Genomic DNA, 115343 nt, shown 5'->3' with positions numbered 1-115343 from the left:
GCAACACCACCACTAGTATCGTCTGCGGCCTCGCGAATGGTGGCTGCTACCAGGGCTTCCAGGGCGGAACCGTGATGTGGTCAGGGTCCTCCGGTGCTTTCGCGGTGATAGCCGGTCCTGTCGCGGCAGCCTGGCGGGCCACCGGGGCCGAAGGCGGCCCGGCTGGTTATCCAACAAGCGATGTGGTCTGTGGCCTGAAGGACAATGGCTGCTTCCAGAATTTCCAAGGCGGGAGCATTCTTTCCTCGTCCACCTCCGGCGCGGCCCTGATTCAGCCCGGAGCGATACGCGACTACTGGGCCAAAAACGGCTACGAGAACGGACCTCTCGGGTATCCGACCAGCAACACCACCTGTGGGCTGCGCCTCTCCGGCTGTTTCCAACTGTTCCAGGCAGGTTCGGTCCTCTCCAGCAGCTCTACAGGGGCTCAGCTTGTGAAATCCGGTCCTATCCTTGACGCCTGGTCGCGCGCCGGATTTGAAAACGGCCTCCTGGGCTACCCCTCTGCGGACGCCACCTGCGACGCCACGAGTTGCACGCAGAGCTTCTTGGGTGGAGTGGTGGCGTGGACCGGCGCCTCAGGAGCCTGGCCCATCTTTATGGGCATGGCAGACTCCTGGAAGTCCGCCCGTTTGCAGTCTGTTCCCATCGGCTTCCCGATCGGCACTGAGGTTTGCGGCATCCGCGGCGGCGGCTGTTTCCAACTGTTCCAAGGCGGAACCCTACTGTTCTCACCGGCAACAGGCGCGTTTCCCGTCACCGGCCGGATGCTGGACTACTGGCAGAAAACCGGATTCGAGAACGGTTCTCTGGGTTATCCCACGTCCTTCGCGGTGTGCAACCTTCCCGACAGCGGATGCCTGCAATCATTCGAGCACGGCACCGTGACCTACTCCGCCGCCACGTCTATCCAAACGGTCACCGCCGGGGCAATGCGTGATGGATGGAACGCCTACGGTTCCGTTACTGGCTCCCTTGGCTACCCCACCTCCCCCAAATACTGTGGGCTAGCAAACGACGGATGTTTCCAGATGTTCGCCAAAGGCGCCCTGATGTATTCCCCGTCGACCGGTGCACATCCAAGCCTCAACGGGCCGATCCGAGACCTTTGGCAGCGGGAGGGCTTCGAGAATGGCCGCCTTGGCTACCCGGCGTCGACCGTCCTGTGCGGGCTGCGGAACAGCGGCTGCTTCCAGAACTATCTCGGCGGTAGCGTCATGTGGTCTCAGGCTACCGGCGCGCACGCCTTGCACTTTGGCCCCATCAGGGATGCCTGGGTCAAGTCAGGTTTCGAAAACGGCTCGCTAGGCTATCCGGCCAGCGCCCAGATTTGCGGACTGCGCGACGGCGGCTGCTTCCAGAACTTCGAAAAGGGCACTGTGATGTGGTCGCCGCAGACCGGTGCGCAACCAGTTACATCGGCGCCGATCCAGGCGCGCTGGGCCCAGACAGGTTTTGAATCGGGTTCATTGGGCTACCCGACCAGCGGATCTGTCTGCGGGCTCCGCAACGGCGGCTGCTTCCAGAACTTCGAAAAAGGAACCATCATGTGGTCCGCTGCCAGCGGCGCGCATCCGATGGTTCCGGGTCCAATCCAGCAAGCCTGGGCAGGGCAAGGATTCGAGAACGGCGCCCTCGGCTACCCCACGGCGCCGCAGACGTGCACCACCGCTGGGCAAAGCTGCACCCAGACTTTCCAAAGTGGCAGGATCGAATGGACCGTCCTTGGCGGGGCCAAGATCATGCCATAGACGCAAAAAGCCGGAAGGCGGGACCCGTTACGGGTCCCGCCTTCCGGCTTTAACGAGTCCGGCCTAACGGCCGTGTTCGAGGAGGTTCAGGAGATACTGCCCGTACCCGCTCTTGACCAACGGCTCGGCGCGTTGACGCAGGTCGTCGTCGTCCAGGAACCCCAGACGCCAGGCGATTTCTTCAGGAGCGCCGATCTTCAGGCCCTGACGGTTCTCCGTTGTCCGGACGAAGTTCGATGCGTCGTTGAGGTCATTGAAGGTCCCTGTATCCAGCCAGGCGGTGCCTCGGGGCAGAATTTCGACCTGCAACTTGCCGCGCTCAAGATAAGTGCGGTTCACGTCGGTGATCTCAAGCTCGCCCCGGGGAGAAGGCTTCAAGTTCTCTGCGATCTCTACAACATCGTTGTCATAGAAGTAGAGGCCCGGCACTGCGTAGTGGCTTTTGGGCTCTGCCGGCTTTTCCTCGAGTGAAATTGCTTTGCCGTTACCGTCGAACTCGACCACACCGTAAGCCTTCGGGTCCGCGACCCAATATCCGAATACGGCCCCGCCGTCGATGTTCTCAAAGCGGCGCAGCTGCGTGCCCATGCCGTGCCCGTAAAAGATGTTGTCACCCAGCACCAGGGCAACGGTGTCATCGCCGATGTGCTCCTTGCCCAGCACGAAAGCCTGGGCAAGGCCATCCGGTGCAGGCTGCTGCTTGTAGCTGATGGAGACGCCAAAACGGGAGCCATCGCCCAGAAGACGCTCGAACTGTTCGGCGTCGTGAGGAGTGGTGATGATGAGGATGTCCCTAATGCCTGCAAGGATCAACGTCGAAAGTGGGTAGTAGATCATGGGCTTGTCATAGACAGGAACGAGTTGCTTGCTGACGCCCAGGGTGATGGGGTGAAGCCGAGAGCCGGTACCGCCGGCAAGTATTATTCCGCGCATGCCCCCCATCTTTCCCTTCGCTAATGGCCGCGGCAAATCCGGTAGTCTTGGGAACTATGCAGCGACTTCTTGTTACCGGTGGTGCCGGGTTCATTGGTTCGAATTTTGTCCACTACGTTCTTGAAAACACTGACGATCACGTCACAGTGCTGGACAAACTAACGTATGCAGGGAACATCGAGTCTCTGAAGGGACTCCCGGAGGACCGCTTAAGGTTCGTTGAGGGTGACATTGTTGACGCCGCCGTGGTGAACGGTCTCGTTGCGGCCTGCGATGTGGTGGTCCACTACGCTGCCGAGTCGCACAACGACAATTCGCTGCATGACCCGCGGCCGTTCCTGGACACCAACATCATCGGCACCTACACGCTGATCGAGGCTTCCCGGAAGCACAACAAGCGTTTCCACCACATCTCCACCGACGAGGTCTACGGCGACCTGGAACTTGATGATCCGGAGCGGTTTACCGAACAGACCCCGTACAACCCGTCCAGCCCGTATTCCTCCACGAAGGCAGGCTCGGACCTGCTGGTCCGGGCATGGGTGCGGTCCTTCGGGCTGCAGGCCACGATCAGTAACTGCTCGAACAACTACGGCCCGTACCAGCACGTGGAGAAATTCATCCCGCGCCAGATCACCAACGCGATAGACGGGATCCGCCCTAAGCTCTACGGCAAGGGCGAGAACGTCCGTGACTGGATCCACGCGAACGACCACTCCTCGGCCGTGCTGGCCATCATCGCCAAGGGCCGGATCGGCGAAACGTACCTGATCGGCGCCGATGGGGAAAAGAACAACAAAGACGTTGTGGAACTGATCCTCAAGCACATGGGCCAGGCCCCGGACGCCTACGACCACGTCGTGGACCGCGCGGGCCATGACCTGCGCTACGCCATCGATTCGAGCAAGCTCCGCGGCGAACTCGGCTGGGAACCGCAGTTCTCCAACTTCGACGCGGGCATCGAGGACACGATCGCCTGGTACCGGGACAACGAGGACTGGTGGCGGCCGCAGAAGGCCCAGACCGAAGCCAAATACAAGGAACAGGGCCAGTAGTCGATGTCGATCGAGTTCGCCAAAAAACTAAACGCCTTCGAAACGCCGATTCCCGGCGTCGTCCTCTATGACCTGCCGGTCCACGGTGACAACCGGGGCTGGTTCAAGGAAAACTGGCAGCGCGAGAAAATGGTGGCCTTGGGGCTGCCGGACTTCCGCCCGGTGCAGAACAACGTCTCATTCAATGAGAAGGCCGGCACCACCCGGGGAATCCACGCCGAGCCTTGGGACAAGTTCATCTCGGTCGCGACGGGCAGGATTTTCGGAGCCTGGGTGGACCTGCGCGAAGGCCCCTCGTTCGGTGCCAGCTTCACCGCCGAGCTCGATCCGAGCCAGGCCATTTTCATTCCCCGCGGGGTCGGCAATGCCTTTCAGACGCTCGAGGACAACACCGCGTACACATACCTCGTCAACGACCACTGGTCCGCCGATACGCAGGGCCAGTACACCTTCCTGAACCTTGCCGACGAAACGGCAGGCATCCAATGGCCCATCCCCCTGGGGCAGGCAGAACTTTCCGACAAGGACAAGGCCCACCCCCGCCTGCACGATGTCACGCCCATGCCGTCCAAGAAGACTCTTGTGTTGGGTGCTAACGGCCAGCTCGGCAAGGCCCTCCGGGACCTGTACGACGGCGATACCTCAGTCGAGTTCGCCAGCCGCGCAGAAATCGATCTGACGGCTGAAGACTCCCTCGCCACGGTCAACTGGAAGGACTATTCGACGGTCATCAACGCCGCCGCGTTCACTGCAGTCGACAACGCTGAGACCCCTGAGGGCCGTGCGGCCGCGTGGAGTGTCAACGTGACAGCAGTGACGCGACTGGCACGAATTGCCGTCGACCACGACCTTACCCTCGTCCAGGTGTCGTCGGACTATGTCTTCGACGGAACGGAAAAGACCCACGGCGAGGACGAGCCACCCACACCGCTGGGCGTTTATGGCCAGACCAAGGCCGCAGGAGACGCTGTTGTCAGCGTCGTGCCCAGGCATTACATTGTGCGCACGAGCTGGGTCATCGGGGATGGCAACAATTTTGTTCGCACTATGGCTTCGCTGGCTTCCCGCGGGATCAGCCCGTCAGTGGTCGACGATCAGTTCGGCCGGCTGAGCTTCACCACGGACATTGCCGCCGGCATCCAGCATCTGTTGGGATCCGGGGCGCCATACGGCGTCTACAATCTCACAAATGACGGTCCCGAGCAGTCCTGGGCCGACATAGCAGCTGACGTGTACGAACTCTCCGGAGCGTCGCGGGAGTCAGTGACCGGAGTATCCACAGAAGTGTATTTCGCCGGCAAGTCCGCTTCACCGCGTCCCCGTAACAGCGGCCTGGGTCTGGACAAAATCAAGGCGAGCGGTTTCGCGCCTGACACGTCCCGCGACCGCCTGGCCGCATACTTGAAGGATGGAATCTAGCAGTGGTTGTGCAAGCCCGCAGACATGACACTCTAGTGATCATGCCCGCCTGGAACGAATCCGAAGCCATTGGTAACACCGTCCAGGAGGTTTTCACCTTCGGGCCGCCCTGCGACATCCTCGTCGTTGATGATGGCTCCCGGGACAGCACGGCAATGGTGGCCCGCGAAGCCGGGGCCACCGTCATTCAACTTCCTTTCAACATGGGAGTGGGCGGCGCAATGCGGACAGGGTTCAAGTACGCCAAAAAGCATGGCTACGAGCGTGTCATCCAGGTTGATGCTGACGGTCAACACGATCCCCGAGACATACAAGCGGTCCTAGATGGTTTGGCCCACGCTGATATCGCAATCGGTGCCCGTTTCGCTGACAAAGGTGAGTACGTTGTCAAGGGTCCCCGAAAATGGGCCATGAACGTGCTGGCATGGACTATTTCACGAATTGCCGGAACTCGTTTGACCGATGTCACGTCGGGATTTCGTGCCGGGAACACTAAGGCGATCCGTCAATACGTTGACCACTACCCGGCCGAGTACCTCGGCGACACCATTGACTCCCTGGTCGTCGCGATCCGCTCGGGATGCACTGTCCATCAAGTTGGCGTTTCCATGCGTGAAAGGCAGGGGGGTGCCCCGAGCCACGATCCACTGAAGGCTGCGATCTACCTCGGTCGCTCCGGACTGGCGTTGATCTTCGCCTTGACACGCAAAAAATCCGAACCATCGTCCAACTAGGAACCTGATATGTCGCTACTCATGGGATCCATCGTCGTCGTGGCGATCCTCTTTTTCGTTTTTGAGATGCTTCGGCGGCAAAAGCTGCGTGAAAAATACGCAGTTCTGTGGATCATCATCGGACTCGGGACTCTTTTGCTGTCCGCCTTCCCAGGGCTGCTGGAGCTCGCCAGCAGGCTAGTGGGGATCCAGGTTCCCGCGAATCTTCTCTTCATCATGACGTTGGTTCTTTTGGTCGGCGTTTGTCTCCACCTCTCCCAGGAGCAGTCCCAGGCCGAGGACGAGGTCCGCATACTCGCCGAAGAGGTCGCAATCTTAAGACAGGACATGACGGAGCTCCGGCGGCAGCTTGATGCTTCAACTTCCTCCGAGGGCACCAACGGAGCGGCCACAAAGTGAAGTTCCAAAACGTGCACTAAAGAATGAGGCGGCCATACCCAATTGGGATGGCCGCCTCATTCATTGTTCGATGGTCAGCTGACGATGTGCTTAGCGAGTCGGGGCAGGGAATCAAACCTTCCACGGGCAATGGCCTTGAGCACGAGAGAGCCAGCGTTCAGCCGTGACGTTGTATGGAACGCGGCCGCCAGGGAGGCCTTGTTCCAGCCCAAGTCCTTGAAGCGCTTGGCTTGCAGTTCAAAGAAATTGCGTTCCTCGTCAAAACGTCGACCGTCCATCGCACGGACGGACGAATCTGAGGCCGAGTGGCGACGGTAAAGGAACGACAGGGTCGGATCAATGATCATTGAGCCGCCTTCTGCGGCGATGTCCAGCAGCAGAGCCAAATCCTGTACAACATCCAAGCCTTCAGTGAAACCAATGCGGGTCACTGTTTCCGAACGCCAAGCAAGCGACGGGAAGTATGCCCAGTCGGCACGGACAAGGCTCGTGGCCATGGTCTCCCCCTTGAGCTCCATACGTTCGCTTGTCTTCGGGGCGTACAGCTTCTTGACTGCGTCCACGAGAGGATTGCAGGCGATGCCCTTCTCGTCAATGACCTGTACCCCGGGCTGTACGACATCGGCGTTCGGATAAGCCGAGAATGCACCCACCACAATATCGAGATAGTTCGGCAGCATGATATCGTCGGCGCCCATGATCACGACATAATCGGCCTCGACCATGGTCAGCGCCTTGCGGTAGTTGCCATTCGCGCCAAGGTTCTGCTCATTCTTCAAGTACGTCACGCGCGAGTCAGTGATGGTCGAGAACCAGCGCTCGGGTTCCGGGTCCGGATACCCGTCATCAATGACGACGAGGCGCCAGTCCTGGTTCTCCTGATTCATCACGCTGCGCGCGGCGAGTTTCATCTGATCGACATCGCCGTAGTATGGCAACATTACGTCAACGGTCATGGACTTGAGGTTCCTTCCGTAGTTTCCGCCCGAAGCACTCGGCGGCTGAGTCCCCTCGATTATAGTTGACCGCCCCGCGTCCAGTTCGATTCGTCTGCCTTGCTAGACTGCTGAAGGACCGGCCCCGCCCCGCCGGCGCATAACGGGGGCCTAAACAGAAAGCAATCCTGATGGACCCCACCCCCGGCGTGACTCCACGTGTGAGCGTATGCCTGGCCGCCTACAACGGCGCCACCCACATCGAAGAACAGATCAAGTCCATCATCTCGGAGTTGGATACCAACGACGAACTGATTGTGGTGGACGACAAATCGACCGACCGCACCGCGGACATCGTGCGTGGCATCCAGGATGACCGCATCCGAATCATCCAGGCGGCCGTCAACGCGGGGTATGTCCGCACTTTCGAAAGGGCGCTGGGCGAAGCCCGCGGGGAGTTCGTGTTCCTCTCCGATCAGGACGACGTTTGGATCCCAGGCCGGGTTGAGGCCATGATCTCCGCCATGGATGGCAAAGACATGGTCGCGAGCAACTGCGAGCACTTCGACGGCCCACTTGGAACATTCCACGAAATCCGCCTCCGGGCTGAGCACTCCGAACATTCCGTGCGTAACCTCATCGGAATCGTCGTCGGATACCGCCTGCATTGGGGGTGCGCAATGGCTGTCCGCAACAAGATTCTCAGCCAGATCCTGCCTTTCCCGCAGCACATGGCGGAGTCACATGACCAGTGGATCGCCATGGTCGGCAACGTTAACCGTTCCATCACCTACCTCGAAGCAGACACCATTCGTCACCGCCTGCACGGTGAGAATCTCACGCCGCGGGGAATCCGCTCGGCGTCGAAAATCGTCCGCGCGCGTGTGGCTTTTGTTCGAAATGTCCTCGAAGCGGTCCGGCGCGCACGCCTGGCAGCAAGGGCATCATGACGGGCAGCGAATCGTCGGACAAGGTCCGGCAAAACTCGGAGGTCTGCGCTGTTGTCTCCGCGTTCAATCCCGGTGCGGAAAACGTCGAGAATATCAAGTGGCTATTCCGCTTTGTGAGCAGGGTTGTCATCGTCGACGACGGCTCCCCTCGTGACGTCACCGACACGATGTCCGCTTTCGAGCAACTGGGGGCAGTCGTCATCCGCCTGAACACAAACTCCGGTATCGCGAAGGCCCTCAACACCGGGATCCAGGAAGCACGCAAACGCTGGAATCCCGAGTGGATCGTCACGATGGACCAGGATTCCCGATTCTCCGGGGATTACATCACCGCCGCCTTGGCGACCGCCCATGCTTCTGATCACCCTGACACTCTGGGCATGGTCTGCGCCGAGTCCCACAATCACGCACCGCTTCCTACGCTGGGAGGCACGCGTGAGCCGGAAGTCTTCGACCCCATGACGAGCGGCAGCATGATCCGTTCTGAAGTCTTCGATGCCGTGGGCTACTTCGATGAAGACTTCTTTATCGATTGCGTAGACACTGAATTCAACGCCCGGCTTCGCGACCACGGCTTCCGTTCGCTCTCCGGCCGCGGCTGCGACCTCGAGCACAGCCTGGGTAATGCCAGGCCCATGAAGATCTTTGGCTGGCGGGTCCGGGTAGGGCAGAAGAAGCTGAACGTTTATTACCACCCTCCGTTCCGTGTTTACTACATCACCCGGAATTCCTTGGTCATGGCCCGCAGGTTCGCCGGAAAACAGCCGGCATGGGTGCTTCGTCGTTTGTACATGGAGGTCCAAAGCCATATCGTCCGCTTCGTATACGGTCCCAACAGGCGAAAGCACCTCATCGCGGCCATGGCGGGAGCCAAAGATGCCTGGACGGGCCGCATGGGTAAGATCGATGACGCCCTTGCCGCCCGTTTGCGCTAAAAGCGCGCCAGATCAGCTATCGAAGATCGAGAGAATACCGTGAGCAACGCACGCAAGATATTTGTCCTCTACCACCGCGGTTTGCGCACCGGAGGCCCCGAAGCACTGCATCAGCTGGTGTCAACACTCCGGGAGTTGGGGCAGGACGCCTATCTCGTGCCCCACTACACCACCGCAGCTACACCCCGCGTCGCCCAGTACTCCATCTATGACGCGCCGGAAGCCGACACGATCGAAGACGCGGCGGGCAACATCGTAGTGGTGCCCGAGACGTTCATCGAAGACGTGTTCGCGTACAAACACGCCAAGAAAATGATTTGGTGGCTGAGCATAGACAATGCGCTGACTTTCATGGGCGAACGCCTCTGGCAGCGGACCACCGGTGGCCTGCCGACTAAGATCCGCGAAACATGGGTGCCGTTCCTGCGCATGCTGAAGCACGGGGACACCCCCTTTCAAATGCGGCAGCGGCGTGACATCGTGCATCTAGTGCAGTCCTCATATGCGTGGTCATTTATTGCCAGCCGGCTGAACACCGTCCCTTCACTGCTTTCTGATTTCACTCCCCAGGATGAATTCGGACCAGCAAATGAAGCAAAACGCAACCCGCGGCTGGTGACCTATAACCCGGCTAAGGGCGCCCACATCATCGACGCCGTCAGGAAGGTTTGCGATCCTGGAATTGAATGGTTGCCGATTCAGGGCATGACGCGCTCAGAAGTCGTCAGCACCCTGCAAACATGCGGTGTCTACCTGGATCTCGGGCATCACCCCGGGAAAGACAGAATGCCCCGCGAAGCCGCACTGTCCGGAGCTTTAGCAGTTGTCGCGCGACGCGGCTCGGGAGCATATTTCGCTGACGTCCCGATTCCGTGGGAGCACAAAATCATGCCGGACGACAACGAAGTGTCGGCTACTGCCGCCGCACTTCCCCGGCTGATGGACAACCTCTCGGAGGAGATCCGCAAGCAGGATGCCTACCGTTCTGCGATAAAGGCCGAACGGGAGCGCTTCCGGAAGGAAGTGACCGACATTTTCATCGATAACCGACTCGGCAAGGACGCATATGACTACATGTAGTGTGCAGCGCGCCCACCCCGGAGTTTTCCCAGCATGATCAAGAGGATTGCCGCGTTTGCGGGATTACCGCTCCTATCTTCGCTGGCATCCTTCATCCTGCTTCCGATAGTTGCAAGGGTCGGCGGGGCGCCGGTATGGACTGCACTTGCGCTCGGCCAGGCCATCGGGGCCATCGGGGCCATCGTCGTCGGTCTTGGCTGGTCCCTCACCGGGCCAGCAGCCGTCGCATCCTCTGCGGATGAGACTGTCCGGCGCCGTCATTACGCCGTGAGTTTTGCAACACGTTCACTGATGTTCCTCGGTACTATCCCCCTCATGTTTGTTGCCTTGGGCCTCGCCGGGGATCCTGCCAACTTCTGGCTGGCCTTCCTCATGGCCTGCGCTCAGGCGGCTTCCGGCTTAACGCCCGCCTGGTACTGCATCGCGACCGGCCACCCCGGCAGGATCGCCAAGTACGACGTCATACCCCGAATGGTCGCAACTTTGGGTGTAATCCCCATTCTCTTGACCACCGGACAGACAATCATTTACCCAGCGACTTTGTTGGTGTTGGGTCTTGCCGGGACGTTGCTCTTCAATGCGCATCATGCACACAAAGGCGATTTCCAGGACCTTTCCTTCGGCCGAATTATCCGCGAGATTTGGGCTCTTCGTGCCGGCGCAGGCATCACCCTGGCGGCTGGATCCTATGCTTCAACGCCTATCATCATCGTCCAGTTCATGGCTGCATCCGGCGGGTTGGCAGCGTTTGTCTCGGCAGAAAAGCTATACCGAATCGGGCTGCTGGCCACGGCAGCGCTTGGAAACAGTCTGCAGGGCTGGGTCAGTGACTTTGCAGGCGACCATGCCCGCCGCCGGAAATACTCGCTGGTTGCCCTGTCCGGACTTGGACTGGTGGGCTGGCTGTTGCTCGCTGTTGCCGGTCCTTGGGCAACGGCGCTGCTTTTCAGTGAGGCGCTGGCCGCAGATTTCTGGACCTGCTTCTGGTTCGGGCTGTCATTTCTCTTGGTCTGTGTAACCAGTTCGACTGGTGCGCACTGGCTGGTCCCTGCAAAATGCATGCGGACGGTACTGACCAGCACTATTGCCGGTGCCGTCGTGGGCGTGCCTGCCATGATCGTTCTGGCCGACTTGATGGGCGGCCCAGGCGGCGCCCTCGGACTCGCCCTTGGTGAAATCGTTGTCACCGCTATCCAGATGCGGGTCGTCCTGCGCCTACTCAAGGACCCCGACACAAACACCGCGTCGAAGCAGGCGGCTTCATGATGTGGCTCGGCTTCCTGCCGGTTGTCCTACTGGCTGTGCTGTTGATGTATGTGCCCGGTGCGGCCATAGCCGCGTGCCTGAAATTCAGGCTGGGTCCTCTGATTGGCATGGCGCCGCTTCACTCGACGGCAGCCGCCGGCCTCGCCGGAACGATTGCGGACGTCCTGGGCGTGCCTTGGAACATCGTTCCGTACCTCGCCATTTGCGCAGTGCTGGCGGGATTAGCCCTTCTCCTGACTCGCGGAGTCGAGTGGCCGGTGGCAAAGGTTTCATGGCGGGGGTTGCTGCCGTACCTTGCCGTGATCATCGCAATGGCCTGTGTTACGTGGCGGTTCACGCAGTTGGTTGGTTCCCCGGTCAACCCGGCCCAGGTATTCGACAACGTGTTCCACCTCAACGCGGTCCGTTTCATCCTTGATACCGGGAACGCTTCGTCGTTGACGCTGGCGTCGCTCCAGGGAGTTTCTGGTCTGGATGCTGTATACCCCGCGGCCTGGCATTCCATCGCAGCCCTTCTTGTGCAGTTAACAAGCATTGACATCCCGACTGCACAGAATGCCCTGAATCTGGTTACCGCTGCAGTCATTTGGCCCGCGTCGTGCCTGTTTCTCGTCGGGTCTGTCATTTCCCGGCGCCCGGCAGCACTAATCCTTGCGTCAATCGTCGCCAGCGCCCAAGTGGCGTTCCCCTACCAGATGATTGTCTGGGGCCCACTGTTTCCATACGCGTTGGCGGTCAGCATGTTGCCTGCCGCAATGACGGCAGTGTTGGCTCTATGCGGTGTGGGCCGGAGCCACAGTGGCAGCCGGGGCGCCGGAGCCGCCTCACTCGCCCTCGCCATAGGAGGACTTGCATTTGCCCACACGAGTTCCATCAATACCCTTCTTGCCATCTCCACCCCCGTACTGCTCTTCCTGTGGTGGAAACGGGCACGGCGCCTGGCCCCTTGGCGGACGCCGAAACTCCGCCAGGGCCTATTCGCGCTGACCACGGTCTTCGTGCTCGGCCTGGCAGCCGTTTCCTGGCTGAAACTTCGGCCGGCACCCTACGACAATTGGGGACCAACAGTGAAGCCCGGCGCGGCCATAGGGGAAATCCTGACCGTAAGCCCGATGCAGCTGGCGATTCCCGCCGTCGTCGTGTCTGTTCTTTCCGTCAGCGGCCTATATGTTGTGGTCCGCTACCGCAAACACCTTTTGCTTGCCGCTTGCTATGGTGCAGTTGCTGCACTGTACATAGTCGCCGCAGCGGCCCCCACGGGCTTCATTCGGGACGCCATCGTCGGCACGTGGTACCAAGACACTTATCGGTTGGCGGCCCTGCTGCCCTTGTTCACCACCCCAATTGCGGTGTTGGGCGGGCTCCACCTTTGGGATCTCTGGCGCAGGTCCTGGGCAGCCACCCGGACCACTTCCGCACTTGAACAACGCCTTGCCATAGTCCGTGGACGAGGTCCATTCGTGGCAGCGGCATCAGTCGTCCTGGTGGTGACGGTTCTCGCCACTTTCGTGGGCCCTACATCGCACTATGTTTCCGGGGCCTCGACCGTTTATCGGTTCGACGCGCAATCGGAAATGCTGACCCCGGACGAGCGCGCTCTGCTCGCGCGTGTTGCTGATCATGTTCCGCCTGACTCCGTCATTGCTGACAACCCGTGGAACGGGAGTTCGCTTGCTTACGCCTATGCCGGGCGTCGAGTGTTGACGCCACACCTTTTCGCAGGCATCGACCCAATTCGTGAGCTCATCGACGAACGGCTGAAGTTTGAGCCCGCAGATCCTGAAGTGTGCGATGCCCTTCGTCACACGAAGGTGGAGTTCGTTTTGGACTTCGGTAGTGCTTACATGCTTGATCTGGCCGGATCCAATGATTTCCCCGGTGTTACCGACATTGGCAATGCCGCCGGCTTCGAATTGTTGGATTCGGAAGGACCCGATGCCAAGCTTTACCGTATTACCTCGTGCGGATAACTGGAGTCGGACGCGCCACCGCTGCGTGCCACGTGTCAGCCGTTGCGGCACTGTGCCACTAGGCTGGAGTGGTGATTTCTGTTTCTAGGCGAAGTGTCAGGCTCTGCGTTGCGGCCACCTTGACAGGGATGCTCTCCCTGTCAGCGTGCTCGCATTCTCCTGAAGGCATGGTTCAAGGCGCCCTCACCGGCATCGGTGGCCAATCTGCGCAAGGTGCCGTCAGCGCCTGGAGTGTCTCGTGGAGCAGCCAGGTCAAAGGCGCATCTGTCAGCTACTCCCCCGATGGTGCCGGCGCTGGATTGAAGGCCTTCAGTGATGGCCAGGCCCATTTTACGGCGAGCGGAAGCTCCCTGACCGACGCCGAAAAAGCAGCGATTTCCGGACTTTGCACTTCGGCGGGTGCCTTTTCCATCGCAGCCGGTGTCCTGCCGGTCGGAGTCGCCATCAAAGTCGACGGAATCAACGACCTTGTGCTGGATGCTCCAACGCTGGCAGCGATTCTGCGGGGAGACGTAAAACGCTGGAATGATCCGAAGATCGCTGCATTGAATGCTGAACAGTCCCTGCCAGACGTCGAGATCAAAGTAATGGCCGAAGAGGGCCCCTCGGAAACAACTCGCGCTGTCAACACCTATCTGGCTAACTCACCCGGAGTGTCTTGGAATCCTCTCCAGCCGGACCGCTGGCCAAAGGATGTGAAGGGACTCACCGGTTCGCAGCCACGAGACCTCGCAAACAAGCTGGACGACACTGACGGCGGCCTGGCGATACTTGATGGAGGCATCATCGGTAACCGCTTCGTCGCCACTCAACTGGTGTTTGACGGGCAGGCACGGAAAATGGACGCAGCGTCAGTGGTGGATGCAGTCGCCGCAGGCGAGGTAACGACGACGCCGCGCTCTGTTGTCCAAGCCCTGGACGACGGCGCGGGCTATGGATTGGCGACCGTGATCTACGTCAATGTCTGCCAGCAGTACGTCGAGGAACCCCTTAACCGCCTCACCCGGTCTTTTGGCGAGGCACTTCTCGGCGAGAAGGCTCAAAAGGACGCCAATTCTTATTCCTTTGTTATGTCACCGAGCAAGAAAGCCATCAGTGAGGGCCTGGCGCTCGTACGCACAATCGGAGACGCGCGATGAGCATCAGCAGCCGGCCCACAAAGGGCCGATCAATTCCAAGACCATTGCGGACGTTCGCCGTTCTGACCGGATTGTTCGCCGTGCTCTTAGGCTTGTGGTCCGCTGCGACGCCTCTGATGGGCTTCCCTGATGAGCCGGCGCACACTATCAAGGCTGCCGCAGTTGTGCGTGGCCAGGTTCTGGTTGAGGAAGGAACTTCCTTCGGCCACGGTGTCCACGTCAAGGTTCCAGACTATATCGCCAACCTCCACGGTCAGGGGTGCTACAAATTCAATCGCGGGCAGGCGGCAGATTGCGCTCCGCTGGTCTATGCAGACGACACCTACACGAACATCGGCGTTACCTCGGCCGCGTCCTACAACCCCATGTACTACTGGCTGGTGGGGCTTCCCACCCTGATTATGTCCGGCGCGCCAGCCATCTACGCAATGAGGCTGATCAGCGCCCTGTTCTGCGCCGTTTTCTTTGCTGCGGGATTCACGGCCCTGACAGAGCTGCGACGGCCCCAGTTTGCCGTGCTGTTGGCTGCGCTCGCCATGACGCCCATGGTCCTGTTCCTTGGTGGCGGCATCAACCCGAATTCAATGGAGATTGCGGCCACCATGGCTGCATTCTCCGGCTTCGTGGTGGTTCTGGACAACTGGCGAAATACCAAGCTTGTAATTCCCGCGTTGGCTACAGTTGCGGCCGCCACCGTGGTCTTGGCCAACGCCCGGCAGATTTCCTTAGTATGGCTCCTGTGCGCTCTTGTCGCCGGAGTCTGCTCGTTCAAACTCCGGCGCACGCTCCAAGTGTTCCGGGACAAGCGCGTCCTCACCGCTGTGGCTCTTACCGTGCCGGGGACGCTTCTTGGTCTCGGCTGGATCTATGTTGCCTCCCGTGGCCCAGCCAACGTGGGGGTGGCTCCCGACGGCATTGCCAGCCCGCATCCTGATGCACCGCTGTACCGCGGGTTCATGATCATGCTGGACCGGACGTACGATTTCTTCCCCCAGTACATTGGCGTAATGGGATGGCTGGACACCCCCGTACCAGAACTTGTCATGCTGGTCTGGAGCGCGTTCATGGTGGCGGCACTCGTTATTCCTTTCTGCGTCCGGCCCCTCAGGAAGTGGACAGGCTATTGGGTGTCTCTGGCCATGCTCTATGTCGTGCCAGCACTTCTTCAAACGGTGCTGTGGCGTTCCATGGGATTCATCTGGCAGGGTCGATACACTCTCCCACTAGTGGTAGTCCTGTTCATCTCGATCGGACTTGGCCTGCGCCGACTTCGTTTCCGAGCCAGTAACACAGCTGCCAAAATAGCCAGGAACATCTTCTGGCTCATAGGCGCATGCCACACCTTGGCCTTCGTCTATGTGCTCCGGCGCTATGTCGTCGGTATCAGCGAGTCCGCAAACTGGCAAACCTTGTTCTCTTCGCCGGACTGGCAGCCACCGTTCGGCTGGCTCGCGTTGACCGTGCTCTACCTTGTCGCGGCTGGCGCGGGCATTGAGATATTGTTCCGCTACCTCTACCCCGGTCACAGCCTCTTCAAGCGATTCAGGACGAAAGACGCACAACCAGACGTCACCGACGCCCGGACGGGCTCCCATTCGAATACCGACCCCCCGGTGCCGATGTCAGAGCGAAAGTTACGTATTGACCTGCCAGGTGAATTGAAGTTAACCCCTGGATAGGGCTCTGTAGAGCCTGGCATGCGCATCGTTGCAGGCGAGCACGCGTAGCGGCCAAGCGGAAGACGTCTGCTGACGGGCTCATCCTTGCGCCCTCCGTGGACCGTCTACCTGTACGGATGTCTTTTAGTGGGCCGTGCGCGGGCCGCGTCCCATCCGCGGATCCAGGCGTGCACCGCCCGCCGTACTGAATTGTTCCAATGATCGGCATTAGAACAATTGAATCTGACCATCACATGCGGCGCCGCACAGGGTGTCGAGGCCGTCAGCTTCGAATATTTTCCATGCTTGGGCTGTTCTTGAAAATCCAATGGCGATAGAGGAAATAGTTCCATACGGTTGTCAGGACCGTAGCGGTCACTTTTCCCGCTATGTACGACCAGGCGAGGGCGTCAAAACCCGTGACAATAAGATCACTGACTACGACGTTGAAAAGTACGAGCAGCAGGTATCGGGCGGCACTCACCCCGCCGTGGTTGGTGGCACGGAACGTGAACAAGCGCTGCAGGAGAAAGTTGAAAACCAGGCTGACCACAAACGCTATTGGGGTTGCAATCCAGAGGTCGACACGGAGAACTTCGTGGAGAATTACCAGCAGACCCATGTCTAGGGCAAAGGAAAGTCCGCCTACAATGAGAAACCTGACAACGGAGCTCTGGGCAAGAATTCGCAACACGTTGGTTGAACGCTTGATCAACCACTCTTTAAACCTGATTCGCGATGAGGTTCGTGTGGTTGGACTGCGCATGTGAGTGGTGTCTCCCGGATAGAACGGAGCATACAAACCTGCCTCGGCCGACCTCCACGTATTGTTAAAGCTACCATGCAGATATCCACATCACGCGGGCCGCTGGCTACCCTTCGACCGCGTTCCTCACACGGCAAACCGCCCACTCCAGCAGTGGTTCTTCTCATCGCATGGATATTACTCGGGGCGGCCGGCAGCATCTGGTCCCTTGCCTCCCCCCTCATGTCAGCACCGGATGAAGCAGCCCACGTAATCAAGGCGGCTGCAGTCGCACGAGGTCAGTTTGCCGGAGGCAGTTCGGGAGCCCAGGGCGAGGCGCTGACGGTCCAAGTTCCCAAGTACCTCGCCGACCTCAGCAGCTACAACTGCTTTGCCACGCACCCGGAAAAGACCCCCGCCTGTTCTCCATCCATCGATGGAGCGAATCAAAGTCTGGTGCCAGCCCAGACGTCTGCCGGAAACTACAACCCGGTCTACTATGCAATCGTCGGACTGGGCAGCCACGGATTCACTGGCGAAGCAGCGCTTTACACCATGCGATTGATCAGTGCCTGGCTCACGTCGTTTTTCCTCGCGGCGATTTTCTATGCAGCTGCATCTATGCGCCGAAACCAATTCATGGTGATCGCTGCGGCAATCTCGATCACTCCGGCCGTATTGTTTCTCACCGGGTCAGTGAATCCGAATGCCTTGGAAATCGGCACGGCAGCCGCATTTTATATGGGACTTTGCTTAATGCTCGAAAGGCGGACCCAAACTAAACTCAACAGGTTTCCTGCGGTGGTTCTTACAGTATCAGGAGTCCTTCTGTCCAATACAAGGCCGCTTTCCTTCTTGTGGATTGCTGTAGCTCTGGCCGCAATACTCCTCGGCCACAATCTGACGGCAATACGTACAGTGCTCAGAACAAAATCATTTCAACTCTCAGCATTCATCGTTGGCTTGTCATGCCTCTTTGCGCTGTGGTGGAGCCTGAGCGCAAGGAGTCTGGACAGTCTTTTCGCTGTGACACCGCCGATTCCGGCGGACGAGGCGGCCTTGCTTATGCTGGACCGGACAGTCGGGTATATGCGCGAGTATGTAGGCGTGCTGGGCTCACTCGACACCGCTCCCCCGATGGCTGTGGTCTACGCTTGGGTGCTTGGATTTGGCTCGATGCTCTTATTATCGTTCACTGCACGCCCCGCCAGACTCCGATGGCCCGTAGCCCTGCTAGCCGTTGCGGTCATTGCCATCCCGCCTGCTCTTCAGGCCGGTTCCAGCGAAAAACTAGGATGGATCTGGCAGGGACGTTATGCCCTTGCACTCATAGTCCTCCTCATACTGACTTCAGGCATCGCCGTGCGGTTTCGACCATTCAAGGTGACACCATGGTCCATCTCTATCATCCGCTGGAGCCTAGTCCTCGGTGCATTGGCACACACTTACCTCATGCTTGAGGGTCTCCGCCGATACACCGTCGGGGTTCAAGGCGACCACGTCAACTGGAGCGAGATGTTCGATCCACAGTGGCAACCGCCGTTCTCCTGGCAAGGCCTAACGATCGCTTACCTTCTGGTTCTCTCGGTTGCGGGCGTTTGTCTCTTCCGTCTGCTTACGGCCAGGCAGTCCCCTATGCGCAGCGGCCGAATCACGTCCGACAACTAAAAAGAGCGGCGCCCTCACCTCTGTGAGGGCGCCGCTGTCATTCCTGGAATTCCGCGCGAACTCAGCGGTCCAAGCCGAAAGTCTTCCGCCAGGATTCCATGGAAACGAGATCCGGCAGCGCTGTTCGGTACGCCTCCGCCAATGACTCCCACGACTTGAACAACTGCGCGTGTTGGCTACCCGCCCGAGCGAGCATGGTGCGCATTTTTCGGGGATCGCGCTTGTACCAGGAGGCCGCCGTACCCTCCGCATTGGAAACCACAACAGAATCGTAGTGAGCCAGCCGGAACCAGCGATTATCCACATGAGCAAGATGGCTTTGCGGTCGGGCGAGAGCTTCTTCGCTAGGTCGGCTAATCAACTGCCGTGCCACTGTTGTCAGGCCCCATTTCACCATGTCTTTCTTGGCAGGCATGCCTGCTTGGGCCTTCATCGGAGTCCCTCCGCCCAGTGAAGGAGAGGGAAAGTCGTCCACGTCTTCCCTCATCTGCGCGTCCGAATAGTCGGACTGCAGGCGGATGATCTCCGGCAGTTTGGTGGCGAGTGACGGATGAAGATGCCCCGGCCCTTCGAATAAGTCCGCCATCGCCTTGAGACGGCTTTCTTCAGTGAAGTACTGCATGGAGACGAGGTGCTTGACGTCAGCTTGGAGAGACTCCCGGATAACCCCGCCACCCTTGGCGTGCGGGCTGTGCAAGAGTGCTACGATCAGCCGGTTGCGGCTATGGAAATAGGCTTGCCACCCGACGAGGTCGTCCTTGTCAATCCACGAAATGTGCCACAAAGCGGCGCCTGGGAGGGACACCGTGCGAATCCCTGCAGCCCTGGCGCGCAGGCCATACTCCGAATCATCCCACTTGAGGAACAGCGGAAGCGGCAGCCCGATTTCCCTGATGACCGACGTTGGTACTAGACACATCCACCACCCGTTGTAGTCAACATCGAAACGACGGTGCATCCATGGTGTCTGGCGAAGGTTTGACACACTGAAATCGTGTCGCATTTCCATTTCTGGGTGAGGCTGATCAGGCGAAATGCGGTTGGAATCGACGATCTCGCCCATCGAATACAACGTGCTTCGGCTGTAGAGGTCGAACATATGCCCGCCGACTATAGTCGGGGACTTGCAATGGCCTGCAAATGACATCAGGCGTGCGATGCTCTCAGGTTCGAGGACAACGTCATCGTCGAGCAACAAGACATAGTCGCTGCCGTTCTCGACGGCTTCGTACATTCCGCGTGCGAATCCGCCGGAGCCACCCAGGTTGGCCTGCTCAATGATGCGCAACTTCTCGCCGAGCCGACTGGCCAATTCTTCGAATCCCGGTTGATCAGCGACCTTGTTCGTTCCCTGGTCGACGATCAGTACTTCACGCGCGAGGTCCAGAGCTTCAGGATGATCCGCGAGGATCCGGGCATTTGCAAGGCAAAAGTCCGGCTTGTTCATCGTCGTAACCTGAATTGTCACGCTTTGGGCCGGGCCCGCGGTTTGCGGGCCCTCCCAGCGCGCACGGTCCAGCACCAGATCCTCCTGACTTGAGGCCAGGTCAAACCAATACCAGCCGCCATCGCCGAACGGTTTCAGCGAGAGCAGGAACTCGGTGGTGGAATTCCCCTCGACCCGTGCGCCGTCCACTCGCTGGATCGTCCCACGGGCATTTGACTTGTAGACGGAGATGGTCCCGTGGCCACGGGTCTCCACGACGAGCCGCACCTCACGGACCTCGGTCCAGCGCCGCCAATAGCCCGCCGGAAACGCATTGAAGTACGTGCCCAAGGACAACTGCTCACCCGCGCGCACCCTGATCGAGTGCCGGGTGATCACGTCGTCAAAGTGCACTTCGCGGGGGCTTGAGCCAACGAGATGGAGTTTTTCTTCGGTTCGCTTGGGATTGCGGGCAAACTCGTCGCTCTCCCTGATGCGCACGCCCGCTGCCGGGCCGGCGTCGGCGTAGAGCGACATCGTGTCCACGCCTGACTCCGGGGGGAATATCACCCTTTGGAGCGTCGCCCAGCCCGGCGCTTCACTCACGCGTCTACGCCTCCGCTTTCGATCGCTGCGCCGCTTTCAAAGTGCGGACGGATCTTGTTGTCGAACATTGACAGCGCAGACCCGATGGCCATGTGCATGTCGAGGTACTTGTACGTGCCCAGTCGTCCGCCGAAGAGGACGTCCTTCTCCGCAGCAGCGAGGTCACGGTACTTGAGCAGCCGTTCCCGGTCCGCGGCAGTGTTGATCGGGTAGTAAGGCTCGTCGCCCTTTTCGGCGGCACGCGAGAATTCGCGCATGATGACGGTCTTTTCCGTCTGGTACTCGCGCTCGGGGTGGAAGTGGCGAGGCTCGATAATGCGCGTGTACGCCACCTCGGCGTCGTTGTAGTTGACCACGGACGTTCCCTGGAAATCGCCGACGTCGAGCACTTCCTTTTCGAAATCGATCGTGCGCCACGAGAGGTCGCCCTCTGCGAAGTCGAAGTAACGGTCCACCGGACCCGTGTAGATCACGGGGATGTTGCCGACGACCTTGTCCTTGCTGTATTCGTGCGACTCGTCGAAGAAGTCGGTGTTGAGCCGAACTTCGATGTTCGGGTGTTCCGCCATCTTTTTGATCCAGGCCGTGTAGCCGTTAGTCGGCAGGCCCTCATACTTGTCGTTGAAGTACCGGTTGTCGTAGTTGTAGCGCACCGGGAGGCGGGAGATAATGCCCGCGGGCAGGTCCTTGGGATCGGTCTGCCACTGCTTGCCGGTGTAGTGCTTGATGAACGCCTCATAGAGCGGCCGTCCGATGAGCTGGATGCCCTTGTCGTTCAGGTTCTGCGGATCGGTCCCGGCGAGTTCGCCAGCTTGTTCCTGGATCAGAGCCTGCGCCTGGCCAGGTGTCAGGTTGGCGCGGAAGAACTGGTTGATAGTGGCCAGGTTGATGGGCAGGGAATAGACCTCGCCCTTGTGCACGCCATAGACCTTGTGGACGTAGTTCGTGAAGGTGGTGAACCGGTTCACGTACTCCCATACACGCTCGTTGGAGGTGTGGAACAGGTGGGCGCCGTAGCGGTGCACCTCGATCCCGGTCTGTTCTTCCTTTTCGCTGTACGCGTTCCCACCGATGTGGTGGCGGCGGTCGAGGACGACCACCTTCAAGCCGAGCTCAGTGGCGGCCTGTTCTGCGATTGTCAGGCCGAAAAAGCCAGACCCTACGATGACGAGGTCAGCGGTCACAAAATCTCCTGGTTCGAATGCGGGCAGTGCAATGTTGCGCATTGTCTGCTGCACCAGCCTACCCGAGACCCCCTCGTGACCTACTAATCCGGCAGCTCAGTCCTTATCCACATACGGCACCTCGCCCCACGACATCCGCTTGCCTGATGGCTAGCTTTGAAACAAGCTGACCGTTAGGACCTTGCATCATGCCGCTGCACTGCACGCTCGTTCGGAGCCCCGGCGCAGCTCTGCAGGAACCACCCGTGGAGCTGACCATCGAGGGTCCGCACGGTGCTGCCGGTGCCGAACTGCAGGCCGCGCTGACGGCAAGCTTCGGGACCGGGATTGTGTCTGTCGACAGCCAGAACGTCGCTGAGCTCACACTCGGGCAGCCTCCACTGATCAACGGAGCCACACTCGTCGACGGGGCGGACCTCACGGCGCGCAGGTCCCGGCAGCGCACCTCCGAGCCTCCGGCGTCACTGGCATTGGCCGTCCACAGCGGTGCCGGCGCGGGGACAGTTGTGCCGCTGCGGCGCGGCACGTACACAATCGGCCGCAGAAATGCCGATATTCTCATCCCAGACGCCGACGTTTCGCGGGCCCACGCACACCTGGTGGTCACCGAGACAGCCATCACGATTGTTGATCTGGACAGCGCCAACGGCACCGAAGTGGACGGCGAGCGCGTGCGGAATGCCATGATTTCAACCGGATCCACCATCCGCTGCGGCAACTCCACAATGTCGTTGGTGTTCCTTGAGCGTTCGGGTGACGGCCTGGCCGACGCGGGGATGGATGTCCACGAGCCGTTGGTTATCAGCCGGCGCGACGATCCCACGAACCGCGCGGCCCTGCTTCTGACGGCTGTGCTGCCGGTGGTCATTGGCGTGGGGCTTGCCGTCGTGACCGGAATGTGGATGTTCCTGGCTTTCACGGCCGTCTCGGCGATCTCCATCCTGGTGCCGGTGATCGGCGGCCGCCGGCAGCGCCGCGAACTAGCTGCCGCGGTCAGGGGCGCTGTCACCCAGGACCAGGAACGACGACGGCGGGCCGCGCCGCCGCTCTCGGACCTGACCATCGGGGATACAACAGGGAGGGACCGTGCCGGGCCGCGCACCAACGAGGGCATCTGGCTGCGGCTGGGCCAGGCAATCCAGCCGGCCAACCTCCGGTTCGAGCCAACGGATCCGGGCCGCGCTGTCCCTTCAGCCGGCATGCTGCCACTAACGTTGAGTCCGGCCAGACCCCTCACCACCATCCGCGGGCCACGCGCCGCCGTCGACGGGCTGGTGCGCTCACTCCTGATGCAGCTTGCCGGTTATCCGCTGGGCCGGGATACCCGGGTGGTCATCCATGGCAAGGCGGAGCAGCTCCCCTTGGCCGCACGGTATCTGGACGGTGTCACGCTTTCCATTAACTCAAGTACTCTCGGGACCCTGCTGAAGCGAGGCTTCGGGCCTGCCCATGGACACGGCCTGCTCCTGCTTTTGGACGGCACGGAGTCCTCGGCCAAGATCACCGCCACGGCATTGGAATACGGGTGGCAGGTCATCCATGCCCCCGAAGCCGCGACCGTGCTGACTACAGCCGACGTGAAACTCGGTGAACGCTCGTCTGTGTTCAATGACGGTGATGACAGCATCCGCTTCGCTCCTGATCTGGCGCCCGTTGACGTCTTCAACAGGTTTTGCCGTCGACTGGCGCGGGAGGCAAACCAGCCAGTCGGTGCGGGACGGTCCATCCCCACGTCCTGCCGGCTCGCAGAGCTGCTCCCCCACTCCACGCCCGAAACATCCAGGCGATGGTCAGCAAACAGCAGCTTGCCCGGGCTTGCCGTTCCCATCGGGCGCGGTCTTGAGGGTGTCCGGACACTCGATCTCCAAAACGACGGACCCCACCTGCTGGTCGCCGGGACCACTGGCTCAGGAAAATCCGAACTCCTGCGCAGCCTCACTGTTGCTCTCGCCCTCAGCTACGCGCCGGACCGCATCAACTTCCTCTTTGTGGATTTCAAGGGCGGCTCCGGACTCGGACCCCTGACCGGGCTCCCGCACTGTGTGGGTATGCTCACCGACCTGAGCAGCCATGAGCTCGAACGCGCCCTGCAGTCCCTCCGCGCCGAGATCAAATTCCGGGAACAGAGCCTTGCGGCAGGTCAGGCACCGGACCTGACGTCATTCCGGGCAACGTCGGCGGGCCGCGCGTCGCCGCTCCCCCATCTTGTAATTGTCATAGATGAATTCCGGATGCTGGTGGAGGATGCTCCCGAATCGCTCCGGGAATTGATGAGGATCGCCGCCATCGGCCGTTCCCTGGGCATCCACCTGATCATGGCCACACAACGGCCCCAGGGCGCGCTGACGGCCGACATCCGCGCCAACGTCACCACCAGCATCGCGTTGCGCGTCCAGTCGGAGATGGAATCCGTGGACATCATCAATTCGAAAGCCGCGGCCGGGATCAGCGTAGATACTCCGGGCCGGGCTTACCTGGCCCGCGGAACGGAGGCTCCGCTGGAGTTCCAGGCCGGATCCCTGCCAGCCGGAGCCATCCGATCCGAACCCGCCGGAATCTCGGTATGGTTGGCCTCCGAGTACATCGATGCCCCTGCAGTGCTGGGGGGTTCCGGATCCGCCGGCCATGAACCGACGCCTGCCGAGGCAACCGCCCCGTTGATAGCTTTCATGTCCGCGTTGTGGGAGACCATGAACCGTCCGGCCATCCGGAAGCCGATTGCTGCACCGCTCCCCTGTCTCCTCCCCGAACCTGCAGGCTCGTCAACCCCCGGGACCGTAGTAGGCGACGCTGACGACGACAATGCCAGTGACAGGACCAAGGCCGACGCCGGTGCCACCAGCTGGTCCGTAGCGCTCGGCCTGATGGACCTGCCCGCGGAACAGCGAACGGCACCTTTGATTTGGGAGCCTGCCGGGCACGGACACCTGGCCCTTATTGGCGGACCGGAATCAGGAGTGCCCGAGGCCATCCGGCTGGCAGTCCTCCTTTTGGCATCCCACGCCCGGGAATCCCACTTTTATGTGCTGGACCCGGACAGTTCGTTCGTGGGGTTGGCTTCCCACTGCCGGGTGGGCGCCACGGCAGGACTGCACGAGCTTCGCCGCGCCGTACGCATCCTGGAACGTCTGGCAAGAGAGCAGTCACTCCGGCTGGGACGTCCCGCCGCTGACGACCACATACCGCTCGTGCTCGTGATCGCTGGCTGGGGATCCTGGCTCTCGGCCTTACGTGCCGGCCCGTTGGTGTGGGCCGAGGACGTTCTCCATGACCTTGTCCGGGATGGAAACCGGGCCGGTATCACGGTGATCATCTCGGGACAGCGGGAACTGGTCACTTCCAGGTTCTTCGCAGCCGTTCCCAACCGAGTGTATTTCCCGACCGGATCCAGCGACGACAGCCGGATTGCCTGGCCGAAACTGCCTTCAACAGCGTCCGTGGTGGGGAGGGGCGTGGCAGCGGGCGCACTGTCGGGCGGACGAACGGCAGTTTGTCAGTTCTACACGGCTGCCGGCGCTAAGGCCGCAGATCCGGGGGTAGCCCAAGCGCCAGAGCCTTCCCTGCGGCGTCGACCATTCCGAGTGGAGCCGCTGCCGGCCGTGGTACCGGCAGCCCGGATCCACGACGGGTTGGCCATTCAGATCCCGGCCGGGCCGAAAGCCAGGGGAACGCAGGGGCAACGCATCCTCCGCCTCGGCGTGGGCGGCGACGAACTTGAACCGGTATCCGTCCGGGTGCCTGCGGGCGGAGTGCTGGCCGTGCTGGGCGGCCCGTCGTCGGGCAAGTCCTCATTTCTCCGGCTCCTGTCGAGGGTCAACCCTGAAGCAGGACCGTGGCTTATGCCGGAGCAGGACACCGAACCGGGTGCCTATTGGTCCGGGATCCTGCGCCAAGCCACCACGGGCGGTCTGGAACGAAACTCGGTGGCTTTGGTTGACGACGCGGACCTGTTGCCGCAGGACGTCAACCGCGACCTTGCCGACCTCAACACGCTCGGAATCACGGTGGTGATGACCGCGGGGTACAGTCCGATACTCGCCCAGCGGGTTCCACTGGCGCTCCAGGCGCGAAACCTGGGCTGCGGCATCCTGATCGCGCCCCGGACCTTTATGGACGGCGACCTCTTTGGGGTCCGCTTCGAGCCGGAACCCAACCCGCCACCGGGACGGAGCGTTCTCATCCAGAACGGCCGCGCCACCGCCGTCCAGCTGGGCTGGGTACCGCCGGATCAGTCGCTGGACGGATTGGCCGCCTAGATGGCCGGCAACACGCCTAGAATGCCGGAGGCGAATCGCCTGTCCGGGATGCGTAGCTGATGACGCGTTTGTCGAACAGGAGGACTATGGCCGCAAGTGCCGGCACCACCATGGCGATCCCCGCCCAGATAACGCCGCCGGAAAGGGTCGGGACGCCGACAGTAAGGACAAACAACTGGGCCACCAGCGCCGCTGCCCTCGTCCACCGGCGCCCACGGAAGAGGAAGTGCCCCACCGAATAGAGCCAGGCCGAGAAAGCGAGCAAGAGGACCAGAGTAAATACGGCTCCCCAAAAAGACAGGACCGGCGCACCGGTCAGGAGCTCGTAGCCATACCAGGCGGCGGCAACCAACAGCGCGGTGGCCTCGGCGGCAACAACAAGAGCTATCGCCACAATGCCGCGCGGGCGCGTGGAAGGCGACGGATCTGCAGGGTTCATGGGGGGTCTTGACACACTGGCACCCTACCGGAGATAGTCGGACAGTGGCGGGGGTCGGCAATGCCCGTGTGATGTATCGCTCAGCTATCCGGGGATTTCAAGCAGTATTACCCCTTGTTTACACAGCGTTAACATGACAGGCTTGACTGAGATGACCAAGGGGGCCCCTCAGGGCCCTTTTCCTTTGTAGCTACTAGTGAATTATTTCACAAGAGCTTTTCCCAGAATTGGAGCAACTGATCAGCATGGATTGGCGTAACCGCGCGGCGTGCCTCGACAAGGACCCGGAACTGTTTTTCCCCGTAGGAAACACAGGGCCTGCCCTCCTCCAGATTGAGGAAGCCAAAAGCGTTTGCCGCCGCTGCCCCGTCGTTGACACGTGCCTCCAGTGGGCTCTCGAGTCCGGCCAGGACGCCGGCGTCTGGGGCGGCATGAGCGAAGACGAACGCCGCGCCCTTAAGCGCCGCGCCGCACGCGCCCGCCGCGCCTCCTAGGCCCGGTCCTTAAGGCTGTAGCACCAACAGCCTCACACAACGATGGCCGCAACCCTTCCGGGTTGCGGCCATCGGCTGTTAAGTCACGTGCAAGGTCCCCGGGCTACCTGGCCGCCAGGCTGAGGCGGATCTGGACAGCCGTTCCGCCGCCGTCGCGCGGGTGCCACGCGATGGTGCCGCCCAGCTCACTGGTGACCAGCGTGCGGACAATCTGAAGCCCCAGCCCCTCGACGTGCGGCGTATCCGGCAGTCCCACACCGTCGTCGGCAATGGTGACGGTCAGCAGTTCCTCGCCGTCTTCCTCTTCGGAACGGTCCGCGATGAGCCACACGGTGCCGGTCCGTCCTTCGAGCCCGTGCTCGACGGCGTTGGTCACCAGTTCATTGATGACCAGTGCCAGCGGGGTGGCGAAGTCGCTGGGCAGTTCCCCAAACAGTCCGGACCGTTCGGTCTTGACCTGCTGCGATGGCGAGGCGACCTCTGCGGAAAGCCTGAACTGGCGGCCGATCAGCTCGTCGAAGTCGACGCTCTGCGCCAATCCTTGCGAAAGAGTCTCGTGGACCAGCGCGATGGTGGCCACGCGACGCATCGCCTGCTCCAGGCCCTGCTTGGCCTCGTCGCTGACCATCCGGCGGGACTGCATACGCAGCAGGGCTGCAACGGTCTGCAGATTGTTTTTCACCCTGTGATGGATCTCGCGGATGGTCGCATCCTTGGTAACGAGTTCCATCTCCCGGCGCCGCAGTTCGGACACGTCCCGGCACAGCACCAGCGCACCAAAGCGCTGCTGCTCATCCCGCAGCGGGATGGCCCGCAGCGACAGGCTCACACCACGGGATTCAATCTCACTACGCCACGGCATCCGCCCCGTCACCACCAGCGGCAGCGTCTCGTCAACCAGCCGCCGGTCCTTCAGCAGGCCGGCGGTCACCTCGGCCAGGGAACGGCCTTCCAGCGACTCGCCGTCGCCCAGCCGCCGGAAAGCAGATACCCCGTTGGGGCTTGCGTACTGCACAATTCCTTCGGCATCGAGCCTGATCAGGCCGTCCCCTACACGAGGCGCGCCGCGGCGCGAACCGGTGGGCGAGGCAAAGTCAGGCCACAGCCCCAGCGTTCCCATCCGGAGGAGATCGTAGGCGCACTGCCGGTACGTCAGCTCCAGGCGGGACGGCATCCGGGAACTGGACAGGTCCATGTGGGTGGTCACCACAGCCAGGGTCCGGCCGTTGCGCACCATCGGCACAGCCTCCACCCGCAACGCCATGTCAGTGCTCCAGTTGGTCTCACTGGACCGCTCGATGGCACGGCTGCTCCAGGCCTTGTCCACCAGCGGCTGCAGGTCCTGCCGGATGGGCTCGCCCACAAAGTCGCCGTGGAACACGGTGTGCGTGGTGGACGGCCTGACGTGCGCCAGCGCCACATAGCCGTGATCCGGGTGCGGGAACCATAACGCCAAGTCGGCGAACGCCAGGTCAGCGACCATCTGCCAGTCGCCCACCAGGAGGTGCAGCCATTCGGCATCGCCCGGCCCGAAATCAGCGTGTTCCCTGATGGGGTCCGTAAAGATTGCCACTGCACCTCCAGTTACGACGCAGGGATTCCTAGCGTCGGACGATTGACCTCAAGAGCCTCAATGCTACCGACAGTGAGGCCATATCGTCGGCCTCAAGCGAGTTGACCTCGTCAAACATGCTCTTTGCCCTGCCCAGCTGCTCGGCATTCTGGCGTTCCCAGTCCTTCAGCCTGTCCTCCGCGGAGTCCCCGGACGCCGTCGACTCGAGTACCGCCGTCGTCATGTCCGAGACGGTGGAATAGAGGTCATCCCGGAGTGCGGCCCTGGCCAGTGCCTGCCACCTGTCCTGGCGCGGCAGGCTGCTGATCCGTTCCAGCAGCGAGTCAGCGTGGAAGCGGTTGAACACTGTGTAGTAAACCGCCGCAATCTCCTCCACCGGCTCCTTACGGGCGTGCACGATCTTGGCGATGTCCAGCAGGACAAAGCTCTCGAAGAGCTCCGCCCACCGGAAGGCAAGCCCGTCCGGGAGGTCCCACGCGCGCGCGGTCTCCAGCCAGTCCGCAACGCGGTCACGGTCATCGCCACGCAGGTAGTCCAGGAGCCGGGCCCGCATCGGGTCCAGGAGCGGCTTGAACTCGGCCACAGTCTCCACAATTGGCCGCGACGTGCCTCCCTGGGCCAGCAGCCACCGGACAGCGCGGTCCAGCAGTCGGCGGATGTCCAGGTGGACGGTGCTCCAGTGCTCTGTGGGGAACGACGCCGGCAGGCTGTTCAGCTCCCCCACCATCGTGTTCAGGTCGAAGATCTCGCGGAGCGCCACGAAGGCCTTGGCCACAGCCACTTCCGTGGCCGAGGTTTCCTCCATAGTCCGGAAGGCGAACGTGATGCCGCCCATGTTGATCATGTCGTTGGCCACCACCGTGGCAATAATCTCGCGCCGCAGCGGATGGGTGTCCAGCTCGGCGTCGAACCGTTCGCGCAACTGCTGCGGGAAGTACGCCCGCAGCGTCCCCCGGAACCACGGATCGTCGGCGAGGTCGCTGTCACGCAGCGACGACGCCAGTTCGATCTTCGCGTAGGCCGCCAGCACCGAGAGCTCCGGTGACGTCAGACCCTGGCCCTGGCCCAGTCGCTCCCGCAGGGTTTCGGTGCTGGGCAGCGCTTCGAGGTCGCGCTTCAGGTCAGCCGATTTTTCCAGCCAGTCCATGAGTCGCTCATAGCTGGGGCTCCACTCGGCCACCCGCATCCGGTCGTTCAGGAGAAGGATGTTCTGGTCCACGTTGTCCTCGAGGACCAGCCGACCTACCTCGTCCGTCATGGAGGCGAGGAAGCCTGCCCGCTCCTCCGGGGTCAGCTTGTCCGCAGCCACCATCCGGTCCACAAAGATCTTGATGTTCACTTCATGGTCGGAGCAGTCGACGCCGGCCGAGTTGTCGATCGCGTCGGTGTTCAGGATGACCCCCTGCAGGGCGGCTTCGATGCGGCCGCGCTGCGTCATGCCAAGGTTTCCGCCTTCGCCAACCACCTTGACCCGCAGGTCCTTGCCGTCCACGCGAATGCTGTCGTTGGCCTTGTCACCCACGGAGGCGTTGGACTCAGTGCTGGCCTTGACGTACGTTCCGATCCCGCCGTTATAGAGCAGGTCGGCGGGGGCGAGCAGGATAGCGCGGAGAAGCTCCGGCGGGCTGAGCTCGGTGGTCGCCTCGGGCAGGCCCAGGGCCGCCCGGACCTGCCGCGAGACCGGAATGGACTTGGCCTGGCGGGCGTACACGCCGCCGCCTTCGCTGATGAGGGATTTGTCGTAGTCGTCCCACGAGGACCGCGGCAGTTCGAACAGCCTCCGGCGTTCCACGAACGACGATTCCGTTTCCGGTGCGGGGTCAAGGAAGATGTGCCGGTGGTCGAACGCTGCCAGCAGCCGGATATGCCGGGACAGGAGCATGCCGTTGCCAAACACATCGCCTGACATGTCGCCCACGCCCACCACGCTGAACGGCTGGGTCTGGGTATCGACGTCGAGCTCGCTAAAGTGACGTTTGACCGACTCCCAGGCGCCACGGGCCGTGATGCCCATGGCCTTGTGGTCGTAACCCACCGAACCTCCGGAGGCGAACGCGTCACCGAGCCAGAACCCGTATTCTGCGGCCAGCCCGTTGGCGATGTCCGAGAACGTGGCCGTCCCCTTGTCCGCCGCCACCACAAGGTAAGAATCGTCGTCGTCGTGCCTGACAACGTCCGACGGCGGCACTACAGTTTCGCCCTCAGCTCCGGTGACGAGGTTGTCAGTGAGGTCCAGCAGGCCCCGGATGAACGTCTTGTAGCTTTCAACACCCTCCGCCATCCAGGCGGCACGGTCCGCGGCAGGATCGGGCAGCCGCTTGGCGAAGAAGCCGCCCTTGGCCCCGGTGGGAACGATGACCGCGTTCTTGACGGTCTGCGCCTTCACCAGGCCAAGGATCTCCGTCCGGAAATCCTCGCGCCGGTCAGACCAGCGCAGGCCGCCGCGGGCCACCTTGCCGAAGCGAAGGTGGACGCCCTCAACCCGCGGGGAGTAGACCCAGATTTCGAACATCGGCCGCGGGAAAGGCAGGCCCTCAATCCGGGCAGGATCGAGCTTGAAGCTCAGGTGCGTCTTGTACTGGAAGTAGTTGGTGCGGAGGGTCGCCTCGATCAGGTTCGCCAAAGTCCGCAGCACACGGTCGGCGTCGAGCGTTGCCACCTCTTCAATGGCAGCTGACAGCTCGCCGCGGACTTTCTCCTGGGCCGCAAGGCGCTCAGTCCCGCTCAGGGCGGGATCGAACCGGGCCGCGAAAAGAGCCGTCAGGGCCTTGGTGACATCGGGATTGGCGAGCAGCGTGTCCGCCATGAAGCCCACCGAGTTGGTATTTCCCATCTGCCGCATGTACCGGGCATAGGCCCGCAGGACAGTGATCTGGCGCCACTGCATCCCCTCACGCAGCACCAGCCGGTCAAAACTGTCCGACTCAACGGCGCCGGATACGGCGGCACCGAACGAGTCAGCCAGCAGCTGTCCCGTGGCCAGCGGATCTATGCCGGCAGGGTATTTCAGCCCGAGGTCATATAGGAAGAAGTCCCGCTGGTCAGCCGTCTCGATCTCAAAGGGCCGCTCATCCAGCACCTCAAGTCCCAGATTGTGGAAGAACGGCAGGATCTGGCTCAGGCTCTTGGGCTCCAGCATGTACAGCTTGACGCGGGCATCCTCCTCCAGGACTTCACCGGCGCCCTTGGGCAAGTACACATGGACGCCCGGCCGTTCCTGCCTGGCACCGGCCGTGCGCTCGGCTTCAGCCCCGTATTTCTCGAACCGGGCGATGTCCTCCAGCGCGTCTTCGACCTCGTAATCCACCCGGTAGCCGGCCGGAAAAGCCTCCGACCAGATCGCGGAAAGCTCCTTCGCCTGCTCATCGGCGCCGCGTTCCCGCAGGACTTCAGCGATGCCCTCACTCCACGAACGGGCTGCCCGGACCAGCCGCGCTTCAAGCTCATCGGCGTTGAAGTGGCTGACCTCGCTGCCCTTGGGCAGGCGGATCCGGAAGAACAGGCGGGCGAGGGCCGATTCGGTCATCCGCGCTTCGTAGTCGATGGACTCAGCCTTGAACGTGGTCCGTAATTCTTCCTCGATGCGGAGCCGGACATTGGTGGTGTACCGGTCACGCGGAAGGTAGACCACCGCGGACATAAAACGGCCGTAGATGTCCGGCCGGAGGAACAGCCGGGTCCGCCGCCGCTCCTGCAATCTCTGGATGCCGGTTGCGGTGGCCGCCAGGTCCTCGGTCTCGATCTGGAACAGCTCGTCGCGGGGGTAGGTCTCCAGGATCCCCAAAAGGTCCTTGCCGGAGTGTGAGTCCGGCGGGAAGCCGGCATTGCCCAGCACGGCGTCCACCTTTTCGCGCACGACGGGGATGTTCCGGACGGATCCGGCGTAGGCACTGGTTGCGAACAGGCCGATAAAGCGGCGCTCGCCGTTGACGTTGCCGGCCGCGTCGAAACTCTTCACGCCGATGTAGTCAAGGTACGCGGGGCGGTGGACGGTGGACCGTGAGTTTGCCTTGGTGATCACCAGCGCCCGCTTTTCGCGGGCCTTTTTTCGGCCGGCGTCGGTGAGATGCTGCATATGCGGCGCGCCCGGCTTCGCCCGGAGCAATCCGAGACCGCTGTCTTCACGCAGTTCCAGTACATCTTCACCGTCGACGGTGACGAGGTCGTACTCACGGTATCCAAGGAAAGTGAAGTTGCCGTCGTCGAGCCAGCGCAGGAGATCCTGCGCCTGCCGCAGTTCGGCAATCTGGGCCGGGTGGGACACCTGGTCGAGGCTCGCGGCAATCTGTTGGGCCTTGTTGCGCATCTTGGGCCAGTCTTCGACGGCGGCGCGCACGTCTCCCAGGATGCGGTCCAGCCCGTCCAGCAACGACGCCCTTGCCTCGTCGGAGACGCGGTTGATTTCCACGGCGATCCACGACTCCATGTGGGAGGCGTTTTCGCCCTGCGCGATGAGGTGCGACAGCATGGGCATCGCCGCCGTATCACCGCTGGACAGACCGATGTGGGAGGGGACGCGGTCAACTTTAACCAGCTGCCCCGTTTCCCGGTTCCGGGTCACCACGAACAGCGGATGAAGCACAAGCCCGATGGCGGCGTTCTGGCGCACAAGCTCGGCGTTGACCGAGTCGACAAGGAAAGGCATATCGTCCGTGACGACATAGACGACGCTGCTGTCCGCCTCGTTAACGATGGAAACCTGTGCCTGGCCCGGCTGCCGGTTCGCGGCCACACCCCGGTGGGTTTCCGCCCGGCTGGCCAGCGCCTCCGGGGAATAGGTCCGGGCATCCTCTTCGGCCAGATGCTGGTAGTAGTCCGCGAGGAATCCCTCCCGGTCACCAATGGCCAAGGCTTGATCCTCCACGCTGGATCCAGACGACATCAACAAACGCCTCCATCACAAGTTTGATGCTGCACCGTCGCAGCTCCTACGGCGAGCCTAACCCTTTCGGCGACGCCTCGGTGTGGAAGAAAATACAGAGGATCGCGAAGATCGCTGGACAGGTGCACAAACCAATTCAGCGATCGCCTGCCTGAGCTTGGAATCCGGCGCCGTTTCGAGCAGCAGAGAGCCGCCGAGCAGCGCCGCATCAGCTGCGGGGCTGTCCGCCGGCAGGAAGACCGCGATCTGCGACGACGGACCATACCGTTCCCACGCATCCTTCAGCTGGCGTTCCGGGGACCTCCCCACCGCCGCCGCCCGGACCTTGTTCATCACCACAACAGGCGACACCTGCGGGACTGCCATCTCGAGCTCCGCGAGTCCGCGGACCAGCCGGGGAACCCCCACCGGATCGGCGGCCCCCACGGCATAGACGGCGTCCGCCAGTTCCAGGCTCCGCAGGGTCGCGGCATTCCGGCGCGGAGCCATCGTGTCGAAGCTGAGTTCCTCGTCCGCCTCCAGGCAGAAGCCGGTGTCCACAACCACGACGTCGGCAACCTCCTTCGCGCGTTCCAGCACCAGCGACAGGGCTGCTGCCCGTAGTTCGGTCCACCTGTCCGCCCGGGTGATCCCGGTCAGGACTCGGAAAGTTCCAAGCTTGGTGGTGACCGGTGTGGCCACCTTCAGCAGCGCATCGGCGTCGAGCAGTCCCTGGTCCGCAAGCCGGCAGGCCTGCGCGATCCCCGCAGATTCATCCAGCAGGCCCAGGACTGCGGCGATGCTGGCCCCGTAACTGTCGGCGTCGACGAGGAGCACGGACTTCCCATCCGCAGCCAGTTCCCCTGCGATGTTGGCCGCGACGAAAGTCCGGCCGGGTGAACCGGCGGGACCCCACACGGCAATGATCTTGCCCGCCCCGGAGGCCTGCGGCACGTCCGCCTGGTCTGCGGGACGCTGACGCAACGCAGCGCTGGTGTCCCCCAGCCCGCTCCCGAACGTTGCATCCCTGGCGGTGCCTGTCAGCTGGGCAACGGCCTCGGCAATCCTGCCGGCCAGGGCGGCGGACTCTACTCCGGTCAGTGCGGAGGCCACACCGATCCCGCGCAGCCTGGCAGCCTCGTCGGCGTCATCCGTGAGGGCGATGATCGCCACGCCCACGGCACCGAGCCGATCAACGAGCGAAGCAGTCAGGCCCTCGCAGCCGTCGGCCACAACCGCGGCCCGTGCCAGGCCGCTCTGGCAGGCCGCCAGCAGTTCCGTCAGTTCGGTGCAGCGCCGGACCACCGTGACCGGACCGTGGAGCCGCTCCAACCCGCCCACCACGTCCTCGCGGGCCTGACCCACGGTGACCACGGGGATACTCATGAGGCCCCGCCCGGGTTCCACACCACTGAAATCTTGGCCTGGTTCGCCTGCGCGCCGAGGATGGCCGGCATCTGGCCGTCGGCAACCAGCACCATCAGCACCGTATTGCGGGAGGACCCCAAGGCCGTGGAGCTGGCGGTCACCTGTGCAATTTCCGCGCCGGGCAGCAGGAGCTTCGGCTCACTGAAGCCGTTGCGGGCATCCGGCAAGGCAACCCAGACGTCCACCCGGGTCCCTGCAACCGCCTGCGGCGGCAGTGCTTCCTCAATGGTCACGGCCACGGGCTTGCGGTCCAACGAATCCACAGTGGCCAGACTTTCCTTGGGCACCAATTGGTTCTTGCCGATTCTTTGGACTGCGACCAACCCGTCAGGGAGCCCTGCTTCAACGGTGACGTAATGCTGTTCGGTCTCACCCAGGCGGACCTTGGCCCGGACCACATTGTCCGCGGTCAGCTTCTCACCCACCGCAATGGAGTCCCGGGCGGCGTAAACCTCGGTTGTCTGATCAGCGCTGCCAACCAGCGAGATCACTCCCACCACCGATGCCAGGACCAGCAGCACGCCAACCAGCAGCCGGGGATCCTTCCACGACGGCGGTTTCAGCCTGGCACCTGTAGTAACAGCATCGTGGCTCATGCTCTTCTCCCCCTAGCTCAGGTCCAGGCGGCTGGCTGCGTCCGGACACCTCATTGTTACGGCATGGGCCCCGGAACAAAAGTCAAAAGACCAAACAACATCAAACTGTGGATAACCGCACCAGATGACGCCTTCAATGGCAAAATGGAGCTATGCCCAGATTCCTGACTCTCGCCGATGTTGCTGAACAGCTGCAAATCAACTCGCCGGCGGCCTATGCCTTGGTCCGCAGCGGAGAACTGAAGGCCATCCAGGTGGGTGGGCGCGGGCAGTGGCGCGTCGAGGAAAAGATGCTGGAGCAATACATCGAAGAGCGTTACGCCGAGGCCAGCCGCATGATCCAGGAAGCCAAAGCCAAGCAAGGCTGATTCTGGCTTGCGAGTCAGCCCTCGCAACCGCTTGTCCACTGAGTTTTTGTCCAGATAATCGCCTCAAACGGGCGGCAAAGTCCCATTAGGTGCCAGTTGGACATTTTGCGTTTGACGGCGCGGGGAACGGTGCGTTGTCGGCGTGGGGGCAGGAGTTCGTGGAGGATCTCCCGGCAGAAGATGGTGAAGGCTTCAGCCAGCCTGTGAGGGGGAAAAAGCCGGGCGCCCGGCGAGGGATCGCCGCGCGGCCCGGAGGGTGCGTGTAAACGAGAACTGGAGGGGGTCTTCGTCGAATTCCGCGGCGACGGCGCCGATGAGGGACCGGATCGCGTAGTGCGCGCACAGGTAGCCGTAGATTTCCTGCAGCACCCCGTCGGGTGTTTTGGAGCGCAGGACGATGTCGGGGCCACGCTGGTGGGTTTTCAGTTCGTCGAAGCTGGACTCAATTTCCCAGCGGCGGGCATAGAGGCCGGCCAGGTCCTCGGAGGAAGCAGCGGCAGGGTCCAGGATCGTGGTGATCAGCAGGAACGTGCTGATCTCCTCGCCGGTGGTGACCTCGTACTCGATCACCCGGACCGGGATCCCGTTGCTGTCCTGGCGCCGGTCTTTGGTGGACGGATACACGGCCGACAGGTAGGACCCGTCCTCGAACTCCTCAAGAACGGGCAGCACGCTGTTGGCTTTCATCCGCCACAACAACGCCGCCCCCGTCGCGGCACTGTCCTTCCAAGCGGTGTAGGAGAAGAACCCGCGGTCGGCCATGGCCAACATGTCCTTGGCCAGGTCTGCGAGGAGGGCCGGATACATATCGTGTTCGGAGGTGTGATAGCCCGAGACCACTGCGGAGGTGACCGCATGGGTGCCGCACTCCACCAGGCCCAGCACCCGTGCCTGCGGAAACGCGCTCTTGAACTCCGTTTTCGTCCCCGGCCGGCCATACGCCCGCTCGTTCGCGGGGGTGTCGGCCAGATCCAGGGTGGTCCCGTCCACGGACATCAGCCGCCATTGCCTGTAGAACCCGGGACCGCCCGGGACTGCGAACGGCTTCGCGACCTCGGCGAACAACTCCACCATCACCGCGGACCCCAACCGGTTCCTCGCCTTGTAAATGCCTGCTTTCGTCGGCATCGTCCACTCACGGAACCGGCCCGCCAGCCACTCCATCCCGGCCAGCAACGACCGCATGACCTCCTCATACGAACCATTGGAAAACAACGCCAAAGCCATCACGTAATAGACCATCAACCGCGACGGCAACAACCGATTCCGCTGCTCCAACGCCCCAGTACGCCCGATCACCGCGTCGACCACATCAGCCGGGAAGACCCGCGTCAACACACCAAGAGAAACGTGGTCACTCAACCGCTCGGGACCCTCCGGGGTCACCCATCCACTACGCGCCATGCCGAAAGATTAACACACCCGAGCTAAGTAAACGGCATTGCCATTAGGTGGACAAAAACTTCGGCCCGCGGCTACAGTTCCCCTGCACTCCGTGACCGCAGGGCACCCAGCGCCGCAAACGGAATCGTGGCTACCTGCCGAACCTGTGATGCACGCCGGGGCTCCCCGGGGCTGACCAGCGCCAGGTCCAAAAAGTCACTGCCCACCCGGTCGATGACTCCGGCCAGCCCGTTATCCCTTTCCGGCGCGTGGCGCAGAGTGACTGCAAGTTCGGCCCGGTCCCGCGCCAGGCCCCGCAGCGCATGCGCCAATCCGATCCGGCGCCGCACCTGCGAAGTCTCGGCCACTGAGCCGCGGCCAAGGCCCGCATAGCGTGCCACCGCGCCGTACGGGACCAGGACCTGGTGACGCAACTCGTTCAGGACCAGCGCATCAGCGCCGGCATGGCTCAGGGTTCCTTCGAAGGCGCGGCCACACGCCAGGTACACGGCTACGTGGCTGTTCAGGGAACCCCGCAAGCGGTCAGCCAGAGCGACGGAGGCTGTTTCCGCTCTTGCCCGCTCAGAGATCTCGGCATCGACGGCCAGCCGCTCGCCCTCGGCGAACTGTGCCTCAATATCACTGAACAGAGCATCCCAACGCATGGGGCCAAGCGTAGGGTGCGGGTTTGTTCGCGGTCAATTCACCAACGACTTCACTCCAGTCTCTGGACAAATCCAGTACAGCTGCGTCAAACTGAACCTAGATTTATCAAACAGCATCAAACTGCATCAAACATGAGATAGGAACATCATGACGGCAGCTACAGCACGTGGGCTCCGCGCAGACGCCGTCATGGCGGCGTCCATCCTCCTGTTGGGATTCTTCCTCTGCGTTGCCGGCGGGGGCATGGTGGGTCGATGGCAACTGTCCACAGCACGCCGGCAAGGCCCGGACCTCGATGACCTACTTGGTGCCGTGGCGGTCGCCGCCGGGCTGGCCATCGTGGCGTGGTGGATCTTCTCGATGGTTTTGGCGTCAGCGGCTGCCGTCCTGGACAGGTGCGGCAGGCGGCGGGCCGCCGACAGGGCCGGCAAGTGCTGCCCGGCATTTATGCGCCGGCTCGCTGTGGCCGCACTGTCGGTGCAACTGCTGTCGGCACCGCTGGCTCACGCAGCCGTCCCACCAGCCGGACCCGCCTGGGTACCCACGCAGGAAGTGGCGGTCCAGGACGTACCGGACCACGGCACAGCCATCCAGGCCCAGTGGTCTCCCACAAACGGCCACCGGCAGTTCCCGGAACCGGAGGGCAAACACCCCGCAGACACGGGAGGACAGACCACCGAAACTCCTGCGGCGGCGGTCCGGCCAGACTGGCGTCCCAGCCCGCCGGTCCCGGACCCCGGCCTGCTGGCGGCCCAGCCCGTCCGGGCGGAACAGGGCCCACCGGCGCCATTGAGTGAGGTGACGGTACTGGCGGGCGACACACTCTGGGACATCGCCTCCCGCCACTTGGGCCCGGCGGCTTCGGATGTGGATGTCGCCTTGCACTGGCCCCGCTGGTACGAGGCCAACAAATCCCGGATCGGCGAAAGCCCGCATGTCCTACTGCCCGGGCAGATTTTGAAAGCACCTTCCACGGCCTAACCGACGTTCCGATATTCATCAGCTCACGATTAAGGGGAATCACATGTACGCAGTTACGCCAATCCGCTCCGCCACGGTCGACCCGGGCGGCGCGGCAGCAGTCCGCCAGGTTCCTCCGCGCACCACTACCGCGCCGGTCGTGCCGCTGCGTGCGGCAGACGAAGCCTCCGAAATCCTGGCGATCACACGCAATACCGTGCAGGCGGCCATGGAAGTCCTCGCCGGCATCCGGCCGATCCACCAGCTCGCCCGCCGTCTGGATCCGCGTTGCCTCGCCGTGCTGCAGCACCGTGCGGCCTTGATCCGCCGCGAACAGTCGCGCTCTGCCTCGCCGTCCCTGGCCCGGCTGCACAAGAACTCCATCGTGCGTTCAGTCCGCGCCTGCGAGGTCGCCCCGGGCATCTATGAGGCAAGCGCCGTGGTGGTGGATGACATCCGGGCACGGGCTGTAGCGGTCCGGCTTGAGCGCAGCAAGCAGGTCTGGCGCGTGACCGAGCTTATAGTCGGCTGAGCCGCTTGCCCACGAATGCAAAAGTGCCCGGAGCTGAGGCTCCGGGCACTTCCAGTGTCGAACTATTCCAGTGACGATCTATTGCAGTGCCGACCTACGGCTGATCAGTCTCAGCCCCTGCTGTCAGCGGCGCTTTTTCCTGGCCGGACGCTTGGTGGCGTCCTGCGCTGCAGCCTTTGCGGGATTTCCGGACCGTGAAGAGACACGACCCTCCACCCGGGTCTGGGATGCGCCGTCTTCGCCGGGAGCCGTGTACTGCAGCTGGGCCGGCTTCTCCGGCGCTTCCAGGCCGGCAGCGTGGATCTGCGGTTCAACGTGCTCGGTGTGGCCACCTGCTGCGTCGGGCACCACCACATCCTGGGCTGGGGTCACCTCAACTTCAAGGTTGAACAGGAAACCGACGCTTTCCTCGCGAATGGCCTCCATCATGCTCTGGAACATTACGAAGCCCTCGCGCTGGTATTCCACCAGCGGGTCACGCTGTGCCATGGCGCGCAGGCCGATGCCTTCCTTGAGGTAGTCCATCTCGTACAGGTGTTCCTGCCACTTGCGCCCGATGACCGAGAGCACCACGCGGCGTTCCAGCTCGCGCATGCTCTCTGCGCCGATGGTCTCTTCCCGAGTCTGGTAGACCACACGTGCGTCGGAGAGCAGCTCCTCCTTCAGGAATTCAACAGTGAGCTTGGACTTGCCGCCGGCTTCCTCGATGATCTCTTCCGCTGTGACGCTGACGGGGTAGAGCGTCTTGAGGTTGGTCCACAGCTGGGTGTAATCCCAGTCGTCGCCATTGCCTTCGGCCGTGGCGGAGTCGATCAGGGCGGTGATGGTGTCCTCCACGAAGAACTGGACCTTCTCGTGGAGGTCGTCACCTTCGAGGATCCGGCGGCGGTCACCGTAGATGGCTTCGCGCTGGCGGTTCAGGACGTCGTCGTACTTGAGGACGTTCTTGCGCTGCTCGGCGTTGCGGCCTTCAACCTGGCCCTGGGCAGACGCGATGGCCCGCGAGACGAGTTTCGATTCCAAGGCCACATCATCCGGGACCGAACTGTTCATCAGCCGTTCGGCCGCGCCGGAGTTGAAGAGCCGCATCAGGTCATCGGTCAGGGAGAGGTAGAAGCGTGATTCGCCGGGGTCGCCCTGGCGGCCGGAACGGCCACGGAGCTGGTTGTCGATGCGGCGGGATTCGTGCCGCTCAGTTCCCAGGACATACAGCCCGCCGAGGTTCAGCACTTCCTCGTGTTCGTCCTTCACGGACTGCTTGGCCGCCTCCAGGGCAGCCGGCCAGGCGGCTTCGTACTCTTCGGAATTCTCTTCCGGGTCCAGCCCGCGCTTGGCCAGGTCGGCCACCGCGGTGAATTCGGCGTTGCCGCCCAGCATGATGTCAGTGCCTCGGCCTGCCATGTTGGTGGCCACCGTGACAGCACCGTTGCGTCCGGCCTGCGCAACGATGGCCGCTTCACGGGCGTGGTTCTTGGCGTTGAGGACTTCGTGCCTGATGCCCTCCTTGGCGAGCAGCCCGGAGAGGTATTCGCTTTTTTCGACACTCGTGGTGCCCACGAGGATCGGTTGGCCCTCTTCGTGACGCTCGGCAATGTCCTTCACGACGGCGTCAAACTTCACCTTTTCGTTCTTGAACACGAGGTCCGACTGGTCGAGACGCTGCATGTCCCGGTTGGTGGGGATCGCCACCACGCCGAGCTTGTACGTGCCCATGAACTCGGCGGCCTCAGTCTCGGCGGTGCCGGTCATGCCTGCCAGCTTGGAGTACATCCGGAAGTAGTTCTGGAGCGTCACGGTGGCCAGGGTCTGGTTTTCGGCCTTGATCTCCACGGCTTCCTTGGCCTCGATTGCCTGGTGCATGCCCTCGTTGTAGCGGCGCCCGGCCAGGATGCGGCCAGTGTGTTCGTCAACGATCAGCACTTCGCCGTCGAGGATGACGTAGTCCTTGTCCCGCTTGAACAGTTCCTTGGCCTTGATGGCGTTGTTCAGGAACCCGATGAGCGGAGTGTTCGCGGATTCGTAGAGGTTCTGGATGCCCAGGTAGTCCTCCACCTTTTCGATGCCGCTCTCCAGGACGCCGACGGTGCGCTTCTTCTCGTCCGCCTCGTAGTCCTCGCCGGCCTTCAGGCGCTGCACCACCTTGGCAAATTCGCTGTACCACCGGTTGGTGTCGCCCTGGGCAGGGCCGGAAATGATGAGCGGCGTGCGGGCTTCATCGATGAGGATGGAGTCGACCTCATCAACAATGGCGAAGTTGTGGCCGCGCTGGACCAGTTCTGACTGGTCCCACGCCATGTTGTCTCGCAGGTAGTCAAAGCCGAATTCGTTGTTGGTGCCGTACGTGATGTCCGCGGCGTACTGCTGCCGGCGCACCGCGGGATCCTGGTTGGACAGGATGCAACCGCTGGTCAGGCCAAGGAATCGGTAGACCCGGCCCATGAGGTCTGACTGGTATTCGGCAAGGTAGTCGTTCACCGTGATGACGTGGACGCCATTGCCGGTGAGGGCATTAAGGTAAGCCGGCGCGGTGGCCACGAGGGTCTTGCCTTCGCCGGTCTTCATTTCGGCGATATTGCCCAGGTGGAGGGCGGCGCCACCCATAAGCTGGACGTCAAAGTGACGCATGCCCAGGGTGCGGGATGAGGCCTCGCGCACGGCGGCGAATGCCTCGGGGAGGAGATCGTCCAGTTGCTCGCCGTCCCGGTGGCGGGCGCGGAGGTGGTCAGTTTCCTCCCGGAGCTCAGCATCCGTGAAGGTTTTGAACGAGTCTTCGAGCGCATTGATGGAGTCGGCATAGTTCCGCAGTTGCCGCAGGGTTTTTTTGTCACCCGTGCGGAGAAGTTTTTCGATAAGTGATGCCACGTGAAGATACTCCCAGTCTTATGCTGCCGAATTCTGGCGTTTTTAGTCTACGGGAGAGACACCGGCCACGCGGCCGGTGTTCCCTGAGAGCGGAGCGGACCGGCGCGGTGACGCAGGGCGGCGCCGAGGGACTCCGCCAGGTCCCCGATCGGGCTGACCACAATGTCTTCCAGCTCCAGCCATTCGGCCACCAGTTCCAGCTCGGCGGCGAGCTCGACGGCGGTCCCTGGCGGTGCGTCCGGCTCACCGTTGGCGGACCTGACCAGCAGATTTCCTGCCGCACGGTCCGCTTTAAGGTCCACCCGCGCCACGATGGTGTCACCCAGGAGAAAGGGCAGGACGTAGTACCCGAAGCGTCGGAGGTGCGCGGGCGTGTAAATCTCGATCCGGAAGTGGAACCCGAAGAGCTCCTCAAGCCGGCGCCGCTCGAAGACCAGGGAGTCAAAGGGACTGAGCAAGGCCCGCCCTGCCGTCCGCCGCGGCATTGTAGCGTCGGCATGGAGGAATACCTTCCGGTCCCAGCCTTCGACAGCCACCGGCTCGAGCCTCCCGATGCTGACCAGATGGTCCACCGAGGCGGCGGCCGCCTTGACCGGTGTACGGAAGTAGTCCGCGAAGCACTTCACGGTTCCGATGCCATGGGCTTGCGCGGCCGCGTCGATGAGCCGATGCATGGCCTCAACAGGGTCCGGCGTGGCTTCGAGGGCCAGCCGGCGCGGCAGCACCCTAGCCGTCAGCGTGTACTTTCGCTCGAACTGTTCGGTTCTGGACGCCGCGGAAATGGTGCCCGCCTCGAACAGGTCTTCAAGCACGCGTTTGACGGCGTTCCAGTTCCATCCCCAGTTGTCGTCCCGCCGGTCCTCCACGTGCCCGATGTTCACCGTCAGTTCCGCCGCCGTCATGGGCCGCCCTGCGGCCAGGGCGTCGAGGATCTTTCCCGCCACCGCGTCGCGCAGGTCCGGGTCGAGGGCGGACGCACCCACCCATGTGCGTTTCTGCCACAAACGGAGGTCCTGGAAGTGCTCGGGCCGGATGAAGCTGGCCTCGTGCGCCCAGTACTCCATCATGCGTCGGGGAGGCGAACTGGCCATCCGCTGAAGAATGGTGCGGTCATAGTTGCCGAGCCTTGAAAAGAAGGGCAGAAAGTGACTGCGGGACAACACGTTGACGGAATCGATCTGGACAAGCTGGATCCGGGCAAAGGTACGGCCCACCGTCCGTGAGGTCACGGGGCCGGCGGGCCGTCCTTTGTCGAGTCCCTGAGCTGCCAAGGCGATCCGCCGGGCCTGGATAAGGCTCAGCGTCGCTGGCACATCAGTCCTTTCATTGAGGGGTGTGAACCGCCCTAGACTTTTGCAGCCTCGTCATCGGAACGGTAGGCGAGGATTTTTTCTTCGACGGCGGTGTCCCCCGGTTCGCATTCGTGGTCCAGCGTGATCACCCCGTACGTCCAGCCACGGCGCCGGTAGACCACCGAGGGCGTGTTGGTGGCCTTATCCACAAACAGGTAGAAATCGTGGCCCACGAGCTCCATGTTGTCCACAGCATCGTCAAGGGTGAGGGAGGCCGCAGGGAAAACTTTGCGCCGGATCAGCACCGGGGAGTCCCCTGCCGGAATGTCGTTTTCGACATCGTAGGGCGATCGTTCAGCAGGTGCTGCCTGGGGTTCGCTGCGATGGCTCGCCTCGACGTAAAGGGGCTCACTGGTACTTGCGGGTTCCAGTGTCGCGGTGGCCTCACGCACTGCCTTGGGGGTGTGGCGCCCGTGGTGGACCTTCTTGCGGTCCTTGGCGCGGCGGAGACGTTCCAGCAGTTTGGTGTAGGCGAGATCGAACGCAGCGAATTTGTCTGCGGCGCTGGCTTCGGCACGGATTACGGGTCCCCGGCCCAGAACCGTCACTTCAACGGTGAGCTGGTCGCCGGTCTGGCGCGCATTCGTTTCCTTGGAAACCTTCGCGTCAACCCGCTGGACCTTGTCGCCAAGTGACTCGATCTTCGAGATCTTCTCACCGGCGTATTCGCGGAAGCGGTCTGAGACCGTCAGATTTCGTCCGCTAATCATAAACTCCATGGTGCCCTCCAAATGACTTCGGTGACACGACGGCGGCACATCCCACGGGCCGATCTGCTTGACAGTCGAGCCCCTTTCCGAGCCGCCATCGAAAGGTACAACTTGTTCTTGGTACCCACAACCGACGTTAGTTCATAGCCACCTGTTATTCATCCTTTCTTCGTTTATTTTTTTCTAAGACGGGCAGCGTTCCGCCAGCTCCCGGGGCGGGCTATTCGCCGCCAGCTGAATCCGGCGGGCGTGTCGCGGCAAGGACCACCGCCCCCACCACCACGGCGCCGCTGACGTGCAGCGCGCGGGCTGCTTCCGCGAGTGTGGCCCCCGTGGTGAGAACGTCGTCGACAATGATGCAGCGGCGTCCGGCCACCCGCGCGCGCTGGCGTTTCGGGACCTTCATGGACCCCTTGACCCGGCTCGCCCTGGCCCCGCGGCCGAGTCCCTTTTGGCCTCCAGGCAGCCGCTCCAGTGCGGCGCGGCGCCAGGATTTCCGGATCACGTCCACCACAGGTGTACCGCGGATGGTGGTCCCCCGACGCAACTCTGCGAGCAGGAGGTGGACCGGGCTGAATCCCCTCTTGATGTAGCCGGCCGTACTGCTGGGCACCAGAACCAGGCAGACGCCGTCGACGCCGGCCACGGCCGCGGCAATGCCCTGCCCCAGTCCCCGCGCCAGGACTGACGTGAGCTGGTGCTGGCCATGGCTCTTGAACGACAGCACGGCCTGCGCCAGCTCCTCGCGGTACACGCCGGCCGCCACCACGGGAAGGATCAGGCCGCCGTCGACGTTCATCAGGGCCGGCGCCTGCTCCTCTGCCCGGAACGGGTGCCTGGTCAACAGGCGGACGTGGCGTTCGCACATGACGCACAGGGCCAGGTCCTCCGCACCGCAGCAGACGCAGTCCACAGGGACGGCAAGTGCCAGCAGCTCCGCGGCGGCCACGCCCATCTGGTCGGCGGCCCGCAGCCAGCGGTGGCGGTGGCCGCCGCGATGCTTGGCGGACTGCAGCGGAGGCGGCAGGAGGTCCGGATCCAGGCTTGCCGCATTTCTGGCGGGACTTCCCCCGGAGCGGCCCCCAACGCCGCCCCCGGACCGGCGCGCAGGCGCGTGGCGAGTAGGCGGGTGGCGGGCAGGCGGGTGGCGAGCAGGAGGACATCCGGGCTGAACTTCGGTCACACCTCATGGTGGCCTGCCGGCCGCGGCCCCGGAACCTCTGGTCCGCGCTATGTGGAAAGCTACCCAGGGAATGAGGGGTCGATGGGGCCCTTCAGCTGGGGCGACCAGCCGTTGCCGAGCCGCTGGAAGATGCCCTCGGCCGACTGGCCGTAAATTTCCTCCAGCCCGTTGCCGGCGCTGAGCCACACAAGGCCGGGCCACGGCGCCAACTGCTGGGGTTGTCCGGAGGTGAGGGACAGCAGCTCCGGCGTGACGTTCGAACCTGCCGAGGCTTTCATCACGGCGACCGTTGTGTCGTTCACCCAGACGCCCTGGTCCGGGTCACCGGAAGCCACCAGCGTGATCGGGGCAGTCAGTTCCCGGGGTGTCCCGTCGGCGTTCCGGACGATCCCGGCAATCTGCACCTTCGTCTTGCCCTTCTGTTCCGAAATGACCAGCGCCCGGACGCCCTCGCGGGAGATCCTCAGCTCCTTGACGGTTCTTCCGGCCAACCACGACGGCGTGAGCGTAACGGTGGGAACGGCGGCACCTTCGGCGACTCCGATGGGCCGGTAGGCCACCACCTCCGTACCGCCGGTAGCTCCCGGCCCTGCGGCCCACACCCAGTCATGAATACTGAAGGACGGGTGCGTAATGGTGCTGCGCGTTGTCAGCGCACGGGCGGGCTGTCCCGGCACCATGCTGTAGAGCGTCGTCCGGCTTTCGTTGAGGAAGGCAACGGTCTGGGACACCGGGGATTCCGACGGGTAGCGGGGCCCGAGCGATGAAACTGGCTGCATATCCGGCAGCGGGGACACCCTGTTGTTTTCGTAGCGAACCAGCTCATTGCCGCTGACCGCGATCTCGCGGACCGGCACGTTTTTGTCCCGCACCGGGGGCAACACCGAACCGTTGTCTTCGACGCGGACCAGGTCCTGGTTGGCATGCAACTCCACATTAACGACGTCGGGCTGGCTGCGGAACGTGAGCGAAAGCTGCGTTTGCATCCGGAGCCTGTCCTCCGTGGACGCCTCGGTGAGTTCCTTGGCGGTGAGGTCCACCTGCGCTGCGCCGGACACCACCGGAACCGATTCGCGGGCGAGTTTGATGCCGGACGGGAAGGCGCTCACCACCGCGCCGCGAAGGTACGGCGCGGGGCCGGCCAGCAGGGCACTGGTCATGGCTTTGACGGTCTTGTTCTTGATGAACCAGCGGACGTCAGGCACGGCATAGGTGAAGCTGGGATCGTAGAAGTAGATAGGGTAGGCGCCGTAGATGACCTTGAAGGTTTCCTCCGGGATCGCTGTTCCGTCCGGGATCGCTGAGATCCGCCATTCGCCGTCCACCTGGGTGAGAGTGGCCGGAATGTTCTCGATGGTGCCTTCGGGCATCTGGGTGGCGATGCCGTCAACATCCACGCTGTACGCAACGTCCAGCTGGTAGTTGTAGACGTTGTCGACGCCGGTGCCCACCACTTTCGCCTCGCGGTACACCAGCGCGCGCTGGTCGGGTTTCCAGGATACTGACGCTGCCTGCGTCAGGTATTCGCGGGCCACCGCGTAGTCACCCTCGTATCCGGTACCGGCACGGTAGAAGTAATCAATGATGTTTTCCGGAGTAGCGCCGGGCTGGGGAGCGGCCGGGAGGAACACCGGTGCGTTGACGTTGCCGGCGCTGCCTTCCGCGCTCTTCCCCACGGGCCCGGCCGTGGGAATCCGCGCGCAGGAGGCCAGCACCAGGACAACGACGAACAGCACAACGCTCCTCTTCAGCATCGCCCGCACTTTTCGTCCCGTCATGAAGACTCCTTCGGTGTTGCGCCCGTCCCGGCAGGGGTACGCCCGGCGCCCTGGCCACGCCCGCCGCCAGCGGGGACATCAGGCGCCCCAGTGGGGCCGGGCCCAAGGACCAGCACGTTTTTCGAATGTGGGACGTCGGGGAGGATGATGTCCTCAGGCTCAAGCTGCACAGGTGAGCGGTCGATCTCCTCGCCCTGGCGCAACGGAATGGTCAGCCGGAAGTTGGCCCCTCTACCCTTGTTTCCCCATGCCTGCAGCCAGCCGTTATGGAGTTTGGTGTCTTCCATTGCGATGGACAGGCCCAGTCCGCTGCCTCCGGTGGTGCGGGCCCGCGCCGGATCCGCACGCCAGAACCGGTCAAAGACCCGGGCGGCCTCGGCCGGGGTCATGCCGATCCCCTGATCCCGGACTGCAACTCCCACCGCTGACTGGTTGGCTGAGACAGTCACGGTGACCGGCCTGCCTTCGCCATGCTCCACTGCATTCAGGATGAGGTTCCGCAGGATCCTGTCGATCCTCCTGGCGTCCATCTCCGCGACAATTCCCACGGCGGGAGCCCGGAGGATGATCTCCGAGCCGTACTCGGCCGCGACGGGCGCTGCCCCGTCAATGACATGGGCGATCACCTGCAGGATGTCCTCGGGCTCGGCGTCGAGCATGGCCACGCCGGCGTCGAAGCGGGAGATCTCGAGCAGGTCGGCCAGCAGGGACTGGAACCGCTCCACCTGGTTGTACAGGAGTTCCGCGGAGCGCTTGTTGATGGGGTCGAAGTCGTGGCGGGCGTCGTACAACACTTCCGCGGCCATCCGGACGGTGGTCAGGGGCGTGCGGAGCTCGTGGGAGACGTCGGAGACAAACCGCTGCTGCATCTGGGACAACATGGCCAGCTGGGTGATCTGCTCCTGGAGGCTGGCGGCCATGTGATTGAACGATGCCCCGAGGCGGGCAACCTCGTCTTCGCCTTTGACCACCATCCGCTCCTGCAATTGGCCGGCAGCGAGCTTCTCCGACACCAGGGCAGCGTGGCTGACCGGGCTGACAACATTGCGGGTGACGTACCAGGCGATGGCCCCGATCATCAGCACCAGCACCGCGCCGCCGGCCAGGAGGACGCCCTGGATTTCGTCGAGCGTCTGCTGGGCGGTGTTGACGTCATAGATCAGGTAGAGCTCGTACACGGTCCCATTGAAGGTCACCAGGTTGCCCACGGCGATGCCCGGCCTGTCCTCGGTACCTACCGGAATCACGGTGGAGGCCCAGTACTGGTCCTTGCCTGAATCCTGTACCGCCGTACGGAGTTCAGGCGGGATGACGCTGACGGTCAGTTGGTCCGAGGCCCGCGACTCTACCCAGCGGTTCCGGGGCTTGGTCTGTTCGGGCTTGGCTTCGAAAACGTAGCGGCGCTGGATGACGGAGCCGCGGCCCTCCACTGCGTTCAAAGTGTCGTAGACCAGGGTGATGACGCTGGACTGGTCGGTGACCTGGGCGCCGTCGAACGTCTCCTGGACCTGCTTGACGTAGTAACGGGTCTCGGATTCGGCCTGGGTGAGGCGCTCCTGGAACAGGTTGTTGGCGATCTGGTTGGACAGGTAGGCGCCCACGGCGCCAAAGGATGTCACGGCCAACAGCAGGGTAGTGAGGACTGTCCGGAACTGCAGGGACCGGCGCCAGCGTCGACGCATGGCCCGCCCGGCAAAACGGACCGCAGGGAAGAAACGGGTCACGCCGAGACGGACAAGGCGGCCCACCCGTAGCCCCACGATTACTCCACGGCGCCGCCAGATCCGTGCTCGGAATGGCAGCGTTGCAAGCTCCGACGGCAGCGCATCCGTGTGCTCCGGGCCCTTGGCTGCGGGAAGGTCCGGGGCGCGGTGCGCTTCTGGTCCTGACGGCTCAGGAACCTGCTTTGTAGCCGACACCACGAACCGTCAATACAACTTCGGGAGCTTCCGGATCCCGTTCAATTTTTGACCGGAGGCGCTGGACGTGGACGTTGACCAGCCGGGTGTCCGCCGCGTGGCGGTAGCCCCAGACCTGCTCCAGCAGCAGCTCACGGGTGAACACCTGCCATGGCTTCCGCGCCAGGGCTACGAGGAGGTCAAACTCCAGGGGCGTGAGGGAAATCCGCTCATCGGCACGCTTCACGGTGTGGCCGGCCACGTCGATGGTGATGTCAGCGATCCGCAGCGTTTCAGGCGCCTTCTGGTCGCCGGGCCGCAGGCGGGCACGCACGCGTGCCACCAGTTCGGCGGGTTTGAACGGCTTGGGCACGTAGTCGTCTGCGCCGGACTCAAGGCCGCGGACGACGTCGGACGTATCCGACTTGGCCGTGAGCATGACGATGGGCACGTCCGATTCGGAGCGGATCTGCCGGCAGACCTCGATGCCGTCCACGCCGGGCAGCATCAGGTCAAGCAACACGAGGTCAGGCTTCGATGAACGGAAAATATCCAGCGCCTGGCTGCCATCGGCGCAAAAAACCGGCTCAAAGCCGTCATTGCGCAGAACAATCCCAATCATTTCGGCCAGCGCTTCGTCATCGTCAACTACCAGAATGCGTGCCTTCATAGTTATATATTCCCTTATTGAACAGGGTTTGTCCTGTTGAACGGCCTTACGGCATGGCGCCACGCTATGACGCCCGACGCCGGAACTATAGGCTGGCAACACGCGGACAGTCCCGCACGGGGGAAGGAACAGGGTGCCACACCAGGATCCGAACATGCAGCAGCCGCATCCTGCCTGCGAGGCTGGGAAGGGCCAGCCGCCAGGGAACCAGCCTCCATGGGGGCCGCAGCCCGGCCCGGCACAGCAGGCCTGGGGCGGCCAGCCCGTGTGGGGTGGCCCGCTGGCTTGGGGCACTCCGCCGCACAATCCCTACGGCGGTCCGCCGCCGTACCAGCAGCCGCGTTATGTTGCCCCGCCCAAACCCGGCATCGTTCCCCTGCGGCCACTGATGTTCGGCGAGATCCTGGACGGCTCCTTCCAGGCGATCAGGCGCAACGCCAAAGCCATGCTGGGCGCCGCGCTGCTGGCGCAGACCCTCGCCGCAGTGCTCACGGCAGTTCTCAGTTCATTTTCCGCCACGTCCGCGGCGTCACTTGAAGCCTGGGCGGCGGGCCTGACGGAGCAGGACCTGGTCCCGCTGGTGGTGACCTTCGCGTCCGGGATCCTGCTCGTCTCGGTGCTCACCGTTTTTCTGTCCGCGGTGCTTCAGGGCGCCATGGTGGTTCCGGTCGCCAGGTCCGTCCTCAACCGCCCCACCGGCTTCAGGCAGATGTGGTCCCTGGCGCGGTCCCGCGCTGGTGCCCTGATCCGCCTTGCGGCCCTGCTGGTTGGCGGCGGGCTCCTCGTTGCGCTGCTGTTTGTGGCGCTGGCAGTGCTGCTGGTCAGCACCGTGGGCGGACTTGGCGCCCTGATCCTCATCCCGCTGGGGCTGGTGTGCTTTGTGCTGTACGTATGGATCTACATCAAGCTCATGGTGGCGCCGGCCGCCGTTGTGGTGGAGGAACTCGGGGCGATGGCCGGCATCCGGCGCTCCTGGGAACTGACACGCAGCAATTGGTGGCGGCTCCTGGGCATCACGCTGGTGGTGGGCATCATGGTGGGGGTCATCGCCCAGGTCGTCATGATTCCCGTCACACTGCTCACCGGCTTTTACACCGGCGTGGTCTCACCCCACGGCGGTTCCGAGCAGGCCATGACGGCGGCCGTGGTGGCGGGCGTTGCCACCGCGGTCGTTACCGCAGTGGTCGCCGCAGCGGGTTTTGCCTTCCAGACCTCCGTGATGGCACTGCTTTACCTCGACCTCAGGATGCGCCGGGACGGACTGGATATCGCCCTGCTCCAACTGCTGGAATCCGGAGCAGATCCCGGCGGCGTCCCGGGCCGAGGCGTCCCGGTCTACAGGGCAGGACCCGGCCAATATCCGCGGCCGCCCTACGGGGCAGCGCCAGGCGGGGCATGGCCGGATGGCCGCTGAACCACCAGTCCTGCCTGGCCGCGACGAGGCCCGCCGCTGGGCCGAAGAAGAACTTGCCAAGCCGGAATACCGTGACGCGGCCCCGGGCTGGCTGGACAGTGTGTGGGCGGACATCCTGGACTGGCTGCGGTCCCTGGACGGCGGCTCCGGCACGGACACCACCGTGCCGGCGCCGTGGATCGGTGTGGCCATCGCCGTGCTGATCGGCGCCGCGGTCGTACTGGCCCGCCCGCGCCTCAACGCGAAGGCCAAGCGTGCCGGAGACGTATTCGACGCCGGCACAACAGTCAGTGCCGAGGCCTACCGTGGGCGCGCGGCGGCCGCTGCCGCAGCCGGCAACTGGAGTGCCGCCGTCGTGGACTGTTTCCGTGCGCTGGTGCGCACAGCCGAGGACAGAACGCTTTTCGACGCGCGGCCGGGCCGGACCGCGGACGAGGTGGCGCACGAACTGGCCACACCGTTTCCGTCAGAGGCCGGCCGCCTGACGGAAGCTGCGCGGACTTTCGACGGGATCCGCTACGGAAATGAGTCCGCAGGCCAGACTGACTATGCCGCGGTGCGCGAACTGGACATTGCCCTGCAGTCCCTCACGCCGGCGAGCCCCGCCCTGCCCGCTGAACGTGACGAACCGGCGGTTCCGCGATGACGCAGGGTCCCACGATGCAGAACCCTTCGCCGGATCTTCTGACGCCCAAACTTCCGACGTCGGATGCATCGGAGGCGCAGCCGGGTTCCGCCCCGGCACTCCGATCCGGTTCCGGGTCCGGCGCCGGTGCCGTGTCCGGTGCCCGTGCCTGGCTCCGGCGGCACCGCGGCGGGGCAGCGATCGGCGCGGCGGCCGCCGTTGGACTGGCGGTGGTTATTTCCACTCAACTCGCGCCAAAGGGCGATTCCCTGCCCTTATCCGTGCATAACGCCGGGCCGGACGGCGCCAAGGCGGTCAGCGAGATACTGGGCCGCCACGGTGTCGAGGTCCAGGATGTTGAATCCTTTGACTCCGCCACGGCAGCACTCGCGGACCGGCCGGGTGCCACCCTCCTCCTGTACGACCGGAGCGGATTCCTGGACCAATCCCGGCTGGACGAGCTGGCCGCAAGTGCGGGACGCGTAGTGCTGGTGACGCCGCGGCTCGGCACGCTGAAGGCCCTCGATACCGGCATCAGCCAGGCCGGTGTGGTGCCTGAGTCAACGGCGCTCCTGGAACCGGGCTGCGGTCTCACCGATCCCGCGGCGGCAGGTGCTGTCTCCGGAACCGGCGGATTCCTGTACGACGGCGGCACAGTGTGCTTCAGCCCGCCGGGAAGCACCGCCGGGCTGCTTGCCCGCACGGATGACGGCGGCCTGACCGTCTTGGGCAGCACCGCCCTCCTCAACAACGGCGGGCTAGCCGGCCACGGCCATGCCGCACTGGCCCTGCGGACGTTGGGCGGCTCAGAAGTCGTTGTCTGGTACCTGCCCGGACTGGGCGACGCGGCCGCTGCGGAGTCAACGCAGACACTTGATGACCTCGCCCCTGACTGGGTGGCATTCCTGGGGCCCTGGCTGGTCTTTGTGGCCGCGCTGGCCATTGTGTGGCGCGGGCGCCGCCTCGGCCCGCTCGTGTTTGAACCACTCCCCGTGGTGGTCAAGGCCGTGGAGACCGCAGAAGGCCGCGCGCGCCTTTATCAGGATTCCCACGCACTGGGCCGGGCACGGGACAACCTTCGGGCCGGCACCCTGGTTCGTCTGGCGCAAGCCCTTCGAGTCGGATCCCAGGCCACTGCCGACGACGTGGTGCAGGCAGCGGCCCGGCACCTGGGCCGGCCGGTCAGAGATATCAGCGGCCTGATCCAGGAACGCCCCGGTACCGCAACCAGGCTGGTGCAATGGTCACAGGAACTGGACAAACTAGAGAACGAGGTCAGGACCCGATGAACGAACCGTACGGCGCCCCGCAGATCATGGATTCTTCCCCGCGGACGCTGGATCCCGCCCGGCAGGCGCTCCTGGATGTCCGCCATGAGGTTGCCAAGGCCGTGGTGGGCCAGGATGCCACCGTCACGGGACTCCTTATCGCGCTGCTTTCCCAGGGGCATGTGCTCCTCGAAGGCGTGCCCGGGGTGGCCAAGACACTCCTGGTCCGTGCCCTGTCCGCCGCGCTGAGCCTGGACACCAAACGCGTACAGTTCACCCCTGACCTGATGCCCGGCGACATCACCGGTTCCCTGGTCTATGACTCGCACACCTCGGAATTCAGTTTCCGCGAGGGGCCGGTCTTCACCAACATCCTGCTGGCCGACGAAATCAACCGGACGCCCCCGAAGACGCAGGCCTCCCTGTTGGAGGCCATGGAAGAGCGGCAGGTCTCGGTGGACGGGGTGTCCAGGCCGCTGCCGGCGAACTTCCTGGTGGCGGCAACCCAGAACCCCGTGGAATATGAGGGAACCTATCCCCTGCCCGAAGCCCAGCTGGACCGGTTCCTGCTCAAGCTCACCATGCCGCTGCCCAGCCGGACTGACGAAGTGGAAGTGATCCGGCGGCACGCGGCCGGCTTCAATCCCCGGGATCTTGCTGCCGCCGGTGTCCGGGCGGTGGCCGGCGCCGAGGACCTCGAACGGGCGCGGCAAGCTGTGGCCACCGTTGCCGTCGAACGGGAAATCATCGGCTACATCGTGGACCTCGTGCGCGCCACCCGGCAGGCGCCGTCGTTCCAGCTGGGCGTCTCGCCCCGCGGCGCGACTGCACTGCTTAATACGGCCCGCGCCTGGGCCTGGCTGTCGGGCCGCAGCTTCGTCACCCCGGACGACGTCAAGGCACTGGCGCTGCCGTGCCTGCGCCACCGGGTGGCCCTGCAGCTTGATGCCCAGATGGACGGGGTCCGCGTGGACGATGTCCTGGGCAGCATCCTGGCGTCCGTCCCGGTCCCCCGCTGATTCGCTTGCACATGGCACTCTCCGGACGGTTCGTCGTGCTGGCACTGCTGGGCCTGGTGCCGGTGCTGCTGTTTCCTGGCGGGGGAACGGTCCTGGGCGTGGTCGTGGCACTCGCTGCTCTCCTGAGCCTGGACCTTGGCCTGGCCGCTTCCCCGCAGGCCATCATCGTCACGCGCGCCGAGCCCGGCAACGTGACGCTGCACGGCACGGCCGCTTCGGTCCTCACGCTTCGCAACAGTGGCCGGCGACGCTTGCGCGCCACTGTTCGGGACGCGTGGCAGCCGTCTGCCGGGGCTGTGAATCCGGTCCAGGACCTGGACATCCCCGCCCTGGAAAGCCGCCGGATGACCGTCCGGTTACAGCCGGTCCGCCGTGGCGACGTGGGCGCCCGGCACGTCACGGTGCGCTCCCATGGACCCCTTCGGCTCGCGGCACGGCAGCGCACGTTTGACTGTGCCGGCCTCCTCCGGGTCCTGCCGCCGTTCCATTCCCGCAGGCACCTCCCCTCGAAGCTCAGGAAACTCCGCGAACTCGACGGCAAGGCCGCCGTGCAGATCCGGGGTGCCGGCACCGAATTCGACTCGCTGCGTGACTACGTCCGCGGGGACGACGTCCGGTCCATCGACTGGCGCGCAACCGCCCGCCGGTCCGCCGTCGTCGTCCGCACCTGGCGCCCGGAACGCGACCGGCGCGTGGTGATCATGCTGGATACGTCCCGCACGTCAGCGGCGAGGATCGAGGACGAACCAAGGTTGGATACCGGCATCGAAGCGGCGCTCCTGCTGGCGGTGCTGGCCGAGCGTGGCGGTGACCGGGTGGATTTCCTGGCTTACGACCGCCGTCCGCGGGCCAGGGCCGGTTCCGCCACCACCGGCAATCTCCTGGGGCAGCTGGTGCAGGCAATGGCGCCCCTCGAAGCTGAACTGATCGAGCTTGACTGGTCCAGCCTCCCCGGCCAGATCCGGGCGGTCTCCGCGCACCGGTCCCTGGTGGTGCTGCTAACGGCGTTGGACGGCGGAGCGCCGGAGGAAGGGCTCATTCCCGTGGCCGCGCAGCTCGCGCAGCAGCATGTTGTGGTGGTGGCCGCCGTCCGTGATCCCATGCTGGGGCAGATGCTGCGGGAGCGTGAGAACGCGGCCGGTGTGTTCCGGGCGGCAGCGGCTGAACGCGTACTGCTGGAACGGGCGGCGGTCAGCGCCGAGCTCCGGCAGCACGGGGTGGAAGTGGTGGATGCGGAGCCACACCAGCTGCCGCCGCAGCTTGCCGACATGTATATCCGGCTGAAGGCGGCCGGTAGATTGTGAGTCACCGCAGCACCGCTGACGGTACCGTCCAGGAGGTCACCATGAGCGTCCCTATCTACCGGCAGGCCCTGGGCGAGGACTTCCACCGGCTGCAGCCTGAGCTGCAGGAGTACTTTTCCCTGGCGCCCGGCTCGGGGCACTACGGCGTGGGCGAGGGCGTGTTCGACGTTGTGGGCTGCCGGCAGGCGTGGCTGCGGCCCCTGCTGAAGCTCACCTCCGGGGAGGACGCGTTCTTCCCGGAGTACGGGGAAGGCATCCCCTTCCGGATTGAAAACCATGCGCACCAGGATCCGTTCGGCCGCTCCAGCCTGACTGCCCGGCGGGAAATCCGCTTCCCAGGGCACGTGCGGATTTTCCAGGACACCACCAGCCTCGTGGATGCCGACGGCGGCCCGCGGCTGGTGGACTATCTGGGCCGTTTCAGGCGCATGGTGACCGACCTCAAGCTCAGCGTGACGGACGAGGGCAGGCTGCGCGGAGTTTCCGAAGCGTCGCGGCTGTTCCTGGGCCCCCTCCGCCTGCCTCTGCCGGCCACTGTGGATGCCAAGGCCTACGCCGAGCAGTGGTGGGACGGCGCCGCCGGCGAACATGGACAGCACCGGATCCAAGTCAAGGTCATCCAGCCGCAGATCGGGCTGGTCCTGGTCTATGCGGGCGGTTTCGACTACCGCCTGCGTCCCTACATCGGCGGCAGTTCGGCGCAGAGTTTCCTGCCCCGCTACGCCCAGCCGGACCGTTGGGAAAACCGGACGTAGAAGACGTACACGCAGGTCCGCTCAGCGGTGGGCCCGCTCAGCCGTGCGCCCGCTGGTTCAGGCCGTCGGCCACCTGGGTGAGCCGGCCCAGCACCGCTGTGGCGGTGGCCGGCGTGTGGCCGGCAAGTCCCGCCGAGGGGGTGACCCGGATACTGCCCAGGGACGACGCCGGCAGCCCCAGCTCGTGCCATGGCCGCCACACGGAGTCCACGACGTCGGCCACCCTGGGCAGCGTGCTACGGCTGACGTCCAGGGCGCCGGCCCAGATGCGCTTGCCTGCCTCCACTGCTGTGGCCAACTGCTCCCACTGCCGTGTGGTCAGGGCCCTCAGCGGCACGGCCACGCCGTCGGCGCCGGCGGCAATGATCCGGTCGATCGGGGCCTCGATCTCGGGGACAGAGACAACGATTTCGGCGGCACCCGCCTCACGGAGCGCCTCGATCACCACCTGCCAGGACTCGGTGACCTCCTGGCCGCCCACCGCCCGCAGCGTGCGGTAACCGCTCGACGTCGGAATAGTGCCGGCAAGGACGGCGGCGATATCAGGCTCGTCGACCTGGACCACCAGCCGCGCGCCCGGAACCGCGCTGGAAATCCGGGACATGTAGCCGCCAACCCCTGCGGCCAGCGAGTCGGCAATGTCCCGGCGTGCGCCGTAATCGATCAGTGCCCGTTCGCCGTTGTGCAGGTGCAGGCCCGCGGCAATGCTCAGCGGACCAACCAGCTGGAGCTTGATCTCGGGGGCGGGGGTGTCCTCCGCGCCGGCAACGTCTGCCAGGACGTTGATGTCAGTGGACAGGGCCGAAGCGGCCCTGCGGAAATCCTTGCCGGGCCTGTCCACCAGCCGCCAGCCGTACGGCTGGACATCCACGGCCAATTCAAGCAGGAGTGCGGCCGTCCGCCCCAGGGCGTCGGAGCCGACGCCGCGGTCCGGAAGTTCTGCCAGGAATGGCAGGTGCGGGCTGCCGAGCTCGCCGCGGATAATGCGGGCAGCCTCCACGGGGTCCTCCCCCGGCCAGGGCCCAAGCCCGGTGGCTGTTACTTCCACTCTGCAGCGGCCTGGTGGTCCTCGGCGATGGCTTCATGATGGCGGATGACCTCGCCGATGATGAAATTCAGGAACTTCTCCGCAAAAGCGGGATCGAGGTGTGCATCCTCCGCCAGCCGCCGGAGACGGGCGATCTGGGCGGATTCCCGGCCTGGATCCCCCGCCGGGAGCCGGTGCGCGGCCTTGAGGAAGCCCACTTTCTGGGTGGCCTTGAACCGTTCGGCCAGGAGGTATACCAGGGTCGCGTCGATGTTGTCGATGCTGGAGCGGATGGACAGCAGTTCCGCCATCACCGAGTTGTCCACGTGGCCTGCCAGCGAACTCGCGGCGGCATCGTAGGTGTCGGTGTCGGGAACATCGTGGTTTTGCTGCGTCATGGTCCAAGTCTATGGGGCGTCCGCGGAAATCCTTCCGGTGTTAAGCGGCGGACGGACACCCCGCCTTGTGGGGCGGGATGTCCGTCTTTCGTGCCTCGACTGTGGGGTCGTCGGGAGTGCCTACTGGGCCAGCAGCGCCCGGTGGGCTTCCCGGCGTCGTGCCTGTTCGTCCGGATCAGGGACCGGCAGCGAGGCAATCAGCCGTTTGGTGTAGTCGTGCTGCGGCGCGCCCATCACCTGGCTGCCGATGCCCTGCTCCACCAGCTTGCCCTTGTACAGGACGCCCACCCACTGGGACAGGATGTCCACCACAGCGAGGTCGTGGCTGATGAACAGTGCCGCGAACCCGAACTCGGCCTGGATTTCCTTGAAGAGTTCCAGGACCTTTGCCTGCACCGAAACGTCCAGGGCCGACGTCGGCTCGTCAGCGATGAGCAGCCGCGGGTTCAGGATCAGTGCCCGCGCCAGCGACGCCCGCTGGCGCTGCCCTCCGGACAGCTCGTGCGGGTACCGTTCCGCGTACGACGCCGGCAGCTGCACCGATTCGAGCAGCTCGGCAACGCGTTTGCGCGCCTGCGCCGGGCTCGGGTTGGTGTGGATGATCATGGGTTCCGCTACGCAGTCGCCGATGGTCAGCTGGGGGTTGAAGGACGCGGCCGGATCCTGGAACACAAAGCCAATATCCTTCCGGAGAGGCTTGAACGTCCGCTCCTTGAGGTTGAGCATCTCGTAGCCGAGCACCTTCAGGCTGCCGCCCGTGGTCCGGTTCAGGCCGGCGATGGCCCGGCCGATGGTGGTTTTCCCCGAGCCGGATTCGCCCACCAGTCCGAAGACTTCGCCCTCGGAGACGGTGAAGCTGACCCCGTCAACAGCCTTGAACGCCGGAGTTCCCAGCCTGCCGGGGTACTCGATGGTCAGGTTGGTTGCCTCCACCAGCACCGGCGAGCCCTGGTGGGCGCGTTCCAGCAGGCCCTCCGACGCCGAGTTCCGGCCCAGGTGGGGCACGGCGGCCAGCAGCTTCTTCGTGTAGTCCTGTTTGGGTTCGGCGAACAGCACCCGCACCGGTGCTTCCTCCACCACATCACCCTGGTACATCACCACGACGCGGTCCGCGAGATCGGCCACCACGCCCATGTTGTGGGTGATCAGCACGATCGAGGTGCCGTACTTGTCCCGAAGGTCCCGGAGCAACTCCAGGATCTCTGCCTGGACAGTAACGTCCAAGGCTGTGGTGGGTTCATCGGCCACAATCAGGCCCGGGTTCAAAGCCAAGGCGGCGGCGATCACCACGCGCTGCTTCTGGCCGCCGGAGAACTGATGCGGGTAGTAGTTGACCCGATGCTCCGGATCCGGGATCCCCACTTTGCGCAGAGCCTCGATGGCACGGGCCTTGGCGTCCTTGGCCGAGACCCGTTTCCCGCCGGCACCGCCGGCGTGGGCACGGATGCCCTCGGCGATCTGCCAGCCCACAGTGAACACCGGGTTCAGGGCCGTGGAGGGCTCCTGGAACACCATGGCCACATCGCGGCCGCGGATCTGCCGCAGCTTCGCGGCGCTGACGCTGATCACGTTGTTCCCGTTGATCAGGACGGCACCCCCGCTGGTGGCGGTCTCCGGCAGCAGCCCGAGGATGGTTTTCGCGGTCACGGTCTTGCCGGAGCCGGATTCACCCACGATGGCCAGGACTTCGCCGGAGCGGACGTCCAGGCTCACGTCCTTCACGGCGTAGACGTCTCCGCCGTCGGTGGCGAACGTGACTTTGAGGTGGTCGATCTCCAGTACGGCCTGGTCTGCCGGCCTGGACCGGTCAGATACCGAATCAATATTGATGGTCACAGTCCTCTCACATCCGCTGCGATGGCAGCCTGCGCGGCCGCGGTTGATGGTCCCGGGGCGCCCTTGGCGCCCGCAGCCTTGCGCCCGCGCAGCCGCGGATCGTTCAGGTCATTGACGCTTTCGCCCACGAGGGTGAGGCCAACCACCGTCAGGACGATGGCGATGCCGGGGAACACACCCGTCCACCAAATGCCGGAAGAGGCATCGGCCATCGCCTTGTTCAGGTCAAAGCCCCATTCAGCGGCGGAACTTGGCTCGATACCGAAGCCCAGGAAGCCCAGTCCTGCCAGTGTGAGGATGGCTTCGGAGGCGTTGAGCGTGAAGATCAGCGGCAGGGTCCGGGTTGCGTTGGAAAAGATGTGCCTGCTGATAATCCTCGCGCTTGAGGCGCCAACAACTTGGGCTGATTCCACAAACGGTTCGGCTTTGAGCCGGATGGTTTCCGCGCGGATCACGCGGAAGTACTGCGGGACAAACACTGCCGTGATGGCAAACCCGCAGGCGAGGATTCCGCCCCAGAAACCAGACTGTCCCTTATTGATGGCAATCGACATCACGATAGCCACGAGGAGTGTCGGGAAGGCGTAAATCGCGTCAGCAATCACCACCAGCACTCGGTCCAGCCAGCCGCCGAAGTAGCCGCTCACCAGTCCGAGGAACACTCCCAGGAAGATGGACATCAACACGGCAGCAACAATCACCGCCATGGCTGTCTGCGATCCCCAGATCATCCGGGACAGCACATCGTATCCGCCCACGGTTGTTCCCATCAGATGCTTGCCACCGGGTTCGGCCTGCGCCGGGAAAGAACCGGCGTCATCGGAAATCTGAGAATACCCGTAGGGCGCCAGCACCGGCGCAAATATCGCGGCCACCACAAAAACAGCGCAAAGGACGACGCCGATGAGCAGCATGGTCCGTTGCAGGCCAACGCTTTGGCGGATGTGGGACGAGACCGGAAGCCGGTCCAGCAAGGACTTCTTTTTCGGTTCCAAAACTGTGGTGCCCATCAGTACCTCACTCGCGGATCAATCAGGGCAGCGGCAATATCCACCACGAAATTGGTGATCGCCACAATGACGGCCAGCAGCATCACGATGCCCTGGACAGCCACAAAGTCACGCGCGGTAAGGTACTGCGCCAGCTGATAGCCAAGGCCCTTCCACTCGAAGGTGGTTTCGGTCAGCACCGCACCGCCGAGCAGCAGGGCAATCTGCAAACCCATCACCGTGATGATGGGGATCAGCGCAGGCTTGTAGGCATGCTTGGTCACCAGGCGGTATTCACTGACACCTCGGGACCGGCCTGCCTCAACATAGTCCCTGCCCAGCGTGCCGATCACGTTGGTGCGGACCAGACGGAGGAAGACCCCCGCGGTCAATAGGCCCAGCGCGACGGCCGGCAGGACTGCGTGGTGGACGATGTCGCCAAAGGCTGCCAGATTGCCGCTGCGAAGGGCGTCCAGCCAGTAGACGCCAGTGGGCGCTGCCAGCCGGCCCATCGCCAATTCCGTTGTGGTGGATGCACGGCCAGCCACGGGGAACCAACCCAGTCCTACAGAAAATGTCAGCTTCAGCAGCAGGCCGGCAAAGAAGACAGGGGTGGCATAGCAAAGGATGGCGAACATTCGCAGGACAGCGTCCGGAACCTTGTCGCGTTTGTGGGCGGCCAACATACCCAGCGGTATTCCCACGAGCAACGCCACTATCACGGCGTTGATGCTCAGTTCCAGGGTGGCTGCACCAAATTTCGCGAGCATCTCGATGACGGGCCGGCCATCTGAAATAGTCCGGCCGAAGTTTCCGGTGGCGATGTGGCCAAGGTACTCGATGTATTGGATGAACAGGTTCCGGTCATAGCCGGCCTGGTGAACCAAGGCGTCGATTTGTTCCTGCGGGAGGCGTCCGCCCTGGGCTGCGGTGATGGGATCGCCGGTGATCCGCATAAGGAAGAAAACGAGGGTGACGAGGATGAAGATCGTGGGGAAAATGAGCAGGAAGCGAATCAGGATATACCTCCCGAGGCCACCTCCCGCGGATTTGGATGTGGGGGCCGCTACCGTTGGCGGCGGCGCATCTATCAATGTGGCCATACTGAACCTGCTTGGTCTGGAAAGCGAAAAGTGTGGAGCCAACACGTAGGAGGCAGGGCCGGCCGGCCCCACCTCCTACGCAGGTGTAACAGGTGTTACTTGGAAATGGTGCCGAGCCGGAACTTGAACGACGCATCCAGCGTCGAATCCACGCCCTTCACCTTGGTCCCCGAAACAGCCACCTGGGCCCCTTGCAACAACGGCAAGGTGGAGATGTCCTTGGCAAGCAGGTTCTGGACCTCCTGTATGGTCTTCTCACGCTCTGCCTTATCAGCTGTCACAAGCTGCTTTGCGATCAGCGTTTCGACCTCGCTGTTGGAGTAGTGGTTGTTCATGAAGCCACCGCCCACAAAGAAGGGTGTCAGATAATTGTCCGCGTCGCTGAAGTCCGGGAACCAGCCCAGCTGGAAGACGGGGTAGCTGTCTTTCTTCGACGCCGAGTTATACGTGACCCACTCGGTGGACTGAAGGTCCACGGTGAACAGACCGCTCTTCTCCAACTGGTCCTTGACCATGGCGTATTCGTCACCGGATGACTTGCCATAGTGGTCAGGGTTGTACTGCAGTTTGATCGTCACCGGGCCGGTGATGCCGGCGTCGGACATGACCTTCTTGGCCTTGTCCAGGCTGGGTTTACCGGAGCCATCCCCGTACGCCTGCTTGAAGGATTCGTTGGCGCCCACGAAACCGGACGGGACATTGGACCACATGGGCAAGTACGTGCCCTTGTAGACCTGATCCGAGATGGCCTGGCGGTCAACGAGGTCAGCAACCGCCTGACGGACGGCCAGTGCCTTCTTCGGATCCGTTTCCGGTGTCTTGGCGCCGAAAGGCATGGTGTCGAAGTTAAAGACGATGTACCGCATCTCACCGCCGGGTCCGACATGGACCGTGACGTTGGAGTCCTTCTTGAGGTCATCGATGTCCGTGGCGCTCAGGCTGCGGTTGGCAACATCGATCTGCCCGCCCTTGACCTCCAACTTCATGTTGGTCTGATCGGTGTAGTACTTGATGGTGGCCCCTGCGTTGGCGGGCTTGCCAAGCACTCCCTTGTAGTCCGGCCAAGCCTTCAGGCTGACCAACGTGTTCTTGTTGTAGGAGTCGATGATGTACTGGCCGTGGAAGGCGTTGGCCTTGACAATTTCCTCGTCGCTGAGGAGCTTGTCTGCCGGGAACACTTCGTCGTCAACGATCGGGGCGGCCGGGCTGGTCAGAATCTGCGGGAAAGTCTGGTCGTTGGCATTCTTCAGTGTGAAAACCACGGTGCTGGCATCAGGTGTGGCAATGGAATCGATGTTGGACAACAACGAAGCCGGCCCGTTGGGATCGTTGATGGCAGTCTGGCGATCGAAGGAGAACTTTACGTCTTTGGAATCCAGCACGTGCCCGTTGGCCCATTTGAGGTCACTCTTGAGTTTGACGGTGAATTCGGTGGGCTTCGTGAAGGAGGACGATTCGGCCAGGTCCGGCACGGGGTCGGCACCACCGGGTTTGGAGTTCAACAAGAAGGAGTAAATCTGGTTCATCACCACAAACGAACCGTTGTCGTACGAGCCCGCCGGGTCCAGTGCGGTGACCTTGTCTGTGGTTCCGTACGCAATGACGCTGCTGGCATTCTCCGAGGCCGTGCTGCCACCGCCGCCACCCGAGGGGCCCGTGCAGGCCGTCAATGCGAAGGCGGAAACGCCTGCGAGCGCGATTGCGCTGCGCAAGGCTTTAGTGCTCTTGGTCATCTGTGAACTTTCTGTTCGATGAGTACGCGCTCGCCGCCCGCAAATGGGTGTCTTGGCTTGAGCGGGCAGCGCGCTGTCCTGATGCCTAGATTCAACCAGACGCCGGACTCATCAACCGGCTTTTTTGTGAGTTGAGACACAAAATTTACCTGACCAGGGTAAATTTGCTCCGCCTCAGAGCTCCGCGCGCTGCAACGACCGGGCAGCGTCGATGGTGGCCTGGCCCAGGACGCGGCTGCCCTGATAGAGGACCACTGTCTGGCCGGGTGCCACACCGCGCAGCGGATCGGTCAACGTGACCAGCAGCTGGGGTGCACCCTCGCCGGGCAGCATTCGCGCAGTTGCCGGCACGGGGTCCCCGTGGGCGCGGACCTGGGCATGGCAGTCAAACTCGGCGCCCGTTTCGATTTCCGCGATGGGCAGGCCGGCCCACGAGACCTTGATGCCACGGATCTCGTCAATGGCCAGTAGCGCCTGGGGCCCCACCACTACCTTGTTTTCCTTGGGCCGGATCTCCAGGACGAACCTGGGCTTGCCGTCCGCTGCGGGGGTGCCGAGCTTCAGGCCGCGGCGCTGTCCCACGGTGAACGCGTTGGCTCCCGGGTGCTCCCCCACCTTCGTGCCGGTCTCGTCCACAATGTCACCGGTGGTCATGTCGATCTTTTCGGCGAGCCAGCCCGCGGTGTCGCCGTCGGGAATGAAGCAGATATCGTGACTGTCGGGCTTGTTGGCCACTGACAGTCCACGGCGCTCGGCCTCGGCCCGCACCTCAGCCTTGGAAGGCGTGTCAGCCAGCGGAAACATGGAGTGCTTGAGCTGCTCGTGGGTCAAGACACCCAGGACGTAGCTCTGGTCCTTGGCCCAGTCCGCAGCCCGGTGAAGTTCGGGGTTGCCTTCGGCGTCCCTGATGACCTTGGCGTAATGCCCCGTGCAGACGGCGTCAAAGCCCAGGGCGATGGCCTTCTCCAGCAGGGCGGCAAACTTAATCCGCTCGTTGCAGCGCATGCAGGGGTTGGGGGTCCGCCCGGCAGCATACTCATCGATGAAGTCCTGGACCACGTCTTCCTTGAAGCGCTCCGAGAAATCCCAGACGTAATACGGAATGCCCAGCACATCGCAGGCCCGCCACGCATCGCGCGAGTCCTCGATGGTGCAGCAGCCGCGGCTGCCCGTCCGCAGGGTGCCGGGCATCCTGGACAGCGCAAGGTGAACACCGACGACGTCGTGCCCGGCCTCAACGGCACGTGCTGCGGCAACGGCGGAGTCGACTCCACCGCTCATGGCTGCTAGAACTCGCATGCTGGCTTTCTTTAGGGTTCGGGGGATGCCGGCAGAGGGCGACTGCCGTTCAACCGGCGGCCGCAGGAATAGCACAATGCCTGCCGCACCAGTCTATCGCCACGCCGAATCCTCCCCAAAAGACCCTTGACCCAGCGGGCCTTCCCTTCTAAAGTCAGACTTAACGGTTTTAGACTTCGAGCACGCACCAGCGGGAATCGGGCGGACATGGCTGAGGACATTGCTACCGCGGGGGACATCGTGATTGCCGGCGGCGGCCTGGCCGGTGCCACCGCAGCCAAGACCCTGCGGGCGGAAGGGTTCAAAGGCCGGGTGACCATCATCGGCGCCGAGCGCCATCACCCCTACCTGCGGCCGCCGCTGTCCAAGGAGTATCTGCTGGGCAAGGCCGCCGAGGACGCCGTCCCGGTGGTGCCGCCAGGCTGGTACGCGGAGAACGACGTCGGCCTCCGCCTGGGTATCCGCGTCACGGACATCCGGCCGGACGCCAGGACGGTGGAGCTGGACGACGGCAGCACACTGTCATACGGCTCCCTGCTGCTCGCCACCGGCGCGGCGCCCCGCACCCTGCGCCTGCCCGGATCGGATCTATCCGGCGTCTCTACTTTCCGCACCCTGGATGACAGCCGTCGGCTGCGCAGCAGTCTGGCGGCGGGCGGCAGGAACGTGGTGATGATCGGCTCCGGCTGGATCGGCATGGAACTGGCTGCGGCTGCCGCCACCTACGGCAACAACGTCACGCTCCTCGGACTGGAAGAGATCCCCCTGGCCGGGGCCATCGGCCCTGACCTTGGGCGGTTCTTCCGCAGACTCCACGGCGCCAACGGCGTGAGCTTCCGGCTTCCCGCCTCAGCACGGGAGCTCACCGGATCCGGCGGTGCTGTCACCGGGGTGGTCACCGATTCCGGAGAGGCGCTCCCTGCGGACATCGTGGTCATCGCCGTCGGCGTGGTTCCCGAGACGGGACTCGCGCAGGCGGCCGGCCTCGCCCTGGACAACGGGATCCTTACGGACGCGTCCCTGCGGACCAGCGCGCCCGGCATTTTTGCCGCCGGCGACGTCGCCAACGCCCTGCACCCCTTCACCGGCCAGCACCACCGCAGCGAGCACTGGTCCAATGCCCTGAACGGCGGAAAGGTGGCCGCCAGGGCCATGCTCGGCCAGGATGCAGTCCTGAGCACCATCCCCTACTTCTACACCGATCAGTACGACGTCAGCATGGAGTACTCCGGCTTCCCGGCCCTGGCGGCGGGCGCTGAGCCGGTGATCCGGGGGTCACTGGAGGGCAAGGAGTTCATCGCATTCTGGCAGCAGGATTCCAGGGTGGTGGCCGGGATGAGCGTCAACTGGCCGCGGAAGCCACAGCCCGGCGCGCAGAAGACCATCAAGGCCCTCATCTCTGCCAGAACGCCCGTCTCGGCGGAGCGCCTGGCCGACAACTCTGTTGGGCTCGATCAGCTCCTGCCGGAGGACGCCTGACGCGCTACCGTTCCCGCAGTCTGGATCGAGGATTCATGCCCGGCCATCCCTGCCTGGCGGGCGCGTTGGTACGCGCCGGGGAGGGCTGCCAGCAAGGCATCCACGTCCGCGTCGGTTGAGGCATGTCCCAGCGTGAAGCGCTGGGCGCCGCGGGCTGTCTCCTCGTCCAGCCCCATGGCCAGCAGCACGTGGGACGGACGCGGGACACCGGCCGTACAGGCTGATCCCGTGGAGGATTCCACCCCGGCCAGGTCCAGCAGGAACAGCAGCGAATCACCTTCGCAGCCGGGGAACGTGAAATGCGCGTTGCCGGGCAGCCTCCCCTCCCCCGGGGCGCCACGGAGTGCAGCTTCGGGCACCAGCTGAAGGACGCCGTCGATGAGCCTGTCCCGCAGGGCCGCGATCCTCGCGGACTCGGCGGCAAGCCGTGCGGTGGCGGCCTCGGCGGCAGCAGCGAAGGCGGCGATGGACGCCGTGTCCAGCGTCCCGGAGCGCACGTCGCGTTCCTGGCCGCCACCGTGCTGCACCGGAGTCAGCTTGACGGCCCGCCCCAACAGGAGGGCACCGACCCCCACCGGTCCGCCGATCTTGTGCCCGGAAACGGACATCGCATCCAGCCCGGAGGCCTTGAAATCCACCGGCAGCGAGCCGAAGGCCTGTACGGCGTCCGAATGGACCGGAACGCCGGCGGCATGCGCCAGCTCCACAATCCTGTGCACCGGCTGGATGGTGCCCACTTCGTTGTTGGCCCACATGACCGTCACGAGCCCTATAGTCTCAGGGTCCCGGGCCAGCTCGGCGTCGAGGACATTAAGGTCCACTACGCCCTCGCTGTCCACCGGAAGCCATGTGACAATGGCGCCCTCGTGCCGCTCCAGCCATTCCACGGTGTCCAGCACGGCATGATGCTCGACGGCGGAGCAGAGGATGCGCCGCCGTGCCGGGTCTTCGCCGGAACGGGCCCAGTACAGGCCCTTGACGGCAAGGTTGTCCGACTCAGTTCCCCCGGACGTAAAGATGACCTCGGAGGGATGGGCGCCGGCCGCCGTCGCGATCGCTTCCCGCGCATCCTCCACGGAGCGGCGGGCACGCCGGCCCGAGCCATGCAGGGACGAAGGGTTGCCGGTGCGGGAAAGTTCCCGCGTCAGGGCTGCCAGCGCCTCGGCAGAAAGTGGCGTGGTGGCTGCATGATCGAGGTAGACGGGCACGCCTCAATTCTAGCGGCGCCCAGGGCGGCGAACCCGCGGCCCGTCCTATCAGGAGTCAGGGCGGGGTGATCCTGGCACAGCACTGGCCCGGCTCACTGTTCGGCGCCACGCGCTCCTCCGGCTCCCCGCACGCCGCCGCCGCCCCCTGCAGAAATGCTCCGTTCATGGCGCAGACCACGTCCGGGTGCCCGTCCGAGAGCCGATGGAACGGGCAGTTCACCAGCACAAAGCCGCCGGCGCCGTCGGGCCGGGGCTCGTAGCCTTCTCCTGCGACGAAGTCCGCCAGGCTTGCGGCCCCGGCGGCCAGCGCCTGGCCCTTGCCGTACGACGTGGACAGCAGGGAATCGCCCACGGCGCCGCCGGTCACTGTGGAATGCTCGATCGCTGCGACCAGCAGCTCAGCGGCGAGATCATAGTTGCGGTCAGGCACGGAGGCCCCCACCTCGCTCGTTGCCTGCCGGTACATCTTCGCCGGCCGCCCGGAGCCGGGACCCGACTTCCCGGCAGCCTTGTGGAATTCCACCGCCAGGAGCCCGTCCTGGACCAGCCTGTCGAGGTGGAAGGATGCCGTGCTCCTTGGCAGCCCGAGGGCCAGGGCGGCGTCATCGCGTCCGACGGCGGCATCCGAGGCGGCGATCAGCTCAAAGAGCTGCCGGCGCTTCTCGTCACCCAATGAAACGACGGCCGCCATGCGGCGGCCCCACGGAAGTCTGCGCACCCTGTGCCCCTCACTCTAAAAACAACAACCATTGCTTAATGTTGCCGGTCTTTCTAAAATAATGATACCTACTTTTAGAAGGAGTCCACCATGACAATCAACGCGAAAATCAACGCAGGCGGTCGGCTTCAGGCGATGGCACCGGACCGGCAGGCGTTCTTCCTGCTGCGCACGGTGTTCACCGTGGCACCGATTCTCTTCGGTCTGGACAAGTTCACCAACATCCTGACCGACTGGACCATCTACCTCGCACCGGTTGCCACCACCGTGGTGCCGGTGTCGGCGCAGACCTTTATGTACATCGTCGGCGTTGTAGAGATCATGGCCGGAATTGCGGTGGCGGTCCGCCCCCGGTTCGGTTCCTTGCTGGTGGCCGTCTGGCTGTTGGGAATCATCGTCAACCTGCTGGTCCTGGGCAGCTTCTACGACGTTGCCTTGCGGGACTTCGGCCTGCTCGTGGGCGCGCTCGCCCTGAACCGCCTTTCCCCCGCCGGGTCCTGGCGCAGGCACGGTAAGTAACCGGCACGGCTACTTCGACGGCGGGACCACCAGGAGGCGTCCTGCGACGTCGGCCCGGGCGGCTGCCAGTGTGGCGTCGTCCGGGCAGGCCACGGAAATGTAGACCGATGATGCGGCTGTGCCGAACACCCGGGCCATAACGGCCGTGGACCTGACGCCCGGTTGGCCGGGTTTCTCCAGCACCAGCACTTCGGCCGATGGCCCCGCCCTGCCGGCCTCCCCGCCCCACCGCAGCGTCCCGGTCTTCAGATAACCGGGCAGGATGCTCGCGTCCAGGTAGGTGAAGAGGCCAATGGTTGACTCCTTGTCGTCCTGGAGCGCCAGCGGGGCCTGGTTGGTGCGGACCTTGGCCGCCACCCGGCAGCCATCGGCCTTCAGGTACTGGCTCTCGCCGGCCACGTTCTCCTTGACCTGCTGCCAGCCGGGTGCATCCTTGAGTCCGTCCGAGATCCCCACGGGGACCCCGGCGGCCAGGGAACCGCCAGCGGAGAACGGCATGTCCTTTGCGGCCACCGCTTCTGCGTCATGGCCCGGGGTGATGGTAGGGGTGGCCAGGGCGGTGACAGTTGGCTCCACTCTCGGGGCAGCCGGATCGGGAACGTCAACACTGCAGCCTCCCAGTGCTGTCACGCCGAGCAGCGCCCCCGCCACGAGTACAGCCGCCTGCGCCTTCACGTCTACCCCAATATGTTCGCCCGGACGGCCCGCCTGCCGTCGTCCTCAATGAGTCTAGGCGCCGGGCCGCGGGAACCACTGAGGCGTGCGCAGTCGTTGTGTGGGCAGGCCGTAAACTGGGGCCCACCGGGCTGCATGCCGTGGACTGGCCAGCGAAGAAAAAGGATGAGTGCTTGACCGAGAGCAGCAACTCCTACTATGAGGTGCTCCGCGTCGCCGTGACGGCCACCGACAAGGAGATCAAGGTGGCCTACCGCCGGGCCGCGCGAAAGGCCCATCCTGACCATGGCGGGGACGCCGCCGCTTTCCGGCAGGTGACGGCAGCATACGAAACCCTGATAGACCCCACGCGCCGGAAGGCCTACGACCGCTCGTATGCCGCAGGGACTGCCCGCAACACTGACGATTCCGCCGCAGGGCCGCACTTTGATGCGCCGGCGGCGGGCAGCCATGCCTCGGCCACTGTCCACAGGACCACCACGCCTCGGAACACCGCGGGCGACCCGCCCCTGTACGTCCCGCCCTATGATGCTGCGGCCTTTGAGGCGTCCGGCACGGTGCCGCTCATCCCGTTCGCCCAGGCCAGCCAGCAGGTCCACGGGATGCCGCGCAAGCGGGGCATTTTTGGCGCCGAGGCCAGGATCCAGCGCGAACTGCGGACAGTGCAGCTCATCACCCGCCAGGTCCTGCCCGCGATTCCTGCGGCCCGGCTGGTCAACGGCCTGCAGTCCCCCGCCGACAACAGCAACATCGACCATGCGCTCCTGTCCGGCTACCGGCTGGCGCTGATCGGGTCCATGCTGCTGCCCAAGGGCGCCTATGCCTGGGACGGACAGACGCTGAAGCACGGCGGACGCTCCATCGCGCCGCCGCAACTGGCCCACGTTGTCCGGGCCATGCAGGACATCTTCCCCGAACTGAACGTCACCGGCTGGACAGTCATCCACAGCGCCGAGGGCAACCTCCACGAACCCGTCATCGACCGCCACCGGCGAACAGCCGGCACGTCCGAAACCATCCAGGTGGTGAACGCGGCAGGCCTGGTCCGCGGACTCAAACACTTCCTCTCATCCGGCCCCACACCCAACACCGTCAATGTGTCCGTGCTGGCCAGGCTGCTTCGCGGCATGCACTGAACTGTTGCATGCGCTGGGTAGCGGGCACTGAACCGTTGACCCGGATTGGTTGACTAGGATTGGACGGTGTTCCGAATCCTCTTCTACGCCCCCGAAATCCCCGGCAACACCGGCAATGCGATCAGGCTGGCAGCCATAACCGGCGCCCAACTGCACCTGGTGGAACCCCTCGGCTTTGATTTCTCCGACGCCAAGCTCCGGCGCGCCGGCCTGGACTACCATGACCTCGCCGTCGTCACCGTCCACAAAAGCATCGAGGATGCCTGGCGCGAACTGCAGCCGGAACGTGTGTACGCCTTCACCTCTGACGGCACCGCCAGCTATGCGGACATCGCGTACCGCCCCGGCGATGTGCTGATGTTCGGCCAGGAATCAGTAGGCCTGCCTGAACACCTCAAGAGCGATCCGCATGTCACGGCCACCGTGCGGCTTCCCATGCTGCCGTCCCTGCGTTCGCTGAACCTGGCCAACGCGGCGTCGATTGCTGTCTACGAGGCCTGGCGCCAGCAGGGATTTTCCGGCGCCCAGATTTGAGCGCCCGCGGACCATCCGCAGGGCTGCCCGCACCGAATCACTCCTGACAGCAATTCCGGGGCGAGGAAGGAGCGGCAGGTGACACTGCTTGAGACGAGGCGGTCGGCGCCGCCGGCTTTCCCCTTTCCCAGGGGCAGCACCGGCCGCGATGCTCAGGTTTCACCGCCGGGCGACTTATGCTGGGTAGTGATGGAAACTCCCAACGCGCCAAACTCCGAGGCCCCGGCCGCAGTCAATGACTCACCGGCGGATCTCAGCAAGCGCTTGGCCGGGCTGCTCGCCCGCATAGCCGGCGGCGACCAGGCCGCGTTTGCCGAGTTCTACCAATTGACATCCCGCAGGGTGTTCGGCATGGCGCGGCGAGTGCTCATCGATCCCGAACTCAGCGAAGACACCACGCAGGAGGTTTTCCTCCAGGTATGGCAGAACGCCGCGAAGTTCAACCCGGAAGCAGGCAGTCCGCTTTCGTGGCTGATGACCATTTCGCACCGCCGGGCCGTGGACAAGGTCCGTTCCTCGCAGTCGGCCACCGACCGAGAGGCCAAATACGGCGCCAGCAGCCAGGACGTGGACCACGACTCCGTCTCCGCCGAAGTCGATAGCAGGCTCGAGGCCGAGGCGGTGGTCCGGTGCCTGGAAACGCTGACCGATACACAGCAGGAATCCGTGCGGCTGGCCTACTACGGCGGCCTCACTTACCGCGAAGTCGCGGAAAAGCTAAACGCAGCAGTACCCACCATCAAGTCCCGCATCCGCGACGGACTGATCCGCTTGAAGACCTGTCTGGGGGTGAGTTGAGATGACAGAAATGAATAGTCAGGGAGGCACCCGCCGTCCCGGCTCGTTCGGAACTGAGATCGCTGCCGACCTGGAATCCGGGCGGGCCGTGGATCTGGCCGAGCTCTATGCCCTGGACGCGATCAGCGATACCGAACGCGCCGCCATTGACCGCTACATCTCCGCCGCGCCCGACGCCGAGCGCAGCGCTTTCTTTGAGCGTGTCCGCCAGGCAAGGGAGACTCTCGCGGCGTCCTTTACGGCTGAGGCGGAGCCTCCCGCGGATCTTTTCGCCCGTATCGTGTCCCAGTTGCCGTCCCTCGCGCAACTGCCTGCCGATGGGCCCACCGCAGTCACGGCTGCCCCTGCCATGCCGGCCGCACAGCCGCCGGCAGAAGCACTGGATGAGCTCGCCGCGGCCAGGGTCCGCAGGGATGAACGACGTCGGCCTGCCGGCGCACGCCGCTGGCTCACCGCAGTGGCAGCCGCCGCCGTGATCGCCCTCGGTGGCGTGGGCGTGGGCGCCTACATCACGGATCAGAACGATCCCCTGAACCAGGTGGTCCGGGCCGCCGACGTCCGTGAAGCCTCCGTACCCGTCTCCGCCGGCGGCACCGCCACAGTGCTGATTTCGTCGTCGAAGGATGCCGTGGTGGTCAAGATGAACGGTGTACCCGCACCGCCGGCCGGCAAGGTTTACCAGATGTGGCTGATCCCGAAGGACGGCTCGGCACCGGTTTCCCAGGGCCTGATGGACGAAGCAGCCCTGTCAAAGCCTGCCGTGGTGAAGGGCATTGCGTCCGCTGCAGCGCTCGGCATCACCGTGGAGCCGGTGGGCGGTTCGGCCACGCCGACGTTCCCCACCGTGGCTGCCGCACCTCTGGGCGCATGAGCCCGGGGGCGGCTGCGCCAGAGGCCAGCCGCCCCACCACCGGAAGTTCTAGAAGCCGGCGATGGTCCCCGGGCCGTTGACGGCGACCACGTGGAAGGCTTCGGCGCTGCGGCCCTCAGCGAAGCCCGCACGCCGTGCATTCATGTGCATGCCGTTCCGCACCGCTGCTTCCATGGCCGCGACATCGGGATGCTGGCTCACGTGCACGTGGATCGCGTGGAGCTTGGCGTCCACATGGTCGGTGACATCCTCAAAGTGGTTCTCCCGCTCTTCCGGCCCGGCATAGAGCCACAGCCACGGCAGCTTGTAGGCCGCGAGGCCCGCCTCGGCCAGCTCGGGATAGGCGAACGGGTTTTCGACCGCAGGGTAGACAGCCCGGGTCACGGCCTCCCCCACGGCAAGGTGGTCCGGGTGGCTCTTCTGGAGGCGGTTCCAGTTCCGTTCCGGATGCATGGCAAGCACGACGTCGGGACGGATTTCCCGGATCAGCTTCACCACACCTTTCATCACCTCGTGCGTCGGTTCCAGGTAGCCGTCGCGCTCATGGAGGTAGTGGATGTCGGTCACGCCCACGAGTTCGGCTGCCCGGCGCTGCTCGGCCGCCCTGAGGGCGATGATCTCGGCCCGCTGCGCCGGGTCGAAGCCGCCCGCGTCGCCGTCGGTCATGATGCAGTAGCTGACGTGGATTCCCGCGGCCGTCCAGGCGGCGATGGTGCCGGCCGCACCGAAGTCGATGTCGTCCGGATGGGCGGCGAAACAGAGCACCCGCCCAATCCGGTGGATGTCCGGGTTGAACGGGCTCTGTGCTGAGGCAGCGGCGTGGGCCAAGGTCAGCCTTTTCGCTTCTTGATTTCTTCGGTGGCCTGCGGAAGGACGTCGAAGAGGTCCCCGATGATGCCAAAATCAGCGATTTCGAAGATCGGCGACTCGGCGTCCTTGTTCACGGCCACGATGATCTTGGCTGTCTGCATCCCGGCCTTCTGTTGGATGGCACCGGAAATGCCGGCCGAGATGTAGAGCTGGGGCGACACGGTCTTGCCTGTCTGGCCCACCTGGGCGTCGTGGCTGATCCAGCCGGCGTCCGTGGCTGCACGGGAGGCTCCGACGGCAGCACCGAGGGCGTCCGCAAGCTGCTCCACGGGGCCGAAGTCGCCGTCCACTCCGCGTCCGCCGGCCACCACGATGCGGGCGTCCGACAGATCCGGGCGGCCGCTGGCCGCCTTCTGTTCGCGGGCGGTGATGCGGGCCGCCGTGGCTGTGCCGTCCGCCGGCACTTCGACGGTGGACGTCTCCGGGGCGGAAGCCACGGATGCCGGCTCCGGCGTGACGTTGTTGGCCTTCACCGTCAGCACGGAAACCGCCGTGGTGGTCCGGGCAGAGGTGGTGTAGGACCCCGCGAGGACCGACTTGTGCGCTGTACCGTCGGCGTCGACCGCCACAACGTCGGTGATGACGCCGGCGTTGAGCCGGATGCCGAGCCGCGCCGCGATCTCTTTACCTTCGGGCGAGTTGTCCAGGAGGACCGTGCCGGCACTGGCGGCACCCGCGGCGGCAGCGAGATAGGCTGCCTTCGCCGAGACAAGGTAGTCATCCAGGTCCTGGGCGGAGGGCCGGAAAACGGCGGTGACGCCGTATTCGGCGAGCGTGGCCGAAACATCCTGATGCAGATCGCCGTTCAGGGCAACAGCGGTCTCTCCCAGGGAACGTCCCAGGGTGAGCAGTTCGAGGGTGCTCTTCTTCAGGGCATCGCCGGGGTTGTCAATGAATACGAGTACGTTTGCCATGTCTGTGATCCCTCTTAGAGCAGCTTCTGGGCGGCCAGGAAGTCGACGAGCTTGATGCCGGCGTCGCCTTCGTCGGTGATGATGGTTCCGGCGGTGCGCGGCGGGCGTTCCTCGGCAGCGGTCACTGTGGTCCACGATCCGGCGTGGCCCACGTGCGCGGGATCGACTCCGATGTCGGCCAGCGACAGCGTGGTGATGCTCTTGCGCTTGGCCGCGATGATGCCCCTGAAGTTGGGGTAGCGCGGCTCGTTGATCTGGTCAGTCACGGAGACCACCGCGGGAAGCGTTGCTTCGACGGTCTCCGAGTAGGTGTCGGCGTCGCGGCGCGCGGTGAGCCGCCCGCCGTCGACCGTCAGCGAGGACGCGAAGGTGACCTGCGGCAGACCCAGGCGCTCGGCGAGCTGGGCAGGGACCAAGGACGTCTCGCCGTCGGTGGACGCCATGCCGGTGAGGACAAGGTCCACCGGCGCGCCGGTGCCAATATGGCGGATGGCGGCCGCGAGCGCGAGCGAAGTGGCGGCGGCGTCTGAGCCGGCCAACGCACTATCGGTGAGGTGCACACCTTCGGTGGCGCCCATCTGGAGTGACTTCTTCACCGCGTTCACCGCACCGGACGCACCCATGCTCAGCGCAATGACCTGGTTGCCGGCCTTGGCGCCACCGCGGGCCTCAGCCAGCTGCAAAGCGGCCTCAAGGGCGTATTCGTCCAGCTCGGAAAGGATGCTTTCGTCACGGTCCGTCGTGTAGCCCTCGCCGGTGAGGTGACGGTCAAACTGTGCGTCCGGTACATGCTTGACCAGGACGATGATCTTCAATGTCTCTTCCACTGTGTTACAGCAGCCTTCCATGCTTGTGGACAGCCAGCCGGATAGGGTCATGGCCTCGGAACGCCCGGGGTACGGGTAGATCCTAGCTAACCATATAGCCGTCCCCCGTTGCCGTCCCGTTAACGCCTGTGTCACGGCCCTGCCCGGCGCGCACGGGGAACACGCACGACGGCGGCGGCACAGGACGGTGGCAACAGAGGACGACGGCGGCGATCACCTTTGGTGAGCCCCGCCGTCGTCCTCGTTAATGGTTGCCGTGCGTTCTGCCGATCAGGCCCTACTGGTCCGCTGCGGTGCCGAGCGTGACGTCGAACGTCTGTTCCTGGCCGTTGCGCAGGACCGTGAGCTTGACCTTGGAGCCGCCGGCCTGCTCGCGGACGGCCGCGGTCAGCTGGTTGGGCTCGCTGATGACCAGGTCATTGAACTTGGTCACCACATCGCCCACCTTGATGCCTGCCTTGGCTGCCGCTGAGTTTGCCTCTACCGTGGCCACGTCAGCGCCGACGGAGAAGCCCGAGGACGAGCTGGTGGACGACTTCTCCTTGACGCTGACACCCAGCTGGCCGTGGGATGCCTTGCCGGTGTCGATGATCTCCTGTGCCACCCGCTTGGCGTGGTTGATGGGGATGCTGAAGCCCACGCCGATGTTGCCGGCCGTGGACGAGGAATCCGAGCCGGCGGACGCGATGGCCACGTTGACGCCGATGATCTCGCCCTTGCTGTTGACCAGGGCACCACCGGAGTTGCCGGGGTTGATGGCGGCATCCGTCTGGATCACATTGATGGAGATGGACCCCTGGTTCGCGGTGCTTTGGCCCTGGCCACCGTTCGGCGGCGCGAACTGGAAGCCCTGATCGCCGCCCTGGGAACTGTCGCCCTCCTTGGGTGCTGCCGAAGACGCAACGCTGATGGTCCTGTTCAGCGTTGAGACGATGCCGTCAGTGACGGTGCCCGTGAGGCCCAACGGGGAGCCGATGGCGATGGCGGTGTCGCCGACGTTGAGCTTGCCGGAGTCTCCGAGGGTGGCAGGGGTCAGCCCGGAAGCGTCGTCCACCTTGATGACCGCAAGGTCAGAAAGGGGGTCAGTGCCCACCAGCGTGGCCTTGAGGACCTTGCCCGCACTGGTGCGGACCTCCAGGGCTGCGTTGGCGCTCTGGCCATCCAGGGTCACCACGTGGGTGTTGGTCAGGATGTGGCCCTGGTCGTCCAGGACGATGCCCGAGCCGGTCCCGCCGGAGCTGCCGCTGGAAGCGCTGATGGTCACGACGCTGGGGGAAGCCTTCAGTGCGGCCGCCGTGATGGCGTTGACATCGTCCTTGTTGTTAACAATCACGGTCTCAGGCTGGCTGCTGCTCGCGGCCGACGGCGAGCCATTGTTGAAGAGGTTGCCCGAACCGACTGTCGCTACGCCGCCACCCACGAGGCCGGCGGCAAGGATGCTGGCCACCAGGGTGCCGACGCCGAACGAGGCTTTTCGGCGGGGCGCGTCGGCAGGGTTCGGGGCAGCGTTGTACTGGCCCGGAGCGTACTGGCCTGGGTTGTACTGGCCTGGGTTGTGCTGGCCTGGGTTGTGCTGACCTGCCGAGCCGCCTGGCGCGGCCGAATGCGCTCCGTGCTGGCCGTACTGGTGGCCGGGAGCCTGCTGGCCTGGCGTCTGCTGGCTCGGTGTCTGTTGGCCATAGAAGGGCTCGCGGGGAGGATAACCCGGAGGGGCCGCACCCGGCAGCGGCTGGGTGGGGTTATCGGGTGCCCCGGATCGGTCCAGCTTCTCGGTCGGATTAGCCTGACCGACAGCGTCGCTGCGGACCTCCGCAGAGTTCTGGTCCGCATTCCGGTTCTCATCCGGATTGCGGTTCTCCGGCGCTGCACCCTGGGTTGGGTTCTCAGTCATTGGACTTCCTTTCATCCTCGTCTGCATTAACTATGTACCGTCTGGCTGGAACTGGGGCGAACGTTGGCTGGGAGGTTGCTGGGAGACCGAATTCCGCTGCCAGCAGGCTCTTCCGGGGGTTTCGCTGGTGGCATATTCGCCGCTGTGGACGCACCAAGAGGTGCACCATAGAATCAAAAGGAAATGCCACAGCGACCTGCGGCTTTACACCACGCGTGGGGGCGCTGCTGCATTCTGAGACGCTCATTCGTCCCGAATCGGTGTCAGGCGTGCTGAAGGGTTGCACATGCGGTCAAAGTTCAAACGTATCCTCGCCGTGATCGGCCTGACCGGGCTGCTCGCGGTTCCTGCCGGCGGGGCCTGGGCTGAAGATCCGGTGACACTGGATCCCTCCTCCAAGATTGTGGATTCCGCCGGCGTTCTCGGTTCGAAGAAGGCTGATGTGCAGGAAGCCATCAAGAAGCTTGGAAGTGACCACGCCACCGTTCTGCATGTTGTCACCGTCAAGAAGTTCGAAAACCCAACCGACCGCGAAGCGTGGACGGACGAGGTAGCCAAAAAGGCCAGCCTCGGACCTAATGCCTTGATTCTTGCGGTGGCTACCGAGAACAGACAGTACATCCTGAACAAGCCCAGCGGCAGCAAGATCACCGCCGCCCAAATCGAAAACATCAAGAGCAAAGCCATAGGCCCGCAGTTGGCCAATGACGACTACGCCCAGGCGGCCATTAACGCCGCGGCAGCCATCGGCGATGCAGCAGGCGGTGGCAGCGGCAACGTCCCCGGTGAGGGCGCCGGCGCCGCTGTCCTCGTCGGCACAGGCGTAGTTGCTGCCGGTGGAGCCGGCGCCTATCTCTACTTCCGAAACAAGCGGAAGAAGGCGGCCCAGGCGTCCAGTGCCAGCTATGGCGCCCATGGCGCCGAGCTGGATCCGCTGGCTTCGCTCAGCATCGAGGAACTCCGGCGCAAGAGCGGTTCCCTCATCATCGAGGCCGACGACGCCATCAAATCCAGTGAGCAGGAACTCGGGTTCGCGGAGGCCCAGTACGGCGACGCCGCGGTGGGGAACTTCACCAAGGCCCTGGCCGAGGCCAAAGCCCACATGTCCGAATCCTTCAAGCTCCAGCAGCAGCTTGACGACCACATCCCGGACACGGAAGAACAGCAGCGCAGCTGGCTCGGCGAGATCATCCGCCGTTCAGAGGCGGCGCTCGGCTCGCTCCAGGAGCAGAAGGCCGACTTCGACTCGCTCCGCGAGCTCGAGAAGAACGCCCCGCAGGCACTGGCAGCCATCAGCGCCGGCGCCCAAGAAGCCGATGCCAAGATCGCCAGCGCCGAACAGTCACTGACGGCCTTGCGCGCCAAGTACGCGGACAGCGCGCTGGTCCAGGTCGCTGACAACATCACCCAGGCCAAGGAACGGCTGGCCTTTGTGCAAAATGCCACGGCCACCGCCCAGGAGAAGCTCACCGAAGGCGAAGGCAGCCTCGCCGCGGTCGCCGTGCGGGCGTCTGAAGAGAGCCTGCACCAGACCAACGTTCTGCTGGACGCCATCGCCAAGGTGTCCACCAGCCTGGACGAAGCCCGGAACGGTCTGGAAGCGGCCGTCGTCGAAACCTCCCAGGACCTCGCGCAGGCGAAGGCCATGATCCAGTCCGGCGAACACCCCGAACTCGCCGGCCCGGTCGCCGGCGTTGAAGCAGCTCTAGGCCAGGTCAAGGCCGAAATCCAGGGCGGGAAAATCGATCCCATCGCCACCCTGCAGCGCGTTGAAACAGCACACCAGGCACTGGACCAGTCCCTCACCGGCATCCGGAACCAGCAGGACCAGGCCCGCCGCGCGCAGGCGTCGCTGCAGCAGACCATCATGTCGGCGCAGGCGCAGATCAGTGCCACCTCGGACTACATCACCGCCCGCCGCGGCGGGGTAGGCACCGAGGCCCGCACGCGGCTCGCCGAGTCCCAGCGCAACCTCGACTACGCACTGTCCATCTCGCGCAACGATCCCGTCACCGCGCTGACTTACGCCCAGCAGGCCCATGCCCTTGCGGCCCAGGCAGCGCAGCTCGCCCAGGCTGACGTCGACAACTTCGGTGGCTACGCCAACCAGGGCTTCGGCGGCGGGGGCATGTTCGGCGGGCGCGGCGGAGGCGGCGGCGGCCTCGGTGGCGCCATCCTTGGCGGTATCCTCATCAACTCCATCCTCAACGGCGGCAGCGGCGGAGGCTGGGGTGGAGGCCACAGTGACGGCGGCGGCTGGGGCGGTGACTCCGGCGGCGGCGATATGGGCGGCAGCTGGGGCGGCGATTCCGGCGGCGGCGGGGACTTCTGACCATTAAGAGCTAGGCGTCGGCAGGAACGAACCTGCCGGCGAAAAGAAGCGGTACAACAACTGTTCACTGATCTCAGTGGCCACCATTGAGCAGGACGAAAGGTAACACCATGGTTAAGCAGTCCATTTTCGGCCGGATCGCGCAGCTGGCAAAGGCAAACATCAACACTTTGCTGGACAACGCTGAGGATCCGCAGAAGATGCTGGACCAGATGGTCCGGGACTACACCAACAACATTGCGGAGGCTGAATCCGCAGTCGCCCAGACCATCGGCAACCTCCGTATGCTCCAGGATGACTACCGCGAGGACATCAAGAACGCCCAGGACTGGGGCAACAAGGCCCTCGCCGCATCACGCAAGGCTGACGAATACCGCAGCGCCGGCGACAGCGTTGACGCCGAGAAGTTCGACAACCTCGCGAAGGTAGCCCTGCAGCGCCAGATGTCAGCGGAAAGCGAAGCCAAGGGTGCCGAGCCGAGCATCGCCTCGCAGACCGAGGTAGTGGACAAGCTCAAGTCGGGCCTGGACCAGATGAAGGGCAAGCTCAACGAACTCACCAGCAAGCGCAACGAGCTGGTTGCGCGGTCCAAGACGGCCGCGGCACAGTCCCAGGTGCATGATGCCATCAAGAGCATCGACTTCATGGATCCCACCAGCGAAGTTGGCCGCTTCGAAGAGAAAATCCGCCGCGAAGAGGCCAAGGTCCGCGGCCAGCAGGAGCTTGCCGCGTCGAGCCTGGACGCCCAGTTCAACCAGCTGGAAGACCTCGGCGAGCAGGTGGAAATCGAAGCACGCCTGGCAGCCCTGAAGTCCGGCGGGGCCAAGCCGGCCATCGGCGCTTCCGGCGCGAGGTCCGAGTCTACAGTCGACGAAGCCGACTTCGACAAGCTGTAGCCAGCCGCGTCCGCCGCTGAGCGGGCCAGCCGGGGCCGGGGTTCATCACGAACCCCGGCCCCCGCCATGCCCGGACAGAAACCTGCAAACGACCGTGCGGCTGCTGTCGTGGATGTGTAGCGTGGAGGCCATGGTCTCCCCCGTTGCGTCCTCCATCGTCTGGCTCCGTGATGACCTTCGACTGGACGATAACCCCGCTCTGTCCCACGCCGTCGAACTCGGCCTGCCGCTTACGGTGGTCTACATTCTCGACGAGGAATCCCCCGGAATCCGTCCCCTGGGAGGCGCGGCCCGCTGGTGGCTGCACCACTCGCTGACTTCGTTGGCGGGGGCGCTTGCTGAGGCCGGTTCCGCACTCATCCTCAGGCGCGGACCTGCCAGCCGTATGATCCGGGACCTGGCCGCGGAGACCGGCGCAAAGCACGTGCTGTGGAACCGCCGCTACGGCGGTCCCGAGCGGTCCCTGGACGCGGACATCGAGGCCTGGGCGGCGGAGAACGGCATCGAAGCCGCGAGCTTCCAGGCCAACCTGCTGTTCGAGCCGTGGACCATCACCACCGGCAGCGGCGGCCCTTACAAGGTGTTCACGCCCTACTGGCGGGCCTGCACGGCGTCCGGCGAGCCCCGTCCGCCGCTGGATGCGCCGGCCGGCCTGCCCTCCCCCGCCGTCGCCGGTTCGATGAAGCAGGCCTGCAGCGACGCGCTGACAGCGTGGTCGCTGCTGCCCGTGTCCCCGGACTGGAGCGGCGGACTCGCTGAGACCTGGGAGCCCGGGGAGGCCGGAGCGCACAGCAGGCTTGAGGACTTCCTGGACGGGCCGGCACAGGACTACGGCACTGGGCGGGACATTCCCGGTGTGGAAGGCACTTCCAGGCTGTCCCCGCACCTCCGTTTTGGTGAAATCAGCCCGTTCCGGGTCTGGCACGAGCTCCGCCGCCACTTCCCCCGGGAGGCGACGCCCGACGTCGGGATCTTCCGGTCCGAGCTGGGCTGGCGGGAGTTCTGCTGGCAACTGCTTTACGCCAATCCCCAGCTGGCTACCCGAAACTACCGGCCCGACTTCGACCGCTTCGAATGGCAGCAGCCCACCGCCGCGGAACTGGAGGCGTGGGAACAGGGCCGGACCGGCTATCCGCTGGTGGATGCGGGGATGCGGCAGCTCTGGCAGACCGGTTGGATGCATAACCGGGTCCGGATGGCGGCGGCGTCATTCCTCGTCAAGAATCTCCTGGCCGACTGGCGTCTGGGCGAGGCGTGGTTCTGGGACACCCTGGTGGATGCCGATGCAGCCAGCAACCCCGCCAACTGGCAATGGGTTGCAGGCTCGGGCGCCGACGCGTCCCCGTACTTCCGGATCTTCAATCCCGTCACGCAGAGCAAGAAGTTCGACGCCGACGGCCGGTACCTTCGCGAGTTCATTCCGGAACTCGCCCACATGGACCGCAGGGCCATCCACGAACCGTGGAAGCAGCCCGACGTCCAGGGCTACCCCGCGCCCGTGGTGGGACTCCCCGAGTCCAGGGAGCGTGCGCTGGCCACCTACCAGAGGCTTCGGGAGGACCGGCAAGGCCAGGACAACGCCACCGGCCCGGAAATTAGCGGCTGACTTTGCCCATCAGGGAGGCGATGGGGCGAAGGAAGAGGGGACGTGCCAGGAACCAGGCTGCCACCATGGCTGCCACCGAGGCGACGAAGACCCAGAAGCCGAACCAGCCGGCGTCGTCGCTGCCGCCGTACATGTGGTTCAGGTTCCGCAATGCACCGGTGGCGAGCACCAGGAAGACATGCACCACGATGAACGCCACGAAATAAATCATGACCGGGAAGTGGATGGCCCGCGCGAGCTCAATGGGGTAGGCCTTATTGAGAGCCGTGGCCTCCTTGGGCCAGGCGGAGGACGTCCGAATACCGGAGATGAAGGCAAGCGGTGCGGCGATGAAGACCGTGGCGAAATACGTCAGCAGCTGCAGCGCGTTGTAGTTGACCCAGCCGTTGTCGGTGGGCCAGTTCAACGAGGCGTACTGAAGCGCCGCGGAGAGGGCATTGGGGATAACGTCCCAGCTCGTGGGCACGATCCGCATCCATTGGCCGGTGGCGAACAGCAGGATGGCGAACACCAGGCCGTTGAGGACCCAGAGCGCGTCCAGCGTCAGGTGCAGCCAAAGCTCCAACGTGATCTTGGCGGGCGCATTCTTGGTCTTGATCAGGCCCTTGTTGTTGCGCGTCCAGTGGCCGCTGGGCCGCGTGGTGGTCCGCACCTGCCAGCCGGTCCTGATGATGAGCAGCAGGAAGAAGCCGTTCAGGAAGTGCTGCCAGGCCAGCCACGCCGGGAATCCCACAGGCGCGCCGTCAGGCAGTTCCGAATGGCCCGGATAGTCAGCCAGGAACGAGGCCACCGCAGGAAGGCCGGTCATCCACTTGGCCAGCAGCACCACGAGCACCAGCACTACGAGCGCGGCAGGAACACCCCAGTAGAGACTTGACCGCTTGCTCGTCGAGGAGCCGGGCTTCTTCGTGGGTGTGGACATCGAACAACATTCCTCTCGAGAATGACTGACCAAGTGCTCAAATGGCTTTGCGAACGAGAATACTAGGAACCACGTGTAATCGGGCAAAAGAAGACCCCGGCCGGCGTCATGCCGGTCGGGGTCTTCTACATGGTTGCGGGGACAGGATTTGAACCTGTGACCTCTGGGTTATGAGCCCAGCGAGCTACCGAACTGCTCCACCCCGCGTCGCAAGATCAACACTACCGTACTTTGGAGTAGGTAAAAACCAATCGTGATTGGGGGTCGCCACGACGCCGAGGTTGGCTGCCTGGGACGGGTCCGCTTAAACCAAAAAGTCCGGATTCTGTTTCCAGAATCCGGACTTTTCGCCAGTTGCGGGGACAGGATTTGAACCTGTGACCTCTGGGTTATGAGCCCAGCGAGCTACCGAACTGCTCCACCCCGCGTCGCAAGATCAACACTACCGTCCGGTGAACGGGAGGCCAAATCCTGGTGGCGTGATGTGCGTCTCGCTGCGTCAAACCCCTTAGTTGCTGGCCGCCGGCGAGGGCGTCGCCGTCGGTGTAGCTTCCGGCGACGGTGTCGCCCCGGGCGATGGCGTGGCTTCAGGGGCCGGTGCCGGGATCTTGCCCTCGGCGTCAATCGCCTTCTGCAGGGCCGCCGCGAGTTTCTTCTGCTCTTCCCCGTAGGCTGCAAAGTCGCCAGCCGCCAGGGCTGCCTGGCCCGCTTTGATGGCGGCGTTGGCCTCATCCAGCGCGGCCTTCAGGTCTGCCTGGGCACCTGCACTCACCGGCGGTGTTGTGCCAGGAGCAGGCGGGGTCTGGCCGGTGTTGCCGGAGTCGCCCGCGGCAGCGCCGGAGTCGCCGCCGAAGAGTTGCTTCAGGGCTCCGTCCAGGGTCGGCGCAAAGCCGACCTTGTCGCCGAAGGCCACCAGCACACGCTGCAGTGTGGGGTAGGACGTCTCACCGGTCGACTTGAGGTAAACCGGCTGGACGTACAAGATGCCGCCGCCCACAGGCAGTGTCAGCAGGTTGCCGTTGAGCACTTCGGAGGCACCCTGCCGCAGAAGGTTCAAAGCCTGGGACACCGTGGGATCGGAGTTGAACTTGTTCTGGGCCTGGCCTGGCCCGGGAACCTGTGTTTCCGGCGGAATCTGCAGCAGCCTCAGCTTGCCGTAGCTTTCAGCTTTGACGCCCTTCTCGTTTCCGGCGTCAGAGTCGGCGGCCAGGAAGCCATAGAGGACGTTCCGGGCAGTGCCGTTGACGATCTGCGGGATGAAGGATGAGGTGAGCTGGAAGGCCGGCTTTTCCTGGTCAGGCATCTGCAGTGACATATAGAACGGCGGCTGCTTGACTTCCGTATCTACGGTGGGATCGTTCGGCACGCTCCATACTTCGTCACTCTTGTAGAAGCTCACTGGTTCCGTGACGTGGTAGCGGCCCAGGAGCTCCCGCTGCACCTTGAACAGGTCTTCCGGGTAACGGACGTGGCTCATAACATCGCCGGACATCTCCGAGTACGGCTTCACTGACGCGGGGAAAACTTTCTGCCAGGCCTTCAGGACGGGGTCCTGATCGTCCCAAGCATAGAGGGTCACCGAGCCGTCATAGGCGTCGACCGTGGCCTTGACCGAGTTCCTGATGTAGTTCACCGAGCTGTTCGGCAGGGCAACCGTCCGGCCTGAAGTGGTCTGGGAGTCCGCGGTGGCAGCCGAGAGCTGCTCCTGCTGCGAGTACGGGTAGTACTGGCTGGTGGTGTACCCGTCCACGATCCACTTGACGCGGCCGTCAACAACGGCCGGATAGGAGTTGCCGTCAACGGTGAGGTACGGGGCAACCTTCTCCACGCGGTCACGCGGACTGCGGTCGTACAGGATCTGGGATTCTGCGTTAACTCCGTCGGAGAGGAGGAGGTCCGAGGACTGGAACTTGATGGAGTAGAGGACCTTGTTGAAGAAGCTGCCCACGTTGGGCCCGCCGTTGCCGGTGAAGGTGTACTGGGTTTCCCCGTCCCCTTCCTTGCCGGAAGGCCTGTCCTGTTCGCGGTGCGGTGATCCCGAAGGCGCCCCGACAATGGAGTACTCCGGGGAGTCTTCGCCGAAGTAGATCCGCGGCTCGTAGGTGGAGTCATCGCCAAGTACACCGGTGGACGGGATACCTGACTGGAGGAACTCCGGCTTGCCGTCGACGGTGAACTTGTTTCCCTTGGCCGCCACCACGCCGTAGCCGTGGGTGTAGACGACGTGCTGGTTGAGCCAGCCCTGCTGGTTGGTGGCAACGTTCGCCGGATTCAGCTCGCGCACGGCGATGACCGTGTCCTGGATCTTGCCGTCAACCTCGTAGCGGTCGACGTTCAGTGCCTCCGGGAACTGGTAGTACGGGCGGTACTGCTCCAGCTGGGAGAACGCATCGGAGATCAGGTTGGGGTCCAGGAGCCGGATGTTGGCCGTGGTCTGGGCGTCCGGGGCCAGCGCCCCAGTGCTGGCAGTGTTCGTCGCGTCATAGCGGTCCACCTGAATCTGGTCCAGGCCGTAGGCCGCCCGAGTCATCTCGATGTTGCGCTGGATAAAGTCCTTCTCCAACGTCTGCTCGGAAGGCCGCACCTGGAACTGCTGGATAACCCACGGGTACACGCCGCCGGCCAGGATCGAGGTGATGATCAGCATGGCCGTGCCGATGACCGGCAGGCGCCAGCGGCCGATGACCGCCGCAACGATGAAGAGGATGGCCACCAAGCCTGCCGCCACGGCGAGGATCGCCTTGGTGGGGATCACGGCGTTCACGTCCGTATACAGCGCACCGGCCCAGCGCCCGCCGTTGCCCTGAAGGGCGGCATAGCGGTCCAGCCAGAAGTTTGCGCCGAGCAGGATCAGGAAGGCTGCGCCGGTTACCGCGAGGTGGATCTGTGCCGCGCGGCTGGTGAACACGCCGCGTTCCATCAGCCGGATGCTGCCGTAGAGGTAGTGGGTGAGGATTCCGGCTATGCCGGCCACCACAACCACGCTGATCAGGAAGCCTGTGACGAATCCCAGGAACGGAAGAGTCATGAGGTAGAAGCTGATGTCCAGGCCGAACTCAGGATCGCTCTGGCCGAACGGTTCCTGGTTGAAGAACAACAGCACTTTCTGCCATTGGCTGGCCGCGGCGCTGCCCGCGAACAGCCCGAACAGGATGGGCAGGCCCACCATAACGACGCGGCGGACCGGTTCAAGCTGGGCCTGGTAGCGGTTCAGGTTGTCGCGCATCTCGGAGTCCGGCGCGTAAACGGGCCGTGCGTGGTAGGCAACCCTGATGGCAAAAAAGACAGCCAGGAACATGAGTACGAAGCCGGTGAGGAAGATTCCGATCCGGGACAGGTTTTCCGTCACGAACACTTCGAAGTAGCCGAGCTGCCGGTACCAGAGGACGTCAGTCCACACGTTGGCGAAGAAGATGAAGCCCACCACTGCGATGGCAACAACAATCAGCGTGGGCGTAAGGGCCCCGCGTCGCGAGGGGGGTCTTCCGGGCGGGATGGGGCTGGTAGGACGGGACAAACTCGGTACCTCATAGCTGGTCGTCAGGTTTACATGAGAAGCGTGCGTGCGGTTGACGTCCGGCACCGGTCAAGCGTGTGGCAACGTCCGTCATATCTGCCACGAGTGGCGGTAAAGCTTAGTTCCTGGCCTCAGTCTAGTTGCTGGCGCAGACCGGCAAAGCGCCCGTGTCCTGCCCGGATCCGGCGAGCTCGACGGCGTGGCGCGCCTCTGCGATGTTCTCCACTTTGAGCACCTGCAGTCCCTCCGGCACATGGCCCACAACTTCGTCGCAGTTTTCTGCCGGGGCGAGGAATACGGTGGCTCCCCCGGCACGCGCGCCCAGCATCTTCTGCCGGATGCCGCCGATGGGACCTACGGTGCCGTCGGGGGTGATGGTCCCCGTTCCTGCGACATGTTTGCCGCCGGTCAAGTCCCCCGGTGTCACCGTGTCGATAATGCCCAGCGAAAACATCAGCCCGGCGCTGGGCCCTCCCACCTTGTCCAGGGAAATTTTCACGTCGAACGGAAACGTGAACAGGTACTTGAGCATGACTCCGAGAATGTAGCGGCCCGCACCGTTGTTCATGGGGGTGATGGTCTGTGTGACGGATTCCCCTGCGCGCTGCACCACCAGGGTGGCCGGCGCTCCGTTGCCGGCGGCAAGTTCCTCCTGCACGACGGCGAGCGATGTGATGGGCTTGCCGTTGATCGATTCGAAGATGTCGCCGTTTTCAACCTTGCCCGCCGACGGCGAACCGTCGGGGAGCCCCGCGGCCTGGAGCTGCTGGCCGAAGGGAATGTCGAGCTCGTTGAGCGCCGAGGCGACAGCGTTCTCCTGCGACGAGGTCATAGCCACGGAGCTCTGTTCGTCGGCCTCTTCCTTAGTGGTGCCGCTGGGGTAGAGCAGTTCCACCGGGTGAACGGACTTGGACCCGTCAAGCCACGCGGTGAAGGCACCCAGGACACTCACCGGGCCGTTGGGGCCGCCGTCGACATAAACGGTGGTCAGGTCCAGATTTCCCTTGGCTGGATAGGTTTCTTGGCCCGTCACGCTGATGACAGGACTGCCCTGGCTCTGGCCGATTGTGTTGAAGGTGGGTCCGGGAGATTCCACAACATAAGGCACCGGGACGGTGACGGCCGCGATCCCCAGACCCAGCGCCAGGACGCCGGAAAGCATCATCACGGACACCCGCCGGTCCCCGGGCGGCGCGCTGCGGGGGGCATTCTGCCCTGTTGGCGGGGGGCCGGCCACACCCGTTCCGGGCGCCGCGGCACTCCCTGTGGTGCCGGCGTCGAGCTCTGGAGCGTGGTCCTCATGCGGATGATCGCCGCGGGTTGTAGTCACTGAATCAACACTACGCGGTGCCGCCCCCCGCCAGCTCTTTGCCTACAGCGAACGTGACGCCTGTCCGGCAGACAGCCGCCCCTGCCCGGGGTACCGTGAAGTGAACAGTCACACCGACGATCGGCGGGATCATGACCTCCAACCCACTCAATCCGTCCAACGGCGACGATACGCCGAAGGATCCGTTGACCGAGATGCTGCAGAACCTGATGGGCGGCAAGGGCATGGAAAACTTCGACCCCGCCGAACTCGCAAAGGCAGCCGGCCTGCCGAACGACCCCAATCTCCTGGCCCAGATGTTCTCCCAGGTCCAGGCCATGATGAGCGCCCCTTCCGAAGGGCCCGTCAACTGGCAGCTCGCGCACGAGAACGCCCGCCGGGTTGCCGCCAGCAGCGCCGACCCGTCCGTCACGTCCCTGCAGACCCGCGAAGTCGACGAGGCCCTGCGGCTGGCCGAACTGTGGCTCGATCCCGTGACCGACCTTCCTGCCACCGGCCTGATCGGCCGTGCGTGGTCGCGTGCCGAGTGGGTGGAAGCCACCCTTGGAACATGGAAGCGGCTGACCGAGCCCGTAGCCAACAGCATCGCCAACGCGCTCTCCAGCGCCATGACCGAACAGATGCCCGAAGAGATGAAGTCCATGATGGGCGGGGCCTCTTCCATGCTGCAGAACATGGGCGGCGCGATCTTTGGGATGCAGCTGGGGCAGGCGATCGGTGCCCTGTCCGCCGAAGTTGTCAGCTCCACGGACATCGGTGTTCCCCTGGCTGACCTGGAAATGGCGCTCCTGCCAGCCAACGTGTCGAAGTTCGGCGAGGGCCTGGGCCTGCCGGAGAACGACATCCGGCTGTTCCTGGCCGTCCGCGAGGCAGCCCATGCACGGCTGTTTGTTCAGGTCCCCTGGCTGCGCGGCCACCTGCTCGGCGCCATCGAGGCCTACGCCCGCGGCATCCATATCGACACTTCCAGGATTGAAGAGCTGGCCCGCGACCTGGACCCCAGCAACCCTGAAGGCATCCAGGAAGCGCTGTCCCAGGGTGTCTTTATGCCGCAGCGGACCCCTGCTCAGGAGCAGGCGCTTGAGAAGCTTGAGACGGCCCTGGCCCTCGTTGAAGGCTGGGTGGACGAGCTCACCGCTTCGGCCACAGAGAAACTGCTGCCCTCCGCCGGTGCGCTCCGGGAAACAGTCCGGCGACGCCGTGCCACCGGCGGTCCGGCGGAACACGCTTTCTCTTCCCTGGTGGGACTCGAACTGCGCCCCCGCCGCCTGCGCGAGGCTGCCACGCTGTGGGCCACGCTGAAGGACGAACGGGGCATTGCCGGACGCGATGCCATCTGGCAGCACCCGGACCTCCTCCCCACCGCCGAGGACCTCGACGACCCGCAGGGGTTCAGTGGCCGCCGCCAGCTGTCCGAGGCCAGCGACAGCGAAGTGGACGACGCCCTGCAGAAGCTGCTGAGCGGCGGCTTCGACAACGCGCCGCAGGATGATTCCGAAGGCGGTGACGACGGCGACCAGCCCACCGGCGACGGTGAGCAGCCCAAGGGTTAACCGGACCGCACAGTACACCTGGTGGATGACGAACTCCTCCGCCACTTGAACGGGCAGTTCCGGACGATGGGGGCCTTCATGTTCGGGCGCGTCACCCATGAGCTGATGGCCGGTTACTGGCCCACTGCCGATGCGGCACGGCCTGATCGACGAATTCCGAATCCTCGTCCATCCCGTGGTCGTCGGGCAGGGCCGGCCGCTGTTCGAGGCCCCTGATGTCCGGATGGACCTCAGGCTCGAAGGGACACGGACGTTCGGCAATGGCGTGGTACAGCTGAATTATTCGAGCGACGGCGCCTAGGGTGTGTTGCGGCGCAATGTCGTGGAACGCAGCTTCAACCTAGCCTGCCTGGTCGCTGGCCGACATATCGCCGACGCCAGGCGTGCCATCGGCGAGCGCGTAGCGCTGCAGCACTGCACCCTTCGGTGAGGCGACGACCGGCTCGATGAGTCTGAGGTTCGTCGGAACCACCCCGTCGGCGAAAACCTTTTTTCCACCGCAGAGGAGGATCGGATACACCCAGAGCGTGAGCCGGTCAAAGAGCCGCTCGGCGAATAGGGTCTGCACGAAGTCGAGACTGCCAATGACGTGGATGTTCGCGTGCCGGTCGCGCAGTTCGCGCACGGCAGCGACGACATCAGGACCCAACAGTGTGGAGTCGGCCCACTCGAGGGCCGGCGACTGGCGCGAGGCCACGTATTTCGGGAGGCGGTTGAACAGCCGCGCAATTCCCCCGTCCGCGTGCGGCCAGTACGCGGCGAAGATGTCGTAGGTCCGTCGCCCAAGCAGCAGCGCGTCCATCCCCGCCATCCCGGAGTCGACCTGCTCGCCGACGACTTCATCCAGGAGGGGCGCCTGCCAGCCGCCAAACGCGAAGCCGCCGTCAGCATCCTCGTCCGGCCCGCCGGGCGCCTGCGCGACGCCGTCGAGCGTGATGAACAGGTCGATATGGATGAGTCCCATGCCGTGCTCTTTTCCCTGTTGCCCGCCGTCGCCCCGGCGACGGGATCACTTCGAGGCTGACACATGATCCCCCTGCGAAGCAACCATTTCCCCGGCTCGACCCGAGCATTAGGCGACGGTTAGGAGAGACGCTCTAGTCGGCGTCGCCCGGCTCTGAATCATTGCTGCCCGCGGTCAAGCCCCGGGAGGTGGCGAACGAGACGCCTTCCAGGAACGCCTTTGCCCGCATCGTGTCGGGGTAAGCCTCCAACAGCTTCCAGAACGCGGCATTGTGCCCGGCCACCAGCAGGTGCGCGAGCTCATGCAGCAGGACATAGTCGATGACCCACTGCGGCATGGGCCGGAGCTTGTCGGAGAGACGGATGGATCCTTCCGACGGCGTTGCGGAGCCCCAGCGCGAGTTCTGGTTGCTGACCCAGCGGACCGACGTCGGGACTGCCCTGCCGCCGAAGTACCGGGCCGAAAGGGCTGCGGCGTGGGCGGCCAGGGCAGTATCAGTGGCCGGCTGTTTACTTCCTCTGCGGGAGCGCCGCTCCCCCTGGCGGTGCAGCTTCTCCAACATGCGGTGCACCCATTCAGACTCCTGCGCGGCGGTGAACCGGGCCGGAATGGCCACCACTGCCGTCCCGTTCTCCCAGAAGGCAGCCACGGTCCTGGTCCGGCGGGCCGACCGCCGCACCTCAACCGGTGATCCGTCCGCCGTGGTGACGGGGAGGGTCTCCTGTCCTGCCGGCCGGCGGGTCACAGGGTGGTGCTTTCGACGAGCACCCGCAGCACGTCTTCGCCGTAGCGTTCCAGCTTGGACGGACCCACGCCGGCCAGCGCCGCCAGTTCCTCCAGCGTGGACGGTTTGGCCTCTGCGATGGCCGTCAGCGTGGCATCCGTGAAGACCACAAACGCCGGCACTTCGGCCGCCAACGCAATTTCCTTCCTCCACTGCCGAAGGGCATCAAATGTCTGTTCTTCGTAGCTGGGAGGACAGTCGTTGCAGCGGCCCACCTTCCGTTCGGCGCCGCTGACCAGCATGCTCCCGCAGACCCTGCAGGTGGCGGGGGCAGCCGATTTCCGGCGCGGCGCCGGCCCTTTTCCGCGGGCGCTGGAGCTGGCCACCGAGTTGGGCCGGAGCCCGTCGAGGAAGCGTGAGGGTTTCCGGTTGGCCCGGCCGCCCGGTGTCCGTGCCGTGGACCAGGACAGGGACAGGTGCTCGCGGGCGCGGGTGATGCCCACGTAGAGCAGCCGGCGCTCCTCATCCACGGATTCGGGTGTGTCCGCGAAGGAAATGGGCATCAGGCCTTCGCAGAGGCCCACCAGGAACACGGCGTCCCATTCGAGGCCCTTCGCGGCGTGCAGCGATGCAAGCGTCACGCCCTGGACAGTGGGAGCGTGCTGCGCCAGCGACCGTTCCTGGAGTTCATTAACAAAGTCACTGAGACTGAACTGCTCGCCGCGGACGTGGACCAGCTCGTCCGCGAGCGCCACCAGCGCTGCCAGGGACTCCCAGCGTTCGCGCAGCGCGCCTCCGTTGTGGGGCGGGGCGTCCGTGTAGCCGAGCGAGGCGACGATATCGCGGACCAGCTGGCCTAGCGGTTCCGGCGTCGCGATTTCTGCGACGGCCCTGGTTGCCGCGCGCAGCTGAAGGATGGCGTCGCGCACTTCCTTGCGGGCAAAGAACCGCTCACCGCCACGGAGCTGGTAACTGATGCCGGCGGCCGCAAGCGCCTGTTCGTAGGCCTGGGACTGCCCGTTGGTGCGGAAAAGGACAGCCACCTGGCTGGCGGGAGTGCCGGCGTCGAGCAGTTCCTGGATCTTGATGGCGACCGTGGCGGCTTCGGCTTCATCGTCGGAGCACTCGGTGAACTGTGGGACAGGCCCCGCCGGCCGCTGCGCCACCAGCTGCAGCGGAGCCGCCCAAGCAGCATCGGCCACCGGCCCGCCGCCACGCCGTGCGGCCAGCAGATCGTTGGCCAGCTTGACCACCTGCGGCGTGGAACGGTAATCCCGGATCAGTTTCACCACATTAGCCTCAGGGTACTGGGCATTGAATCCCAGCAGGTGTTTGGGCGAAGCGCCGGTAAACGAGTAGATCGTCTGGCTCGCATCGCCCACAACGCACAGCTCGTCCCGCCCGCCCAGCCACAGCTCCAGGAGGCGCTGCTGCAGCGGCGAAACGTCCTGGTACTCATCCACCACAAAATGCCGGTACTGCTCACGAACGGTGGCCGCGACTTTCTGGTCCTCCTGCAGGATCCCCACCGTGATCAGGAGTACGTCCTCAAAATCAATGACGTTGCGGTCCGTCTTGACATCCTCATAGGACTGGAAGACCCGGGCGACGGCGGTGAGGTCGAACCCGCCGGGCGTTCCCCTGCCCTGTGCGTTCTCCAGGTAGTTGGCCGGGGTCAGCATGGAGACCTTGGCCCACTCGATTTCGGAGGCGAGGTCCCGGATGGAAGCGCGGTCAGTGCCGAGCCGCAGGCGGCGGGACGCTTCGGCGATCATCTGGGCCTTGTGGTCCAGCAGGTTGGGCAGCGTGCCGCCGACCGCCTGCGGCCAGAAAAACTGCAGCTGCCGCAAGGCGGCGGCGTGGAAGGTGCGCGCCTGGACGTTGCCCACGCCGAGGTCCCGCAGCCTGCTGCGCATTTCCGCGGCGGCCCGGGCCGTGAACGTCACAGCGAGGAGCCGCTGGGGACTGTACACACCTGAGTGCACGCCATACGCAATCCGGTGCGTAATGGCCCTGGTCTTGCCGGTGCCAGCACCAGCAAGGACGCACAGCGGCCCGTTCAGCGTGCTGGCGACCTCGCGCTGTTCAGCGTCAAGTCCCCCAAGGATTCGTTCCTCAAGGGACTCTGCACTGTCAAAATTCTCTGTGGTCACTTCTGCTGCTCTGTTGTCGCGACTGCCACGTGCTGGCGTCTGGCCAATGGTGATGCCTGTTCCGGGTGTCAGGTGTCCGTGCGGTCCATGATCCGGCCCCCATACCAGTGCTCAATCAGCGAGCGTGCAATGGACAGCCTGCTGGAGATGGTGATTTCGCCGGTAAGAACCGCGTCCTGGAGTTCCTCCCGGCTGAACCAGCGCGCACGGGTTACCTCCACGCCGTCGGGCTTTGCCACGGCGTCTTCGGTGATGGCGGTAAATCCAAGCATAAGGGAGGCCGGGAACGGCCATGACTGCGAGCCCAAGTACTGGCAGCCCGTGACCCGGACGCCCACTTCCTCGTGGATTTCCCTGACGACGGCCTGTTCCAGGGATTCGCCTGGTTCAACGAATCCGGCCAGCGTGGAGTAGTTCTTCGCGTCAACCGGCCCGCCGCCACCGAGCAGCAGCCGTCCGTCCGGCCCCACCACCGTGACGATAATGGCCGGATCCGTCCGGGGGTAGTGTTCCGAGCTGTCCTGGGGGCAGCGGCGGACCCAGCCGCCGGCCTCCACGGCAGTTCGGGCCCCGCAACGGGGGCAATGCGTATGGCCGGCATGCCAGTTGGCGATGGCGCTGGCCTCGACGAACAACGCCGTGTCAGTGGGGTTCAGGACGGCAGCGATGTCGCGGAAGCCAGCCCACTGCGCGTTGGCCGGGATTCCGGCAGTGCCGGGCTCGGCAGGTTCAGGAAGGACAACAAGGACCACTTCGGTGCCGGCGGCAAGGTCCGAGCCGTCCAGCGCGGCGCCAAGATAGATGACCTGTTCCGGGGCTGAGCCACGGTCCCGCAGGTCAGCCAGCAACTGGGCGGCTGCGGGCAGCAGAAGCTCGTTACCCTGCACCAGGGCCTGCCGCCCGGCAAGGACCACTGCCCGGGTGTGTTCGCTGTCCAGCAATTCCTCAACCATGCCTGGCCGGACACGGTCTGCGGAGCCGCGGTCCACGGCGGCCGGGAGAACCGGCAGTACGGTATCGAACAGGTGGTTGGCCGGCAGCTGGGCTGCCTGCGGCTGGTAGGCCGGTATAGCGGACTCCGCATGACTCATGTGTCCACCGTACTGACTCGGACTGACAATTTACATTCGGCGGGGACATTCGGCGGGACAGGTGATGTGGACGTCCGGACCGGGTGCGGAAGCCGACTTTTGCTGCATATCTGGAGACTCGCCGCCGCACATCGTTGTCTTGGACGCCACTCAATCTACCGTGGAACGGTGAGAAGAAAACCGATCGAACTGGCAGCCGTAGCAACCGCGGCAGTCCCCGGGCTGACCCCAACCGCCGTTAGCTCCGCTGCGGACGATCCCGCGGATTTTGACTCCGCGTTGCTGCTGGATTCGGAAGACAAACAGTGGCGGGTCCGGTCGCCGCGGCATGCGGAAGCAAGCGCCAGGCTCGAGACGGAGTTCCTCGTCCTCCGGGCATTCGTACCGGCCATCCGGGCCGAGCTGCCCTTCCTGATGCCCACGGTGGCCGGCAGCGTCCGGCTTGGTAACCTCAGCACCTTTGTGTACTCCCACCTGGCCGGGAGCACGCAAAGTGTGGAAGAACTCACCGCGGGTCCGGCCGCGCTCGCCCGGGAAATCGGGACAGCGCTGGCGGCCATCCATGATCTTCCGCACTCCCTGGTCAGCAATGCCGACCTGCCCAGCTACACGCCCAACGAATTCCGCCAGCGCCGGCTCAACGAGCTCGACCAGGCGGCCACAACCGGAAAGATCCCGGCGTCGCTGCTGCTCCGCTGGGAACATGCCCTTGAAGACGTCTCACTGTGGCGGTTCAACCCGTGCGTTGTCCACGGGGACCTCCATGAGGACAACCTGCTCGTGGAAAGCGGCCGCGTCACGGCCGTTACGGGCTGGACGGACCTGCGGATCGGGGATCCCGCCGACGACTTCGCCTGGCTGGTTGCCTCGAACGAACAGGATTTCGTGGACGCAGTTCTTGCCAGCTACACCGGCAGTCGCCGCGACGCCCCGGACCAGCACCTGCTCCGGCGAGCTGCCCTGTCTGCCGAGTTCGCGTTGGCGCAATACCTGGTCAAGGGCATCGCTGCCGGCGACGCAGGTATGGTTGCCGAAGCCGAAGGCATGCTGGAAACCCTCGCGGCCGACGTCGAAGAGCACGGCGGCCAGGCCATCAGTGTCGAGCCACTGCCCGCCCTGGCTGCCGTGGCCGACGACGCCGCCCAGTCCCCGGCAGCCCAGTCCCACGCGGTGGGTGTGGCCGCTGCTCCGGCGGTGACCGTCGTCCCCGTGCCCGTCCCGTCGGTGGAGCCTGTTCCGGTGGTGCCCGCGGTGGAAGTCAGCCCTATCCCGGCTGAGCCCCTCCCGGGCAACGAAGCACCGTCGGACGAAGACTCTGCAGACGAGTCACCGGCGGACAAGCCGTCAGTACGCCCGTCCGCCGAGGACACGTCCACCGCGGCCATCAGCATCGTCGACGTCAGGAAGCACTGACACCCGGGAGCACCTCCTGGGGTCAGGGCACTGACCTCAGCGGGCACCGACTTCACGGAGCATTGACATCGAGGGCGGCGGCCACAATCTGTTCGAGCTCCTCAGCGGAGCCCAGATCGTGCGGCCGCACCACTTGGTTGTCCGCAACGTAGAAGAAGGCGGCCCTGACGTCTGCCACCGCCACGCCCTTGAGCCGGGCCCAAGCCAGCCGGTACGCGGCCAGCTGCACCGATTTGGCCCGCAGCTGCGCGGCAGACGGCCGACGGCCGGTTTTCCAGTCCACGAGGTCCCACCTCCCGTCCGCGTCATGGAAGACGGCGTCGATTCGTCCACGGACCACCACGTCGCCCACGCGCGTTTCCACCGGCACTTCGACAAAAGCCGGTGACCTCTCGGCCCATTCCGAGGCTTTGAAAGTGGCCACCATGGTGTCAAGGTCGTAGGCGGCATCAATGTGGTCGTCGGAGCCGGGGGCCTCGCCGAGATCCAGCATGCCGGCTGCGCCGAAGTACTCTTCAACCCAGGCGTGGAATGCCGTGCCCTTCCGCGCCGACATGCCGGGCTCACGCGGAACAGGCCTTCGCAGCCTGCCCACTACCCCCGCCGGGTCCTCGCCAAGATCCACCAGTGTGGACGCAGAGATGTGGCCGGGCAAGTGAACGTCCTGCCCGGAGGCGCGCCTGGAACGCCGTTCCAGCAGCAACGCAGCTTCCCTGGCCCAGCCCGCCGCATTGCCCCGGAGCCTTGGCCCGGACTCATTGGCGGATACAGGCTCAAGGACCGGCACAGAGTCCTCGGGCTCCAACGCGGCCCGGACGCGTGCCGCGGCGCCCTCCATGGCCAGCCGCCTGCCGGGAACAACCCGCAGGCGCTCCCCGGTCCGCGCATCCACGGGACCTTCGAGGGGGTCATAGGGCCATCCGGCCACCTCCGTCTCCGTGGTCAGCGGGCTCTTTTCAGGCAGGGAGACTTCCTCCACTGACGCCGGATGGACCAGGGCGGGAGAGATTTCCGCGGCGTCCACCGGGGCCGTGTTGGGGCCGGAGCCGACAAGCTGTTCCAGTTCAGCGAGGAACGGTGACATCTCGGCACGGCCTGCCCTGGAGCCCACCCATGCCGCGCTGGAGACCCAGAGGACGTGCTTTGCCCTGGTGTAGGCCACATACGCCAGGCGGCGTTCCTCGCCCTCACCATGGACCTGGACGGCTGATTTGAAGTCCTTCTCGGCATCCAGCCAGCCCTTCTGGTCTGGCTGGTCAGTATCCCATTGGGGCAGATCCGAACGGTCCCCCCGCAGCGGCCACGGCAGGGCCGCCGCGCCGCTGCTCCAGCGCGAGTCCTTGTTGCTGGGGAAGGCGCCGGCGTTGAGGCCCGGTACAAAGACGACGTCCCATTCCAGGCCCTTTGACGCATGGACGGTCAGCAGTTGCACAGCCTCGCGGTTGATATCCGACGGCGGAGCTTCGAGGCCGTTTTCCTCGGCCGCGGCAGCTTCCAGCCAGGCAAGGAAGGCGAGGATGTCCACCCGGTGCGAGGTCCGGAGGAAGCCGGCCGCCGCGTCCTGGAAGGCGTCCAGGTTTCGGCGGGCCTGGTGGATGCTGGTCCCCGGGCGTGCTGCCACTTCGATGTCGAGCAACATGGCGCGTTCCACTTCGCCGAGCAGAGTGGTGAGGTCGTCCCCGAGGTAGCCGCGCAGCTGCCTGAGTTCAGTCGAAAGCCTTCCGAGGCGGTCGCGGGCCACTTCGGTCAGCGACCGACCGTTAGAAGAGGTCCAATCTTCGCGTGGCAGCCAGTCCAGCGCTTCAACCAGGCTGGCACCGTCCGTCAGGTCGCTTTCGATGACGGCCTCGTCGGACGCGTCAGCGGCCCCGTCCTCCGGCGTGGCCGCGCCGGCGGGGCGGCCGCGACGGCGTGCGAGGTGGCTGGACCAGTCTCGGAAGGCCATCAGGTCTGCCGGCCCGATCCGCCAGCGTGCGCCGGCCAGGAGGCGCATCAGGGAGTCCGAGCGCCCGGGATCGGCAAGCACCCGGAGCGTGGCCACCAGATCAACGATCTCGGGAGTGTCGAGCAGTCCGCCGAGCCCCACGATTTCGTAGGCAATCCCCCGCGCCTCGAACTCCCGCCGGATGGTTTCCATCTGGGCGCGCCGCCGGCACAGGACAGCCAGTGCGGGCGGCACGGGTGTGCCGTCGGCCTCACGTTCAAAGTCCGTGACCCGGTACTTTATGACGTCCTCGGCAAGGGCGGCGGCTTCGTCGAGGTCTGTGCCGAAGCGGCCCAGCACCACCCGTCCCTCCACCGCGAAGGGACTGGGCTGCAGGGGCGGCACATTCGCTGCCGCGGTAGCCGTGCCCACCGGGATAGTGCCTTCCGCGGCGGTGCCCACCGGGGTGCTGCCTGCCGAAGTGCTGCCCTCAGCGGCGCTGCCGGCAGGCGCCTTCAGCGCCTCGGCGCGCCCTAAGGCCTCTGACATGATGTTGGCGGCGGACAGGATGGCCCTGCCATTGCGCCACGCCGTCGTGAGGTACGACGTAGGGGCCAGCGTGAAGCGTCCCGGCCCGTCGTCCCCGTCCACGCGGACAGGGAATTCACGGACAAAGTGGAAGAGCTGGCCTGCCGAAGCACCCCGAAAGCCGTAAATCGACTGGTTGGGGTCCCCCACGGCGGTGACCGCGTGGCCGTCGCCGAAAAGCCGCGAAAACAGGACCAGCTGGGCATACGACGTGTCCTGGAACTCGTCGAGGAGCACCACTTTGTAGCGCTGGCGTTCCATGTCCGCAGCAAGGGGGATCTCCCGGGCCACACGGGCCGCAAGTGCCACCAGGTCGCCGAAGTCCAATGCCCCCCGTGACTTCTTGGCGGCGGCGTAGCGGCCCACCATGTCAGCCACGCTTGCCCGGGTGCGCAGCATCGCAGCCAGCTCACCGGCCGCCTGGGGGGCGTTCTTCTTCGCCCCGGCCACGTAGGGACGTTCTTCAAACTCAGAAAGCCGCGCCAGAAGCCAGGCCTCGACGTCGGCCGGTTCCTGCAGGTGCTCTGCGCACTCCCCCGCGAGCTGGATGACTGCCTTGACCAGTGTGGACTTGGCTGCCTTGAAGTGGCTGTACTCGCCGTCGAACGCTTCCACCACTTCGCTGGCGAGCTGCCAGGCTTGGGCTCCGCCGAGCAGCACAACGTCGCGTTCCACGCCCAGCCTCAGCCCGTAGTCAGAAACGATGCCGCTGGCAAATGAGTGGTAGGTGGACACCTTGGGCTCCAGGGCGTCGCTGCTGAGCAGCCCCTCAGGGAACACTTCGTGCCGTGTGTCTTGGGCAGCGACCCGCTGCAGTGCCGCCAGCTTGGCCCGGATCCGCGTGGCCAGCTCGCCTGCTGCCTTCCTGGTGAAAGTTACGCCCAGGACTTCCTCAGGCCTGACCCAGCCGTTGGCAACGAGCCAGACGACGCGGTCGGCCATGGTGGCGGTCTTGCCGGAGCCCGCCCCCGCGATCACCAGCCGGGGAGCCAGGGGTGAGGAAATGATGGCGGACTGTTCGGGCGTCGGCGTGTTCTTTTCACCCAACAGCCTGGACAGCTGCTCAGGGCTGAACAGGGGCCCTGGAACGTGGGGCTGGCTCATTCGGTGACCTGCTTTCCGCGGACACAGAGCGGACAGACTTCAGGGAGCCTGCAGCCGTGCCCCCCGTGGCTGCTCTTTGCCGGGTCATGCCTGGCTTCGAAGCTGTTGCCGGACATTACCGCGGCCGCATCGGTGACCATGTCCAGCGCCCAGTTGTCCTGGGCCTCCAGAGGATCCTGTTGCTGGACGCCAGGGCTTTTGGTTGTTGTACCGAGCTGCGCCAGCACGGCGCCGCCCGGCAAAGGTGAGCCCGGTACTACCGCGTTGGGTCCTGCTGAGCCGGGCATTCCGTGTACATCGGCGAAACCGCCCGCCAGGACCGCCGCCTGGTAGGCACCCAGCTGGGGATGGCGGGACAGCTCGGTCTTGCCAGGCTGCCTTTTGCCCGTCTTGAGGTCCACAATGACCAGCCTTCCTTCGGGGTCGATCTCCAGCCGGTCAACCTGGCCGCGGAGCACGGCGGCGCGGGGAAGGTCGGTCCCGCCGGCCAAATCTCCGACGGACTCGGCATCGTCCTGCCCGGTGTCCGCCGGCGGAACGTCGGGCAGCCGGACCTCAAAGTCCTGCTCGACGCCCAGCAGGCTCCGGCCCTCGCTCCGCATCACCAGGACGTACTGGGCGAGCTTGCGCACCATTGTTTCGGCACGCTGGAAGTCGAGTTTGCCTTCCCAGTTGTCCTTCATCCCCAGGGTTGGCCACCGGCGGATGAGTTCGGCGACAAACTCGCCCCCGGAGGCTTCCGGCAGGTCCTGCGCGATGGCGTGCACCAGGGTGCCCAGGCTCCGGGCGAAGTCGGTGGCGGCCTCTCCGCCGGCCGCCTGCACAAACCAGTCGAGCGGTGATTTCTGCACGGATTCCACTTTCGACGGCGAGACGTAAACCGTCCCTCCGGGCGGGACAACCGGTTCCGACGTCGTCAAAGGAGGCAGGCCCCACCAGCTGTCCGGATGCGCTCCCGGGACCGCCGGTTCCGCGGCGGCAAGTCCGGCCAGGACCCTGGCGGCCTCGGCGGCTTCGGGCTCATACTTTCCATCCAGCTGCGCATATTGCCGCAGTTCGGCCACCAGGGCACGCAGGGTCATAGGCCGTTCCACCGGCGTGAAGCCCCTGCCCTCGGCGCCCGGCTCAAGCGGCGCCACATAGTCGAGGAAGGACGACGGCTGGTCGTCCTCGGACGAAACAGCGGTGCAGATCAGCATCTCGCAGGCCCTGGAAACGGCCGTGGAGAAGCTGCGGAGTTCGTCGTAGCGGATTTCCCGCAGCCGGCTCAGCGGGTCCAGCTGTAATGCATAGCTGACCCCATGCTCGACGGCGTCAGCGTACAGGCTGCTGCCCAGCAGCTCACCGCGTAGCCGGGTATTGGGCCAGACGCCTTCCTGCAGCCCCGCCACAATGACCACCGGCCACTGCCGCCCGGCAGCACTGGCCGGGGTCATCAGCTCGACGGCGTCGTCCACCTGGGCCCGCGCGGCCAGGGTATCCATCGGCAACTCCTGGTTCAGGAGGTACTCGAGGAACTGCTCCGGCCCGGCGCCCGGCATCTGGTCCACGTAGCGCTCGGCTGTATGGAAGAGCGCCATCATGGCATCAAGGTCCCGGTCGGCTCGGGCTCCGTGGGAACCGCCGGTGAGGGCAGATTCGGTCCATGCGTTGGCTAGTCCGGTGGAGTGCCACAGGGCCCAGAGCACGGTCTCGGCATTGGCGCCGGGCTCGGCGGCGGCGCTCCGCCCTGCCTGGATCATGCGGGCGGTCCGGCGCGCTGAACGGCCTTCCAGTCCCAGCGTCCCCAGGGCGCCGGGCTCCAATAATGCTTCAACCAGCAGCGCGTCGCTGGTCCGTCCGCCGCCGCCCAGCAGCTCCTCCCGCCTCAGCGACTGGCGGAGCCGGCGCAATTCAATGGACGTGGCACCCCCGATGCGCGACGTCAGCAGCGCAACGGCGGCTTCCGGAGTCAACAACTCGGGATCCAGGGCTATGGCGTAGGCGTCCAACAGCGGGCGTACGGCCACTTCATCGCGGACCGCCGACTCGGCTACCGGAACGCGCACCGGGATCCCCTGGCCCGTGAGGTAGCGCTGCAGCTCACTGAGCTGTCCGCCGTTACGTACAATCACGGCGATCTCGGCCAGGTCGCGGCCATGATTGACGTGCTGGTCCAGGATGCGCTGGGCAACGTACCTGAGTTCGTGGACCGGGGACGGCACCAGGTGTGCTTCCACCGTGCCGGCGGACTGCGGCTGGGGTTCGACGACGGCGGTGGGCCCGTGCGCGGTTCCGGCCAGGCGTTCGGGCTGCTTGAGCCGCCTTGCCAGCTGGCCGCCCGCACGCTGCGAGATCCGGCCCGCGACGCCGAGCCAGGCCTCGGCGATGGCGGGGGCGTGCCGATGGGTGTGCCACAGCGGCCGCTCGATGACGCCGGCTTCCGTCGAAAGCAGGCGCGGCAGCTCAGCGACCAGGTCGGGCCTGGCCCCGCGGAAACCCTGCACAACGGTGTCCGGGGAGTAGGCGACATAGCAGTCCTTGCCGGCGGCGATGTCGGCGAGCAGTTCGAAAACGGCAGGGTTCGCCTCCTGCACATCGTCCACCAGCACCAGCTGGAGACGATCGCGTTCCGCGGCAAGGAAGTCAGGCGCATCCTGGAAGATCTGCCGTGCCGTGGTGATGATGCCGGCGGGGTCGAAGGCCTCCGGCATGCGCAGGTCCAGGACGTCCCGGTACTCGGCGTATAGCGCCGCCGCGGCGATCCAGTCGGGCCGGCCGCACTGGTCGCCCAGCTCCTCCAGGTCACCGGCGGTCCGGCCGGATTCGATGATCCGGTCGAAGAGTTGGCGTACCTCGTGGCGGAAGCCCCGCGTCTCCAGTGCCGCTTCCAGGTCGGCAGGCCACGGAAGTTCCAGGCCGGGCATCCGGTGGCCCTCCAGGAGTTCGCGGATGATGAGGTCCTGTTCCGGGCCGGACAGGAGGCGCGGCGCGCGCGGAAGCGGAAGGATTCCTTCTGCTTTCGCCCGCCGGATCAGGTCAAACGCGTAGGCAGCCCAGGTCCGGGCCGGCGTGGTGCTCAGGCTCCTGTCCAGCCGTGCGGTGAAGCGGTCGCGGAGTGAGTCGGCGGCGAGGCGTCCGGGCGCCAGGATGAGGATCCGCTCCGGGTCCACGCCGTCCTGCAGGGCCCGACGGACGGCGGCTTCGATCAGGACCGTTGATTTTCCGGTTCCCGGTGCTCCGGGAACCAGGACGGGCCCGGAACCGTGTGGCACGTCGACGGCCTCGCGCTGGTCCGAAGACAACGCCGGAACGTCGGCGTGCAGCTGCCGCGGCGGGAGAAGCCGCAGGCCCGTTCCGCCGGAACGTCCGGCCGCGGACGCGGGCCTGGCTGACGTGCGTACGGACTCGGCGGGGTCAACTTCGGGGATTGTTACGGTCACACAGACATTTCATCATCAGCCACCGACAATCTATGCAGCCGCCGCTCCAGCTGCTCTGCAATAGCGTCGATCCGGTCGAAGTCTTCCTCGCCCGGCGCCCAGCGTGCTGCCATCAGGTCCACGCGCCATTTGCCGTCCCCGGTGCGCAGGAAAGCATCGTGGTTGCCGAGCAGCGGCGTCCCCTCCTGCAGGTAGTGGCGGAGGGCTTCGGCCTCGTGGCCTTCCGGACCCTGGCCGCTTGCCTTCAGGATGCGCCACCACGCGACGTCGCTGCCGTAATGGCTCATGGCGTGGCCCACCTGCCGCGGACCGCCGGACCCCAGCAGCTCGGCCACATCGCCGTAGGCCAGTCCGGTGCCGGGTGGAACCAGCTCGACCAGCGCGAGCACCGCCTCAATGTACCCAGTCCGCATACATCAAGGTTAGCGGCAGTGGCGCTGCACGATCCTGTCGGTGCTGGCCGGTAGCGTTGAAGCATGACCACCTGGAACACCCTCCCCCGCGCAGCCTTCGATCTCGAAACCACCGGACGGAATTCGCGTGCCGCGCGCATCGTCACGGCGTCGGTCACCGTGGTGGACCACAAGGGGGACGTCATCACTGAACACGAATGGCTGGCCGATCCCGGCGTCGACATCCCTACCGAGGCCAGCGATATCCACGGCATCACCACGGAGCAGGCCCGGCGTGAGGGACGGCCTGCCCATGAAGTCACCGGGGAACTTGCAACGGTCCTCCAGGACCTGTTCGACGCCGGCATTCCGGTCATTGCCTTCAACGCCAGCTACGACTTCACCGTCCTGGCCGCAGAGTCCGCCCGGTACGGCGTCCGGCAGTTGAGCCGCTTCCCCGTCCTGGACCCGTTCATCATGAACAAGCAGGTGGACCGATACCGCAAGGGTAAGCGCACATTGACCGCCTTGTGTGAGGAATACGGCATCACGCTGGACAATGCCCATACGTCGGCCGCGGACGCTTTGGCCACGCTCCGGATGCTGGATGCCATGGCCATCAAGTTCCCTAAGCTCAAGATGCCGGCCAGCCAGCTTCACGAACTGCAAAAGGACTGGGCTGTCAGCCAAGCGGCGGACTTCCAGAACTACCTGCGCAAGACCAAGCCCGCCGCCGTGATCGAAGGCGAATGGCCCGTCCTCCCCCCGGAAGACGCCAGCGGCGACTTCTAGCTGAGAGCTAACTCACAATTAGGCCGGAACCGCGGACTACCGCCGTCGGAACCCTCAGATTCGGCCGCGAGGGCAGCATTCATTCATCAGATGTTCAGGAATAGTTTCAATCGTTCCTTTATTCGGCTAACCGCGCCTTGGAACAAGACTTTATTCGTCGGAAAGGGCTGAAAGCCGGAAATGAGATGATTAAGTTCAGCGGTAATCCCGCCCCGGCCGGCCGGTAATGCGGAGCAAGGCGCCCGGCGCCGCACGCGCAGCCTTAGGCCCGGTTGAACTTATGACTCTGATGAAAGTGACTTTCTCATGAAGACCAAAGCCATGAAGTGGCTGACCAGCGTTCCCGTCGCGGTTGCCCTTGCTGTCTCGCTGGCCGCCTGCGGTAGCGGAACGGCCCAGCCGAGCGGCACGCCCACCGATGCCCTCGCCGGCAGCGACCAGCAGACGCTGGACAAGTACACCACCGCCGACGTCACGCCGCTGGACCAGATCGACAAGACCAAGCTGGGCCTCAACACCGAAGGCAAGCTGGAGGTTGGCACGCTCTCCGACGCGCCGCCGAACATCTTCATCGACCCCGCTGGCAAGTTCACCGGCTACGACAACGAGCTGCTGCGCGCCGTTGCCAGCAAGCTTGGCCTCGAAGTTGAATTCGTGGCCACCGATTTCTCGGCCCTGCTCTCGCAGGTACAGACCAAGCAGTTCGATCTGGGATCGTCCTCGATCTCCACCACAGACGCCCGCCGCGCCAACGTGGGCTTCACCAACGGCTACGACTTCGGCTTTATGGCTGTCGTTGCCAAGACCGACAGCGACGTCAAGGGCTTCGCAGACCTGGATGCCAATGTCCGCATCGGCGTCGTCCAGGGCACGGTCCAGGACGACTACGTCACCAACACCCTGAAGCTCGAGCCGGTCCGTTTCCCGGACTATGCCACCGTGTACGCCAATGTGCGCAACGGCCAGATCGATGCCTGGGTGGCACCCTCACAGCAGGCCACCGGCCAGGTGAAGGACGGCGACGGAACTGTCATCGCCGAGTCCGTGGTGAACACCCAGAACTTCACCGCTTACGCCGTGAACAAGGACAACAAGGCCCTGATCGACGCTTTGAACTCCGGCCTGGACGCTGTAATTGCTGACGGTACCTGGTCCAAACTGACCAAGGAATGGTACCCGGACCGCGAGACCCCCGCCGACTGGAAGCCGGGAAGCAAAGCTGCTCCGGCTCCCCAGAGCTGATCTGGGCCTAACCGCTTATGGATCTCCTGGACCAGCTGGGTGAAACGTTCCTCAACTGGGAGGAAATGGCGAAAGTCGTTCCCTCCCTTCTCACGGTGGGCCTGCCCAACACCCTGATCCTGGCCTTGGCCTCGGGCGTCCTCGGCTCCTTGCTGGGGCTGCTGCTCGCACTCATGGGTATTTCCCGGAATCCCGTGGCCCGCTGGGCAGCCCGGATCTACACCGACCTGTTCCGGGGCCTGCCCGCCATTCTGGTGATTCTGGTGATCGGAATCGGGCTTAGCCCCATTGCCCGGGAACTCACGGATAACCGGAACCCCTATCCGCTCGGGATCCTGGCTCTGACCCTGATCGCCGGCGCCTATATCGGTGAGATCTTCCGCTCCGGCATCCAGAGCGTGGAGAAAGGCCAGCTGGAGGCCTCGCGTGCCCTGGGCTTCAGCTATGGCAAGTCCATGCGCCTGGTGGTGGTGCCGCAGGGCATCCGCCGCGTGCTGCCTGCCCTGGTGAACCAGTTCATCTCGCTGCTGAAGGATTCTTCCCTGGTGTTCGTGCTGGGCCTGGCTGCTTCCGACCGCGAGATTTTCCGGATCGGTAACGATGCGATGGCCAACACGGGGAACCTTTCGCCGCTGGTGGCCGCCGGCGTTCTGTATCTGATCCTGACCGTGCCGCTGACCCACTTCGTTAACTTCATCGACAACCGGCTCCGTACCGGCCGGCCGGAGAAGAAGGAACCGGACGAGCTGGCGGCACCTATCGGCAAGGGGGCACAGGCATGACGGAATTTACTTCCGGCACCCTGACCGGCAAGAACCTGCACCTTTCGTTCGGGCATAACCATGTGCTCCGCGGCATCGACCTCCATGTGGAGAAGGGCACCACGGCTTCGGTCATCGGTCCGTCCGGCTCTGGAAAGTCGACGCTCCTGCGGGTCATGAACCGGCTGATCGAACCGGACCAGGGCGACATCCTGCTGGATGGCCGGTCTGTCCTGAAGGACAACCCGGACGAGCTGCGCCAGCGGATCGGCATGGTCTTCCAGCAGTTCAACCTGTTCCCGCACAAGACAGTGCTGGACAACGTCTCGCTCGCGCTGCGCAAGCTCCGGAAGCTCTCCAACGACCAGGCGCGTGCCGAAGCCCTGGAGCAGCTGGACTTGGTGGGCCTCAAGCACAAAGCTGATGCCCGTCCGGCCAACCTCTCCGGCGGCCAGCAGCAGCGCGTCGCAATCGCCCGTGCGTTGGCCATGAAGCCTGAGGTGATGTTCTTTGACGAGGCCACCTCCGCGCTTGACCCTGAGCTGGTGAAGGGCGTCCTGGCCCTGATGACCGACCTCGCCAAGGGCGGCATGACCATGGTGGTAGTGACCCACGAAATGGGCTTCTCCCGCAACGTCTCAGACACCGTCACGTTTATGGACGCCGGCGTGGTGGTCGAATCGGGTCCGCCCGAGCAGATCTTCACGGCGCCCGCAACGGACCGCCTGAAGGGCTTCCTTTCGGACGTGCTGTAGACGCACCAACAGAAAATCCCCGTCTCCCGGACATTTCCCCCACGCATTGTGCGGGGTTTTGTCCGGGAGTCGGGGATTTTCTTGCTTCAGCCGTTGCGGGCGCTCGTCAACGGCCGACGGCGGCGCTAGGCTTTCGCGGCAGCTGCAGCCTTCGCGGCGGCCGGGAGGGCGTCAAAGATCCGGTTCATCGCGGCGTCGTCGTGGGCGGCCGAGAGGAACCAGGCCTCGAAGACCGACGGCGGCAGGTAAACGCCGGATTCCAGCATGGAGTGGAAGAACGGCGCGTACCGGAAGGTTTCCTGGGCCTGGGCGTCAGCATAGTTGTGGACGCCGTTGGCGGACGTGCCGAATGCCACGGAGAAGAGGTTTCCGGCGAACTGGACGGAGTGGTCCACGCCGGCACTGTCCAGGGCAGCGGACAGCGCCGAGGAGAGCTCCAGCGAGCGGGCGTCAACAAAGGAGTACACGTCGCGGGTGGCGTGCGTCAGCGTGGCTACGCCGGCTGCCATGGCCACGGGGTTCCCGGAGAGTGTCCCTGCCTGGTACACCGGGCCGAGGGGCGCGAGGTAGTCCATAACGTCCGCACGCCCGCCGAGGGCCGCCGTCGGCATTCCGCCGCCGATGACCTTTCCGAAAGTGAGCAGGTCAGGGGTCCACGGGTCCGTTGCGTCAGCAGCGCCGCCGGTGAGCCCCCAATAGCCGGAGTAGCCTGTGCGGAAGCCGGTGAGCACTTCGTCCACGATCAGCAGGGCGCCGTGCTCGCGCGTGATACGGGACAGCCCCAGGTTGAAGCCCTCCCCCGGCGTTACAACGCCCATGTTGGCGGGGGCGGCTTCGGTGATGACGGCCGCAATGTTCGGCCCGTGGGCGGCAAAAGCGGCTTCGACGGCGGCGAGGTCGTTGTACGGCAGGACCAGCGTTTCGGCGGCAGTGGCTTCGGTGACGCCAGCCGAGCCCGGCAGCGCCAGGGTGGCAACACCGGATCCTGCAGCGGCCAGCAGCCCGTCCAGGTGGCCGTGGTAGCAGCCGGCGAACTTGATGATGAGGTTCCGGCCGGTGAAGCCTCGGGCCAGCCGGACGGCCGTCATGGTGGCCTCCGTGCCGGTGGAGACCATCCGGACGCGCTGGGCGGCCGGCACGCGCTCCTGGACGATGGCTGCCAGGTTGGCCTCGTCCGGGGTGGACGCGCCGAAGGAGAGACCGCGGTCAACAGCCGCGTGGACCGCCTCCAGTACGGCCGGGTGGGCGTGCCCCAGAAGGGCCGGGCCCCAGGAGCAGACCAGGTCGACGTACTCTTTGCCGTCGGCATCGGTCAGGTATGGGCCCTGGGCCGACACCATAAACCGCGGGGTTCCGCCCACCGAGCCGAAGGCACGGACGGGTGAGTTGACGCCACCGGGCATCAGGGTCTGGGCACGGGCGAAGAGGTCTTCGGAACGAGTCATGCCCCTATTCTTCCATCACGTGCGGTGGCATCCGGCGCCACGCCACCTGCGGGCGCCGGATACAGTCGCCGCCTGCCTCAGCGGTCCGCGAGCATGTCCGCAAGCTTGTCTGCAACGAGGGGCGCCACCTTGGAACCGAACAGTTCGATGGAGCGCATCATCTGCTCGTGGGGCAGCGTGCCGCTGCTGTACTTCATCTCGAAGCGGTCCGCACCGAGGGTGCCCTTGAGCCGGGCGATCTTCTTCGCCACGGTCTCCGGTGAACCAACGAACAGGGCACCGTCCTCGTCGGCCGCGGCTTCGAACTCGCCGCGCCCGGCCGGTCCCCAGCCGCGTTCGGCACCGATCTTGTTCCGCGTGGCGAGCCAGTGCGGGTAGTACTCCTCGAGGGCCTGCTCGTCAGTTTCAGCCACGTAGCCGGGCGAATGCACGGAGAGTGCCTGCGGTTCCTTACCGGCTTCGGCCAGCGTGCGCCGGTACAGATCGGCATAGGGGCGGAAGCGCTCGGGCTCGCCGCCGATGATCGCCAGGACCATGGGGTACCCGTAGGTGGCCGTGCGGACGACGGACTGGGGTGAGCCGCCCACTCCGATCCAGGTGGGAAGCAGTCGGCCTTCCACGTGCGGATAGACCATCTGACCCCGAAGCGACGCCCGGGTCCGGCCGTCCCAGTTCACCGGGTTCTGGGACCGCACGCGGTCATAGATGTCCAGCTTCTCCTCGAACAGCGCGTCGTAGTCGCCCAGGTCGTAGCCAAAGAGCGGGAAGGACTCGGTGAACGAACCCCTGCCCAGGATCACTTCGGCGCGGCCGTTGGAGACGGCGTCGAGGGTGGCGAAGCGCTGGAAGACGCGGATGGGATCGTCCGAGCTCAGGACCGTGACCGCACTGCCGAGCCGGATGTTTTCCGTGGCCGTGGCGATGGCCGCGAGCACCACGTCCGGCGCACTGACGGCGAAGTCCCTGCGGTGGTGCTCCCCCACGCCGAAGGAGTGCAGTCCGACGGCGTCGGCCACCTTGGCCTGTTCCACCACCTGGCGCAGCACCTCCGCGTGGTGCTTGGGTGCGCCGTCGGCGGCCAGGTCGACGTCGCCGAAGGTACTGACGCCCAGCAGGATGGTGTCCGCGGGGACGGGGGCAGTGGGGTTGCCCGGGGTGGACGGAGTGGTTACGGAAGGCTCGCTGTTTTCATGCATACGCATACAAACCACCGAGCATCCGGAAACATTCCCTGCCGCGTCAGGATTCCTTGAGCCAGCCGGCGACTTCGGAGGCCCAGTAAGTCAGCACGGTGTTGGCGCCGGCCCGTTTGATGCCGAGGATGGATTCCGTGATGGCACCCCGCCGGTCGATCCAGCCATTGGCGGCGGCGGCCTCGATCATCGCGTATTCACCCGAGATCTGGTAGGCCGAGACAGGCACGGGGCTCATGGCGGCGACGTCGGCCAGGATATCCAGGTAGCTCATGGCCGGCTTCACCATGACCATGTCTGCGCCTTCCTCAAGGTCCAGTTCCACCTCGAGGAGGGCTTCGCGGCGGTTGGCGGCGTCCATCTGGTAGGTGCGGCGGTCGCCCTTAAGCTGCGAATCCACGGCTTCCCGGAACGGGCCGTAGAAGGCGGAGGCGTACTTGGCCGCGTAGGCCAGGATGACGGTGTTTTTGTGGCCGGATTCCTCGAGGGCCTGGCGGATGACGGCGATCTGGCCATCCATCATGCCGGAGGGCCCCAGCACATGGGCGCCGGCATCGGCCTGGGCCACGGCCATCTGGCCGTAGATTTCCAGGGTTGCATCGTTGTCCACGTAGCCGTCGGCATCCAGGACGCCGCAGTGGCCGTGGTCGGTGAATTCGTCCAGGCAGACGTCGCCCATGATGACCAGGTCATCGCCCACCTCGGCGCGGACGTCGCGGATGGCCTTGTTGAGCACGCCGTCGGGGTCCAGGGACGCGGTGCCGCGTGCATCGCGTACGGCGGGAACGCCGAACAGCATGATGCCGCCGACGCCCAGTTCCACGGCTTCCGCGGCGGCACGTTTGAGTGACTCGGTGGTGTGCTGCACAACCCCGGGCATGGAGGAAATGGGCAAGGGCTCGCTGAGGCCTTCACGGATGAACGCGGGCAGGATCAGGTCCGCCGGAGCCAGGCGGTATTCGGCGGTGAGCCGGCGCATGGCGGGCGTGGTGCGGAGGCGGCGCGGGCGGTGGTTCGGAAAGCTCATCGGGTGTTCCCTTCGTTGGCAAATACGGTGCCCAGCGCGGCCACTATGCCGTCCGGGGTGGGGACTTGGGCGGTGGCGGCCACCGGGATGCCAAGGGCGGCAGCTTCTGCCGCCGTCGGGCGTCCGATGGCGATGAAACGGCAGCGGCCCAGCGGCAGGAGGGTCGCGGCGATGCGCCGGGCGGCGCTTGGCGAGGCGGCCACGACGGCGTCGAGCGTCCCGGCGTCGAGCTCCCTGCGGGTCTGCGACTGGCTGAGCTCACGGGGAGCGACAGCGTGGGAGATTCCGACGGCGGACGGCAGTTCCGCCTCCAGGCGGAGTTCTTGCCGGGCCGGGTAGTCCACGGTGTGGTAGGCCACAACTGCGGTAACGTCGGCGCCCTTGGCTGCCAGGCCATCGCGCAGTGCAGGGGCCGCGATGTCGGCCTGTGGCAACAGCACCCGCGCCGGCGCGGCGGTCCACAGTTCCACGAGTCCTTCGGCGGATTGGATATCCACCGGGGCGAGCGCCACGGGGATGCCCGTGGCCTCGAGGATCCGCCGGGAGGACGGTCCGATGGTGGCCACCCGCGTTCCCGCCGGCACCAGTGCCGCCGGCGTGGTGCCGCGCTCAATGGCTTTTTCCACGAGCACACGCACCGTGGTGATGCTGCTGACCACCAGCCAGTCGAAGCCACCGGCCGCCAGATCATCCAGCGCGGCATCGAGGGCCGGCTGGTCCGCGGCCCGTTCAAAGTCGATGAGCGGCAGGAGCAGCGGTTCGGCCCCCAGGCCGCCGAGCAGCGCGGCCAGCGGCCCGGCACGGTCGGCGCTACGGGTGATCAGGACGCGCCGGCCACCCAGAGTGCCCGCCAGGTCATCAAGAGGCGGCAAGGTCCGCGATCTCCGCGGCGCCGGCAGCGAGCAGGAGCTCGGCCACCTCGATGCCGAGCAGCGTGGCACCGACTTCGGTGAGACCGTCCGTTGCCTTCTTTTCGCGTATTGTCTTGGTGCCGTCCACGGCGCACACCGCGGCTTCGAGGTACAGCATGCTGCCCTTGCGGTAGGCGAAGGCACCCACGGGGGCGGCGCAGCCGGCCTCGAGGCGGGCCAGCACGGCACGCTCGGCGGTCACGGCGAGGCGGGTGTCCTCGTCGTTGAGCGCGGCCAGGGCCTGCGCCAAAACACCCTGCGACCCTTCGGTGGAACCTGCCTTGCGCGGGGCGTCAGCCGTCCGGCATTCGATGGCCAATGAACCCTGTCCGGGCGCTGGCAGCATCACGTCCATCTCGAAAAATTCGCTGACGGCGTCCAGGCGGCCGATGCGTTCCAGGCCCGCGGCGGCCAGTACGACGGCGTCGAGGTCACCCGGTGCGCCGGCGGCGTTTCCGGGCAGGCCGGGCACACGGCCCAGGCGGGTATCGACATTGCCGCGGATGTCCTGGACGTCCAGGTCAGGGCGGGCGGCACGCAGTTGGGCAGCGCGGCGCGGCGAGCCGGTGCCCACTTTGGCGCCGTGCGGCAGATCAGCCAGTTTGAGGCCGTCGCGGGCGCACAGGACGTCCCGCACGTCCGCACGCTTGGGCGTTGCGGCGATGGTGAGGCCCAGTGCGGCGCCCGTGGGGAGGTCCTTGAGCGAGTGCACGGCGACATCGCAGGTGTCCTGCAGGAGGGCATCGCGCAGGGCGGCGACAAACACCCCGGTGCCGCCCATCTGGGACAGGGACCCCGTCTTGACGTCGCCCTCGGTGGTGATGTGCACCAGCTCCACGGGGAAGCCTCCGACGGCGGCCAGCTGGTCCGCCGTATGCTGGGTCTGGGTCAGGGCGAGCTTGCTGGCCCTGGTTCCGATCCGTACGGTCACGGGGTTCCTTCTCTCCTAACAGCGCCCGCAGATGCGGCCGGGTATGCGTCGTGTCCGGTGCCGACGGTGGTGTCGGCTCCGGCGATGGTGGGCTTCTCGCCGCGGAAGTTCGCGCAGCATCCCGGCCGGCAGACGTCGTACCAGGGGCCCAGTCCGGTCACGGCGGGCCGGTCGCTGATGTTGTTGGCGAGCGTCCGTTCGGAGATGAGGTCCACCAGGCCGTTCACAAACTTCCGGTGCGTGCCGGGGGTGGGTACACGCGTGGCAGCCAGGCCGAGGTTGCGGCAGGTTTCCAGGGCTTCGGTGTCCAGGTCCCAGACAACTTCCATGTGGTCGCTGACAAAGCCCAGCGGGACGATGACGATGCCTTTGATGCCCTGGCCAGCCAGGTCGGCGATGGCGTCGTTGATGTCCGGTTCCAGCCAGGGCACGTGCGGCGCGCCCGAGCGGGATTGGTAGACGAGGGACCAGGGTGCGGTCAGGCCCGACTCGGCCTTAGCGCGGCTGATAACTGCGGCGCCGGTGGCCAGGTGCTGGGCCACGTAGGCGGAACCTTCGTCGAACTCGCGCGGTTCGTCCGCGGACCGTCCGGCGGCCTCGGCATCCCGGGTGGGGATGGAGTGGGTGGCAAAAAGAATGTGCACGGGGGCGTCCGGCGTTCCGGCGGCCGCAAGCTGCGCCCGCACGTCCGCCAGCCCGGCTGCGGTGCCTTCAATGAAGGGCTCCACAAAGCCCGGGTGGTCGAAGTACTGTCGGACCTTGTCCACCTCAAGCCGCCCGTCCAGCCCTGTCTCCGTCAGGGCGATGCCGATATCCTCGCGGTACTGGCGGCAGCTGGAGTAACAGGAGTAGGCACTAGTGGTGACCATCAGCAGTTTGCGGTGGCCGGCGTCGTACGCGTCCTGCAGGGTCTGCGGAATGTAGGGGTCCCAGTTGCGGTTGCCCCACAGCACGGGAAGCTCAATGCCGCGGGCGGTGAGCTCCGCTTCCAGGGCTGTCTTCAGCTCGCGGTTTTGCTGGTTGATGGGGCTGATGCCGCCGTTGGCCCGGTAGTGGTGGGAAACCTCTTCGAGCCGCTCATCCGGGATGCCGCGGCCGCGGGTGACATTGCGCAGGAACGGGATAACGTCATCCTGGCCCTCGGGCCCGCCAAAGGAGGCCAGCAGGACGCCGTCATAATTTTTGGGCGCCATCCGGCCGGCTTCGGTGACGGGGTTGATTCCGGTGAGCACGGCGCCCGCCGCGGGATCGGGCTGGGTCATGCGAGGACCTCAGCGACCTCTGCTGCGGTGATGCGGCGGCCGGTGTAGAACGGGATTTCCTCCCGTACGTGGTTGCGTGCTTCGGTGGCGCGGAGGTGGCGCATGAGGTCCACCAGGTCCACCAGTTCGGGGGCTTCCAGTCCCAGGATCCACTCCCAATCGCCCAGGGCGAAGGAGGATACCGTGTTGGAGATGACCTGCGGGAACTCCCGGCCCAGCATGCCGTGGTCGCGCAGCATCTTGCCGCGTTCGTCCTCGGGCAGGATGTACCACTCATAGGAGCGCACGAACGGGTAGACGCAGAGCCATTCGGCCGGGGCCACACCACGGGAGTACGCGGGGGTGTGGTTCTTGGCGAATTCGGCTTCCCGGTGGACGCCCATGGCGGACCAGACAATCTCGGTTCCGGCGAAAAGCGTGCTGCGGCGGATGTCGCGGATGGCCTGCTGCAGCGCTTCGGGCTTCGGGCCGTGGAGCCACACCATGACGTCGGCGTCGGCGCGCATCGCGGAGACGTCGTAGCTGCCGCGGTGCGTTACGCCGGCCTCGGCCAGGCGGACCAGAAGGGCGTCGAAATCGGCGGCAGCGTCAGCGCTGCGCACCAGTTCCTCGGACCGCTTGAAAACAGTCCAGAGAGTGAAGAACTGCTCGGCTGATTCTTCGGTTTTAGTGACAGATTCGGCAGAAGTGTGGCTCATAGTTACCAGTTTGCCCCTTCCCTACCGCCAAGTCGAAACCAGCGACTTCTACGAGACGTAGAAGTGCTTAATGTCACAGGTTCGGCGCAGAGTGGGTCTTGAGCCGATTTTGCACCAGGTCAGATCCGGCGGATCCGGGCAAAGAGGAGGCCTGCAGCTCCGGCGGACCCCACCAGTCCCACGCCAAGCCAGACCTTTGCAGGTTCGGCCGCCGCGGCCGCCTCCCTGGCCGACGCCATGTTCTCCTGGCTGGCGGGCGCGTTACCGGGGCGCCTTGGGTTGGAGACAGGGGTGGCGTTGGCGCTGTGGGCATCCCGTGCCTGCTGGTCCGCAGTTGGATCGGCTTCCTGGCCGGCATCCTGCGTCCCGTCGGCTGGGGCGCCGGGCTGGCCGTTGGGCTGCGTGCCTGCCGGTGAACCGGCGGCTTCCGGGGACGTGCTAAGCGGCGACGGAGCGCTCGACGGCGGGACGGCACCTTGGGGAGCCGTGCCCTGCGGAGTGGTGCCCTGCGGCGCTGGGCTGGCAGACGTCGACGGAGCGGACGACGTCGGCGCAGTTGACGTGGGGGCCGTGGACGTAGGGGCGGGAGACGGTGTGGCCGTCGGAGTGGAAGAGCCTGAGGGGGCGGTAGTCGGTTCGGGTGAGGCTGTGGAACGTCCGCCGGAACCCCCAAAGAGGCCATTCAGCAGGCCGTTGACCCCGTCGCCGTCTCCGTCGGCGGCAACCTCGGCGGACGCCGTGGGTTCGGCGCTGCCATCAGCCGCCTGGGATGCCGGCACGCCGGCGGACAATACCAGTACCGCTCCGACGGCAGCCGCTGCAGCGCCACGCCGGAGTCCCCCATGGATACTGGTCCGGGAACGGGAAAATTCGGACCTGTAAATAACCATAGTTATCGACCCTAGCCACATGAGGGGGTGGATTGAAAACCGGAAACTGCACCCCGGAGTGGTCCTATCAAGGCCCATATTCCACTGAACAGGAGCGATGGTCAGCTGAGCAGGCTGCGAATTTCTTTTCGGGTATCGGCCACCACGGCGGCGAGTCCGTTGCCGGCCACCCATCCGCCCACAATGCCGAGGCCGGCCTCTGCCGCGCAGAGCTTCCTGACCTCGGCTACCCGGGCCTTGTGTCCCACGGCCGCGAACGGCAGGGCCCCTGGCCACCTGACAACATCCCAGCCGACAATGTCGGTCCCCTGCACCGGGACGTCCAGCAGGGTCGACGCGTCATGCAGGGCAGCAGCCAGGAGTTCGGTGTCGAGGGCAGGGGCGGCGCCGCCGGTTTCTGGGGTCGCGGTTTCCGAAGCTTCCAGCCGGCCGT

At 64.8% G+C, this 115343-nt stretch carries 92 protein-coding genes and 2 tRNA genes (2 of these 94 running past the window's edge); 40 read left to right on the top strand and 54 right to left on the bottom strand.

The genetic code is table 11. From position 1 onward, the window contains the following. A protein-coding gene (locus ACVWY0_RS00750) for a GH25 family lysozyme (RefSeq protein WP_485835034.1) crosses the window boundary here: on the top strand, positions 1-1751 show its 3' portion. It extends 862 nt beyond the left edge of the window; the window shows 1751 of its 2613 coding nt (coding positions 863-2613); its start codon lies off the left edge, out of view; it ends in the stop codon at positions 1749-1751. A 63-nt stretch (positions 1752-1814) separates the two neighbouring features. Here ACVWY0_RS00750 and rfbA read toward each other — a convergent pair whose 3' ends face one another. Beyond that, complete coding sequence (gene rfbA, locus ACVWY0_RS00745; protein ID WP_252611661.1) at positions 1815-2684, bottom strand: glucose-1-phosphate thymidylyltransferase RfbA; 870 nt, start codon at positions 2682-2684, stop codon at positions 1815-1817. A gap of 56 nt (positions 2685-2740) precedes the next feature. Here rfbA and rfbB point away from each other — a divergent pair, with 56 nt between their 5' ends. From rfbB to ACVWY0_RS00725, 4 genes are read left to right on the top strand one after another with little or no spacing between them, the layout of a single operon-like run. Next, a complete protein-coding gene (rfbB, locus tag ACVWY0_RS00740) occupies positions 2741-3739 on the top strand; it encodes a dTDP-glucose 4,6-dehydratase (protein ID WP_485835033.1) in 999 nt (332 codons plus the stop codon). Between the two features lie 3 nt (positions 3740-3742). Continuing rightward, positions 3743-5158, top strand: a complete 1416-nt coding sequence (locus tag ACVWY0_RS00735) for a sugar nucleotide-binding protein (protein ID WP_485835032.1) — start codon at positions 3743-3745, stop codon at positions 5156-5158. A gap of 8 nt (positions 5159-5166) precedes the next feature. Next, entirely contained in the window at positions 5167-5892 is a 726-nt protein-coding gene (locus ACVWY0_RS00730; protein ID WP_485835191.1) for a glycosyltransferase family 2 protein, read from the top strand. Between the two features lie 9 nt (positions 5893-5901). After that, entirely contained in the window at positions 5902-6291 is a 390-nt protein-coding gene (locus ACVWY0_RS00725) for a DUF2304 domain-containing protein (protein WP_058931954.1), read from the top strand. Positions 6292-6365: 74 nt separating this feature from the next. Here the strand turns inward: ACVWY0_RS00725 and ACVWY0_RS00720 are convergent, their stop codons facing one another. Beyond that, positions 6366-7247, bottom strand: coding sequence for a glycosyltransferase family 2 protein (locus ACVWY0_RS00720; protein WP_485835031.1), 882 nt, complete (start codon positions 7245-7247; stop codon positions 6366-6368). A gap of 200 nt (positions 7248-7447) precedes the next feature. On the opposite strand from ACVWY0_RS00720, the gene ACVWY0_RS00715 reads away from it, so the two are divergent. The 7 genes from ACVWY0_RS00715 (at position 7448) to ACVWY0_RS00685 (ending at position 16245) form a co-directional block, all read left to right on the top strand. Further along, complete coding sequence (locus ACVWY0_RS00715) at positions 7448-8176, top strand: glycosyltransferase (RefSeq protein WP_485835030.1); 729 nt, start codon at positions 7448-7450, stop codon at positions 8174-8176. Further along, entirely contained in the window at positions 8173-9111 is a 939-nt protein-coding gene (locus tag ACVWY0_RS00710) for a glycosyltransferase (RefSeq protein WP_485835029.1), read from the top strand. The genes ACVWY0_RS00715 and ACVWY0_RS00710 overlap by 4 nt, the downstream gene beginning before the upstream one ends. A 39-nt stretch (positions 9112-9150) precedes the next feature. Then, positions 9151-10191 (top strand): hypothetical protein, encoded by a 1041-nt coding sequence (locus ACVWY0_RS00705; RefSeq protein ID WP_485835028.1) that lies wholly within the window; start codon positions 9151-9153, stop codon positions 10189-10191. Between the two features lie 315 nt (positions 10192-10506). Beyond that, positions 10507-11457 carry a hypothetical protein gene (locus ACVWY0_RS00700; RefSeq protein ID WP_485835027.1) on the top strand — a complete coding sequence of 317 codons (951 nt, stop codon included), beginning with the start codon at positions 10507-10509 and terminating at the stop codon, positions 11455-11457. Further along, positions 11454-13427: a DUF6541 family protein gene (locus ACVWY0_RS00695; RefSeq protein ID WP_485835026.1), complete on the top strand. Its 1974-nt coding sequence runs from the start codon at positions 11454-11456 to the stop codon at positions 13425-13427. The genes ACVWY0_RS00700 and ACVWY0_RS00695 overlap by 4 nt, the downstream gene beginning before the upstream one ends. A gap of 128 nt (positions 13428-13555) precedes the next feature. Continuing rightward, complete coding sequence (locus ACVWY0_RS00690) at positions 13556-14566, top strand: substrate-binding domain-containing protein (RefSeq protein ID WP_485835025.1); 1011 nt, start codon at positions 13556-13558, stop codon at positions 14564-14566. Next, positions 14563-16245, top strand: a complete 1683-nt coding sequence (locus tag ACVWY0_RS00685) for a DUF2142 domain-containing protein (protein ID WP_485835024.1) — start codon at positions 14563-14565, stop codon at positions 16243-16245. Before ACVWY0_RS00690 ends, ACVWY0_RS00685 begins: the two co-directional genes overlap by 4 nt. A 262-nt stretch (positions 16246-16507) precedes the next feature. On the opposite strand, the gene ACVWY0_RS00680 is transcribed toward ACVWY0_RS00685, so the two are convergent. After that, positions 16508-16846, bottom strand: coding sequence for a GtrA family protein (locus tag ACVWY0_RS00680; RefSeq protein WP_485835190.1), 339 nt, complete (start codon positions 16844-16846; stop codon positions 16508-16510). Positions 16847-17143: 297 nt separating this feature from the next. Between ACVWY0_RS00680 and ACVWY0_RS00675 the strand changes: the two genes are divergently transcribed. Next, a complete protein-coding gene (locus ACVWY0_RS00675) occupies positions 17144-18637 on the top strand; it encodes a DUF2142 domain-containing protein (protein WP_485835023.1) in 1494 nt (497 codons plus the stop codon). 61 nt (positions 18638-18698) lie between these two features. Here ACVWY0_RS00675 and ACVWY0_RS00670 read toward each other — a convergent pair whose 3' ends face one another. Then, on the bottom strand, positions 18699-20600 hold the full coding sequence (locus ACVWY0_RS00670) for a glycosyltransferase (protein WP_485835189.1): 1902 nt from the start codon (positions 20598-20600) through the stop codon (positions 18699-18701). A 65-nt stretch (positions 20601-20665) separates the two neighbouring features. Continuing rightward, positions 20666-21853, bottom strand: coding sequence for a UDP-galactopyranose mutase (gene glf, locus ACVWY0_RS00665; protein WP_485835022.1), 1188 nt, complete (start codon positions 21851-21853; stop codon positions 20666-20668). A 188-nt stretch (positions 21854-22041) separates the two neighbouring features. Between glf and ACVWY0_RS00660 the strand changes: the two genes are divergently transcribed. Next, positions 22042-26109: an FtsK/SpoIIIE domain-containing protein gene (locus tag ACVWY0_RS00660; RefSeq protein WP_485835021.1), complete on the top strand. Its 4068-nt coding sequence runs from the start codon at positions 22042-22044 to the stop codon at positions 26107-26109. A 16-nt stretch (positions 26110-26125) separates the two neighbouring features. Here the strand turns inward: ACVWY0_RS00660 and ACVWY0_RS00655 are convergent, their stop codons facing one another. Then, positions 26126-26563, bottom strand: coding sequence for a hypothetical protein (locus ACVWY0_RS00655; protein ID WP_485835020.1), 438 nt, complete (start codon positions 26561-26563; stop codon positions 26126-26128). A 230-nt stretch (positions 26564-26793) separates the two neighbouring features. On the opposite strand from ACVWY0_RS00655, the gene ACVWY0_RS00650 reads away from it, so the two are divergent. Beyond that, positions 26794-27042 carry a WhiB family transcriptional regulator gene (locus ACVWY0_RS00650; protein WP_003804966.1) on the top strand — a complete coding sequence of 83 codons (249 nt, stop codon included), beginning with the start codon at positions 26794-26796 and terminating at the stop codon, positions 27040-27042. A 103-nt stretch (positions 27043-27145) separates the two neighbouring features. On the opposite strand, the gene ACVWY0_RS00645 is transcribed toward ACVWY0_RS00650, so the two are convergent. The 4 genes from ACVWY0_RS00645 to ACVWY0_RS00630 are packed head-to-tail and all read right to left on the bottom strand — an operon-like array spanning position 27146 to position 35500. Next, the gene (locus tag ACVWY0_RS00645; protein ID WP_056343739.1) at positions 27146-28615 is read right to left on the bottom strand and encodes a sensor histidine kinase; all 1470 of its coding nucleotides are present in this window, start codon (positions 28613-28615) and stop codon (positions 27146-27148) included. 28 nt (positions 28616-28643) lie between these two features. Next, positions 28644-33497, bottom strand: coding sequence for an NAD-glutamate dehydrogenase (locus tag ACVWY0_RS00640; protein WP_485835019.1), 4854 nt, complete (start codon positions 33495-33497; stop codon positions 28644-28646). A 57-nt stretch (positions 33498-33554) separates the two neighbouring features. Then, positions 33555-34862, bottom strand: coding sequence for a CpaE/TadZ family protein (locus ACVWY0_RS00635; RefSeq protein WP_485835018.1), 1308 nt, complete (start codon positions 34860-34862; stop codon positions 33555-33557). Then, positions 34859-35500 (bottom strand): SAF domain-containing protein, encoded by a 642-nt coding sequence (locus ACVWY0_RS00630; protein ID WP_485835017.1) that lies wholly within the window; start codon positions 35498-35500, stop codon positions 34859-34861. The genes ACVWY0_RS00635 and ACVWY0_RS00630 overlap by 4 nt, the downstream gene beginning before the upstream one ends. Before the next feature lie 152 nt (positions 35501-35652). Here ACVWY0_RS00630 and ACVWY0_RS00625 point away from each other — a divergent pair, with 152 nt between their 5' ends. Further along, on the top strand, positions 35653-35868 hold the full coding sequence (locus ACVWY0_RS00625; protein WP_104062208.1) for a helix-turn-helix domain-containing protein: 216 nt from the start codon (positions 35653-35655) through the stop codon (positions 35866-35868). A gap of 192 nt (positions 35869-36060) precedes the next feature. On the opposite strand, the gene ACVWY0_RS00620 is transcribed toward ACVWY0_RS00625, so the two are convergent. Together ACVWY0_RS00620 and ACVWY0_RS00615 are read right to left on the bottom strand one after the other, a co-directional pair. Beyond that, positions 36061-37272: an IS4 family transposase gene (locus ACVWY0_RS00620; protein ID WP_485835016.1), complete on the bottom strand. Its 1212-nt coding sequence runs from the start codon at positions 37270-37272 to the stop codon at positions 36061-36063. A 71-nt stretch (positions 37273-37343) separates the two neighbouring features. Then, positions 37344-37916 (bottom strand): hypothetical protein, encoded by a 573-nt coding sequence (locus ACVWY0_RS00615; RefSeq protein ID WP_485835015.1) that lies wholly within the window; start codon positions 37914-37916, stop codon positions 37344-37346. A 148-nt stretch (positions 37917-38064) separates the two neighbouring features. Between ACVWY0_RS00615 and ACVWY0_RS00610 the strand changes: the two genes are divergently transcribed. Together ACVWY0_RS00610 and ACVWY0_RS00605 are read left to right on the top strand one after the other, a co-directional pair. Further along, positions 38065-38898 carry a LysM peptidoglycan-binding domain-containing protein gene (locus tag ACVWY0_RS00610; protein ID WP_485835014.1) on the top strand — a complete coding sequence of 278 codons (834 nt, stop codon included), beginning with the start codon at positions 38065-38067 and terminating at the stop codon, positions 38896-38898. Positions 38899-38941: 43 nt separating this feature from the next. Next, entirely contained in the window at positions 38942-39409 is a 468-nt protein-coding gene (locus ACVWY0_RS00605; RefSeq protein ID WP_485835013.1) for an Rv3235 family protein, read from the top strand. Positions 39410-39532: 123 nt separating this feature from the next. Here ACVWY0_RS00605 and secA read toward each other — a convergent pair whose 3' ends face one another. From secA to mtrA, 7 genes are all read right to left on the bottom strand, one after another. Beyond that, entirely contained in the window at positions 39533-42271 is a 2739-nt protein-coding gene (secA, locus tag ACVWY0_RS00600) for a preprotein translocase subunit SecA (protein WP_485835012.1), read from the bottom strand. Between the two features lie 47 nt (positions 42272-42318). Beyond that, positions 42319-43584, bottom strand: coding sequence for a winged helix-turn-helix domain-containing protein (locus ACVWY0_RS00595; protein ID WP_485835011.1), 1266 nt, complete (start codon positions 43582-43584; stop codon positions 42319-42321). 32 nt (positions 43585-43616) lie between these two features. Further along, positions 43617-44342, bottom strand: a complete 726-nt coding sequence (gene hpf / locus ACVWY0_RS00590) for a ribosome hibernation-promoting factor, HPF/YfiA family (protein WP_485835010.1) — start codon at positions 44340-44342, stop codon at positions 43617-43619. 211 nt (positions 44343-44553) lie between these two features. Beyond that, complete coding sequence (locus ACVWY0_RS00585) at positions 44554-45516, bottom strand: ComF family protein (RefSeq protein ID WP_485835009.1); 963 nt, start codon at positions 45514-45516, stop codon at positions 44554-44556. Between the two features lie 59 nt (positions 45517-45575). Continuing rightward, positions 45576-47294, bottom strand: coding sequence for an LpqB family beta-propeller domain-containing protein (locus tag ACVWY0_RS00580; protein WP_485835008.1), 1719 nt, complete (start codon positions 47292-47294; stop codon positions 45576-45578). Beyond that, positions 47291-49216 carry an MtrAB system histidine kinase MtrB gene (mtrB, locus tag ACVWY0_RS00575; RefSeq protein WP_485835007.1) on the bottom strand — a complete coding sequence of 642 codons (1926 nt, stop codon included), beginning with the start codon at positions 49214-49216 and terminating at the stop codon, positions 47291-47293. Before mtrB ends, ACVWY0_RS00580 begins: the two co-directional genes overlap by 4 nt. Continuing rightward, on the bottom strand, positions 49188-49862 hold the full coding sequence (gene mtrA / locus ACVWY0_RS00570; RefSeq protein WP_056343773.1) for an MtrAB system response regulator MtrA: 675 nt from the start codon (positions 49860-49862) through the stop codon (positions 49188-49190). Before mtrA ends, mtrB begins: the two co-directional genes overlap by 29 nt. 154 nt (positions 49863-50016) lie before the next feature. Between mtrA and ACVWY0_RS00565 the strand changes: the two genes are divergently transcribed. Genes ACVWY0_RS00565 through ACVWY0_RS00540 form a run of 6 tightly spaced genes read left to right on the top strand, consistent with a single transcriptional unit; the run spans position 50017 to position 56247 of the window. After that, on the top strand, positions 50017-51276 hold the full coding sequence (locus tag ACVWY0_RS00565) for a DUF7847 domain-containing protein (protein ID WP_485835006.1): 1260 nt from the start codon (positions 50017-50019) through the stop codon (positions 51274-51276). After that, complete coding sequence (locus tag ACVWY0_RS00560) at positions 51266-51922, top strand: DUF4129 domain-containing protein (RefSeq protein WP_485835005.1); 657 nt, start codon at positions 51266-51268, stop codon at positions 51920-51922. Before ACVWY0_RS00565 ends, ACVWY0_RS00560 begins: the two co-directional genes overlap by 11 nt. 14 nt (positions 51923-51936) lie before the next feature. Then, positions 51937-53190: a DUF4350 domain-containing protein gene (locus tag ACVWY0_RS00555; protein WP_485835004.1), complete on the top strand. Its 1254-nt coding sequence runs from the start codon at positions 51937-51939 to the stop codon at positions 53188-53190. Continuing rightward, the gene (locus ACVWY0_RS00550; RefSeq protein WP_485835003.1) at positions 53187-54188 is read left to right on the top strand and encodes an AAA family ATPase; all 1002 of its coding nucleotides are present in this window, start codon (positions 53187-53189) and stop codon (positions 54186-54188) included. The genes ACVWY0_RS00555 and ACVWY0_RS00550 overlap by 4 nt, the downstream gene beginning before the upstream one ends. Positions 54189-54199: 11 nt before the next feature. Further along, the gene (locus ACVWY0_RS00545) at positions 54200-55492 is read left to right on the top strand and encodes a DUF58 domain-containing protein (protein ID WP_485835002.1); all 1293 of its coding nucleotides are present in this window, start codon (positions 54200-54202) and stop codon (positions 55490-55492) included. A 41-nt stretch (positions 55493-55533) separates the two neighbouring features. Then, on the top strand, positions 55534-56247 hold the full coding sequence (locus tag ACVWY0_RS00540) for a DUF4166 domain-containing protein (RefSeq protein ID WP_252567288.1): 714 nt from the start codon (positions 55534-55536) through the stop codon (positions 56245-56247). 37 nt (positions 56248-56284) lie between these two features. On the opposite strand, the gene ACVWY0_RS00535 is transcribed toward ACVWY0_RS00540, so the two are convergent. The 7 genes from ACVWY0_RS00535 to mnmA all read right to left on the bottom strand — a co-directional run bounded on the left by ACVWY0_RS00535 (position 56285) and on the right by mnmA (position 64632). Beyond that, positions 56285-57295: a uroporphyrinogen decarboxylase/cobalamine-independent methonine synthase family protein gene (locus ACVWY0_RS00535; protein ID WP_485835001.1), complete on the bottom strand. Its 1011-nt coding sequence runs from the start codon at positions 57293-57295 to the stop codon at positions 56285-56287. Next, positions 57286-57672, bottom strand: a complete 387-nt coding sequence (locus ACVWY0_RS00530; RefSeq protein ID WP_058931921.1) for a chorismate mutase — start codon at positions 57670-57672, stop codon at positions 57286-57288. Before ACVWY0_RS00530 ends, ACVWY0_RS00535 begins: the two co-directional genes overlap by 10 nt. Before the next feature lie 120 nt (positions 57673-57792). Continuing rightward, positions 57793-59508, bottom strand: a complete 1716-nt coding sequence (locus tag ACVWY0_RS00525; protein WP_485835000.1) for an ABC transporter ATP-binding protein — start codon at positions 59506-59508, stop codon at positions 57793-57795. Then, a complete protein-coding gene (locus ACVWY0_RS00520) occupies positions 59505-60518 on the bottom strand; it encodes an ABC transporter permease (protein WP_485834999.1) in 1014 nt (337 codons plus the stop codon). The genes ACVWY0_RS00525 and ACVWY0_RS00520 overlap by 4 nt, the downstream gene beginning before the upstream one ends. Continuing rightward, the gene (locus ACVWY0_RS00515; protein ID WP_485834998.1) at positions 60518-61600 is read right to left on the bottom strand and encodes an ABC transporter permease; all 1083 of its coding nucleotides are present in this window, start codon (positions 61598-61600) and stop codon (positions 60518-60520) included. The genes ACVWY0_RS00520 and ACVWY0_RS00515 overlap by 1 nt, the downstream gene beginning before the upstream one ends. Positions 61601-61695: 95 nt before the next feature. Then, positions 61696-63333: an ABC transporter substrate-binding protein gene (locus ACVWY0_RS00510; protein ID WP_485834997.1), complete on the bottom strand. Its 1638-nt coding sequence runs from the start codon at positions 63331-63333 to the stop codon at positions 61696-61698. A 174-nt stretch (positions 63334-63507) separates the two neighbouring features. After that, on the bottom strand, positions 63508-64632 hold the full coding sequence (mnmA, locus tag ACVWY0_RS00505) for a tRNA 2-thiouridine(34) synthase MnmA (RefSeq protein WP_485834996.1): 1125 nt from the start codon (positions 64630-64632) through the stop codon (positions 63508-63510). Positions 64633-64839: 207 nt separating this feature from the next. On the opposite strand from mnmA, the gene ACVWY0_RS00500 reads away from it, so the two are divergent. Further along, complete coding sequence (locus ACVWY0_RS00500; RefSeq protein WP_485834995.1) at positions 64840-66111, top strand: NAD(P)/FAD-dependent oxidoreductase; 1272 nt, start codon at positions 64840-64842, stop codon at positions 66109-66111. On the opposite strand, the gene ACVWY0_RS00495 is transcribed toward ACVWY0_RS00500, so the two are convergent. After that, a complete protein-coding gene (locus ACVWY0_RS00495; protein ID WP_485834994.1) occupies positions 66087-67319 on the bottom strand; it encodes a cysteine desulfurase family protein in 1233 nt (410 codons plus the stop codon). The genes ACVWY0_RS00500 and ACVWY0_RS00495 overlap by 25 nt on opposite strands. A gap of 55 nt (positions 67320-67374) precedes the next feature. Continuing rightward, on the bottom strand, positions 67375-68037 hold the full coding sequence (locus ACVWY0_RS00490; RefSeq protein WP_485834993.1) for a helix-turn-helix transcriptional regulator: 663 nt from the start codon (positions 68035-68037) through the stop codon (positions 67375-67377). 90 nt (positions 68038-68127) lie between these two features. Here ACVWY0_RS00490 and ACVWY0_RS00485 point away from each other — a divergent pair, with 90 nt between their 5' ends. Continuing rightward, entirely contained in the window at positions 68128-68556 is a 429-nt protein-coding gene (locus tag ACVWY0_RS00485; RefSeq protein ID WP_485834992.1) for a hypothetical protein, read from the top strand. A gap of 9 nt (positions 68557-68565) precedes the next feature. On the opposite strand, the gene ACVWY0_RS00480 is transcribed toward ACVWY0_RS00485, so the two are convergent. Further along, a complete protein-coding gene (locus ACVWY0_RS00480) occupies positions 68566-69231 on the bottom strand; it encodes a hypothetical protein (protein ID WP_485834991.1) in 666 nt (221 codons plus the stop codon). Between the two features lie 173 nt (positions 69232-69404). Between ACVWY0_RS00480 and ACVWY0_RS00475 the strand changes: the two genes are divergently transcribed. The 4 genes from ACVWY0_RS00475 (at position 69405) to ACVWY0_RS00460 (ending at position 72570) form a co-directional block, all read left to right on the top strand. Next, a complete protein-coding gene (locus tag ACVWY0_RS00475; RefSeq protein ID WP_485834990.1) occupies positions 69405-70367 on the top strand; it encodes a J domain-containing protein in 963 nt (320 codons plus the stop codon). Between the two features lie 66 nt (positions 70368-70433). After that, positions 70434-70901: a tRNA (cytidine(34)-2'-O)-methyltransferase gene (locus ACVWY0_RS00470; RefSeq protein ID WP_485834989.1), complete on the top strand. Its 468-nt coding sequence runs from the start codon at positions 70434-70436 to the stop codon at positions 70899-70901. 189 nt (positions 70902-71090) lie between these two features. After that, on the top strand, positions 71091-71699 hold the full coding sequence (locus ACVWY0_RS00465; RefSeq protein WP_485834988.1) for a sigma-70 family RNA polymerase sigma factor: 609 nt from the start codon (positions 71091-71093) through the stop codon (positions 71697-71699). 1 nt (position 71700) lies between these two features. Further along, positions 71701-72570, top strand: a complete 870-nt coding sequence (locus tag ACVWY0_RS00460) for an anti-sigma factor (RefSeq protein ID WP_485834987.1) — start codon at positions 71701-71703, stop codon at positions 72568-72570. Between the two features lie 48 nt (positions 72571-72618). On the opposite strand, the gene ACVWY0_RS00455 is transcribed toward ACVWY0_RS00460, so the two are convergent. From ACVWY0_RS00455 to ACVWY0_RS00440, 4 genes are all read right to left on the bottom strand, one after another. Beyond that, positions 72619-73398, bottom strand: a complete 780-nt coding sequence (locus ACVWY0_RS00455) for a PIG-L deacetylase family protein (protein ID WP_485834986.1) — start codon at positions 73396-73398, stop codon at positions 72619-72621. Between the two features lie 2 nt (positions 73399-73400). Further along, the gene (locus ACVWY0_RS00450) at positions 73401-74354 is read right to left on the bottom strand and encodes an electron transfer flavoprotein subunit alpha/FixB family protein (RefSeq protein WP_485834985.1); all 954 of its coding nucleotides are present in this window, start codon (positions 74352-74354) and stop codon (positions 73401-73403) included. Between the two features lie 14 nt (positions 74355-74368). After that, on the bottom strand, positions 74369-75169 hold the full coding sequence (locus ACVWY0_RS00445) for an electron transfer flavoprotein subunit beta/FixA family protein (protein WP_485835188.1): 801 nt from the start codon (positions 75167-75169) through the stop codon (positions 74369-74371). A gap of 289 nt (positions 75170-75458) precedes the next feature. Further along, complete coding sequence (locus tag ACVWY0_RS00440) at positions 75459-77072, bottom strand: S1C family serine protease (protein WP_485834984.1); 1614 nt, start codon at positions 77070-77072, stop codon at positions 75459-75461. A 286-nt stretch (positions 77073-77358) separates the two neighbouring features. Between ACVWY0_RS00440 and ACVWY0_RS00435 the strand changes: the two genes are divergently transcribed. From ACVWY0_RS00435 to ACVWY0_RS00425, 3 genes are all read left to right on the top strand, one after another. Beyond that, entirely contained in the window at positions 77359-79404 is a 2046-nt protein-coding gene (locus tag ACVWY0_RS00435) for a TPM domain-containing protein (protein WP_485834983.1), read from the top strand. Positions 79405-79514: 110 nt separating this feature from the next. Then, complete coding sequence (locus ACVWY0_RS00430; RefSeq protein WP_248759829.1) at positions 79515-80300, top strand: PspA/IM30 family protein; 786 nt, start codon at positions 79515-79517, stop codon at positions 80298-80300. A 130-nt stretch (positions 80301-80430) separates the two neighbouring features. Next, a complete protein-coding gene (locus ACVWY0_RS00425) occupies positions 80431-81906 on the top strand; it encodes a cryptochrome/photolyase family protein (RefSeq protein WP_485834982.1) in 1476 nt (491 codons plus the stop codon). On the opposite strand, the gene ACVWY0_RS00420 is transcribed toward ACVWY0_RS00425, so the two are convergent. From ACVWY0_RS00420 to ACVWY0_RS00400, 5 genes are all read right to left on the bottom strand, one after another. Beyond that, positions 81896-82828: a cytochrome b/b6 domain-containing protein gene (locus ACVWY0_RS00420; protein WP_485834981.1), complete on the bottom strand. Its 933-nt coding sequence runs from the start codon at positions 82826-82828 to the stop codon at positions 81896-81898. The genes ACVWY0_RS00425 and ACVWY0_RS00420 overlap by 11 nt on opposite strands. A 130-nt stretch (positions 82829-82958) precedes the next feature. Next, a tRNA-Met gene (locus tag ACVWY0_RS00415) sits at positions 82959-83035 on the bottom strand. A 147-nt stretch (positions 83036-83182) separates the two neighbouring features. Next, a tRNA-Met gene (locus ACVWY0_RS00410) sits at positions 83183-83256 on the bottom strand. A gap of 80 nt (positions 83257-83336) precedes the next feature. After that, entirely contained in the window at positions 83337-86345 is a 3009-nt protein-coding gene (locus tag ACVWY0_RS00405) for a UPF0182 family membrane protein (RefSeq protein WP_485834980.1), read from the bottom strand. A gap of 136 nt (positions 86346-86481) precedes the next feature. Then, positions 86482-87675, bottom strand: a complete 1194-nt coding sequence (locus ACVWY0_RS00400; protein ID WP_485834979.1) for a YlbL family protein — start codon at positions 87673-87675, stop codon at positions 86482-86484. A 131-nt stretch (positions 87676-87806) separates the two neighbouring features. Between ACVWY0_RS00400 and ACVWY0_RS00395 the strand changes: the two genes are divergently transcribed. Together ACVWY0_RS00395 and ACVWY0_RS00390 are read left to right on the top strand one after the other, a co-directional pair. Then, positions 87807-89228 (top strand): zinc-dependent metalloprotease, encoded by a 1422-nt coding sequence (locus tag ACVWY0_RS00395; RefSeq protein ID WP_485834978.1) that lies wholly within the window; start codon positions 87807-87809, stop codon positions 89226-89228. 130 nt (positions 89229-89358) lie between these two features. Then, a complete protein-coding gene (locus tag ACVWY0_RS00390) occupies positions 89359-89529 on the top strand; it encodes a dihydrofolate reductase family protein (protein ID WP_485834977.1) in 171 nt (56 codons plus the stop codon). Positions 89530-89568: 39 nt separating this feature from the next. Here the strand turns inward: ACVWY0_RS00390 and ACVWY0_RS00385 are convergent, their stop codons facing one another. The 4 genes from ACVWY0_RS00385 to nudC form a co-directional block, all read right to left on the bottom strand. Continuing rightward, complete coding sequence (locus ACVWY0_RS00385) at positions 89569-90192, bottom strand: dihydrofolate reductase family protein (protein ID WP_485834976.1); 624 nt, start codon at positions 90190-90192, stop codon at positions 89569-89571. 133 nt (positions 90193-90325) lie between these two features. Further along, complete coding sequence (locus tag ACVWY0_RS00380) at positions 90326-90937, bottom strand: M48 metallopeptidase family protein (RefSeq protein ID WP_485834975.1); 612 nt, start codon at positions 90935-90937, stop codon at positions 90326-90328. Next, positions 90934-93069, bottom strand: coding sequence for an ATP-dependent DNA helicase UvrD2 (locus ACVWY0_RS00375; protein ID WP_485834974.1), 2136 nt, complete (start codon positions 93067-93069; stop codon positions 90934-90936). The genes ACVWY0_RS00380 and ACVWY0_RS00375 overlap by 4 nt, the downstream gene beginning before the upstream one ends. A 68-nt stretch (positions 93070-93137) precedes the next feature. Continuing rightward, positions 93138-94160, bottom strand: coding sequence for an NAD(+) diphosphatase (gene nudC, locus ACVWY0_RS00370; RefSeq protein WP_485834973.1), 1023 nt, complete (start codon positions 94158-94160; stop codon positions 93138-93140). A 168-nt stretch (positions 94161-94328) separates the two neighbouring features. On the opposite strand from nudC, the gene ACVWY0_RS00365 reads away from it, so the two are divergent. Beyond that, complete coding sequence (locus ACVWY0_RS00365) at positions 94329-95573, top strand: macrolide 2'-phosphotransferase (RefSeq protein WP_485834972.1); 1245 nt, start codon at positions 94329-94331, stop codon at positions 95571-95573. Between the two features lie 52 nt (positions 95574-95625). On the opposite strand, the gene ACVWY0_RS00360 is transcribed toward ACVWY0_RS00365, so the two are convergent. The 3 genes from ACVWY0_RS00360 to ACVWY0_RS00350 form a co-directional block, all read right to left on the bottom strand. Then, on the bottom strand, positions 95626-99189 hold the full coding sequence (locus tag ACVWY0_RS00360; protein ID WP_485834971.1) for an ATP-dependent helicase: 3564 nt from the start codon (positions 99187-99189) through the stop codon (positions 95626-95628). Then, entirely contained in the window at positions 99186-102518 is a 3333-nt protein-coding gene (locus tag ACVWY0_RS00355) for an ATP-dependent helicase (RefSeq protein ID WP_485835187.1), read from the bottom strand. The genes ACVWY0_RS00360 and ACVWY0_RS00355 overlap by 4 nt, the downstream gene beginning before the upstream one ends. 89 nt (positions 102519-102607) lie before the next feature. Then, complete coding sequence (locus ACVWY0_RS00350) at positions 102608-103024, bottom strand: MGMT family protein (RefSeq protein WP_485834970.1); 417 nt, start codon at positions 103022-103024, stop codon at positions 102608-102610. Between the two features lie 63 nt (positions 103025-103087). On the opposite strand from ACVWY0_RS00350, the gene ACVWY0_RS00345 reads away from it, so the two are divergent. From ACVWY0_RS00345 to ACVWY0_RS00330, 4 genes are all read left to right on the top strand, one after another. Next, positions 103088-103795 carry an exonuclease domain-containing protein gene (locus ACVWY0_RS00345; RefSeq protein WP_485834969.1) on the top strand — a complete coding sequence of 236 codons (708 nt, stop codon included), beginning with the start codon at positions 103088-103090 and terminating at the stop codon, positions 103793-103795. A 306-nt stretch (positions 103796-104101) separates the two neighbouring features. Further along, positions 104102-105037 carry a substrate-binding periplasmic protein gene (locus ACVWY0_RS00340; protein WP_485834968.1) on the top strand — a complete coding sequence of 312 codons (936 nt, stop codon included), beginning with the start codon at positions 104102-104104 and terminating at the stop codon, positions 105035-105037. Between the two features lie 17 nt (positions 105038-105054). Beyond that, entirely contained in the window at positions 105055-105819 is a 765-nt protein-coding gene (locus ACVWY0_RS00335) for an amino acid ABC transporter permease (protein ID WP_485834967.1), read from the top strand. Beyond that, the gene (locus ACVWY0_RS00330) at positions 105816-106553 is read left to right on the top strand and encodes an amino acid ABC transporter ATP-binding protein (RefSeq protein ID WP_111908517.1); all 738 of its coding nucleotides are present in this window, start codon (positions 105816-105818) and stop codon (positions 106551-106553) included. The genes ACVWY0_RS00335 and ACVWY0_RS00330 overlap by 4 nt, the downstream gene beginning before the upstream one ends. Positions 106554-106678: 125 nt before the next feature. On the opposite strand, the gene hemL is transcribed toward ACVWY0_RS00330, so the two are convergent. The 9 genes from hemL to ACVWY0_RS00285 all read right to left on the bottom strand — a co-directional run. Further along, positions 106679-107998: a glutamate-1-semialdehyde 2,1-aminomutase gene (hemL, locus tag ACVWY0_RS00325; protein WP_485834966.1), complete on the bottom strand. Its 1320-nt coding sequence runs from the start codon at positions 107996-107998 to the stop codon at positions 106679-106681. A gap of 77 nt (positions 107999-108075) precedes the next feature. Continuing rightward, positions 108076-109200 carry an LLM class flavin-dependent oxidoreductase gene (locus ACVWY0_RS00320; RefSeq protein ID WP_485834965.1) on the bottom strand — a complete coding sequence of 375 codons (1125 nt, stop codon included), beginning with the start codon at positions 109198-109200 and terminating at the stop codon, positions 108076-108078. Between the two features lie 37 nt (positions 109201-109237). Beyond that, a complete protein-coding gene (hemB, locus tag ACVWY0_RS00315; protein ID WP_485834964.1) occupies positions 109238-110218 on the bottom strand; it encodes a porphobilinogen synthase in 981 nt (326 codons plus the stop codon). Beyond that, on the bottom strand, positions 110215-111090 hold the full coding sequence (locus ACVWY0_RS00310) for a uroporphyrinogen-III synthase (protein WP_485834963.1): 876 nt from the start codon (positions 111088-111090) through the stop codon (positions 110215-110217). The genes hemB and ACVWY0_RS00310 overlap by 4 nt, the downstream gene beginning before the upstream one ends. Beyond that, positions 111077-112060 carry a hydroxymethylbilane synthase gene (gene hemC / locus ACVWY0_RS00305; RefSeq protein ID WP_485834962.1) on the bottom strand — a complete coding sequence of 328 codons (984 nt, stop codon included), beginning with the start codon at positions 112058-112060 and terminating at the stop codon, positions 111077-111079. The genes ACVWY0_RS00310 and hemC overlap by 14 nt, the downstream gene beginning before the upstream one ends. Continuing rightward, the gene (locus tag ACVWY0_RS00300; protein WP_485834961.1) at positions 112057-113322 is read right to left on the bottom strand and encodes a ferrochelatase; all 1266 of its coding nucleotides are present in this window, start codon (positions 113320-113322) and stop codon (positions 112057-112059) included. Before ACVWY0_RS00300 ends, hemC begins: the two co-directional genes overlap by 4 nt. Continuing rightward, entirely contained in the window at positions 113319-114020 is a 702-nt protein-coding gene (hemQ, locus tag ACVWY0_RS00295) for a hydrogen peroxide-dependent heme synthase (RefSeq protein WP_485834960.1), read from the bottom strand. Before hemQ ends, ACVWY0_RS00300 begins: the two co-directional genes overlap by 4 nt. A gap of 119 nt (positions 114021-114139) precedes the next feature. After that, positions 114140-114910, bottom strand: coding sequence for a hypothetical protein (locus ACVWY0_RS00290; protein WP_485834959.1), 771 nt, complete (start codon positions 114908-114910; stop codon positions 114140-114142). Positions 114911-115011: 101 nt separating this feature from the next. Further along, positions 115012-115343: the 3' portion of a protoporphyrinogen/coproporphyrinogen oxidase gene (locus ACVWY0_RS00285; protein WP_485834958.1), read on the bottom strand. It continues 1111 nt past the right edge of the window; only the last 332 of its 1443 coding nucleotides appear in the window; the start codon falls outside the window, past its right edge; its stop codon occupies positions 115012-115014.

This window comes from Arthrobacter sp. UYNi723 (assembly GCF_054057635.1).
The sequence above is the reverse complement of the archived record's forward strand: the minus strand, read 5'-3'. Positions and strand labels throughout refer to the sequence as shown.

Excerpts from the sequence above, each read along its gene's own strand:
- rfbA (WP_252611661.1), bottom strand. The coding sequence starts at position 2,684 with ATGCGCGGAATAATACTTGCCGGCGGTACCGGCTCTCGGCTTCACCCC.
- rfbB (WP_485835033.1), top strand. The coding sequence starts at position 2,741 with ATGCAGCGACTTCTTGTTACCGGTGGTGCCGGGTTCATTGGTTCGAAT.
- ACVWY0_RS00735 (WP_485835032.1), top strand. The coding sequence starts at position 3,743 with ATGTCGATCGAGTTCGCCAAAAAACTAAACGCCTTCGAAACGCCGATT.
- ACVWY0_RS00725 (WP_058931954.1), top strand. The coding sequence starts at position 5,902 with ATGTCGCTACTCATGGGATCCATCGTCGTCGTGGCGATCCTCTTTTTC.
- ACVWY0_RS00720 (WP_485835031.1), bottom strand. The coding sequence starts at position 7,247 with ATGACCGTTGACGTAATGTTGCCATACTACGGCGATGTCGATCAGATG.
- ACVWY0_RS00710 (WP_485835029.1), top strand. The coding sequence starts at position 8,173 with ATGACGGGCAGCGAATCGTCGGACAAGGTCCGGCAAAACTCGGAGGTC.
- ACVWY0_RS00700 (WP_485835027.1), top strand. The coding sequence starts at position 10,507 with ATGTTTGTTGCCTTGGGCCTCGCCGGGGATCCTGCCAACTTCTGGCTG.
- ACVWY0_RS00695 (WP_485835026.1), top strand. The coding sequence starts at position 11,454 with ATGATGTGGCTCGGCTTCCTGCCGGTTGTCCTACTGGCTGTGCTGTTG.
- ACVWY0_RS00690 (WP_485835025.1), top strand. The coding sequence starts at position 13,556 with ATGCTCTCCCTGTCAGCGTGCTCGCATTCTCCTGAAGGCATGGTTCAA.
- ACVWY0_RS00685 (WP_485835024.1), top strand. The coding sequence starts at position 14,563 with ATGAGCATCAGCAGCCGGCCCACAAAGGGCCGATCAATTCCAAGACCA.
- ACVWY0_RS00680 (WP_485835190.1), bottom strand. The coding sequence starts at position 16,846 with ATGGGTCTGCTGGTAATTCTCCACGAAGTTCTCCGTGTCGACCTCTGG.
- ACVWY0_RS00670 (WP_485835189.1), bottom strand. The coding sequence starts at position 20,600 with ATGTCGCTCTACGCCGACGCCGGCCCGGCAGCGGGCGTGCGCATCAGG.
- ACVWY0_RS00660 (WP_485835021.1), top strand. The coding sequence starts at position 22,042 with ATGCCGCTGCACTGCACGCTCGTTCGGAGCCCCGGCGCAGCTCTGCAG.
- ACVWY0_RS00650 (WP_003804966.1), top strand. The coding sequence starts at position 26,794 with ATGGATTGGCGTAACCGCGCGGCGTGCCTCGACAAGGACCCGGAACTG.
- ACVWY0_RS00640 (WP_485835019.1), bottom strand. The coding sequence starts at position 33,497 with ATGTCGTCTGGATCCAGCGTGGAGGATCAAGCCTTGGCCATTGGTGAC.
- ACVWY0_RS00635 (WP_485835018.1), bottom strand. The coding sequence starts at position 34,862 with ATGAGTATCCCCGTGGTCACCGTGGGTCAGGCCCGCGAGGACGTGGTG.
- ACVWY0_RS00630 (WP_485835017.1), bottom strand. The coding sequence starts at position 35,500 with ATGAGCCACGATGCTGTTACTACAGGTGCCAGGCTGAAACCGCCGTCG.
- ACVWY0_RS00625 (WP_104062208.1), top strand. The coding sequence starts at position 35,653 with ATGCCCAGATTCCTGACTCTCGCCGATGTTGCTGAACAGCTGCAAATC.
- ACVWY0_RS00620 (WP_485835016.1), bottom strand. The coding sequence starts at position 37,272 with ATGGCGCGTAGTGGATGGGTGACCCCGGAGGGTCCCGAGCGGTTGAGT.
- ACVWY0_RS00615 (WP_485835015.1), bottom strand. The coding sequence starts at position 37,916 with ATGCGTTGGGATGCTCTGTTCAGTGATATTGAGGCACAGTTCGCCGAG.
- ACVWY0_RS00610 (WP_485835014.1), top strand. The coding sequence starts at position 38,065 with ATGACGGCAGCTACAGCACGTGGGCTCCGCGCAGACGCCGTCATGGCG.
- ACVWY0_RS00605 (WP_485835013.1), top strand. The coding sequence starts at position 38,942 with ATGTACGCAGTTACGCCAATCCGCTCCGCCACGGTCGACCCGGGCGGC.
- hpf (WP_485835010.1), bottom strand. The coding sequence starts at position 44,342 with ATGGAGTTTATGATTAGCGGACGAAATCTGACGGTCTCAGACCGCTTC.
- ACVWY0_RS00580 (WP_485835008.1), bottom strand. The coding sequence starts at position 47,294 with ATGACGGGACGAAAAGTGCGGGCGATGCTGAAGAGGAGCGTTGTGCTG.
- mtrA (WP_056343773.1), bottom strand. The coding sequence starts at position 49,862 with ATGAAGGCACGCATTCTGGTAGTTGACGATGACGAAGCGCTGGCCGAA.
- ACVWY0_RS00565 (WP_485835006.1), top strand. The coding sequence starts at position 50,017 with ATGCAGCAGCCGCATCCTGCCTGCGAGGCTGGGAAGGGCCAGCCGCCA.
- ACVWY0_RS00560 (WP_485835005.1), top strand. The coding sequence starts at position 51,266 with ATGGCCGCTGAACCACCAGTCCTGCCTGGCCGCGACGAGGCCCGCCGC.
- ACVWY0_RS00555 (WP_485835004.1), top strand. The coding sequence starts at position 51,937 with ATGCAGAACCCTTCGCCGGATCTTCTGACGCCCAAACTTCCGACGTCG.
- ACVWY0_RS00550 (WP_485835003.1), top strand. The coding sequence starts at position 53,187 with ATGAACGAACCGTACGGCGCCCCGCAGATCATGGATTCTTCCCCGCGG.
- ACVWY0_RS00545 (WP_485835002.1), top strand. The coding sequence starts at position 54,200 with ATGGCACTCTCCGGACGGTTCGTCGTGCTGGCACTGCTGGGCCTGGTG.
- ACVWY0_RS00540 (WP_252567288.1), top strand. The coding sequence starts at position 55,534 with ATGAGCGTCCCTATCTACCGGCAGGCCCTGGGCGAGGACTTCCACCGG.
- ACVWY0_RS00530 (WP_058931921.1), bottom strand. The coding sequence starts at position 57,672 with ATGACGCAGCAAAACCACGATGTTCCCGACACCGACACCTACGATGCC.
- ACVWY0_RS00520 (WP_485834999.1), bottom strand. The coding sequence starts at position 60,518 with ATGGGCACCACAGTTTTGGAACCGAAAAAGAAGTCCTTGCTGGACCGG.
- ACVWY0_RS00515 (WP_485834998.1), bottom strand. The coding sequence starts at position 61,600 with ATGGCCACATTGATAGATGCGCCGCCGCCAACGGTAGCGGCCCCCACA.
- ACVWY0_RS00510 (WP_485834997.1), bottom strand. The coding sequence starts at position 63,333 with ATGACCAAGAGCACTAAAGCCTTGCGCAGCGCAATCGCGCTCGCAGGC.
- mnmA (WP_485834996.1), bottom strand. The coding sequence starts at position 64,632 with ATGCGAGTTCTAGCAGCCATGAGCGGTGGAGTCGACTCCGCCGTTGCC.
- ACVWY0_RS00500 (WP_485834995.1), top strand. The coding sequence starts at position 64,840 with ATGGCTGAGGACATTGCTACCGCGGGGGACATCGTGATTGCCGGCGGC.
- ACVWY0_RS00485 (WP_485834992.1), top strand. The coding sequence starts at position 68,128 with ATGACAATCAACGCGAAAATCAACGCAGGCGGTCGGCTTCAGGCGATG.
- ACVWY0_RS00465 (WP_485834988.1), top strand. The coding sequence starts at position 71,091 with ATGGAAACTCCCAACGCGCCAAACTCCGAGGCCCCGGCCGCAGTCAAT.
- ACVWY0_RS00460 (WP_485834987.1), top strand. The coding sequence starts at position 71,701 with ATGACAGAAATGAATAGTCAGGGAGGCACCCGCCGTCCCGGCTCGTTC.
- ACVWY0_RS00450 (WP_485834985.1), bottom strand. The coding sequence starts at position 74,354 with ATGGCAAACGTACTCGTATTCATTGACAACCCCGGCGATGCCCTGAAG.
- ACVWY0_RS00440 (WP_485834984.1), bottom strand. The coding sequence starts at position 77,072 with ATGACTGAGAACCCAACCCAGGGTGCAGCGCCGGAGAACCGCAATCCG.
- ACVWY0_RS00435 (WP_485834983.1), top strand. The coding sequence starts at position 77,359 with ATGCGGTCAAAGTTCAAACGTATCCTCGCCGTGATCGGCCTGACCGGG.
- ACVWY0_RS00430 (WP_248759829.1), top strand. The coding sequence starts at position 79,515 with ATGGTTAAGCAGTCCATTTTCGGCCGGATCGCGCAGCTGGCAAAGGCA.
- ACVWY0_RS00425 (WP_485834982.1), top strand. The coding sequence starts at position 80,431 with ATGGTCTCCCCCGTTGCGTCCTCCATCGTCTGGCTCCGTGATGACCTT.
- ACVWY0_RS00420 (WP_485834981.1), bottom strand. The coding sequence starts at position 82,828 with ATGTCCACACCCACGAAGAAGCCCGGCTCCTCGACGAGCAAGCGGTCA.
- ACVWY0_RS00395 (WP_485834978.1), top strand. The coding sequence starts at position 87,807 with ATGACCTCCAACCCACTCAATCCGTCCAACGGCGACGATACGCCGAAG.
- ACVWY0_RS00390 (WP_485834977.1), top strand. The coding sequence starts at position 89,359 with ATGCGGCACGGCCTGATCGACGAATTCCGAATCCTCGTCCATCCCGTG.
- ACVWY0_RS00385 (WP_485834976.1), bottom strand. The coding sequence starts at position 90,192 with ATGGGACTCATCCATATCGACCTGTTCATCACGCTCGACGGCGTCGCG.
- nudC (WP_485834973.1), bottom strand. The coding sequence starts at position 94,160 with ATGAGTCATGCGGAGTCCGCTATACCGGCCTACCAGCCGCAGGCAGCC.
- ACVWY0_RS00360 (WP_485834971.1), bottom strand. The coding sequence starts at position 99,189 with ATGAGCCAGCCCCACGTTCCAGGGCCCCTGTTCAGCCCTGAGCAGCTG.
- ACVWY0_RS00350 (WP_485834970.1), bottom strand. The coding sequence starts at position 103,024 with ATGCGGACTGGGTACATTGAGGCGGTGCTCGCGCTGGTCGAGCTGGTT.
- ACVWY0_RS00345 (WP_485834969.1), top strand. The coding sequence starts at position 103,088 with ATGACCACCTGGAACACCCTCCCCCGCGCAGCCTTCGATCTCGAAACC.
- ACVWY0_RS00340 (WP_485834968.1), top strand. The coding sequence starts at position 104,102 with ATGAAGACCAAAGCCATGAAGTGGCTGACCAGCGTTCCCGTCGCGGTT.
- ACVWY0_RS00335 (WP_485834967.1), top strand. The coding sequence starts at position 105,055 with ATGGATCTCCTGGACCAGCTGGGTGAAACGTTCCTCAACTGGGAGGAA.
- ACVWY0_RS00330 (WP_111908517.1), top strand. The coding sequence starts at position 105,816 with ATGACGGAATTTACTTCCGGCACCCTGACCGGCAAGAACCTGCACCTT.
- hemL (WP_485834966.1), bottom strand. The coding sequence starts at position 107,998 with ATGACTCGTTCCGAAGACCTCTTCGCCCGTGCCCAGACCCTGATGCCC.
- ACVWY0_RS00320 (WP_485834965.1), bottom strand. The coding sequence starts at position 109,200 with ATGCGTATGCATGAAAACAGCGAGCCTTCCGTAACCACTCCGTCCACC.
- hemB (WP_485834964.1), bottom strand. The coding sequence starts at position 110,218 with ATGAGCTTTCCGAACCACCGCCCGCGCCGCCTCCGCACCACGCCCGCC.
- ACVWY0_RS00300 (WP_485834961.1), bottom strand. The coding sequence starts at position 113,322 with ATGACCCAGCCCGATCCCGCGGCGGGCGCCGTGCTCACCGGAATCAAC.
- hemQ (WP_485834960.1), bottom strand. The coding sequence starts at position 114,020 with ATGAGCCACACTTCTGCCGAATCTGTCACTAAAACCGAAGAATCAGCC.
- ACVWY0_RS00290 (WP_485834959.1), bottom strand. The coding sequence starts at position 114,910 with ATGGTTATTTACAGGTCCGAATTTTCCCGTTCCCGGACCAGTATCCAT.